124 protein-coding genes, 3 tRNA genes and 4 rRNA genes (2 of these 131 running past the window's edge) are annotated in these 109,638 nt (G+C 58.0%); 38 read left to right on the top strand and 93 right to left on the bottom strand.

Going from position 1 to position 109,638, the window contains the following annotated elements; all coding sequences use genetic code 11:
* The 9 genes from aceB to FHU12_RS24225 all read right to left on the bottom strand — a co-directional run.
* A protein-coding gene (gene aceB / locus FHU12_RS24265) for a malate synthase A (protein ID WP_141972236.1) crosses the window boundary here: on the bottom strand, positions 1 to 1,012 show its 5' portion. It extends 587 nt beyond the left edge of the window; 1,012 of the gene's 1,599 nt are visible here — the first part of the coding sequence; it begins with the start codon at positions 1,010 to 1,012; its stop codon lies beyond the left edge, outside the window.
* 374 nt (positions 1,013 to 1,386) lie between these two features.
* Positions 1,387 to 2,316 (bottom strand): homoserine O-acetyltransferase MetA, encoded by a 930-nt coding sequence (gene metA / locus FHU12_RS24260; protein ID WP_043139603.1) that lies wholly within the window; start codon positions 2,314 to 2,316, stop codon positions 1,387 to 1,389.
* A 379-nt stretch (positions 2,317 to 2,695) separates the two neighbouring features.
* Positions 2,696 to 2,811: ribosomal RNA gene (gene rrf / locus FHU12_RS24255) — 5S ribosomal RNA — on the bottom strand.
* Between the two features lie 45 nt (positions 2,812 to 2,856).
* Positions 2,857 to 2,932 (bottom strand) — tRNA-Thr (locus FHU12_RS24250).
* A 14-nt stretch (positions 2,933 to 2,946) separates the two neighbouring features.
* Positions 2,947 to 3,062, bottom strand: a 5S ribosomal RNA gene (rrf, locus tag FHU12_RS24245).
* Between the two features lie 99 nt (positions 3,063 to 3,161).
* Positions 3,162 to 6,069, bottom strand: a 23S ribosomal RNA gene (locus FHU12_RS24240).
* Between the two features lie 207 nt (positions 6,070 to 6,276).
* Positions 6,277 to 6,352, bottom strand: a tRNA-Ala gene (locus tag FHU12_RS24235).
* Between the two features lie 38 nt (positions 6,353 to 6,390).
* Positions 6,391 to 6,467: transfer RNA gene (locus tag FHU12_RS24230), tRNA-Ile, on the bottom strand.
* Between the two features lie 74 nt (positions 6,468 to 6,541).
* Positions 6,542 to 8,083 (bottom strand): 16S ribosomal RNA (locus FHU12_RS24225).
* The 16S, 23S and 5S rRNA genes sit together here with 3 tRNA genes alongside, the layout of an rRNA operon.
* Positions 8,084 to 8,589: 506 nt before the next feature.
* Between FHU12_RS24225 and FHU12_RS24220 the strand changes: the two genes are divergently transcribed.
* Entirely contained in the window at positions 8,590 to 9,132 is a 543-nt protein-coding gene (locus tag FHU12_RS24220) for a gamma carbonic anhydrase family protein (protein ID WP_004929699.1), read from the top strand.
* 38 nt (positions 9,133 to 9,170) lie between these two features.
* On the opposite strand, the gene aroE is transcribed toward FHU12_RS24220, so the two are convergent.
* From aroE to dprA, 5 genes are read right to left on the bottom strand one after another with little or no spacing between them, the layout of a single operon-like run.
* Positions 9,171 to 9,989: a shikimate dehydrogenase gene (gene aroE / locus FHU12_RS24215; RefSeq protein ID WP_141972234.1), complete on the bottom strand. Its 819-nt coding sequence runs from the start codon at positions 9,987 to 9,989 to the stop codon at positions 9,171 to 9,173.
* A gap of 11 nt (positions 9,990 to 10,000) precedes the next feature.
* Positions 10,001 to 10,570, bottom strand: coding sequence for an L-threonylcarbamoyladenylate synthase type 1 TsaC (tsaC, locus tag FHU12_RS24210; protein WP_141972231.1), 570 nt, complete (start codon positions 10,568 to 10,570; stop codon positions 10,001 to 10,003).
* Positions 10,571 to 10,577: 7 nt separating this feature from the next.
* Positions 10,578 to 11,123 carry a DNA topoisomerase family protein gene (locus tag FHU12_RS24205; RefSeq protein WP_019456195.1) on the bottom strand — a complete coding sequence of 182 codons (546 nt, stop codon included), beginning with the start codon at positions 11,121 to 11,123 and terminating at the stop codon, positions 10,578 to 10,580.
* Positions 11,124 to 11,148: 25 nt separating this feature from the next.
* A complete protein-coding gene (smg, locus tag FHU12_RS24200; RefSeq protein WP_025160381.1) occupies positions 11,149 to 11,622 on the bottom strand; it encodes a DUF494 family protein Smg in 474 nt (157 codons plus the stop codon).
* Positions 11,594 to 12,715, bottom strand: coding sequence for a DNA-protecting protein DprA (gene dprA, locus FHU12_RS24195; RefSeq protein ID WP_141972229.1), 1,122 nt, complete (start codon positions 12,713 to 12,715; stop codon positions 11,594 to 11,596). Before dprA ends, smg begins: the two co-directional genes overlap by 29 nt.
* Before the next feature lie 133 nt (positions 12,716 to 12,848).
* Here dprA and def point away from each other — a divergent pair, with 133 nt between their 5' ends.
* The 5 genes from def (at position 12,849) to mscL (ending at position 17,668) form a co-directional block, all read left to right on the top strand.
* Positions 12,849 to 13,358: a peptide deformylase gene (gene def / locus FHU12_RS24190; RefSeq protein ID WP_015379260.1), complete on the top strand. Its 510-nt coding sequence runs from the start codon at positions 12,849 to 12,851 to the stop codon at positions 13,356 to 13,358.
* A gap of 17 nt (positions 13,359 to 13,375) precedes the next feature.
* Positions 13,376 to 14,320 carry a methionyl-tRNA formyltransferase gene (gene fmt / locus FHU12_RS24185; RefSeq protein ID WP_028127621.1) on the top strand — a complete coding sequence of 315 codons (945 nt, stop codon included), beginning with the start codon at positions 13,376 to 13,378 and terminating at the stop codon, positions 14,318 to 14,320.
* A gap of 72 nt (positions 14,321 to 14,392) precedes the next feature.
* Positions 14,393 to 15,682, top strand: coding sequence for a 16S rRNA (cytosine(967)-C(5))-methyltransferase RsmB (gene rsmB, locus FHU12_RS24180; protein WP_141972227.1), 1,290 nt, complete (start codon positions 14,393 to 14,395; stop codon positions 15,680 to 15,682).
* A gap of 55 nt (positions 15,683 to 15,737) precedes the next feature.
* The gene (gene trkA / locus FHU12_RS24175) at positions 15,738 to 17,114 is read left to right on the top strand and encodes a Trk system potassium transporter TrkA (RefSeq protein ID WP_004929716.1); all 1,377 of its coding nucleotides are present in this window, start codon (positions 15,738 to 15,740) and stop codon (positions 17,112 to 17,114) included.
* Between the two features lie 137 nt (positions 17,115 to 17,251).
* Positions 17,252 to 17,668 carry a large-conductance mechanosensitive channel protein MscL gene (gene mscL, locus FHU12_RS24170; protein ID WP_025304493.1) on the top strand — a complete coding sequence of 139 codons (417 nt, stop codon included), beginning with the start codon at positions 17,252 to 17,254 and terminating at the stop codon, positions 17,666 to 17,668.
* Between the two features lie 57 nt (positions 17,669 to 17,725).
* On the opposite strand, the gene FHU12_RS24165 is transcribed toward mscL, so the two are convergent.
* The 42 genes from FHU12_RS24165 to fkpA all read right to left on the bottom strand — a co-directional run bounded on the left by FHU12_RS24165 (position 17,726) and on the right by fkpA (position 41,428).
* On the bottom strand, positions 17,726 to 17,932 hold the full coding sequence (locus FHU12_RS24165) for an alternative ribosome-rescue factor A (RefSeq protein WP_047729715.1): 207 nt from the start codon (positions 17,930 to 17,932) through the stop codon (positions 17,726 to 17,728).
* Positions 17,933 to 18,007: 75 nt separating this feature from the next.
* Positions 18,008 to 18,439 (bottom strand): Zn(2+)-responsive transcriptional regulator, encoded by a 432-nt coding sequence (gene zntR, locus FHU12_RS24160; protein WP_016930321.1) that lies wholly within the window; start codon positions 18,437 to 18,439, stop codon positions 18,008 to 18,010.
* Entirely contained in the window at positions 18,439 to 18,813 is a 375-nt protein-coding gene (locus tag FHU12_RS24155; protein ID WP_047729714.1) for a DnaJ family domain-containing protein, read from the bottom strand. The genes zntR and FHU12_RS24155 overlap by 1 nt, the downstream gene beginning before the upstream one ends.
* A gap of 148 nt (positions 18,814 to 18,961) precedes the next feature.
* Entirely contained in the window at positions 18,962 to 19,351 is a 390-nt protein-coding gene (gene rplQ, locus FHU12_RS24150; protein ID WP_004929726.1) for a 50S ribosomal protein L17, read from the bottom strand.
* A 40-nt stretch (positions 19,352 to 19,391) separates the two neighbouring features.
* The gene (locus tag FHU12_RS24145) at positions 19,392 to 20,381 is read right to left on the bottom strand and encodes a DNA-directed RNA polymerase subunit alpha (protein ID WP_002919219.1); all 990 of its coding nucleotides are present in this window, start codon (positions 20,379 to 20,381) and stop codon (positions 19,392 to 19,394) included.
* A gap of 25 nt (positions 20,382 to 20,406) precedes the next feature.
* Positions 20,407 to 21,027 carry a 30S ribosomal protein S4 gene (rpsD, locus tag FHU12_RS24140; RefSeq protein ID WP_025304496.1) on the bottom strand — a complete coding sequence of 207 codons (621 nt, stop codon included), beginning with the start codon at positions 21,025 to 21,027 and terminating at the stop codon, positions 20,407 to 20,409.
* 30 nt (positions 21,028 to 21,057) lie between these two features.
* Entirely contained in the window at positions 21,058 to 21,447 is a 390-nt protein-coding gene (gene rpsK / locus FHU12_RS24135) for a 30S ribosomal protein S11 (protein WP_004929731.1), read from the bottom strand.
* A gap of 16 nt (positions 21,448 to 21,463) precedes the next feature.
* On the bottom strand, positions 21,464 to 21,820 hold the full coding sequence (rpsM, locus tag FHU12_RS24130; protein WP_004929734.1) for a 30S ribosomal protein S13: 357 nt from the start codon (positions 21,818 to 21,820) through the stop codon (positions 21,464 to 21,466).
* Positions 21,821 to 21,968: 148 nt separating this feature from the next.
* A complete protein-coding gene (gene rpmJ, locus FHU12_RS24125; protein ID WP_002227352.1) occupies positions 21,969 to 22,085 on the bottom strand; it encodes a 50S ribosomal protein L36 in 117 nt (38 codons plus the stop codon).
* Between the two features lie 33 nt (positions 22,086 to 22,118).
* On the bottom strand, positions 22,119 to 23,450 hold the full coding sequence (gene secY / locus FHU12_RS24120; RefSeq protein ID WP_004929740.1) for a preprotein translocase subunit SecY: 1,332 nt from the start codon (positions 23,448 to 23,450) through the stop codon (positions 22,119 to 22,121).
* Between the two features lie 7 nt (positions 23,451 to 23,457).
* On the bottom strand, positions 23,458 to 23,892 hold the full coding sequence (gene rplO / locus FHU12_RS24115; protein WP_004929742.1) for a 50S ribosomal protein L15: 435 nt from the start codon (positions 23,890 to 23,892) through the stop codon (positions 23,458 to 23,460).
* A gap of 3 nt (positions 23,893 to 23,895) precedes the next feature.
* Positions 23,896 to 24,075 carry a 50S ribosomal protein L30 gene (rpmD, locus tag FHU12_RS24110; protein ID WP_048232028.1) on the bottom strand — a complete coding sequence of 60 codons (180 nt, stop codon included), beginning with the start codon at positions 24,073 to 24,075 and terminating at the stop codon, positions 23,896 to 23,898.
* A gap of 6 nt (positions 24,076 to 24,081) precedes the next feature.
* Complete coding sequence (gene rpsE / locus FHU12_RS24105; RefSeq protein WP_004929747.1) at positions 24,082 to 24,582, bottom strand: 30S ribosomal protein S5; 501 nt, start codon at positions 24,580 to 24,582, stop codon at positions 24,082 to 24,084.
* A gap of 14 nt (positions 24,583 to 24,596) precedes the next feature.
* Entirely contained in the window at positions 24,597 to 24,950 is a 354-nt protein-coding gene (rplR, locus tag FHU12_RS24100) for a 50S ribosomal protein L18 (RefSeq protein WP_004929748.1), read from the bottom strand.
* A gap of 9 nt (positions 24,951 to 24,959) precedes the next feature.
* Positions 24,960 to 25,493, bottom strand: a complete 534-nt coding sequence (gene rplF / locus FHU12_RS24095; RefSeq protein WP_004929751.1) for a 50S ribosomal protein L6 — start codon at positions 25,491 to 25,493, stop codon at positions 24,960 to 24,962.
* A 14-nt stretch (positions 25,494 to 25,507) separates the two neighbouring features.
* A complete protein-coding gene (rpsH, locus tag FHU12_RS24090) occupies positions 25,508 to 25,900 on the bottom strand; it encodes a 30S ribosomal protein S8 (protein ID WP_004929753.1) in 393 nt (130 codons plus the stop codon).
* Positions 25,901 to 25,930: 30 nt separating this feature from the next.
* Complete coding sequence (gene rpsN, locus FHU12_RS24085; RefSeq protein WP_019456186.1) at positions 25,931 to 26,236, bottom strand: 30S ribosomal protein S14; 306 nt, start codon at positions 26,234 to 26,236, stop codon at positions 25,931 to 25,933.
* A gap of 13 nt (positions 26,237 to 26,249) precedes the next feature.
* Positions 26,250 to 26,789 carry a 50S ribosomal protein L5 gene (gene rplE, locus FHU12_RS24080; protein ID WP_004929756.1) on the bottom strand — a complete coding sequence of 180 codons (540 nt, stop codon included), beginning with the start codon at positions 26,787 to 26,789 and terminating at the stop codon, positions 26,250 to 26,252.
* 14 nt (positions 26,790 to 26,803) lie between these two features.
* Positions 26,804 to 27,118, bottom strand: a complete 315-nt coding sequence (gene rplX, locus FHU12_RS24075; RefSeq protein WP_019456185.1) for a 50S ribosomal protein L24 — start codon at positions 27,116 to 27,118, stop codon at positions 26,804 to 26,806.
* 9 nt (positions 27,119 to 27,127) lie between these two features.
* Positions 27,128 to 27,499: a 50S ribosomal protein L14 gene (gene rplN, locus FHU12_RS24070; RefSeq protein ID WP_000613954.1), complete on the bottom strand. Its 372-nt coding sequence runs from the start codon at positions 27,497 to 27,499 to the stop codon at positions 27,128 to 27,130.
* 172 nt (positions 27,500 to 27,671) lie between these two features.
* Positions 27,672 to 27,926: a 30S ribosomal protein S17 gene (gene rpsQ / locus FHU12_RS24065; protein ID WP_004929760.1), complete on the bottom strand. Its 255-nt coding sequence runs from the start codon at positions 27,924 to 27,926 to the stop codon at positions 27,672 to 27,674.
* Entirely contained in the window at positions 27,927 to 28,118 is a 192-nt protein-coding gene (rpmC, locus tag FHU12_RS24060; RefSeq protein ID WP_004929762.1) for a 50S ribosomal protein L29, read from the bottom strand.
* Positions 28,118 to 28,528 carry a 50S ribosomal protein L16 gene (rplP, locus tag FHU12_RS24055; protein ID WP_004929764.1) on the bottom strand — a complete coding sequence of 137 codons (411 nt, stop codon included), beginning with the start codon at positions 28,526 to 28,528 and terminating at the stop codon, positions 28,118 to 28,120. Before rplP ends, rpmC begins: the two co-directional genes overlap by 1 nt.
* A 12-nt stretch (positions 28,529 to 28,540) precedes the next feature.
* The gene (rpsC, locus tag FHU12_RS24050) at positions 28,541 to 29,239 is read right to left on the bottom strand and encodes a 30S ribosomal protein S3 (RefSeq protein WP_004929766.1); all 699 of its coding nucleotides are present in this window, start codon (positions 29,237 to 29,239) and stop codon (positions 28,541 to 28,543) included.
* A gap of 17 nt (positions 29,240 to 29,256) precedes the next feature.
* On the bottom strand, positions 29,257 to 29,589 hold the full coding sequence (gene rplV / locus FHU12_RS24045) for a 50S ribosomal protein L22 (RefSeq protein WP_002223844.1): 333 nt from the start codon (positions 29,587 to 29,589) through the stop codon (positions 29,257 to 29,259).
* A gap of 14 nt (positions 29,590 to 29,603) precedes the next feature.
* On the bottom strand, positions 29,604 to 29,882 hold the full coding sequence (gene rpsS, locus FHU12_RS24040; protein WP_004929772.1) for a 30S ribosomal protein S19: 279 nt from the start codon (positions 29,880 to 29,882) through the stop codon (positions 29,604 to 29,606).
* 14 nt (positions 29,883 to 29,896) lie between these two features.
* Positions 29,897 to 30,721, bottom strand: coding sequence for a 50S ribosomal protein L2 (gene rplB / locus FHU12_RS24035; protein ID WP_004929775.1), 825 nt, complete (start codon positions 30,719 to 30,721; stop codon positions 29,897 to 29,899).
* Between the two features lie 18 nt (positions 30,722 to 30,739).
* Positions 30,740 to 31,042, bottom strand: a complete 303-nt coding sequence (gene rplW / locus FHU12_RS24030) for a 50S ribosomal protein L23 (RefSeq protein WP_004951179.1) — start codon at positions 31,040 to 31,042, stop codon at positions 30,740 to 30,742.
* Complete coding sequence (rplD, locus tag FHU12_RS24025; protein ID WP_004929779.1) at positions 31,039 to 31,644, bottom strand: 50S ribosomal protein L4; 606 nt, start codon at positions 31,642 to 31,644, stop codon at positions 31,039 to 31,041. The genes rplW and rplD overlap by 4 nt, the downstream gene beginning before the upstream one ends.
* A gap of 10 nt (positions 31,645 to 31,654) precedes the next feature.
* Entirely contained in the window at positions 31,655 to 32,284 is a 630-nt protein-coding gene (rplC, locus tag FHU12_RS24020; protein WP_015379265.1) for a 50S ribosomal protein L3, read from the bottom strand.
* A gap of 32 nt (positions 32,285 to 32,316) precedes the next feature.
* Complete coding sequence (rpsJ, locus tag FHU12_RS24015) at positions 32,317 to 32,628, bottom strand: 30S ribosomal protein S10 (protein ID WP_001181005.1); 312 nt, start codon at positions 32,626 to 32,628, stop codon at positions 32,317 to 32,319.
* A 384-nt stretch (positions 32,629 to 33,012) separates the two neighbouring features.
* Positions 33,013 to 33,492, bottom strand: coding sequence for a bacterioferritin (gene bfr / locus FHU12_RS24010; RefSeq protein ID WP_019456183.1), 480 nt, complete (start codon positions 33,490 to 33,492; stop codon positions 33,013 to 33,015).
* A gap of 73 nt (positions 33,493 to 33,565) precedes the next feature.
* Complete coding sequence (gene bfd, locus FHU12_RS24005) at positions 33,566 to 33,760, bottom strand: bacterioferritin-associated ferredoxin (RefSeq protein ID WP_015379266.1); 195 nt, start codon at positions 33,758 to 33,760, stop codon at positions 33,566 to 33,568.
* Between the two features lie 131 nt (positions 33,761 to 33,891).
* Positions 33,892 to 35,076 (bottom strand): elongation factor Tu, encoded by a 1,185-nt coding sequence (gene tuf / locus FHU12_RS24000; protein ID WP_055314187.1) that lies wholly within the window; start codon positions 35,074 to 35,076, stop codon positions 33,892 to 33,894.
* A 70-nt stretch (positions 35,077 to 35,146) separates the two neighbouring features.
* The gene (fusA, locus tag FHU12_RS23995; protein WP_141972225.1) at positions 35,147 to 37,261 is read right to left on the bottom strand and encodes an elongation factor G; all 2,115 of its coding nucleotides are present in this window, start codon (positions 37,259 to 37,261) and stop codon (positions 35,147 to 35,149) included.
* Between the two features lie 93 nt (positions 37,262 to 37,354).
* On the bottom strand, positions 37,355 to 37,825 hold the full coding sequence (gene rpsG, locus FHU12_RS23990) for a 30S ribosomal protein S7 (protein WP_004956203.1): 471 nt from the start codon (positions 37,823 to 37,825) through the stop codon (positions 37,355 to 37,357).
* 96 nt (positions 37,826 to 37,921) lie between these two features.
* Positions 37,922 to 38,296 carry a 30S ribosomal protein S12 gene (gene rpsL / locus FHU12_RS23985; RefSeq protein ID WP_004930426.1) on the bottom strand — a complete coding sequence of 125 codons (375 nt, stop codon included), beginning with the start codon at positions 38,294 to 38,296 and terminating at the stop codon, positions 37,922 to 37,924.
* 143 nt (positions 38,297 to 38,439) lie between these two features.
* Entirely contained in the window at positions 38,440 to 38,727 is a 288-nt protein-coding gene (gene tusB / locus FHU12_RS23980; RefSeq protein ID WP_025304499.1) for a sulfurtransferase complex subunit TusB, read from the bottom strand.
* 9 nt (positions 38,728 to 38,736) lie between these two features.
* The gene (gene tusC, locus FHU12_RS23975) at positions 38,737 to 39,096 is read right to left on the bottom strand and encodes a sulfurtransferase complex subunit TusC (RefSeq protein ID WP_025304500.1); all 360 of its coding nucleotides are present in this window, start codon (positions 39,094 to 39,096) and stop codon (positions 38,737 to 38,739) included.
* 7 nt (positions 39,097 to 39,103) lie between these two features.
* The gene (gene tusD, locus FHU12_RS23970; RefSeq protein ID WP_033636259.1) at positions 39,104 to 39,493 is read right to left on the bottom strand and encodes a sulfurtransferase complex subunit TusD; all 390 of its coding nucleotides are present in this window, start codon (positions 39,491 to 39,493) and stop codon (positions 39,104 to 39,106) included.
* Positions 39,493 to 40,215 carry a helix-turn-helix transcriptional regulator gene (locus FHU12_RS23965; protein WP_004930418.1) on the bottom strand — a complete coding sequence of 241 codons (723 nt, stop codon included), beginning with the start codon at positions 40,213 to 40,215 and terminating at the stop codon, positions 39,493 to 39,495. Before FHU12_RS23965 ends, tusD begins: the two co-directional genes overlap by 1 nt.
* A 373-nt stretch (positions 40,216 to 40,588) precedes the next feature.
* Complete coding sequence (gene fkpA / locus FHU12_RS23960; protein ID WP_025304502.1) at positions 40,589 to 41,428, bottom strand: FKBP-type peptidyl-prolyl cis-trans isomerase; 840 nt, start codon at positions 41,426 to 41,428, stop codon at positions 40,589 to 40,591.
* Positions 41,429 to 41,784: 356 nt separating this feature from the next.
* Between fkpA and FHU12_RS23955 the strand changes: the two genes are divergently transcribed.
* Positions 41,785 to 42,012, top strand: coding sequence for a SlyX family protein (locus tag FHU12_RS23955; RefSeq protein WP_089181399.1), 228 nt, complete (start codon positions 41,785 to 41,787; stop codon positions 42,010 to 42,012).
* A gap of 84 nt (positions 42,013 to 42,096) precedes the next feature.
* On the opposite strand, the gene slyD is transcribed toward FHU12_RS23955, so the two are convergent.
* The 4 genes from slyD to kefG form a co-directional block, all read right to left on the bottom strand.
* Positions 42,097 to 42,696, bottom strand: coding sequence for a peptidylprolyl isomerase (gene slyD, locus FHU12_RS23950; RefSeq protein WP_141972223.1), 600 nt, complete (start codon positions 42,694 to 42,696; stop codon positions 42,097 to 42,099).
* 112 nt (positions 42,697 to 42,808) lie between these two features.
* Positions 42,809 to 43,012 carry a YheV family putative zinc ribbon protein gene (locus FHU12_RS23945; protein ID WP_015379274.1) on the bottom strand — a complete coding sequence of 68 codons (204 nt, stop codon included), beginning with the start codon at positions 43,010 to 43,012 and terminating at the stop codon, positions 42,809 to 42,811.
* 14 nt (positions 43,013 to 43,026) lie between these two features.
* Positions 43,027 to 44,835 (bottom strand): glutathione-regulated potassium-efflux system protein KefB, encoded by a 1,809-nt coding sequence (kefB, locus tag FHU12_RS23940; protein WP_060424571.1) that lies wholly within the window; start codon positions 44,833 to 44,835, stop codon positions 43,027 to 43,029.
* A gap of 2 nt (positions 44,836 to 44,837) precedes the next feature.
* The gene (kefG, locus tag FHU12_RS23935) at positions 44,838 to 45,389 is read right to left on the bottom strand and encodes a glutathione-regulated potassium-efflux system ancillary protein KefG (RefSeq protein ID WP_033645385.1); all 552 of its coding nucleotides are present in this window, start codon (positions 45,387 to 45,389) and stop codon (positions 44,838 to 44,840) included.
* Positions 45,390 to 45,518: 129 nt separating this feature from the next.
* On the opposite strand from kefG, the gene FHU12_RS23930 reads away from it, so the two are divergent.
* A complete protein-coding gene (locus tag FHU12_RS23930; protein ID WP_141972221.1) occupies positions 45,519 to 47,432 on the top strand; it encodes an ABC transporter ATP-binding protein in 1,914 nt (637 codons plus the stop codon).
* Between the two features lie 3 nt (positions 47,433 to 47,435).
* Here FHU12_RS23930 and tauD read toward each other — a convergent pair whose 3' ends face one another.
* From tauD to FHU12_RS23900, 6 genes are all read right to left on the bottom strand, one after another.
* Positions 47,436 to 48,284 carry a taurine dioxygenase gene (gene tauD / locus FHU12_RS23925; RefSeq protein ID WP_060448454.1) on the bottom strand — a complete coding sequence of 283 codons (849 nt, stop codon included), beginning with the start codon at positions 48,282 to 48,284 and terminating at the stop codon, positions 47,436 to 47,438.
* Entirely contained in the window at positions 48,281 to 49,117 is an 837-nt protein-coding gene (gene tauC / locus FHU12_RS23920; protein ID WP_033631937.1) for a taurine ABC transporter permease TauC, read from the bottom strand. Before tauC ends, tauD begins: the two co-directional genes overlap by 4 nt.
* On the bottom strand, positions 49,114 to 49,881 hold the full coding sequence (tauB, locus tag FHU12_RS23915; protein ID WP_141972219.1) for a taurine ABC transporter ATP-binding subunit: 768 nt from the start codon (positions 49,879 to 49,881) through the stop codon (positions 49,114 to 49,116). Before tauB ends, tauC begins: the two co-directional genes overlap by 4 nt.
* 9 nt (positions 49,882 to 49,890) lie before the next feature.
* Positions 49,891 to 50,886, bottom strand: coding sequence for a taurine ABC transporter substrate-binding protein (gene tauA, locus FHU12_RS23910; RefSeq protein ID WP_141972218.1), 996 nt, complete (start codon positions 50,884 to 50,886; stop codon positions 49,891 to 49,893).
* Positions 50,887 to 51,000: 114 nt separating this feature from the next.
* A complete protein-coding gene (locus tag FHU12_RS23905; RefSeq protein WP_089181405.1) occupies positions 51,001 to 51,783 on the bottom strand; it encodes a PhzF family protein in 783 nt (260 codons plus the stop codon).
* 10 nt (positions 51,784 to 51,793) lie between these two features.
* Positions 51,794 to 52,396 (bottom strand): LysE family translocator, encoded by a 603-nt coding sequence (locus FHU12_RS23900; protein WP_141972216.1) that lies wholly within the window; start codon positions 52,394 to 52,396, stop codon positions 51,794 to 51,796.
* Positions 52,397 to 52,515: 119 nt separating this feature from the next.
* On the opposite strand from FHU12_RS23900, the gene FHU12_RS23895 reads away from it, so the two are divergent.
* The 3 genes from FHU12_RS23895 (at position 52,516) to FHU12_RS23885 (ending at position 54,748) form a co-directional block, all read left to right on the top strand.
* Positions 52,516 to 53,496, top strand: coding sequence for a hydrolase (locus tag FHU12_RS23895; RefSeq protein ID WP_141972214.1), 981 nt, complete (start codon positions 52,516 to 52,518; stop codon positions 53,494 to 53,496).
* A complete protein-coding gene (locus FHU12_RS23890) occupies positions 53,493 to 53,726 on the top strand; it encodes a YheU family protein (RefSeq protein ID WP_004930376.1) in 234 nt (77 codons plus the stop codon). The genes FHU12_RS23895 and FHU12_RS23890 overlap by 4 nt, the downstream gene beginning before the upstream one ends.
* A 152-nt stretch (positions 53,727 to 53,878) precedes the next feature.
* Positions 53,879 to 54,748: a phosphoribulokinase gene (locus tag FHU12_RS23885; protein WP_033636275.1), complete on the top strand. Its 870-nt coding sequence runs from the start codon at positions 53,879 to 53,881 to the stop codon at positions 54,746 to 54,748.
* Positions 54,749 to 54,786: 38 nt separating this feature from the next.
* Here the strand turns inward: FHU12_RS23885 and FHU12_RS23880 are convergent, their stop codons facing one another.
* On the bottom strand, positions 54,787 to 55,194 hold the full coding sequence (locus tag FHU12_RS23880; protein ID WP_004930372.1) for an OsmC family protein: 408 nt from the start codon (positions 55,192 to 55,194) through the stop codon (positions 54,787 to 54,789).
* Positions 55,195 to 55,575: 381 nt separating this feature from the next.
* Here FHU12_RS23880 and crp point away from each other — a divergent pair, with 381 nt between their 5' ends.
* Positions 55,576 to 56,208: a cAMP-activated global transcriptional regulator CRP gene (crp, locus tag FHU12_RS23875; RefSeq protein ID WP_004090925.1), complete on the top strand. Its 633-nt coding sequence runs from the start codon at positions 55,576 to 55,578 to the stop codon at positions 56,206 to 56,208.
* A 50-nt stretch (positions 56,209 to 56,258) separates the two neighbouring features.
* Positions 56,259 to 58,337, top strand: a complete 2,079-nt coding sequence (locus FHU12_RS23870; protein ID WP_141972212.1) for a YccS/YhfK family putative transporter — start codon at positions 56,259 to 56,261, stop codon at positions 58,335 to 58,337.
* Positions 58,338 to 58,377: 40 nt separating this feature from the next.
* Here the strand turns inward: FHU12_RS23870 and argD are convergent, their stop codons facing one another.
* The 3 genes from argD to FHU12_RS23855 form a co-directional block, all read right to left on the bottom strand.
* Positions 58,378 to 59,595, bottom strand: a complete 1,218-nt coding sequence (gene argD, locus FHU12_RS23865) for a bifunctional acetylornithine/succinyldiaminopimelate transaminase (protein WP_141972210.1) — start codon at positions 59,593 to 59,595, stop codon at positions 58,378 to 58,380.
* Between the two features lie 131 nt (positions 59,596 to 59,726).
* On the bottom strand, positions 59,727 to 60,302 hold the full coding sequence (locus FHU12_RS23860) for an aminodeoxychorismate synthase component II (RefSeq protein WP_141972208.1): 576 nt from the start codon (positions 60,300 to 60,302) through the stop codon (positions 59,727 to 59,729).
* Positions 60,303 to 60,374: 72 nt separating this feature from the next.
* Positions 60,375 to 61,895 (bottom strand): helicase HerA-like domain-containing protein, encoded by a 1,521-nt coding sequence (locus FHU12_RS23855; RefSeq protein WP_141972206.1) that lies wholly within the window; start codon positions 61,893 to 61,895, stop codon positions 60,375 to 60,377.
* Positions 61,896 to 62,105: 210 nt separating this feature from the next.
* On the opposite strand from FHU12_RS23855, the gene FHU12_RS23850 reads away from it, so the two are divergent.
* Both FHU12_RS23850 and FHU12_RS23845 read left to right on the top strand, forming a co-directional pair.
* Entirely contained in the window at positions 62,106 to 62,375 is a 270-nt protein-coding gene (locus FHU12_RS23850) for a hypothetical protein (protein WP_141972204.1), read from the top strand.
* 17 nt (positions 62,376 to 62,392) lie between these two features.
* Positions 62,393 to 62,671, top strand: coding sequence for a type II toxin-antitoxin system RelE/ParE family toxin (locus tag FHU12_RS23845; RefSeq protein ID WP_141972182.1), 279 nt, complete (start codon positions 62,393 to 62,395; stop codon positions 62,669 to 62,671).
* On the opposite strand, the gene btsR is transcribed toward FHU12_RS23845, so the two are convergent.
* From btsR to ppiA, 3 genes are all read right to left on the bottom strand, one after another.
* Positions 62,672 to 63,397: a two-component system response regulator BtsR gene (gene btsR, locus FHU12_RS23840; RefSeq protein WP_141972180.1), complete on the bottom strand. Its 726-nt coding sequence runs from the start codon at positions 63,395 to 63,397 to the stop codon at positions 62,672 to 62,674.
* Complete coding sequence (locus tag FHU12_RS23835; protein WP_141972178.1) at positions 63,397 to 65,082, bottom strand: sensor histidine kinase; 1,686 nt, start codon at positions 65,080 to 65,082, stop codon at positions 63,397 to 63,399. Before FHU12_RS23835 ends, btsR begins: the two co-directional genes overlap by 1 nt.
* A gap of 155 nt (positions 65,083 to 65,237) precedes the next feature.
* Complete coding sequence (gene ppiA, locus FHU12_RS23830; protein WP_141972176.1) at positions 65,238 to 65,807, bottom strand: peptidylprolyl isomerase A; 570 nt, start codon at positions 65,805 to 65,807, stop codon at positions 65,238 to 65,240.
* A 353-nt stretch (positions 65,808 to 66,160) separates the two neighbouring features.
* Between ppiA and FHU12_RS23820 the strand changes: the two genes are divergently transcribed.
* The 6 genes from FHU12_RS23820 to FHU12_RS23795 all read left to right on the top strand — a co-directional run bounded on the left by FHU12_RS23820 (position 66,161) and on the right by FHU12_RS23795 (position 70,938).
* Complete coding sequence (locus FHU12_RS23820; protein ID WP_038878111.1) at positions 66,161 to 66,499, top strand: PTS lactose/cellobiose transporter subunit IIA; 339 nt, start codon at positions 66,161 to 66,163, stop codon at positions 66,497 to 66,499.
* Positions 66,496 to 67,803, top strand: a complete 1,308-nt coding sequence (locus FHU12_RS23815; RefSeq protein WP_141972171.1) for a 6-phospho-beta-glucosidase — start codon at positions 66,496 to 66,498, stop codon at positions 67,801 to 67,803. The genes FHU12_RS23820 and FHU12_RS23815 overlap by 4 nt, the downstream gene beginning before the upstream one ends.
* A 73-nt stretch (positions 67,804 to 67,876) precedes the next feature.
* On the top strand, positions 67,877 to 68,857 hold the full coding sequence (locus FHU12_RS23810; protein ID WP_141972169.1) for a LacI family DNA-binding transcriptional regulator: 981 nt from the start codon (positions 67,877 to 67,879) through the stop codon (positions 68,855 to 68,857).
* 193 nt (positions 68,858 to 69,050) lie between these two features.
* Positions 69,051 to 70,235, top strand: a complete 1,185-nt coding sequence (tsgA, locus tag FHU12_RS23805) for an MFS transporter TsgA (protein ID WP_141972167.1) — start codon at positions 69,051 to 69,053, stop codon at positions 70,233 to 70,235.
* A gap of 110 nt (positions 70,236 to 70,345) precedes the next feature.
* Complete coding sequence (locus FHU12_RS23800; RefSeq protein WP_049300713.1) at positions 70,346 to 70,594, top strand: AbrB/MazE/SpoVT family DNA-binding domain-containing protein; 249 nt, start codon at positions 70,346 to 70,348, stop codon at positions 70,592 to 70,594.
* Positions 70,588 to 70,938 (top strand): type II toxin-antitoxin system ChpB family toxin, encoded by a 351-nt coding sequence (locus FHU12_RS23795; RefSeq protein WP_049300714.1) that lies wholly within the window; start codon positions 70,588 to 70,590, stop codon positions 70,936 to 70,938. Before FHU12_RS23800 ends, FHU12_RS23795 begins: the two co-directional genes overlap by 7 nt.
* On the opposite strand, the gene FHU12_RS23790 is transcribed toward FHU12_RS23795, so the two are convergent.
* Positions 70,935 to 72,203, bottom strand: a complete 1,269-nt coding sequence (locus tag FHU12_RS23790) for a cytosine deaminase (RefSeq protein ID WP_311770116.1) — start codon at positions 72,201 to 72,203, stop codon at positions 70,935 to 70,937. The genes FHU12_RS23795 and FHU12_RS23790 overlap by 4 nt on opposite strands.
* A gap of 303 nt (positions 72,204 to 72,506) precedes the next feature.
* Between FHU12_RS23790 and nirB the strand changes: the two genes are divergently transcribed.
* The 4 genes from nirB to cysG are packed head-to-tail and all read left to right on the top strand — an operon-like array spanning position 72,507 to position 77,651.
* The gene (gene nirB, locus FHU12_RS23785) at positions 72,507 to 75,056 is read left to right on the top strand and encodes a nitrite reductase large subunit NirB (protein WP_141972163.1); all 2,550 of its coding nucleotides are present in this window, start codon (positions 72,507 to 72,509) and stop codon (positions 75,054 to 75,056) included.
* Positions 75,053 to 75,379: a nitrite reductase small subunit NirD gene (gene nirD / locus FHU12_RS23780; protein ID WP_019456155.1), complete on the top strand. Its 327-nt coding sequence runs from the start codon at positions 75,053 to 75,055 to the stop codon at positions 75,377 to 75,379. Before nirB ends, nirD begins: the two co-directional genes overlap by 4 nt.
* A gap of 16 nt (positions 75,380 to 75,395) precedes the next feature.
* The gene (nirC, locus tag FHU12_RS23775; protein ID WP_141972161.1) at positions 75,396 to 76,196 is read left to right on the top strand and encodes a nitrite transporter NirC; all 801 of its coding nucleotides are present in this window, start codon (positions 75,396 to 75,398) and stop codon (positions 76,194 to 76,196) included.
* Positions 76,197 to 76,247: 51 nt separating this feature from the next.
* Positions 76,248 to 77,651 (top strand): siroheme synthase CysG, encoded by a 1,404-nt coding sequence (cysG, locus tag FHU12_RS23770; protein ID WP_141972159.1) that lies wholly within the window; start codon positions 76,248 to 76,250, stop codon positions 77,649 to 77,651.
* Positions 77,652 to 77,702: 51 nt separating this feature from the next.
* On the opposite strand, the gene trpS is transcribed toward cysG, so the two are convergent.
* The 12 genes from trpS to pilM all read right to left on the bottom strand — a co-directional run bounded on the left by trpS (position 77,703) and on the right by pilM (position 87,730).
* On the bottom strand, positions 77,703 to 78,710 hold the full coding sequence (trpS, locus tag FHU12_RS23765) for a tryptophan--tRNA ligase (protein ID WP_025304534.1): 1,008 nt from the start codon (positions 78,708 to 78,710) through the stop codon (positions 77,703 to 77,705).
* Between the two features lie 2 nt (positions 78,711 to 78,712).
* Positions 78,713 to 79,411 (bottom strand): phosphoglycolate phosphatase, encoded by a 699-nt coding sequence (locus tag FHU12_RS23760; RefSeq protein ID WP_025304535.1) that lies wholly within the window; start codon positions 79,409 to 79,411, stop codon positions 78,713 to 78,715.
* Complete coding sequence (gene rpe / locus FHU12_RS23755) at positions 79,404 to 80,081, bottom strand: ribulose-phosphate 3-epimerase (RefSeq protein ID WP_019456160.1); 678 nt, start codon at positions 80,079 to 80,081, stop codon at positions 79,404 to 79,406. Before rpe ends, FHU12_RS23760 begins: the two co-directional genes overlap by 8 nt.
* A gap of 51 nt (positions 80,082 to 80,132) precedes the next feature.
* On the bottom strand, positions 80,133 to 80,945 hold the full coding sequence (dam, locus tag FHU12_RS23750) for an adenine-specific DNA-methyltransferase (RefSeq protein WP_141972157.1): 813 nt from the start codon (positions 80,943 to 80,945) through the stop codon (positions 80,133 to 80,135).
* An 84-nt stretch (positions 80,946 to 81,029) separates the two neighbouring features.
* Positions 81,030 to 82,043, bottom strand: a complete 1,014-nt coding sequence (locus FHU12_RS23745; RefSeq protein WP_141972154.1) for an SPOR domain-containing protein — start codon at positions 82,041 to 82,043, stop codon at positions 81,030 to 81,032.
* A 156-nt stretch (positions 82,044 to 82,199) separates the two neighbouring features.
* Entirely contained in the window at positions 82,200 to 83,300 is a 1,101-nt protein-coding gene (gene aroB / locus FHU12_RS23740; protein WP_141972152.1) for a 3-dehydroquinate synthase, read from the bottom strand.
* A gap of 106 nt (positions 83,301 to 83,406) precedes the next feature.
* On the bottom strand, positions 83,407 to 83,928 hold the full coding sequence (aroK, locus tag FHU12_RS23735; RefSeq protein ID WP_004391482.1) for a shikimate kinase AroK: 522 nt from the start codon (positions 83,926 to 83,928) through the stop codon (positions 83,407 to 83,409).
* A 349-nt stretch (positions 83,929 to 84,277) separates the two neighbouring features.
* Complete coding sequence (gene hofQ / locus FHU12_RS23730) at positions 84,278 to 85,522, bottom strand: DNA uptake porin HofQ (protein WP_141972150.1); 1,245 nt, start codon at positions 85,520 to 85,522, stop codon at positions 84,278 to 84,280.
* Positions 85,519 to 85,878 (bottom strand): HofP DNA utilization family protein, encoded by a 360-nt coding sequence (locus tag FHU12_RS23725; RefSeq protein ID WP_141972149.1) that lies wholly within the window; start codon positions 85,876 to 85,878, stop codon positions 85,519 to 85,521. The genes hofQ and FHU12_RS23725 overlap by 4 nt, the downstream gene beginning before the upstream one ends.
* Entirely contained in the window at positions 85,871 to 86,365 is a 495-nt protein-coding gene (locus FHU12_RS23720; protein WP_141972148.1) for a hypothetical protein, read from the bottom strand. Before FHU12_RS23720 ends, FHU12_RS23725 begins: the two co-directional genes overlap by 8 nt.
* Entirely contained in the window at positions 86,358 to 86,897 is a 540-nt protein-coding gene (locus FHU12_RS23715) for a PilN domain-containing protein (RefSeq protein ID WP_141972147.1), read from the bottom strand. Before FHU12_RS23715 ends, FHU12_RS23720 begins: the two co-directional genes overlap by 8 nt.
* On the bottom strand, positions 86,897 to 87,730 hold the full coding sequence (gene pilM, locus FHU12_RS23710) for a pilus assembly protein PilM (RefSeq protein ID WP_141972146.1): 834 nt from the start codon (positions 87,728 to 87,730) through the stop codon (positions 86,897 to 86,899). The genes FHU12_RS23715 and pilM overlap by 1 nt, the downstream gene beginning before the upstream one ends.
* 121 nt (positions 87,731 to 87,851) lie before the next feature.
* Between pilM and mrcA the strand changes: the two genes are divergently transcribed.
* Complete coding sequence (mrcA, locus tag FHU12_RS23705; RefSeq protein WP_141972145.1) at positions 87,852 to 90,410, top strand: peptidoglycan glycosyltransferase/peptidoglycan DD-transpeptidase MrcA; 2,559 nt, start codon at positions 87,852 to 87,854, stop codon at positions 90,408 to 90,410.
* 50 nt (positions 90,411 to 90,460) lie between these two features.
* Here the strand turns inward: mrcA and nudE are convergent, their stop codons facing one another.
* Positions 90,461 to 91,015 (bottom strand): ADP compounds hydrolase NudE, encoded by a 555-nt coding sequence (nudE, locus tag FHU12_RS23700; RefSeq protein WP_038878156.1) that lies wholly within the window; start codon positions 91,013 to 91,015, stop codon positions 90,461 to 90,463.
* 445 nt (positions 91,016 to 91,460) lie between these two features.
* Here nudE and FHU12_RS23695 point away from each other — a divergent pair, with 445 nt between their 5' ends.
* The 7 genes from FHU12_RS23695 (at position 91,461) to FHU12_RS23665 (ending at position 98,357) form a co-directional block, all read left to right on the top strand.
* The gene (locus FHU12_RS23695) at positions 91,461 to 93,590 is read left to right on the top strand and encodes an intracellular growth attenuator family protein (protein ID WP_141972144.1); all 2,130 of its coding nucleotides are present in this window, start codon (positions 91,461 to 91,463) and stop codon (positions 93,588 to 93,590) included.
* A 98-nt stretch (positions 93,591 to 93,688) separates the two neighbouring features.
* On the top strand, positions 93,689 to 94,369 hold the full coding sequence (gene yrfG / locus FHU12_RS23690; RefSeq protein WP_025304546.1) for a GMP/IMP nucleotidase: 681 nt from the start codon (positions 93,689 to 93,691) through the stop codon (positions 94,367 to 94,369).
* On the top strand, positions 94,366 to 94,773 hold the full coding sequence (hslR, locus tag FHU12_RS23685; protein WP_141972143.1) for a ribosome-associated heat shock protein Hsp15: 408 nt from the start codon (positions 94,366 to 94,368) through the stop codon (positions 94,771 to 94,773). The genes yrfG and hslR overlap by 4 nt, the downstream gene beginning before the upstream one ends.
* 25 nt (positions 94,774 to 94,798) lie before the next feature.
* Positions 94,799 to 95,677 carry an Hsp33 family molecular chaperone HslO gene (hslO, locus tag FHU12_RS23680; RefSeq protein WP_141972141.1) on the top strand — a complete coding sequence of 293 codons (879 nt, stop codon included), beginning with the start codon at positions 94,799 to 94,801 and terminating at the stop codon, positions 95,675 to 95,677.
* A gap of 194 nt (positions 95,678 to 95,871) precedes the next feature.
* Positions 95,872 to 97,491, top strand: a complete 1,620-nt coding sequence (gene pckA / locus FHU12_RS23675; protein WP_025304549.1) for a phosphoenolpyruvate carboxykinase (ATP) — start codon at positions 95,872 to 95,874, stop codon at positions 97,489 to 97,491.
* Between the two features lie 126 nt (positions 97,492 to 97,617).
* Positions 97,618 to 97,881, top strand: coding sequence for a FitA-like ribbon-helix-helix domain-containing protein (locus FHU12_RS23670; RefSeq protein WP_141972139.1), 264 nt, complete (start codon positions 97,618 to 97,620; stop codon positions 97,879 to 97,881).
* The gene (locus FHU12_RS23665) at positions 97,878 to 98,357 is read left to right on the top strand and encodes a type II toxin-antitoxin system VapC family toxin (RefSeq protein ID WP_141972137.1); all 480 of its coding nucleotides are present in this window, start codon (positions 97,878 to 97,880) and stop codon (positions 98,355 to 98,357) included. The genes FHU12_RS23670 and FHU12_RS23665 overlap by 4 nt, the downstream gene beginning before the upstream one ends.
* Positions 98,358 to 98,391: 34 nt before the next feature.
* On the opposite strand, the gene envZ is transcribed toward FHU12_RS23665, so the two are convergent.
* From envZ to cbpA, 4 genes are all read right to left on the bottom strand, one after another.
* Complete coding sequence (gene envZ, locus FHU12_RS23660; RefSeq protein WP_141972135.1) at positions 98,392 to 99,762, bottom strand: two-component system sensor histidine kinase EnvZ; 1,371 nt, start codon at positions 99,760 to 99,762, stop codon at positions 98,392 to 98,394.
* Entirely contained in the window at positions 99,759 to 100,478 is a 720-nt protein-coding gene (gene ompR / locus FHU12_RS23655) for an osmolarity response regulator transcription factor OmpR (protein ID WP_004709363.1), read from the bottom strand. The genes envZ and ompR overlap by 4 nt, the downstream gene beginning before the upstream one ends.
* Positions 100,479 to 100,735: 257 nt before the next feature.
* Positions 100,736 to 101,041 (bottom strand): chaperone modulator CbpM, encoded by a 306-nt coding sequence (locus FHU12_RS23650; RefSeq protein ID WP_049202813.1) that lies wholly within the window; start codon positions 101,039 to 101,041, stop codon positions 100,736 to 100,738.
* Positions 101,042 to 101,046: 5 nt separating this feature from the next.
* A complete protein-coding gene (cbpA, locus tag FHU12_RS23645; protein WP_141972133.1) occupies positions 101,047 to 102,009 on the bottom strand; it encodes a curved DNA-binding protein in 963 nt (320 codons plus the stop codon).
* A gap of 230 nt (positions 102,010 to 102,239) precedes the next feature.
* On the opposite strand from cbpA, the gene greB reads away from it, so the two are divergent.
* From greB to FHU12_RS23620, 5 genes are all read left to right on the top strand, one after another.
* A complete protein-coding gene (gene greB / locus FHU12_RS23640; RefSeq protein ID WP_038878177.1) occupies positions 102,240 to 102,713 on the top strand; it encodes a transcription elongation factor GreB in 474 nt (157 codons plus the stop codon).
* Positions 102,714 to 102,870: 157 nt separating this feature from the next.
* The gene (locus tag FHU12_RS23635; protein ID WP_141972131.1) at positions 102,871 to 105,204 is read left to right on the top strand and encodes a Tex family protein; all 2,334 of its coding nucleotides are present in this window, start codon (positions 102,871 to 102,873) and stop codon (positions 105,202 to 105,204) included.
* Between the two features lie 606 nt (positions 105,205 to 105,810).
* Positions 105,811 to 106,035, top strand: a complete 225-nt coding sequence (gene feoA, locus FHU12_RS23630; RefSeq protein WP_004930752.1) for a ferrous iron transporter A — start codon at positions 105,811 to 105,813, stop codon at positions 106,033 to 106,035.
* 72 nt (positions 106,036 to 106,107) lie between these two features.
* Positions 106,108 to 108,423 (top strand): Fe(2+) transporter permease subunit FeoB, encoded by a 2,316-nt coding sequence (gene feoB, locus FHU12_RS23625; protein ID WP_141972129.1) that lies wholly within the window; start codon positions 106,108 to 106,110, stop codon positions 108,421 to 108,423.
* The gene (locus FHU12_RS23620) at positions 108,423 to 108,662 is read left to right on the top strand and encodes a FeoC-like transcriptional regulator (RefSeq protein ID WP_141972127.1); all 240 of its coding nucleotides are present in this window, start codon (positions 108,423 to 108,425) and stop codon (positions 108,660 to 108,662) included. Before feoB ends, FHU12_RS23620 begins: the two co-directional genes overlap by 1 nt.
* A gap of 40 nt (positions 108,663 to 108,702) precedes the next feature.
* Here FHU12_RS23620 and FHU12_RS23615 read toward each other — a convergent pair whose 3' ends face one another.
* Both FHU12_RS23615 and bioH read right to left on the bottom strand, forming a co-directional pair.
* Positions 108,703 to 108,987, bottom strand: coding sequence for a YdgH/BhsA/McbA-like domain containing protein (locus FHU12_RS23615; RefSeq protein ID WP_049202818.1), 285 nt, complete (start codon positions 108,985 to 108,987; stop codon positions 108,703 to 108,705).
* Between the two features lie 270 nt (positions 108,988 to 109,257).
* On the bottom strand, positions 109,258 to 109,638 hold the end of the coding sequence (gene bioH / locus FHU12_RS23610) for a pimeloyl-ACP methyl ester esterase BioH (RefSeq protein WP_141972125.1). Its footprint extends 390 nt past the window's final position; only the last 381 of its 771 coding nucleotides appear in the window; its start codon lies off the right edge, out of view; the stop codon is at positions 109,258 to 109,260.

Genomic DNA, 109,638 nt, shown 5'->3' with positions numbered 1-109,638 from the left:
CGTCTTTGCTCGGGATAAACGCCGCCATGCCGCCCATGGCGAACGCGCCGCGCTTATGACAGGTTTTGATCAGCAGGCGCGAATAGGCGCTGAGGAAAGGTTTCTCCATGGTCACCGACTGACGATCCGGCAGCACGCGATCGCCGTGATTCTTCAGCGTTTTGATGTAGCTGAAGATGTAATCCCAGCGGCCGCAGTTCAGACCGACGATGTGGTCGCGCAGGTGGTAGAGGATCTCGTCCATCTGGAACACCGCCGGCAGGGTTTCGATCAGTACGGTCGCTTTGATAGTGCCGCGCGGCAGATCGAAACGATCCTCGGTAAAGCTGAAGACATCGCTCCACCAGGCCGCCTCTTCCCAGGACTGGGTTTTCGGCAGGTAGAAATACGGGCCGCTGCCCTTGGCCAGCAGCTGGCGATAGTTGTGGTAGAAGTACAGCGCGAAATCGAACAGGCCGCCGGGAATGGCCTCATCACCCCACAGCACGTGCTTCTCCGGCAGATGCAGACCGCGTACGCGAGCGATCAATACCGCCGGGTTCGGTTTCAGCTGGTAGATTTTGCCGGCTTCATTGGTGTAGGAAATGGTGCCGTTAACCGCATCATGCAGGTTGATTTGGCCGTCGATGACTTTGTCCCAGCTTGGCGCCAGCGAATCTTCGAAGTCGGCCATAAACACTTTTACGTTGGCGTTCAGCGCATTGATCACCATCTTGCGCTCGACCGGCCCGGTGATCTCGACCCTGCGGTCACGCAGGTCTTGCGGAATGCCGCGGATTTGCCAGTCACCTTCACGAATGGAAGCAGTTTCCGAAATAAATCCCGGCAGTTCACCGCGATCGATATTTTGTTGCCAGCGGACACGCGCCGCCAGCAGCTCGTTGCGCCGCGGCGTGAATTTCCCCACCAGGTCCGCCAGGAATTCAACCGCTTCATCCGTTAACACCTGGCGCTCCGCTGCGGCGAAACCCTGCGTAAACCTTAATTCCGTGCCTGCTATCTGTTGCGTCATGACCTTGCTCCTTCCCATCGTTGCGCCCGCGCGACCGGCGCATTTTCATCAGAAATCACTGTGGATCAGGGCGGATGAAACGATCCTCAACTGGTCAGATCTCATCCCGATAGAGTTAAGAATACTCAACAAAAAATAAAAATCAAAAACCATTTCCATTTTATTATTAAATATTTTATTAACACTTTATTATCAATTGGTTAGACAAAATAACAACAATAGCGGGTAAGGAAACTGGTTCCAATAATTTAATAAAGACGTGCTAACGCCTTGTCGGGAAATGGTTTTTTGGATAAAAGGACGGATAAAAAGAGGATCGTGCAGAGGATCAACGGCGCGGCGGCCTCGATTCAGCCGCCGGCAGACAGAAAAGATCAGTCGAGCGTGGGATTCATATGGCGCAGATCGTAAGGTGTGATCTGGTAGACGTAATAGTTGAGCCAGTTGGAAAACAGGAGGTGACCATGGCTGCGCCAGGTGGCTTTCGGTGTCAGTGCGGGGTTGTCATCGGGGAAATAGTTGAGCGGTACGGCAGGATCGAGGCCGGCATCGTTGTCGCGACAATACTCTCCTGCCAGGGTCAACGTATCGTATTCCGGATGGCCGGTGACGAACGCCAGGCGCTTATCCCTGCTGGCGAACAGGTAGGCTCCGGCCTGTTCGGATTCGGCCAGGATGTCCAGGTCGGTATATTGGCGAATCACCTCGGTCGGGAAATCGGCATAGCGCGAATGCGGCGCCAGGAAGCTTTCGTCGAAGCCGCGCGTCAGCAACGCATGCTGCTGCAGCGTTTGGTGCGGATAAACGCCGGAGAGCTTCACCTCGCGCGTCATCTTGGGAATGCCGTACAGAATATTCAACGCCGCCTGTACCGCCCAGCACACGAACAGCGTGGAGGTAACGTGGTTCTTAGCCCAGTCGATCACGCGCTCGATCTGCGGCCAGTAGGCAACATCGCAGAAATCGACCAGCCCCAGCGGCGCGCCGGTGACGATCAAACCATCGAAGTTCTCGTTCTGGATATCCTCGAAGTCACAATAGAAGTTATTCAGATGCTCGGCCGGCGTGTTCTTCGATTCGCGGCTATCGATACGCAGCAGCTGGATATCAATCTGCAGCGGCGAGTTGGACAGCAGGCGCAAAAACTGGTTTTCCGTTTCGATCTTCTTTGGCATCAGGTTGAGGATCAGCACTTTCAGCGGCCTGATTTCCTGTGTTTTTGCCCGCGAGGATGTCATCACGAAGACATTCTCACCGCGCAAGAAATTGACCGCAGGTAACTCATCAGGAACACGAATCGGCATTGCTTAACCCTCACACATCCATTTATACGTTTAGACTTCTAGATGCCCGAAGATAGCGTTTTTTTCCGTCGATGTCGAGCATTCGGCGGAAAGGTGAAAATGTTTCATTGCGCGAGCGGCGCCAGGGTATGGCAGGGAGATGAAAGGCGCTGAAAGCAAAAAGGCCATCCTTTCGGATGGCCTCTTGGCTTATTTGGTGCTTGGCAGTGTCCTACAGTATTCGTCTCATCCTGAGACTCTCCCCTGCGGGGCCGCCGCAAGCGGCGTTAAGGCCCGTTCCCGACGGGCCTTTCGCATGCCCATGTTCGAGCAGAACACCAAATAACAGACAAAACAAAAAGCCCCATGCTTTCGCATGAGGCTTGTTGTTTTATTTGATGCTTGGCAGTGTCCTACTCTCGCATGGGGAGACCCCACACTACCATCGGCGCTACGGCGTTTCACTTCTGAGTTCGGCATGGGGTCAGGTGGGACCACCGCGCTATTGCCGCCAAGCAAATTCTTTTTTCTGCCGAACTTCTAAACCCACTTTAAATAAAGTGGTGCTGATACCCAGAGTCGAACTGGGGACCTCACCCTTACCAAGGGTGCGCTCTACCAACTGAGCCATATCAGCACGCTTAATTTGATGCCTGGCAGTGTCCTACTCTCGCATGGGGAGACCCCACACTACCATCGGCGCTACGGCGTTTCACTTCTGAGTTCGGCATGGGGTCAGGTGGGACCACCGCGCTATTGCCGCCAGGCAAATTCTGTTTCATCCCAACCGCGCCACTCCCGTGTCGCCATCAGAACCAATCTCGGAACTTCGCTGAAAATCTCTCTAAAAACACCTTCGGTGTTGTAAGGTTAAGCCTCACGGATCATTAGTACTGGTTAGCTCAATGCATCGCTGCACTTACACACCCAGCCTATCAACGTCTTAGTCTTAAACGTTCCTTCAGGGGCCTTAAAGGCCCAGGGAAGACTCATCTTGAGGCAAGTTTCGCGCTTAGATGCTTTCAGCGCTTATCTTTTCCGCACTTAGCTACCGGGCAATGCCATTGGCATGACAACCCGAACACCAGTGGTGCGTTCACTCCGGTCCTCTCGTACTAGGAGCAACCCCTCTCAATCTTCCAACGCCCACGGCAGATAGGGACCGAACTGTCTCACGACGTTCTAAACCCAGCTCGCGTACCACTTTAAATGGCGAACAGCCATACCCTTGGGACCTACTTCAGCCCCAGGATGTGATGAGCCGACATCGAGGTGCCAAACACCGCCGTCGATATGAACTCTTGGGCGGTATCAGCCTGTTATCCCCGGAGTACCTTTTATCCGTTGAGCGATGGCCCTTCCATTCAGAACCACCGGATCACTAAGACCTACTTTCGTACCTGCTCGAGCCGTCACTCTCGCAGTCAAGCTAGCTTATGCCTTTGCACTAACCTCACGATGTCCGACCGTGATTAGCTAACCTTCGTGCTCCTCCGTTACTCTTTGGGAGGAGACCGCCCCAGTCAAACTACCCACCAGACACTGTCCTCACCCCAGATTATGGGGCCGAGTTAGAACATCAAACATTAAAGGGTGGTATTTCAAGGATGGCTCCACGCAGACTGGCGTCCACGCTTCAAAGCCTCCCACCTATCCTACACATCAAGGCTCAATGTTCAGTGTCAAGCTATAGTAAAGGTTCACGGGGTCTTTCCGTCTTGCCGCGGGTACACTGCATCTTCACAGCGAGTTCAATTTCACTGAGTCTCGGGTGGAGACAGCCTGGCCATCATTACGCCATTCGTGCAGGTCGGAACTTACCCGACAAGGAATTTCGCTACCTTAGGACCGTTATAGTTACGGCCGCCGTTTACTGGGGCTTCGATCAAGAGCTTCGCCTTGCGGCTGACCCCATCAATTAACCTTCCAGCACCGGGCAGGCGTCACACCGTATACGTCCACTTTCGTGTTTGCACAGTGCTGTGTTTTTATTAAACAGTTGCAGCCAGCTGGTATCTTCGACTGGCTTCAGCTCCATCCGCGAAGGACTTCACCTACATGCCAGCGTGCCTTCTCCCGAAGTTACGGCACCATTTTGCCTAGTTCCTTCACCCGAGTTCTCTCAAGCGCCTTGGTATTCTCTACCTGACCACCTGTGTCGGTTTGGGGTACGATTTAATGTTACCTAGAGCTTAGAGGCTTTTCCTGGAAGCAGGGCATCAACTACTTCTGCACCGTAGTGCATCGTCATCACGCCTCAGGGTTAGTATGTAACCGGATTTACCAGGTCACACCCCCTACACGCTTAAACCGGGACAACCGTCGCCCGGCTAGCCTAGCCTTCTCCGTCCCCCCTTCGCAGTAACACCAAGTACAGGAATATTAACCTGTTTCCCATCGACTACGCTTTTCAGCCTCGCCTTAGGGGTCGACTCACCCTGCCCCGATTAACGTTGGACAGGAACCCTTGGTCTTCCGGCGAGCGGGCTTTTCACCCGCTTTATCGTTACTTATGTCAGCATTCGCACTTCTGATACCTCCAGCAACCCTCACAGGCCACCTTCAACGGCTTACAGAACGCTCCCCTACCCAACAACGCCTAAGCGTCGCTGCCGCAGCTTCGGTGCATGGTTTAGCCCCGTTACATCTTCCGCGCAGGCCGACTCGACCAGTGAGCTATTACGCTTTCTTTAAATGATGGCTGCTTCTAAGCCAACATCCTGGCTGTCTATGCCTTCCCACATCGTTTCCCACTTAACCATGACTTTGGGACCTTAGCTGGCGGTCTGGGTTGTTTCCCTCTTCACGACGGACGTTAGCACCCGCCGTGTGTCTCCCGTGATAACATTCTTCGGTATTCGGAGTTTGCATCGGTTTGGTAAGCCGGGATGGCCCCCTAGCCGAAACAGTGCTCTACCCCCGAAGATGAGTTCACGAGGCGCTACCTAAATAGCTTTCGGGGAGAACCAGCTATCTCCCGGTTTGATTGGCCTTTCACCCCCAGCCACAAGTCATCCGCTAATTTTTCAACATTAGTCGGTTCGGTCCTCCAGTTAGTGTTACCCAACCTTCAACCTGCCCATGGCTAGATCACCGGGTTTCGGGTCTATACCTTGCAACTATTCGCCCAGTTAAGACTCGGTTTCCCTACGGCTCCCCTATACGGTTAACCTTGCTACAAAATATAAGTCGCTGACCCATTATACAAAAGGTACGCAGTCACACCACGAAGGTGCTCCCACTGCTTGTACGTACACGGTTTCAGGTTCTATTTCACTCCCCTCGCCGGGGTTCTTTTCGCCTTTCCCTCACGGTACTGGTTCACTATCGGTCAGTCAGGAGTATTTAGCCTTGGAGGATGGTCCCCCCATATTCAGACAGGATGTCACGTGTCCCGCCCTACTCATCGAACTCACGACCTGTGCATTTTAGTGTACGGGGCTATCACCCTTTGCTGCGCGACTTTCCAGACGCTTCCACTAACACACAAGCCGATTCAGGTTCTGGGCTCCTCCCCGTTCGCTCGCCGCTACTGGGGGAATCTCGGTTGATTTCTTTTCCTCGGGGTACTTAGATGTTTCAGTTCCCCCGGTTCGCCTCATGCCACTATGTATTCATGACATGATAGTGTGTCGAAACACACTGGGTTTCCCCATTCGGGTATCGCCGGTTGTAACGGTTCATATCACCTTACCGACGCTTTTCGCAGATTAGCACGCCCTTCATCGCCTCTGACTGCCTAGGCATCCACCGTGTACGCTTAGTCACTTAACCTCACAACCCGAAGATGTTTCCATCGTTCGCGCTGCAAACATTTGAGAGACTCTATGACAGGTTACTCTTCATCCCAATACATCTACGGAGGGATAAATTTCAGCCGTCATGTTTCAATTTTCAGCTTGTTCCAGATTGTTAAAGAGCAAAATACTTCGCAGCATACTGTCGCCAATATACTCTGAAGTATTGAAATACCGGACTATATGGTGGAGCTAAGCGGGATCGAACCGCTGACCTCCTGCGTGCAAGGCAGGCGCTCTCCCAGCTGAGCTATAGCCCCATACAGTCACGTGCAGTACCTTTTCCACTTCGAAGAAGTGGTAGGCCTGAGTGGACTTGAACCACCGACCTCACCCTTATCAGGGGTGCGCTCTAACCACCTGAGCTACAAGCCTATAAAGGTATTTCTGCTCGTTACTTTCTATCAGACAATCTGTGTGAGCACGCCACTCGAACTAATATCTTTAGGTAAGGAGGTGATCCAACCGCAGGTTCCCCTACGGTTACCTTGTTACGACTTCACCCCAGTCATGAATCACAAAGTGGTAAGCGCCCTCCCGAAGGTTAAGCTACCTACTTCTTTTGCAACCCACTCCCATGGTGTGACGGGCGGTGTGTACAAGGCCCGGGAACGTATTCACCGTAGCATTCTGATCTACGATTACTAGCGATTCCGACTTCATGGAGTCGAGTTGCAGACTCCAATCCGGACTACGACATACTTTATGAGGTCCGCTTGCTCTCGCGAGGTCGCTTCTCTTTGTATATGCCATTGTAGCACGTGTGTAGCCCTACTCGTAAGGGCCATGATGACTTGACGTCATCCCCACCTTCCTCCAGTTTATCACTGGCAGTCTCCTTTGAGTTCCCGGCCGAACCGCTGGCAACAAAGGATAAGGGTTGCGCTCGTTGCGGGACTTAACCCAACATTTCACAACACGAGCTGACGACAGCCATGCAGCACCTGTCTCAGAGTTCCCGAAGGCACCAATCCATCTCTGGAAAGTTCTCTGGATGTCAAGAGTAGGTAAGGTTCTTCGCGTTGCATCGAATTAAACCACATGCTCCACCGCTTGTGCGGGCCCCCGTCAATTCATTTGAGTTTTAACCTTGCGGCCGTACTCCCCAGGCGGTCGATTTAACGCGTTAGCTCCGGAAGCCACGCCTCAAGGGCACAACCTCCAAATCGACATCGTTTACAGCGTGGACTACCAGGGTATCTAATCCTGTTTGCTCCCCACGCTTTCGCACCTGAGCGTCAGTCTTCGTCCAGGGGGCCGCCTTCGCCACCGGTATTCCTCCAGATCTCTACGCATTTCACCGCTACACCTGGAATTCTACCCCCCTCTACGAGACTCTAGCTTGCCAGTTTCAAATGCAGTTCCCAGGTTGAGCCCGGGGATTTCACATCTGACTTAACAAACCGCCTGCGTGCGCTTTACGCCCAGTAATTCCGATTAACGCTTGCACCCTCCGTATTACCGCGGCTGCTGGCACGGAGTTAGCCGGTGCTTCTTCTGCGAGTAACGTCAATTGATGAACGTATTAAGTTCACCACCTTCCTCCTCGCTGAAAGTGCTTTACAACCCGAAGGCCTTCTTCACACACGCGGCATGGCTGCATCAGGCTTGCGCCCATTGTGCAATATTCCCCACTGCTGCCTCCCGTAGGAGTCTGGACCGTGTCTCAGTTCCAGTGTGGCTGGTCATCCTCTCAGACCAGCTAGGGATCGTCGCCTAGGTGAGCCATTACCCCACCTACTAGCTAATCCCATCTGGGCACATCTGATGGCAAGAGGCCCGAAGGTCCCCCTCTTTGGTCTTGCGACGTTATGCGGTATTAGCTACCGTTTCCAGTAGTTATCCCCCTCCATCAGGCAGTTTCCCAGACATTACTCACCCGTCCGCCGCTCGTCACCCAGAGAGCAAGCTCTCCTGTGCTACCGCTCGACTTGCATGTGTTAAGCCTGCCGCCAGCGTTCAATCTGAGCCATGATCAAACTCTTCAATTAAAAGCTTGATTTGCTTCCACTCGAGAAGCGATGCTCAAAGATTTACTGCATGAATTTTACTTCAGTTAGTCACTCTTCAAGACTTGATATTTTTTTGCATCCGAAGATGCTGGATATCGTCTTGTGGAGTGCCCACACAGATTGTCTGATAAATTGTTAAAGAGCAGTGAGTTAGGCGCTTTCGCTTGCTAACTCGAGGTGGCGTATATTACGCTTTCCTCTTTCAGAGTCAACCCTAATTTTCAGGATTTTTTCTCTTTCTTCCCGGCCGCTGTGTGAAGTGAATCACTTGCGCCGTGTCGATGGAGGCGCATTATAGGGATCCGAGTTTTTTGCACAACCCCTTTTTTGATCTTTTCTTTCTGTTTGCACACTTTTCAGCCCTTCCGGGTGGATCTTGTGCGATCAGGGCCATTTTCCGCAGGATCCGGCGCGGCGATTGGTTGTAATTCCATCGCCAGAGTCTAGTATTGCCGGTAAATATGATCCCGACGTGAGGCAGCATTATGTCCGATGCAGTACGTTCTTATCTTCAATACACCCCTAAACTCGGTCAGCGCGTCTTGATCGATCCTTCCAGCGTCGTGATCGGCGACGTCGATCTGGCGGATGACGTCAGCATCTGGCCGCTGGTCGCTATCCGCGGCGACGTCAATGCGGTAAAGATCGGCGCGCGCAGCAATATTCAGGACGGCAGCGTACTGCATGTGACTCACCGTTCCGAACACAACCCAGACGGTTATCCCCTGCTGATTGGGGAAGACGTGACCGTGGGCCATAAGGCGATGCTGCACGGCTGCGCCATCGGCAACCGGGTGCTGGTCGGTATGGGATCGATCCTGTTGGACGGTGTAGTAGTAGAAGACGACGTAATGATTGGCGCCGGCAGTTTGGTGGCGCCGGGCAAGCGCCTGGCGAGCGGCTATCTTTATATGGGCAGCCCGGCACGCCAGGTTCGGCCGTTGACCGCCGCCGAGTTGGAGGGATTGCTTTATTCTTCTAACAACTACGTACGCTGGAAAGACGAATACCTGTCGGAAGACATCTGATGGGCGCCCCGTTCCCTATAAAGAGAACGGGGTAGGATTTATGCTGCCAGCTCGCTGCGCAGCTGGCGCAATACCGGCTCGATCTCTGGCATCACTCCGTGCCAAAGCAGGAAAGCATGCGCCGCCTGCCCCACCAGCATACCCAGCCCATCGGCATATTCCGTTGCCCCCCGCTGCTGCGCCCAGGCCAGGAAGGGCGTGACGCCCTGCTGATAGAACATGTCATAGCAACGGGTTTGCGCGTTGACTACGCCCGCGGGCAAGGCCGGAATCTCCCCGCTGATGCCGGACGCCGTCGCATTGATCACCAGATCGAACGTTTGCTGATCCAGTTGATCCATCGGCGCCGCCGAGATTTCCCCCAAATGCCGGAAAGCGTGGGCCAACTCTTGGGCCCGGCTGAAGGTGCGGTTGGTGATCGTGAGGCGGCAGCCGAAAGACAACAGCGGCAGGATCACGCCGCGCGCCGCACCGCCGGCGCCCACCAGCAGAATGCGATCCTGCGGCCGGATCAATTGCTGACGCTGCAGATCGGTCAACAAACCGATGCCGTCGGTGTTATCCCCCAATAGATCGCCATTCGGCAATACCTTCAGGGTATTGACCGCCCCGGCCATCGCTGCACGCTCGCTCAGCTCAGAAGCGGCCGAATAAGCTCGCTCCTTGAAGGGTACCGTGACGTTCGCCCCCAGCCCTCCGGCGTAGATAAACGCCTGCAGGCTGGTTTCAAAACCGTCCAGCGGCGCCAGCACTGTCCCATAAGGATGCTCAATGCCGGTCTGGGCAGCAAACAGCGCATGAATTCGCGGCGACTTGCTGTGGCCGATAGGGTTGCCAAATACCGCAAACTTCTCCATGCCCATTACCTCTAGCCCTGACGGATCTGCTCGCCGGTCAGAGCATCTCTGATTTCGGAAGGATTAAGACGGCCACCCACCTCGCCGACCAATACCGGGAAAGCTTCGCCGAATTGCCGAGTGACCTCATCCGCACTGCGGCACGGCTCCAGCCCACTGAGATTGGCGCTGGTCGACACCAGCGGCTTGCCGTACTGCCGGCACAGCAGCTGCACCAACGGATGATCGCTGACGCGTACCGCCAGCGAGCTGAAACGCCCGGTCAACAAACGCGGCGTCTCCGGGCGAGCAGGCAACACCCAGGTTACCGGCCCTGGCCAGCTGGCGAACATCGTCGCGCGCTGCTGTTCGCTGAGCGCGCTGTCGTCGATATAAGGCTTAAGCTGCGCATAGTCGGCGGCGATCAGAATCAGCCCCTTTTCCCACGGCCGCTGTTTCAATGCCAGCAGAGCATTGACCGCCTGTTCGCTGTCGGGATCGCATCCCAGACCGAATACCGCTTCGGTGGGATAGGCAATCACCTGCTGTTGATGCAAAGCATCGATGATAGATAAAAGATTCGGGCTTAATTCTGAGTTCATGATGTGATTATTCTGTAGTCGCGACAGGTTTTCCGCACAGCTTGCTGGCACAGCACAGGACGGGGCCTTTTGCCGTGCGCTTTTCCATCAGCAACGGATAATGGCAATAGGCACATTCACCGGCGACGGGTTTAACATTGAGGGCGAATTGACATTCCGGGTAACGATCGCAGGAGTGAAAAACCTTGCCGTAGCGAGACTTACGCTGCAGCAGTTTGCCCTGACCGCACTGCGGACAGGTAATGGCGGTTTCGTCAGGCTTATCGATCACTTCAGTGTGATCGCACTGCGGATAGTCGCTGCAACCGATAAACATGCCATAGCGCCCCTGGCGCAGCACCAACGTCGCCTGGCACTTCGGGCACTGCTGCCCATCCAGCACCTTGACGATATGCCCATCGGCCTGCGCTTTCAGCGGGCGAATATATTGGCATTCAGGATACTGGGAACAGCCGAGGAAGGGGCCGTGGCGACCGCTACGGATCACCAGCTCGGCCCCGCATTCCGGACAGGGTTCATTTTGCCTGGCGGCAAAAATCGCGTTTTTTGTCATAACGTCTTCTATTCGCGTTATCGGCTCAATGCAGATAACCTTCGTTCACTTCAAACAACAGTTCTTCCATTTGCTGATAGGCGCTTTCATATCCGGGGATATTAAACAGCACCATCAACACGACCCATTTCAGATCTTCGAGATCGAATTCCGCATTATCCAAGGCCATAACGCGGTCGATAACCATTTCACGGGTTTCGAGGTTCAATACCTGAATCTGTTCCAGGAACAGGAGAAAACCACGGCAGCCGGCGTCCAAACGCGCACCTTCTTCTTCGGTGTAGATCCGCATTGCCAGCGGATCGGCATCCATAAAGTAAGGGGCATTTTGACCTTCTTGCAGGTCAGCCAACTTTTCAAGCCAATTCAACGCGTTGTAGATATCATCCCGATGAAACCCCGCCTGAGCGAGATCATCCGTCAGTTGATCCTGATCGACGCGCATCTCTGGTTCATTGTGGATATAAGTTTCAAACAAGTACATGAGTACGTCGAACATGGCTTGCCCTCCTTATTCGGACATAGCCGCCGGGTACAGCTGCGATCCACCCTGCTAACTCCAGCTCGAGTAACTTGATTACCACCACTGGCACAGGTTGGCCGGCACGTTCAGCGACGACGTCAACAGGTGTCACCTCATCTCCTACGTTAGCCAACACATCGGCAAATGGCAATTCAACTTCAGCCTGCGACGCACAAATAGTTGTATTTTCGTTCAGTGACAGCCATTGAAGGCCGCTTCCCAATAATTCGGCGATATCTTTCGGCCCGGTGACCAGGTGCGCGCCCTGTTGGATCAGCCAATGTGTGCCCTCGCTCATCGGGTTCCCTAACGGCCCCGGCAAGGCAAACACTTCACGCCCCTGCTCCAGCGCATAACGAGCCGTCACCAGCGTACCGCTGCGTAACGAAGCCTCTATGACCAGAACGCCCAGACTGAGCCCGCTGATAATGCGGTTGCGGCGTGGAAAATGGTCGGCCAGAGGTAAATCGGTGACCAAATGATCTGAAATCACCGCGCCGCCCAGCTCGACAATCTGCTCCGCGAGCCTGCGATGCCGGCGTGGATAAATATTGGCCAGCCCGCTGCCCAACACCGCGACCGTGCAACCACCGGCCGCCAGCGCTGCGCGATGGCAAATGCCGTCGATGCCGATCGCCAAACCGCTGGTGATGGTGAAACCGCAACGCGCCAATTCCTCGACGAAATAATTGGCCCAACGCTCGCCGTAGTGGCTGAACTGCCGGCTGCCAACCATGGCGAGCTGCGGGTGCAGCAACGCCTGAGGATCGCCCTCGATCAGCAAAAACAGCGGCGCATCATCGATCTGGGCCAGGCGTTCCGGATAGCCGGCCGCCCCATAGTTCAGCATACGGTGCGCCGGCAGCTCCAGCCAACGCAGGGTCGCCGCCAGATAACCGGGATCCGCCTGGTTGAACTGCGTCTGCTGCCGTTCGTTCAATCCCAGCTCATGCAGCACGCGGCGAGGCTCGCACCCCATTTGCGATAGCTGCCGCACGATCCGGCTGGCCACAACGGTCTGCAGCCCCGTTACCCCTCTCATCCGTAAAGCGATCTCTTCCGGCCGCATCGTCTGTTCCCTCAGCAAAAACAGTGGTATTACCAATCTGAGCAATTGGTGCGCAATGCTGTCAATCAGGCCGGGAAATGTCTAGAATAGAGGTTAAACCTCGTTCATTACTCGGATACAGATCTAAAGATATATGTCAGTCTTGCAGGTATTACATTTCCCAGACGAGCGTCTGCGCAAAGTCGCAGCGCCGGTAAAAGAAGTCAATGCAGATATCCAGCGCATCGTGGATGATATGTTTGAAACCATGTACGCAGAGGAAGGCATTGGCCTGGCTGCGACTCAGGTGGATATCCATCAGCGCATTATCGTGATCGACGTCTCCGAGAATCGCGATCAGCGCCTGGTGCTGATCAACCCGGAGCTGCTGGAAAAGAGCGGCGAAACCGGCATCGAGGAAGGCTGTCTTTCCATTCCCGAGCAGCGTGCGTTAGTGCCGCGCGCCGCGCAGGTGAAGATCCGCGCACTGGATCGCGAAGGCAAACCTTTCGAGCTGGAAGCGGACGACCTGTTGGCGATCTGCATCCAGCACGAGATGGATCACCTGATGGGTAAACTGTTCGTCGATTACCTGTCGCCGCTCAAGCGTCAGCGCATTCGTCAGAAACTGGAAAAAATGGCCAAGCTTCAAGCCCGCGCCTAACCGATCAGGAAATCAACGTGTCTGACTCTTTACGGATTATTTTCGCCGGAACACCAGACTTCGCAGCGCGTCATCTTGACGCGCTGTTGTCATCTGAGCACCAGATTGTCGGCGTTTTTACCCAGCCGGATCGCCCGGCAGGCCGCGGCAACAAGCTGACGCCAAGCCCGGTCAAAGTGCTGGCCGAGCAACACCAACTGCCGGTCTTCCAGCCCAAATCGCTGCGCCCCGAAGAGAACCAGCGCCTGGTGGCCGATCTCAACGCCGACGTGATGGTGGTGGTTGCCTACGGGCTGATCCTGCCGCAGGCGGTGCTGGATATGCCGCGTCTCGGTTGCATCAACGTACATGGCTCGCTGCTGCCTCGCTGGCGCGGCGCGGCGCCGATCCAGCGTTCGCTCTGGGCCGGTGACAGCGAAACCGGCGTGACCATCATGCAGATGGACGTCGGTCTCGATACCGGCGACATGATGCACAAGATTGCCTGCCCGATTGAGAGCAGCGATACCAGCGCCAGTCTCTACGACAAACTGGCGCAGCTCGGCCCGCAGGGCATGCTGACTACGCTGCGCCAAATGGCCGATGGCAGCGCCACCCGCGAAGTGCAGGACGAAGCGCTGGTCACCTACGCAGAGAAGCTGAGCAAAGAAGAAGCTCGCCTGGACTGGACACTGTCCGCCGCTCAGCTGGAGCGTTGCATCCGCGCCTTCAATCCTTGGCCGGTCAGCTACTTCACCATCGACGATCAACCGGTGAAAGTGTGGCAAGCCAGCGTACTGGCACAAAGCGCCAACGCGGAGCCAGGCACCGTTGTCCATGCCGACAAGCACGGCATTCAGGTGGCGACCGCCGACGGCATCCTCAATCTGATCCAACTGCAGCCCGCCGGCAAGAAACCGATGTCGGCGCAAGACCTTTTAAATTCACGTCGTGAATGGTTTACCCCGGGTAACCGGCTGTAAGTCACCCCACTGCCCGGCCGTTCATCGCCGGGCCGTTATTTTCTTAATGCCGATCGTTATCAGCTTCAGCCTATGAAAAATAATTACAATCTCCGCAGCATCGCTGCCAAAGCCATCGGCCAGGTGCTGGATCAAGGGCAGTCGCTCAGCACTGTCCTGCCGGCGCTGCAAACCACCATCAACGATAAAGATCGCGGGTTGCTGCAGGAACTGTGTTTCGGCACGTTGCGCGTGCTGCCGCAGCTCGAGTGGTGCATTCAGAAATTGATGGCCAAGCCGCTCACCGGCAAGCAGCGTACGCTGCACTATTTGCTGATGGTCGGCCTGTATCAGCTGTTGTATACCCGCATCCCGGCGCACGCCGTGCTGGCAGAAACGGTGGAAGGCGCAGTGGCGCTGAAACGCCCGCAGTTGAAAGGCCTGATTAACGGCGTCTTGCGGCAATTCCAGCGCCAACAGGAAGAGCTGCTGCAGCGCGCCGCCAACAATGACAGCCGCTATCTGCACCCGAGCTGGTTGCTGAAACGCCTTCAACAAGCCTATCCCGCCAACTGGGAACAGATCGTCGACGCCAACAACCAGAAGCCACCGATGTGGCTGCGCGTCAACCGCCTGCATCACAGCCGCGAAGCTTACCTGCAGCTGTTGACCGACGCCGGCATCGCCGCGGAGCCTCATGCAGACTATGCCGACGCAGTGCGGTTGCTGGCGCCTTGCGCCGTAACCGATCTGCCTGGGTTCGCCGACGGCTGGGTCACCGTGCAAGATGCCTCAGCCCAGGGCTGTGTCGATCTGTTGGATCCGCAAGACGGTGAACAGATCCTCGATTTGTGCGCCGCGCCTGGCGGCAAAACCACGCATATTCTGGAAGCGGCGCCGAAGGCGCACGTCATGGCCGTGGATATCGACGAACAGCGTCTGGCGCGGGTAAAGGAAAACCTGCAGCGTCTGCGTTTGCACGCAGAAGTTAAGCTGGGCGATGGCCGTACGCCGCAACAATGGTGCGGCGACAAACAGTTCGATCGCATCCTGCTGGATGCACCTTGTTCCGCCACTGGCGTGATCCGCCGTCACCCCGACATCAAATGGCTGCGCCGCGATCGCGACATCGCCGAACTCGCCGCGCTGCAGGCGGAGATCCTGGAAGCCGTCTGGCCGCATCTGAAATCGGGCGGCGTGATGGTTTACGCCACCTGCTCTATCCTGCCGGATGAAAACAGCAGCCAGATCGCCGCGTTCTTGCAACGCCACGCCGATGCCAAGCTGGTTGAAACCGGCGATGCGCAGCGGCCTGGGCGGCAGAATATCCCGCATCCCGAGGACGGCGATGGCTTCTTTTACGCTAAGCTGATTAAAATGTAATGCTTCGGGGCGTGCGTGCGCGCCCTAAGTCTTTCAGTGTGAAGCAGAGAACACGATGAAAATAATTATTCTTGGTGCCGGTCAGGTTGGCGGGACGCTGGCGGAAAACCTGGTGGGTGAGAACAACGACATCACCGTCGTCGATACTGATTCCGGCCGGTTGCGTCAGCTGCAGGATAAATTCGATCTACGGGTGGTTCAGGGACATGGTTCCCACCCTCGAGTGCTGCGCGAAGCCGGCGCAGAAGACGCCGACATGCTGGTTGCCGTCACCAACTCCGACGAAACCAACATGATCGCCTGCCAGATCGCCTATTCTCTGTTTAACACCCCCAACCGTATCGCCCGCATCCGCGCACCGGAATATATCCGCGAGTCGGAGAAACTGTTCCTGCCGGAAGCAGTGCCAATCGACCATCTGATTTCACCGGAGCAGTTGGTCATAGACTATATCTACAAACTGATTGAATACCCCGGTGCGCTGCAGGTGGTCAACTTCGCCGAAGGTAAAGTCAGCATCGCCGCGGTTAAAGCCTATTACGGTGGCCCGCTGGTCGGCAATGCGCTCTCTTCGATGCGCGAACACATGCCGCATATCGACACCCGCGTCGCCGCTATTTTCCGCCAGGACAGACCGATCCGGCCGCAGGGCTCGACCATTATCGAAGCCGGTGATGAAGTCTTCTTCGTCGCCGCATCACAGCACATCCGCGCGGTGATGAGCGAACTGCAGCGGCTGGAGAAACCGTATAAGCGCATCATGATCGTCGGTGGCGGCAACGTCGGCGCCGGCCTGGCCGCCAAGCTGGAAAAAGACTACAACGTCAAACTGATCGAGCGGAACCAGCAACGCGCCGCCGAACTGGCCGAACAGTTGCACGATACCATCGTGTTCTACGGCGATGCCTCCGACCAGGAGCTGCTGGCCGAAGAGCACGTCGAGCAGGTGGATGTCTTCATCGCTATCACCAACGACGATGAGGCCAACATCATGTCCGCCATGCTGGCTAAGCGCATGGGCGCCAAGAAGGTAATGGTATTGATCCAGCGCCGCGCCTATGTCGATCTGGTACAAGGCAGCGTGATCGATATCGCCATTTCACCACAACAGGCGACCATCTCCGCCCTGTTGGGGCACGTGCGCAAAGCGGATATCGTCAGCGTTTCGTCGCTGCGCCGCGGCGTGGCGGAAGCGATCGAAGCGATTGCCCACGGGGATGAAAGCACGTCCAAAGTGGTCGGCCGCATCGTCGAAGACATCAAGCTGCCGCCGGGTACCACCATCGGTGCGATCGTGCGTGGCGACGACGTGATCATTGCCAACGGCAATAGCAAAATCGAACAAGGCGATCACGTCATCATGTTTATTACCGACAAGAAATTCGTGCCGGACGTTGAACGCTTGTTCCAACCGAGCCCGTTCTTCTTGTAGAACGAATTTATTAGGCGATGGTCTATAATCGCGTAGTTGTTCTCCGCCTTAAGAGGAGATAAAACTTCTCTCCTTTTGTGGCAAAGGGAAATTGCTTTGTTAAACTTGAGTTATTAATTCTGCAAGGGGTGCGTTCTATGAGTATGTTGAAAGAGTTTCGCGAATTTGCCATGCGTGGCAACGTGGTCGATTTGGCTGTCGGTGTGATTATCGGTGCTGCATTCGGCAAGATCGTTTCGTCCTTCGTGGCCGATATCATCATGCCACCGCTGGGCTTACTGATCGGCGGCGTCGACTTTAAACAGTTCCATCTGGTATTACGTGAAGCTCAGGGCGCCGTACCGGCGGTGGTAATGAACTACGGTTCATTCATTCAAACCGTATTCGACTTCGTGATTGTCGCCTTCGCTATCTTCCTGGCGATTAAATTGATGAACAAAATGCGCCGCAAGCAGGAAGAGGCTCCGGCAGCGCCGCCAGCACCTACCGCAGAAGAGAAACTGCTGACGGAAATCCGTGACTTGCTGAGCCAGCAACAGCAGCCAAAACTGTAAAACAGCGTTTGGTTATGCCAATAAAAAGCCACCTGATAAAGGTGGCTTTTTTAATGCTTAAAACCAGAAGGCCAGTGGTAATTTATCGTTTGATAGTTTACCACTGGCCTCCCAGTTACCGCCTTTGTTGTGTTTTTCTTTACGCCGATAGCTGCCTTTGCCTTTCACATTCTTTTCTACCCGCTGACGGAATAGCGGATCATGCAACAGCGCCTCAATGGCGTTATCTTGAATCTGGCCTTTAGTGTGACGATATTTCGTCATGGTAATGCTCCTGTAAAAGGTAGGGTAATAAAACGAGCCGATAATACTGCCGGCAGTATAAAAATTAAAGTGCCGTCAGCAACCTTTTTTACCTTTGTCATCGCTGGCGCCCTGTTCCAAAGCTTCCAAAATAGAACAGTAGTTGCTGGTATGGGCGGTACCGCAGCAGGCGTCACTCAGCCGCTTCAGCGATTCGCGCATACGCGTCAGCTCCGCCAACTTGCTTTCCACTTCGCTCAGGCGCGCATCGACGATCGACTTTGACTCCTGGCAGGTATGATGCTCAGGATCGACGCGGATCGACAGCAACTCGGCGATCGTTTCCAGAGTAAATCCCAGCTGCTTGGCATAGCGAATAAAGCGCAGCCGCTGCAGATCCTGCTCGGTGTAGAGCCGGTAACCGCCCTCGGTGCGGACATTGTGATCCATCATGCCCTGCTTTTCATAGTAGCGCACGGTATCCGGCGTCACTTCGGCAAGCTTGGCCAACTGACCTATCTTGAACATTACTTCTCCTCCCGGGTGAATTTGCCGTCCAATGCACGCTGGTATTCGCCATGCAAGAAATCCGTACTCATCCCAGCCTGACGCAATCGATGCTCCAGCAGCGCCATGCGTTTGCTGAGTTCGACATAGTCCGGATGCTCACTGCTAATCCCTTGCAGTAAGCGAGCAACGGTTAGCGCCTCTTTGCGATCTTCCAGTTCCGGTGGCAGATAACCGGCATTTTTCAGTAGACGGTAACCCGCGCGGAGTTCAGCCGGCACCGCGCTGTCATCTTCCAGCGTCAACGGTTGGCCCTGGCCGGGCAGATTGTCGAACTCGCCTTTATCTTGGGCATCAAGGATATGACGTTCCGCCCATTGATCGAGCAACCCCATGACAGACAGCCTCGGTAAGCCTAATGATGAAGCCTTAGCATAGCGGATAGGGACAGGGATCTTAAGCGCAGCGGGGGAATTGCGCACATTTGGCTGGATTTGGACGTAAAAAAACCGGGCAAGCCCGGTTTTTTTACGCGTCTACAGATTACTCTGCAGTTGCTACTTCTGCTTGAGACTCAGCACGATCAACCAGCTCGATGTATGCCATCGGCGCGTTGTCGCCTGCGCGGAAGCCACACTTCAGAATGCGAGTGTAACCACCGGCACGGCTCGCGAAACGCGGGCCCAGCTCGTTAAACAGTTTTGCCACGATCTCGTTATCACGAGTACGGGCGAATGCCAGACGACGATTAGCTACGCTGTCGGTCTTGGCAAGAGTAATCAGCGGCTCAACAACGCGACGCAGCTCTTTTGCTTTTGGCAGGGTCGTCTTGATGATCTCATGACGAACCAAAGAGCCGGCCATGTTACGGAACATAGCCTGGCGATGGCTGCTGTTACGGTTCAGTTGACGACCACTCTTACGATGGCGCATGACCTTATCCTTCTCAGTAAAACCTTAACCTGTGATCCGGTTACTCGTCAGCAATGCTTGCCGGCGGCCAGTTTTCCAGGCGCATGCCCAGAGACAGACCACGTGAGGCCAGCACGTCTTTAATCTCGGTAAGAGATTTTTTACCCAGGTTTGGCGTTTTCAGCAACTCAACCTCGGTACGCTGTACCAGATCACCGATGTAGTGGATAGCTTCTGCCTTGAGGCAGTTAGCAGAGCGGACAGTCAATTCCAGATCGTCAACAGGGCGCAGCAAGATCGGATCGAACTCTGGTTTCTCTTCTTTAACTTCCGGCTGACGTACATCACGCAGGTCAACGAAAGCTTCAAGTTGTTCAGCCAGAATGGTGGCCGCACGGCGGATCGCCTCTTCAGGATCGATCGTGCCATTGGTCTCCATCTCGATGACCAGCTTATCCAAGTCAGTACGCTGTTCTACACGCGCAGCTTCAACATTGTAGGCGATACGCTCTACAGGGCTGTAGCAGGCGTCAACCAACAGACGACCGATTGGGCGCTCATCTTCTTCCGAATGAATTCGGGCAGAAGCCGGCACATAACCGCGACCGCGCTGAACTTTGATACGCATGCTGATAGCCGCGTTCTCATCAGTCAGGTGGCAAATCACGTGCTGAGGCTTGACGATTTCGACATCACCATCATGGGTGATGTCGGCAGCGGTCACAGGGCCAATGCCAGATTTATTCAGGGTAAGAATAACTTCGTCTTTGCCTTGAACTCTCACCGCCAGCCCTTTCAGGTTGAGCAGGATCTCCAGGATATCTTCCTGTACGCCTTCTTTGGTGCTGTACTCATGCAGTACACCATCAATCTCAACCTCGGTCACCGCGCAACCCGGCATAGATGAAAGCAGAATACGGCGCAGTGCGTTGCCAAGAGTATGGCCAAAGCCACGCTCTAAAGGCTCAAGGGTCACCTTGGCGTGCGTCGAACTGACTTGCTCGATATCTACCAGGCGCGGTTTTAGAAACTCTGTCACAGAACCCTGCATTGTGTCCTCTCTTTGGTACTAAGCTTTACTTGGAGTAAAGCTCGACGATCAGGTGTTCGTTAATGTCCGCAGACAGATCGGTACGTTCAGGCATACGCTTGAACACGCCTTCCATCTTAGCAGCATCAACTTCCAGCCAAGTCGGCTTTTCACGCTGCTCAGCCAGCTCCAGAGAAGCTTTAACACGAGACTGCTTTTTAGCTTTCTCGCGGATGCTGACTACGTCATTCGGAGATACCTGATAAGAAGCGATGTTAACAACGTGACCGTTTACCATAACTGCTTTGTGGCTAACCAGCTGACGTGACTCTGCACGAGTAGCGCCGAAGCCCATACGGTAAACAACGTTGTCCAGACGACCTTCCAGCAGCTGCAACAGGTTTTCACCGGTGTTGCCCTTCAGGCGGGTTGCTTCTTTGTAATAGTTACGGAATTGACGCTCCAGAATGCCGTACATACGGCGAACTTTCTGCTTCTCACGCAACTGAACACCGTAATCAGACAGACGCGGTTTACGCGCACCGTGCTGACCAGGTGCTTGTTCAATTTTACACTTGGAATCGATCGCGCGAACGCCAGACTTAAGGAACAGGTCTGTGCCCTCACGACGGCTCAGCTTGAGCTTAGGACCCAAATATCTTGCCATTTTCTTTCTCCAACAATCCTAAAAGCTGCGTTACACGCGGCGCTTTTTCGGCGGACGACAACCGTTATGAGGGATCGGAGTCACATCAGTAATATTAGTGATGCGGAAACCAGCCGCGTTCAGAGCGCGGATAGTAGACTCACGACCAGGACCAGGTCCTTTAACCATAACTTCCAGGTTCTTGATACCGTATTCTTTTACTGCGTCAGCACAACGTTCTGCTGCAACCTGTGCTGCGAACGGAGTGGACTTACGAGAACCACGGAAACCGGAACCACCGGCTGTTGCCCAACCCAAAGCATTACCCTGACGATCAGTGATGGTAACGATGGTGTTGTTGAAAGAAGCATGGATATGAGCCACGCCGTCAGAGACTTGCTTTCTTACACGCTTACGTGTACGAACAGGTGCCTTTGCCATTATTCAATAACCCCGATTATTTCTTGATCGGCTTGCGCGGACCCTTACGGGTACGAGCGTTGGTCTTGGTGCGCTGACCGCGTACCGGCAGACCACGACGATGACGCAAACCACGATAGCAACCAAGGTCCATAAGACGCTTGATGCTCAGGGTAATTTCACGACGCAAATCACCCTCAACGGTGTATTTGGCAACTGCATCACGAAGCTTTTCGATTTGCTCTTCAGACAGCTCACTGATCTTAACATTTTCAGCAATACCCGTGGATGCACAGATAGCCTGTGAACGGGTTTTACCGATACCGAAGATCGACGTTAAGGCGATAACGGTATGTTTATGATCAGGAATGTTAATGCCTGCTATACGGGCCACTATGCACTCCTACTATTTTATACAGCAACACCATTCTGAAAAGCCCGTTTTCAGGATACTCAAATAGTGTTGCAGTGCGACATACAAAAGATTGGCTGGCTAATCTAGCCAGCTCAACCCAACTTTGCAAGAAAAATATGCGAGATAATCAGCCTTGACGCTGTTTATGCTTCGGCTCGGCGCTGCAAATCACACGAACGACACCGTTACGCTTAACGATTTTGCAGTTACGACATAATTTCTTGACGGAAGCACGAACTTTCATTTTTACTCTCCGTAACTTCTCAAACGAATCTGACTAGCGGTTATAGCCTTTCAGATTTGCTTTCTTCAATGCAGACTCGTACTGACTTGACATCATCAGAGTTTGCACTTGAGCCATAAAGTCCATGATGACGACAACCACGATCAGTAGCGAGGTACCACCAAAGTAGAATGGTACTTTCATTGCATCACGCATGAACTCCGGGATCAGGCAGATGAAAGTAATGTACATCGCGCCCACCAGGGTTAAACGCGTCATTACTTTATCGATATACTTCGCCGTTTGCTCTCCCGGACGAATTCCTGGTACGAAGGCACCGGACTTCTTCAGGTTATCTGCTGTCTCACGCGGGTTGAATACCAACGCCGTGTAGAAGAAACAGAAGAAGATGATTGCAGACGCATAGAGTAACACATAAAGCGGTTGCCCTGGCTGCAAATACAGCGAAATCGTAGTCAGCCAGTTCCAACCGGTACCGCCCCCAAACCATGATGCAATCGTGGCCGGGAACAGAATAATGCTGGAAGCGAAAATCGCCGGGATAACACCCGCCATGTTCACTTTCAACGGTAAATGTGTACTCTGTGCTGCATAAACACGACGACCTTGTTGACGCTTCGCATAGTTAACGACGATACGACGTTGACCACGCTCGATGAAAACAACGAAGAAGGTTACTGCAAACACCAATACTGCAACCAACAGCAGCAGGAGGAAGTGCAGGTCGCCTTGCCGTGCTTGCTCGATAGTATGGGCCACTGCCGGCGGGAGTCCCGCTACAATACCCGCGAAGATAATGATCGAGATACCGTTGCCGATACCGCGCTCAGTAATCTGTTCACCCAGCCACATCAGGAACATTGTCCCGGTTACCAGGCTCACAACCGCAGTAAAGTAGAATGCAAAGCCTGGATTTAACACCAGGCCCTGCATACCAGGCATATTCGGCAGACCGGTAGCAATACCGATCGACTGGAATATGGCCAATACCAGCGTACCGTAACGGGTGTACTGGCTAATCTTGCGACGGCCAGCCTCCCCTTCTTTCTTGATTTCCGCCAACGCTGGATGAACCACCGTCAGCAGCTGGATAATGATCGACGCCGAGATATACGGCATGATCCCCAGAGCAAAGATAGAAGCACGGCTGAGGGCACCACCAGAGAACATGTTAAACATTTCAATGATAGTGCCTCTCTGCTGCTCAAGCAATTTGGCAAGCACAGTGGCATCGATACCAGGAATCGGAATGAAAGAGCCGATACGGAAGACAATCAGCGCGCCGATGACAAACAAAAGTCTGCGCTTCAGCTCGCCGAGCCCGCCTTTAGCACTTTGAAAATCTAATCCTGGTTGCTTAGCCATCTGCTACTTATTCCTCAATTTTACCGCCAGCAGCCTCGATAGCAGCACGAGCGCCTTTGGTGACACGCAGACCACGCAGGGTTACCGGACGAGCGACTTCGCCAGAAAGTACAACTTTCGCGAATTCGATCTGGACACCAACTACGTTAGCGGCTTTCAGCGCGTTCAGGTCGATAACATCGCCTTCAACCAGAGCCAGTTCAGACAGACGAACTTCTGCCGTGATCATCGCTTTGCGTGAAGTGAAGCCGAATTTCGGCAGACGACGGTACAGAGGCATCTGACCACCTTCAAAACCACGACGTACGCCACCGCCAGAACGAGACTTCTGACCTTTGTGACCACGGCCGCCGGTTTTACCCAGGCCAGAACCAATACCACGACCTACACGCTTAGGCGCATGCTTGGCACCTTCAGCCGGAGACAGAGTATTTAAACGCATCTGTTACTCCTCAACTTTAACCATGTAGGAAACCAGGTTGACCATACCGCGAACAGCAGGAGTATCCTCGCGCTCTACGGTGTGACCAATACGACGCAGACCCAGACCGAGCAGAGTAGCTTTATGCTTCGGCAGACGGCCAATTGAGCTGCGAGTTTGTGTAACTTTAATAGTCTTAGCCATGGTCAATTACCCCAGAATGTCGGCAACGGATTTACCACGCTTAGCAGCGACCATTTCAGGAGACTTCATATTCGCCAGAGCGTCGATAGTTGCACGAACCACGTTGATCGGGTTAGTGGAACCATAAGCTTTAGCCAATACGTTGTGCACCCCAGCAACTTCGAGAACGGCGCGCATTGCACCACCCGCGATGATACCGGTACCTTCATGAGCAGGCTGCATGAACACGCGAGAACCCGTGTGAGCGCCCTTAACAGGGTGCTGCAGGGTGCCGCTGTTCAGCGCGACGTTCATCATGTTGCGACGGGCTTTTTCCATCGCTTTCTGGATCGCTGCTGGAACTTCGCGTGCTTTGCCGTAGCCAAAACCAACGCGACCGTTACCATCACCAACTACAGTCAGTGCGGTAAAGCTGAAAATACGGCCACCTTTTACGGTTTTAGATACGCGGTTTACCGCGATCAGCTTTTCCTGCAGTTCGCCAGCTTGTTTTTCGATGTGAGCCATCTTAAACCTCTTCCTTAGAACTGAAGGCCAGCTTCACGGGCAGCATCTGCCAGTGCCTGGACTCGACCATGATATTGGAAACCGGAACGGTCAAAGGATACTTTCGCAATCCCTTTTTCCAACGCGCGCTCAGCCAGAGCTTTACCTACGGCTGCTGCTGCGTCTTTGTTACCGGAATACTTCAGTTGCTCCGCGATAGCTTTTTCTAAAGTAGAAGCGGCTACCAGTACTTCAGAACCGTTTGGAGCAATCACCTGTGCGTAAATGTGACGCGGGGTACGATGTACCACCAGGCGGGTTGCACCCAGCTCTTGGAGCTTGCGGCGTGCGCGGGTCGCACGACGGATACGAGCAGATTTCTTATCCATAGTGTTACCTTACTTCTTCTTAGCCTCTTTGGTACGCACGACTTCGTCGGCGTAACGAACACCTTTGCCTTTGTAAGGCTCAGGACGACGGTAAGCGCGCAGATCTGCTGCTACCTGGCCAATAACCTGCTTATCAGCGCCTTTCAGCACGATTTCAGTTTGGCTTGGGCATTCAGCAGTGATACCTGCCGGCAGCTGGTGATCGATAGGGTGAGAGAAGCCCAGGGCCAAATTCACCACGTTGCCTTTAACGGCAGCACGATAACCAACACCTACCAGTTGAAGCTTTTTGGTGAAGCCTTCGGTAACACCAACAACCATTGCGTTCAGCAGAGCGCGCGTGGTACCCGCTTGAGCCCATGCGTTAGCAAAACCTTCGCGCGGAGCGAAAGTCAGTGCGTTAGCTTCTTGCTTCACTTCAACGGCGTCGTGGATAGTACGAGTCAACTCGCCGTTTTTACCCTTAATCGAAATAACCTGACCGTTGAGTTTTACCTCTACGCCGGCAGGAATGACGACGGGTGCTTTTGCAACACGAGACATTCTTTCCTCCCGAATTAAGCTACGTAGCAGATAATCTCGCCACCAAGACCAGCCTGGCGAGCTGCACGATCGGTCATAACACCTTTAGAGGTAGAAACAACAGCGATACCCAAACCGGCCATAACTTTTGGCAGCTCATCTTTTTTCTTGTAGATGCGCAGACCTGGACGGCTGATACGTTGAATGCTTTCTACCACAGCTTTGCCCTGGAAGTACTTCAGTACCAGTTCCAGAACAGGCTTGGCGTCGCCTTCGATTTTGAAATCTTCAATAAAACCTTCTTCCTTCAGCACGTTGGCAATTGCCACTTTCAGCTTGGAGGAAGGCATGGTGACCGCAACTTTGTTCGCGGCTTGACCGTTACGGATACGGGTCAGCATATCCGCGATCGGATCTTGCATGCTCATCTGTCTTTACTCCCGTGATTCAATTGGTAATTACCAGCTAGCCTTTTTCAAGCCTGGTACTTCACCGCGCATAGCGGCTTCACGAAGCTTAATACGGCTCAACCCGAATTTGCCCACATAACCATGTGGACGGCCAGTTTGGCGGCAGCGTTTACGCTGACGAGACGGGCTGGAATCACGCGGCAGAGTTTGCAGCTTGAGAACGGCATCCCAACGATCTTCATCGGACGCGTTCACATCAGAGATAATAGCTTTCAGTTCAACGCGTTTTGCAAAGAACTTGTCAGCTAATTTCACGCGCTTGACTTCGCGTGCTTTCATTGATTGCTTAGCCATCAGTAACCCTGCCTTACTTGCGGAACGGGAAGTTAAAAGCAGCCAGCAGCGCGCGGCCTTCATCATCAGATTTCGCAGTAGTGGTAATGGTAATATCCAAACCACGAACGCGATCGACTTTGTCGTAGTCGATTTCTGGGAAGATGATTTGCTCACGCACGCCCATGCTGTAGTTGCCACGGCCATCGAATGACTTGGCGGACAGGCCACGGAAGTCACGGATACGTGGAACAGCAATGGAGATCAGACGCTCAAAGAACTCCCACATGCGTTCGCCACGCAGAGTTACTTTACAGCCGATCGGATAGCCCTGACGGATTTTGAAGCCTGCAACAGATTTGCGGGCTTTGGTGATCAACGGTTTTTGACCGGAGATGGCTGCCAGGTCCGCTGCGGCGTTATCCAGCAGTTTCTTGTCAGCAATCGCTTCACCAACACCCATGTTCAGGGTGATCTTCTCGACCCGAGGGACTTGCATGACAGAGTTGTAATCAAACTGAGACATCAGTTGTTTGACTACCTCGTCTTTGTAGTAATCATGCAGTTTCGCCATCGTATTACTCCAAATTACTTGATAGTTTCGCTGTTAGACTTGAAGAAACGGACTTTTTTGCCCTCTTCGAATCTAAAGCCTACACGGTCAGCCTTGCCGGTAGCCGCGTTGAAGATAGCAATGTTAGAAACCTGAATTGCAGCTTCTTTTTCAACAATGCCGCCTGGTTGGTTCAGAGCCGGAACCGGCTTCTGGTGTTTCTTAACCAGGTTGATGCCTTCAACAATGACCTTGCCAGCAGACAGGACATTTTTTACTTTACCGCGCTTACCTTTGTCTTTCCCGGTAATCACGATAACTTCGTCATCACGACGGATCTTCGCTGCCATGTTCGCTCCTTAGAGTACTTCTGGTGCCAGAGAGATAATTTTCATGAACTTCTCATTACGCAGTTCACGAGTTACCGGCCCAAAAATACGCGTACCGATAGGCTGCTCGCTGTTATTGTTCAAAATAACGCATGCATTGCCATCGAAGCGAATGACAGAACCGTCCGGGCGACGTACACCCTTCTTGGTGCGCACCACTACCGCCTTCAGAACATCGCCTTTCTTCACCTTACCGCGAGGAATTGCTTCCTTGATGGTAATTTTGATGATGTCGCCGACGCCTGCGTAGCGACGGTGCGAGCCACCTAGAACCTTGATACACATTACGCGACGTGCACCGGAGTTGTCGGCGACGTTCAGCATAGTCTGTTCTTGGATCATTTTAGTGCTCCGCTAATGTCAACTACTACTTTAAAGACCCAAGTAAAAATTAGGCCGTTGAAAAGCCCCATAACCGAGGGCGCAGCATTATAACACCGCTTACTTGGTATGGGTAGAAAAAATAAACGGCTCATTTTCTGAGCCGTTTATTAAGTGAGAGCCAGCTACTCTATTACAGAATCGCTTTCTCTACAACGCGAACCAACGTCCAGGACTTAGTCTTGGACAGTGGGCGGCATTCGCGGATTTCCACCACGTCGCCGGTACCACATTCGTTGTTCTCGTCATGTACGTGCAGCTTGGTCGTACGCTTGATGAACTTCCCGTAGATCGGGTGCTTCACAGTACGTTCGATAGCAACAACGATGGATTTCTCCATTTTGTCGCTAACAACACGACCCTGCAGGGTACGGATAACTTCAGTCATTTACACACCCGCCTTTTGAGTCAGTAAAGTCTTAACGCGTGCGACGTCACGACGCACTTGTTTCAACAGGTGAGTTTGTTGCAGCTGGCCACTGGCCGCCTGCATGCGCAAGTTGAATTGCTCACGCAGCAGGTTGAGCAGCTCGGCATTCAGCTCTTCAACGCTTTTTTCACGCAGCTCTTGTGCTTTCATTACATCACCGTCTTAGTTACAAAGGTGGTTTTGATCGGCAGTTTCGCTGCTGCCAGTTTGAATGCCTCGCGGGCAACCTCTTCTGGCACGCCGTCCATTTCGTACAGGACCTTACCAGGCTGGATCAGGGCAACCCAATACTCCACGTTACCCTTACCTTTACCCATACGCACTTCCAGCGGCTTCTCGGTGATCGGTTTGTCCGGGAATACACGGATCCAGATCTTGCCTTGACGCTTAACTGCACGAGTCATTGCACGACGAGCTGCTTCGATTTGACGAGCAGTCAGACGGCCACGGCCAACAGCTTTCAGACCGAAAGTGCCGAAGCTAACATCCGTACCTTGCGCCAGACCACGGTTGCGGCCCTTGTGCACCTTACGGAATTTTGTACGCTTTGGTTGTAACATCAGCGACTCTCCTTACTTGCGGCCTTTACGCTGCTGCTTTTTAGGTTGAGCAGCCGGTTCCGGTTGTTCAACTGCAGCCATACCACCCAGGATCTCACCTTTGAAGATCCATACCTTAACGCCGATTACACCATAAGTGGTGTGCGCTTCAGATGTGTTGTAGTCGATGTCCGCACGCAGAGTGTGCAATGGAACACGACCTTCGCGGTACCATTCGGTACGTGCGATTTCAGCGCCGCCAAGACGGCCGCTTACTTCAACTTTGATACCTTTAGCGCCAAGACGCATTGCGTTCTGTACTGCACGCTTCATAGCACGACGGAACATCACGCGACGTTCCAGCTGAGAAGTGATGCTGTCAGCAACCAATTTAGCGTCGAGTTCCGGTTTACGGACTTCGGCGATGTTGATCTGTGCAGGAACGCCAGCGATGTCCGCTACGACCTTGCGCAGTTTTTCGACGTCTTCACCTTTCTTGCCGATAACGATGCCTGGGCGAGCAGTGTGAATAGTCACACGGATGCTCTTCGCAGGACGCTCGATAACGATGCGAGAAACGGAAGCTTTCGACAGTTCCTTAGTCAGGAATTGACGAACTTTAAAGTCGCTGTCCAGGTTGTCAGCGAATTCTTTGGTATTCGCATACCAAGTAGAGTTCCAAGGTTTGACAATACCCAGGCGAATACCATTAGGATGTACTTTCTGACCCATTGCTAGTCTCCAGAGTCTCAGCGATCGGACACAACCACAGTAATGTGGCTGGTGCGCTTCAGGATGCGATCTGCACGACCTTTTGCACGCGGCATAATGCGCTTCATGCTTGGGCCTTCGTCTACGAAGATTTTCGTAACTTTCAGATCATCGATGTCAGCGCCATCGTTGTGTTCTGCGTTAGCAATGGCAGACTCCAGCACTTTCTTAACCAGACCAGCAGCTTTCTTGTTGGTGTAGGTCAGAGTTTCCAGAGCTTGCGACACTTTCTTACCGCGAATCAGGTCAGCAACAAGGCGAACCTTCTGAGCAGAAGAACGAGCGTGGCGATGTTTAGCGATAGTTTCCATCTCTTCCTCCTACCTTAGCGCTTTTTAGCTTTTTTATCAGCCGCATGGCCGCGATAAGTACGAGTCGGCGCGAATTCACCCAGTTTGTGACCGACCATTTCATCGGAAACGAACACTGGTACGTGCTGACGACCATTATGGACAGCGATGGTCAAACCGATCATGTTAGGAAAGATCGTTGAACGACGGGACCAAGTGCGCAAAGGCTTCTTGTCACCGCTTTCCACCGCTTTCTCTACCTTCTTCAGCAAGTGCAGGTCAATAAAAGGACCTTTCTTGAGAGAACGTGGCATGGCTTATCCTCTAATTATTTTTTGCTACGGCGACGTACGATGAACTTATCAGTACGCTTGTTGCTACGGGTCTTCTTACCTTTGGTCTGAACGCCCCACGGAGTTACCGGGTGCTTACCAAAGTTACGACCTTCACCACCACCGTGCGGGTGATCTACCGGGTTCATCGCCGTACCGCGAACGGTAGGACGAACACCACGCCAACGTGCAGCACCTGCTTTACCCAGAACGCGAAGCATGTGTTCAGCGTTACCGACTTCACCCAGGGTGGCGCGGCAATCAGCTGGAACTTTACGCATTTCGCCAGAGCGCAGACGCAGAGTTACGTAGGAACCATCACGAGCAACGATCTGAACGTAGGCACCAGCGGAGCGAGCCATCTGGCCGCCTTTACCTGGTTTCATTTCTACGTTGTGAACCGTTGAACCAACTGGAATGTTGCGCATCGGCAGGGTGTTACCCGCTTTGATTGCAGCATCAACGCCAGATTGAATCTGGTCACCAGCTTTCAGGCCTTTCGGCGCCAGGATGTAACGGCGTTCGCCGTCTTTGTACAGAACCAGCGCGATGTTCGCGGAACGGTTCGGATCGTACTCCAGACGCTCAACCACAGCAGGGATACCGTCTTTGTTGCGCTTGAAGTCAACCAGACGATAATGTTGCTTGTGGCCACCACCGATATGACGGGTGGTGATACGGCCATTGTTGTTACGACCACCGCTTTTGCTCAGTTTTTCCAGCAGCGGGGCATAAGGTTTACCCTTGTGCAGCTCAGGGTTAACCACTTTAACAACGTGGCGACGACCCGGAGATGTAGGTTTACATTTAACAATTGCCATTGTTCTTACTCCTCCGACTTACTCTGCGCCGCCGATGAAGTCCAGATTCTGGCCTTCTTTCAGGGTGACGTAAGCTTTTTTCCAGTCGCTACGACGACCAACACGCTGACCGTGACGCTTCACTTTCCCTTTAACTACCAGGGTGTTCACGTCTTCGACTTCGACTTCAAACAGTTTCTGCACTGCAGCTTTGATTTCTGCTTTGGTCGCGTCTTTGGCAACTTTGAGAACGATGGTGTTGCTTTTTTCCATCGCAGCGGATGCTTTTTCAGATACGTGCGGTGCACGCAGCACTTTCAGCAAACGTTCTTCACGGATCATGCCAGCATCTCCTCAACTTGCTTCACAGCATCAGCAGTCATAACCACTTTGTCGAAGGCGATCAGGCTAACCGGATCGATACCTGCTACATCGCGCACGTCAACCTTGTACAGGTTGCGAGCTGCCAGGAACAGATTCTCATCCAGTTCACCGGTCACGATCAGCACGTCTTCCAGAGCCATATCTTTCAGTTTCTGTGCCAGCAGCTTAGTTTTAGGCGCTTCTACAGAGAACTTCTCGACAACGATCAGACGATCTTGACGTACCAGCTCGGACAGGATGCTTTTCAGCGCGCCGCGGTACATCTTTTTGTTTACTTTCTGACTGTGGTCCTGTGGCTTAGCAGCAAAGGTCACGCCGCCTGAACGCCAGATCGGGCTCTTTACAGAACCTGAACGCGCACGGCCGGTGCCTTTCTGACGCCATGGCTTTTTGCCGGAACCAGTTACTTCAGCACGGGTCTTCTGAGCACGGGTACCTTGACGGGCACCTGCTGCATAAGCAACAACAACCTGGTGTACCAGCGCTTCGTTGAAATCACGACCGAAGGTAGTTTCGGAAACAGTCAGCGCGCTTTGCGCGTCTTTCAATACTAATTCCATTGCTATCCCCTTACGCCTTCACAGCTGGTTTAACGATCAGGTTGCCACCGGTTGCGCCCGGTACAGCACCCTTAACCAGCAGCAGGTTGCGCTCAGCGTCAACACGTACTACGTCCAGGCTCTGAACGGTTACGCGCTCATCACCCAGGTGGCCAGCCATTTTCTTGCCTTTGAACACTTTGCCCGGAGTCTGGTTCTGACCGATAGAACCCGGAACGCGGTGAGACAAGGAGTTACCGTGGGTAGCGTCTTGGGTACGGAAGTTCCAGCGCTTAACAGTGCCAGCAAAACCTTTACCTTTAGAAGTACCGGTAACATCGACTTTTTTAACGTCAGCGAAGATTTCTACGCTAATTTCCTGACCTGCAGCGAACTCTTGACCTTCTTCAAGGCGGAATTCCCACAGACCACGGCCAGCTTCAACGCCAGCTTTAGCGAAATGGCCCGCTTCCGGCTTGGTTACACGGTTAGCTTTTTTGCTACCAGTGGTAACCTGAACGGCACGGTAACCGTCGGTGTCCAGGCTTTTAACCTGAGTCACGCGGTTCGCTTCAATTTCAATTACGGTTACTGGGATAGAAACGCCATCTTCAGTGAAGATACGGGTCATACCCACTTTTTTACCGACTAAACCAATCATTGTTTCAACCTCTCAATCGCTCAATGACCTGATTAACCCAGGCTGATCTGCACGTCTACACCGGCAGCCAGATCCAGACGCATCAGAGCATCAACGGTTTTCTCGGTTGGCTCAACGATGTCAACCAGACGCTTGTGAGTGCGAATCTCGTACTGATCGCGCGCGTCTTTGTTGACGTGCGGAGAGATCAGAACGGTAAAGCGCTCTTTGCGAGTTGGCAGCGGGATCGGACCACGGACTTGCGCACCAGTGCGCTTTGCAGTCTCGACGATTTCCGCGGTTGATTGATCGATCAGACGATGATCAAACGCTTTCAGGCGGATACGGATTCTTTGGTTCTGCATGAGACCAGAGCTCCAATTATTTATAAACGTAAATAATTACTCCTCACACCCATTTCGATTGATGGGGGAGTGTAATCGTCAACATATAACCCCCATATCGGGAGTATTGTTCGAAAGGCAAAAAAGGCCTGCCAATCGACTGATTCGCTAAAATCAGGCTTACCAAGATTAGGTAAGCCCGCGCATTATACGCAAAATGGCCGAGGAAGCAAGCCGCAGTTGGAAATATGCTCAGGAAATCGTCATTTTTGCGCGTTCAGTGGCAGTGGGCGGGTTAACACGGTGAACAGGGAATGAATTATGCTTAGGGCGGGTTGAATTCTCCCCTGCCCCACCGTAAAAACGGTCGCCGGCAGGAGAGGCAATGGCGAATGGGCGGAAGGCTTACTCTTTGCGCTCCAAAATCTGTGCCTGGGCATAGTTTTGAATACCGAGGCGAGCGATGAGGTCCAGCTCGGTTTCCAGCCAGTCGATATGCTCTTCTTCATCGGCCAGGATATCGATCATCAAATCGCGGCTGACGTAATCGTGAATAGAATCGGCATAAGCGATACCTTCACGCAGGTTTTTAGCGCCTGCCAGCTCCAGAGCCAGATCGGAACGCAGCATCTCTTCAATGTCTTCGCCGATGTTCAGCTTGCCGAGATCTTGCAGGTTAGGGAGCCCTTCCAGGAACAGGATACGCTCGATGTAGCGATCGGCATGCTTCATTTCGTCGATCGACTCGTGGTATTCCTTGTCGTTGAGGCGCATTAAGCCCCAATTCTTGAACATGCGGGCGTGCAGGAAATATTGATTGATGGCAACCAGCTCGTTGCCGAGCAGCTTGTTGAGGTGAGCAATGATCTTTTTATCGCCTTTCATAGGTAACTCCTCCTGGCCAGTTCTAAAAGTGTAGAACCTGTAAGCCAAGAGTCAAAAATAACCTTACCCTTTGTTAGGCAACTTCATGCATTGGGATGATAGTTCCGCGTTCCTCCACCATAATCTGTCTTGCCTGACGAATGCACTTTCCACAATCGGTACCAATCGGCACAAGTTCACGCAGCTGCTTCATGGTATGGGGATTGTGCTGACGCACCGCATTACGGATCGCTTTGTCAGTCACCGCATTACACAGACATACATACATAGAGAGACTCACTTCTTAACCAATGCATTGAGTCTAAATAGGAATGGTTTTTATTTCAATTAAGATTTAAACAAATTGCATAAAAAAAGGGCACCGAAGTGCCCTTTTTTGTGTCGAAAAATTATTCGCGATTAAGCGATAACTTTAGCAACAACACCAGCGCCTACAGTACGGCCGCCTTCACGGATTGCGAAACGCAGACCGTCATCCATCGCGATTGGGTGAATCAGGGTAACAATCATGTTCACGTTGTCGCCTGGCATTACCATCTCTACGCCTTCTGGCAGTTCGATGGTACCGGTCACGTCAGTGGTACGGAAGTAGAACTGTGGACGGTAGCCTTTGAAGAATGGCGTGTGACGACCACCTTCATCTTTGCTCAGGATGTACACTTCAGATTCGAACTGGGTGTGTGGCTTGATAGAGCCTGGCTTAGCCAGTACCTGACCACGTTCGATGTCTTCACGTTTGATACCACGCAGCAGAACACCTACGTTCTCACCAGCACGGCCTTCGTCCAGCAGTTTGCGGAACATTTCAACGCCAGTACAGGTAGACTTAACGGTGTCTTTGATACCAACGATTTCAACTTCTTCGCCAACTTTGATGATACCGCGCTCAACACGACCGGTAACAACGGTACCACGACCGGAGATGGAGAATACGTCTTCGATTGGCAGCAGGAACGGCTTGTCGATAGCACGCTCTGGCTCTGGGATGTAGCTGTCCAGGGCTTCGGCCAGTTCGATGATTTTCGCTTCCCACTCAGCTTCGCCTTCCAGCGCTTTCAGCGCGGAACCGCGGATCACTGGCAGGTCGTCGCCTGGGAAGTCGTACGCGGACAGCAGTTCGCGAACTTCCATTTCTACCAGTTCCAGCAGCTCTTCATCATCAACCATGTCGCATTTGTTCATGAATACGATGATGAAAGGAACGCCAACCTGACGACCCAGCAGGATGTGCTCACGGGTCTGAGGCATTGGGCCGTCAGTCGCAGCTACTACCAGGATCGCGCCGTCCATCTGAGCAGCACCGGTGATCATGTTTTTCACGTAGTCGGCGTGCCCTGGGCAGTCAACGTGCGCGTAGTGACGAGTCGGGGTGTCATACTCAACGTGAGAGGTGTTGATGGTGATACCACGAGCTTTTTCTTCTGGCGCGTTATCGATCTGGTCGAAAGCACGTGCAGAACCGCCGTAGGTTTTAGCCAGAACGGTGGTGATCGCTGCAGTCAGGGTAGTTTTACCGTGGTCAACGTGGCCGATAGTACCAACGTTAACGTGCGGTTTTGTACGTTCAAATTTTTCTTTAGACACGGCTATATTCCTTACTATAGCGCTCTCCCCTTCTGGAGAGAGCACGGGACTTTGGTTTTAACCCTGCGGCTTATTTGCCACGGGCTTCGATTACGGCCTGAGCGACGTTGTTCGGTGCATCATCATACTTCAGGAATTCCATGGTGTATGATGCGCGACCTTTAGTCAGAGAACGCAGCTGAGTTGCGTAGCCGAACATTTCGGACAACGGTACTTCAGCGTGGATCTTAACGCCAGTCACTTCAGATTCCTGACCGCGCAGCATGCCGCGACGACGGCTCAAGTCACCGATAACGTCACCGGTGTTCTCTTCTGGAGTCTCAACTTCAACCTTCATGATAGGCTCAAGCAGAACTGGTTTCGCTTTCTTAAAGCCTTCTTTAAAGGCGATAGACGCGGCCAGTTTAAACGCCAGTTCAGAGGAGTCAACGTCGTGGTAAGAACCGAAGTGCAGACGAATACCCATGTCTACTACTGGGTAACCAGCCAACGGACCAGACTTAAGCTGCTCCTGGATGCCTTTATCAACGGCAGGGATGTATTCGCCAGGAATTACACCACCTTTGATGTCGTTGACGAACTCGTAACCTTTCGGGTTAGAGCCCGGCTCCAGTGGGTACATGTCGATCACAATGTGACCGTACTGACCGCGACCACCAGACTGCTTGGCGTGCTTACCTTCAACGTCGGTAATCTTCGCGCGAATCGCTTCGCGGTAAGCTACCTGAGGTTTGCCCACGTTAGCTTCAACGTTGAATTCACGCTTCATGCGGTCAACGATGATGTCGAGGTGCAGTTCACCCATACCGGCGATGATGGTCTGGTTAGACTCTTCGTCAGTCCATACGCGGAACGACGGGTCTTCTTTAGCCAGACGGCCAAGAGCCAGACCCATTTTTTCCTGGTCAGCTTTGGTTTTCGGTTCAACGGCGATAGAGATTACCGGCTCAGGGAATTCCATACGCTCCAGGATGATTGGAGAGTCTGGATCACACAGGGTGTCCCCGGTAGTCACGTCTTTCAGACCGATCGCAGCGGCGATGTCGCCTGCGCGAACTTCTTTGATCTCTTCACGCTTGTTGGCGTGCATCTGAACGATACGGCCAAAACGCTCGCGCGCAGACTTAACGGAGTTCAGCACGGTGTCGCCGGAGTTAACAACGCCGGAGTACACGCGGAAGAAGGTCAAGTTACCTACGAACGGGTCGGTAGCGATTTTGAACGCCAGCGCAGAGAACGGCTCGTCATCACTTGCGTGACGCTCAGCCGGAGTGTCTTTACCGTCGTCCAGGATACCGTTGATCGCAGGAACGTCAGTTGGTGCCGGCAGGTATTCGATTACCGCATCCAGCATCGCCTGCACGCCCTTGTTCTTGAACGCAGAACCACAGGTAACCAGGATGATTTCGTTGTTCAGTACGCGCTGACGCAGAGCTGCTTTGATTTCTTCCTCGGTCAGCTCTTCGCCGCCCAGGTATTTTTCCATCAGCTCTTCGGAAGCTTCCGCAGCGGACTCGATCAGGTTCTGGCGCCATTCCTCAGCCAGATCCATCATGTCAGCCGGGACGTCTTCGTATTCGAAGGTTACGCCTGCGTCTTCTTCGTTCCAGTTGATCGCCTTCATTTTCACCAGGTCAATAACGCCGGTGAATTTGTCTTCTGCGCCGATAGCCAGCTGCAGAGGAACAGGGTTAGCGCCCAGACGAGATTTGATCTGGCCAACAACTTTCAGGAAGTTAGCGCCCATACGGTCCATTTTGTTAACGAACGCGATACGTGGCACTTTGTATTTGTTAGCCTGACGCCATACGGTTTCAGACTGTGGCTGAACACCACCAACAGCACAGTAAACCATTACCGCGCCATCCAGCACACGCATGGAACGTTCTACTTCGATGGTGAAGTCAACGTGCCCTGGGGTGTCGATGATGTTTACGCGATGCGGTTCGAACTGCTTGGCCATACCAGACCAGAAAGCAGTAGTCGCTGCAGAAGTGATGGTAATACCACGCTCCTGCTCCTGTTCCATCCAGTCCATGGTGGCAGCGCCGTCATGAACTTCACCGATTTTGTGGTTTACACCGGTGTAGAACAGAATACGTTCGGTAGTGGTGGTTTTACCGGCGTCGATGTGAGCACTGATACCGATGTTACGGTAGCGTGCAATGGGTGTTGTACGAGCCATTTGATTCCTCTATTCCTAGGGCGTTCAAGTTCAGTTAACCCAAGCGGGCCGATTTGACGCGCCCGCTTGGTTAGCATGACTACAGCCAGGTGATTACCAGCGGTAGTGGGCGAACGCCTTGTTGGCTTCGGCCATACGGTGAACGTCTTCACGCTTCTTAACAGCAGAACCTTTGTTCTCTGCTGCGTCAGACAGCTCGTTCGCCAGGCGCAGAGCCATGGATTTATCACCGCGTTTACGTGCAGCATCAACGATCCAACGCATTGCCAGAGCATTACGACGAACCGGGCGGACTTCAACTGGTACCTGATAAGTAGAACCGCCAACGCGACGCGACTTAACTTCTACAGTCGGGCGAACGTTGTCGAGAGCGACTTCGAAAGCTTCCAGGTGATCTTTACCAGAACGCTGAGCCAGGGTCTCCAGCGCGGTATAGACGATTGCTTCTGCAGTAGATTTTTTACCGTCTACCATCAGGATATTTACAAATTTGGCCAGCAGCTCAGATCCGAACTTAGGATCTGGCAGGATTTTACGTTGGCCGATTACGCGACGACGTGGCATGGAAATACTCCGTTGTTAATTCAGGATTGTCCAAAACTCTACGAGTTTATTTTGACATTAAAGTTAAAACGTTTGGCCTTACTTAACGGAGAACCATTAAGCCTTTGGCTTCTTCACGCCGTACTTGGAACGAGCTTGCTTACGGTCTTTAACACCGGAGCAGTCAAGTGCACCACGGACGGTGTGGTAACGCACACCTGGCAGGTCTTTTACACGACCGCCACGGATCAGGATTACGGAGTGTTCCTGCAGGTTGTGGCCTTCGCCACCGATGTAGGAAGTCACTTCGAAACCGTTGGTCAAACGCACACGGCAAACTTTACGCAGTGCGGAGTTTGGTTTTTTCGGGGTAGTGGTATATACGCGGGTGCATACGCCACGTTTCTGCGGGCAGGCTTCCAGCGCTGGAACGTTGCTTTTAGCAGCCTTCACAGAGCGTGGTTTGCGAACCAGCTGGTTAATTGTTGCCATTAAAAAAGCTCCTGGTTTTTGCTTCGTACTAGCTTCGTAAACATGTGATAAATCCCCTCGTATGCACTATTGGCAGAGTACGAGGACGCAGAATTTTAGGGCTGACCAGTATGGGTGTCAAGAAATATACAACATCACTCTCATTACCAGGCCATTTGGCTGCGGTGTTGTTCGGTTAATTCAACGAAGTGATTATAGCCGATGACAGTGATTTTGTGCGAAAAATGACCAACCAATCCCCGGGCTTCCAGGTCATCCTGCAGCGCATAAAGGGATATGGGGGCGGCGAGCAGCAATTCAAGATGGGCGCTGCCGGCAAGGCCTGCAAGCACGCCGTCCTGTAGCAGCAACAGCGCGTCGCCCTCCGCCGCCAGGCGCAGCAGCGCAGGTAAGTCACATTGGTTTGGCGAATGGCTCAGGGTATACAGCATCAGAAGATCCTAAAACGTCATCACGGCGTCGTAACCGGCCAATTGGCGGCGCAATTCATCCGGCGCCAGCACCTCGGCATCCAGCACCCAATCGGTCACCTGACTCAGCCCACGCTCCTGCAGCGAAGCCTGGCATAGATAGCAGCGCTCCACGTCATACAACGGCAGCACGCCGAAGGTGGCGATGTAATTGCGCGCCAAGATTTTTTCCGGTTGCTGGCCCGGCAACAGCTGCAATACGCCATCGCCGACAAAAAACACCCCCAAATCCTCACTGAGCGCCGATGTGGCAAGCAGCGCATCCAGCCCTTCCCTGCCGCCGGCACCGCCGTGCGGCCCGTGGGTGAAAACAAAAGCGACTCGTTTCATCATATCCTCAGAACTGCACCAGACGGTCGCAACTCAGCGACGCTTCGGCCAGGGAACCCAGCCCGCTCAGGGTAAAGCCGGGCTGCAGGTTGGCGCTTGCCAGCCCCTGTTGCGCCGCCTCCTGCTCGTCGGTGACGCCACGGCGCAGCGCGGCAGCAACGCAGACGTTGAGCGCCACGCCGTGTTGCTGCGCCAGCTGCGTCCAGCCGCGCACCAGGTCGAATTCGTCGCTGGCCGGCGCGGTCAGTTGGTTGGCGTTCAACACCCCTTCACGGTAGAAAAAAACGCTGGAAAGCCGGTGCCCTTTCGCCAGCAAAGCCTGAGCGAACTGATAGGCGCTGCTGGCCTGCTGCGTGCCGTAAGCCGGGCCGGTGACCAACAGACAATAATCGAGCATCAACGGTCGCTTCCCAACAGATCGCCACTCTTGAACTGGCGGATGTACAGATACACGGTGTGTTTGGAGATATTCAGGCGATCCGCCACCTGGTTGATCGCATCCTTGATATCGAAGATGCCTTTCTCATAGAGGTTGAGCACCACCTGGCGGTTCTTGGCGTTATTGGACACCGAGCGGTCGGCGTTCACCTCTTCGATGGTGAACTCCAGCGTCTGCGCCACCAGATCGTCGACGGAAGACGCGAAATTCACCGACGACGGCACGTCCTGCGTGGCCGGCGGCATAAAGGTCTGCATGATCTGCGAGAACGGCACGTCGAGGTTCATGTTGATGCACAGCAGGCCGATCACCCGCTGCTCGCGATTGCGAATGGCGATGGTCACCGATTTCATCAACACGCCGCTCTTGGCGCGGGTGAAGTAGGCTTTCGATACGCTGCTGTCGTCGCCGGCCATATCGTGCAGCATGCGCAGCGCAAGATCGGTGATCGGCGAGCCGATTTTCCGCCCGGTATGTTCACCGTTGGCAATGCGTACCGCTGAGCTGTTCAGGTCTTCCAGCGCGTGCAATACGATCTCACAGTGGCCGCCGATCAACATCGCCAGCCCGTCGACCACCGCTTCATAGGATTTCAGGATTTCATGATCCGTTTGAGTAAACGGACGTTCATTCAGCAAATCAAGTTCGCTGGCTTCGCTGGATAAAAGCGAATTTGACATCGAAGATACCACCCTCATAGATCGCCTGTGCCAGGGGGCGCAGCTAAAACCGCTCGGACCGGATCGCTGCCGTCGTCGGCACGCCGCAGCGCGGCCGGCTGAGAGCGGCATCAAACGCCACGATGACATCCGCGAGCAAGGCGGCCGGGAACAATTTTAGGTACACGCCCTAAGGGGCAGACGCATGACTGATAAGTCAGAATTATTAGTCTAGCAAAGCGGCCGGAGCAAAGTCCTTGCGTTTGCGCGTGGTATTGACGTTAAGCCCGATGCCCGGCAGGCGTCAAGCGTTCAATAGAGAGAGAGGCGGCGGCTGTCGAAATGAAAACCGCCGCGGAGGGCATCCGCGGCGGTGGCAAACAGAGCGACGATGTTATTTCGCTTTGGTATCGGCTTTCGCGTCAGCCGGTTTTTCGGCTTTAGCGTCGGCTTTCGGCGCCGCTTTCACGTCCAGCAGCTCAACGTCGAAGACCAGCGTGGAGTTAGCCGGGATGCCCGGAACGCCGGTTTTACCGTAGGCCAGCGCCGGTGGGATCACCAGCTTGATTTTGCCGCCTTTCTTGATGTGCTTCAGGCCTTCGGTCCAGCCTGGGATCACGCCGTCCAGACGGAACGACAGCGGCTCGCCGCGGGTGTAGGAGTTATCGAACTCGGTACCGTCGGTCAGGGTGCCTTTGTAGTTCACTACCACGGTGTCGCTGTCTTTCGGTGCTTCACCCGCGCCCGGTTTCTCTACCTGGTACAGCAGGCCGGATTCGGTTTTCTTCACGCCTTTTTCTTTCGCGAAGCTGTCACGGTATTTGGCGCCTTTGGTTTCGTTGTCCTTGGCGTCCTGTTCCATCTTCGCCTGAGCGGAAGCCTTCACGCGCGCTTCGAAGCCCTGCAGGGTCTTCTCGATGTCGGCATCGTTCAGCTTGCTCTTGTTGGCGAACGCGTCCTGAACGCCGGCGATCAGCTGATCTTTGTCCAGCTTGATACCCAGCTTCTCTTGCTCTTTCAGAGAGTTGTCCATGTAACGGCCGAGAGAGGCGCCCAGTGCGTAAGCCGCTTGCTCGTCGTCGTTTTTGAACTTGCCGGTGCTCGGTGCTGCTGCCGCGTCCGCTGGTTTAGCGGCTTCTGCCGGTTTGGCGGCATCGGCTGCCATGACCTGGGTCGCATTCAGAGCAAAAGCCATGGTGGTTGCCAGAAGCGTGACTTTAAACAAAGATTTCATCCATTTCTCCAGTGTCTGAAGCAATGCCCCAAACAATCATTAGGTAAGATAACCGGGCTACTATAGCTGCCTGAAACAAAACAAAACAGTCGCACAGGTAACCAATCGAGTCAAAGTGTGACTCCCGCTTTGCCAAGAAGTTTCCCGCCGCGTGCTACTCGCATGATAAATCAGATTTTTCTTGCAGAATATTCGGCGAGGTTAGCAAATAACGGCATACCGGGCGCGCAACTTTTCAGCACTTTACACTGCCGATCGCAACGTTGAGCGCCGTCTGGAGAAATAGCGCGAGCAAACCCGGCGCCAGCTGTTACCATAGCGCCGAATCAGGATTTTATCGCGTCAGAGGTAGCCTCATGCACAACACCGACATTCAACGCCTGCTACAGCGGCTTGAAGAACTTGAAAGCCGTCAGGCTTTCCAAGAGCTCACCATCGAAGAGCTCAACCAGACTGTTACCCAGCATCAAATGGAAATGCTGAAGATGCGCGAACACCTGCGCATGCTGACCGACAAGCTGCGCTCAACCCAAACCTCAATGATCGCTTCGCAATCGGAAGAAACGCCTCCGCCGCACTATTGAGGGCCACCGCGTAACCATCCTGGAGCGCCGCGCATAAAAAAGGGCAGCCGATGGCCGCCCTCTTGTCTCGTGATTGCGCTCTGCTTAGTGGCAGCCGCAACCGCCGTTACCGCAACCGCCTTTACCGTGGTCGTGACCATGGTCGTGATCGTGGCTGTGGCCATGATCGTGGCCGTGACCGCCGCAGCAGCCTTCACCGTGTTCGTGGTGATGGTCGTGCTCGCCGTGTACGTGACCGTGCGCCAGCTCTTCTGCGGTCGCTTCGCGGATCGCAACAACTTCCACGTTGAAGTTCAGGTTTTGGCCGGCCAGCATGTGGTTGCCGTCAACCACGACGTGGTCGCCGTCAACTTCGGTGATTTCAACCGGTACCGGGCCCTGATCGGTGTCAGCCAGGAAACGCATGCCGACCTGCAGTTCGTCAACGCCCATGAAGACGTCTTTCGGTACGCGCTGCACCAGGTTTTCGTCGTAGTTGCCGTACGCATCGTTCGCGCCGACGTGAACGTCAAAACGATCGCCAACGTCGTGGCCTTCGAGTGCTTTTTCCAGACCTGCGATCAGAGAACCATGCCCGTGCAGATAGTCCAGCGGTGCGCTCACCGGAGACTCATCAACCAAAACACCGTCTTCTGTACGTACTTGGTAAGCCAGGCTGACCACCAAGTCTTTTGCTACTTTCATGATATCTCCTACCGTTGGCTACTAGGACGCACACCGTTATCGGGATGCGCGCCTTTTCCGGACAGATTGTAACGGAAATCTGCCTCGCTGTACCCTCCGGGATAAAAAAACGCTACTTCGGCTGGAAAATGCCGATCACCTGCTCCTGCGGGCGAACGTGTTTTTCCACCTGTTGTTCGGTCTGGCGCTGATGGTGGCCGCACTTGACGCACTCCACCACCTCCACCTGATCCTCCCGCCACACCGCCAGCGTATCCATGGCGCTACAGCTCGGGCACACCGCCCCGGCGATAAATCTCTTACGTGTTGCAGACATCGTTATGCTCCCGCTTATTCGTATTCGTCCCAGCCGTCGAACTGGCGACTTTCTTTTTGCATTTCTCGATGGAACAGCTCTTCCAGCTCGCGCCGCGCCTCTTTCACGCGGGAAATTTGCGCCACGTCGCCCTGATGCGGCGGCATCAGTTCACGCAGCATGCGCATATCCAGGCGGCGGAAATGCTGCTGGGCGCGGAAGGCCTGATGCGGGTGCATGCCCAACTCCATCAGCGCCTTGCGCCCCAGTTCCAGCGCGCTGGAGAAGGTTTCGCGGCTGAACTGTTTCACCCCCGCCTGCAGCAACTCATGCGCCTCCACGCGGCCGCGCGCCCGCGCCAGAATGCTCAGGTTCGGGAAGTGTTGCTGACACAGCCGCACGATCTCCATGGTGTCTTCCGGCTCGTTACAGGTGATCACGATCGACTTGGCCTTCTCGGCGCCCGCCGCGCGCAGCAGCTCCAGCTCGGTGGCATCACCGTAATAAACCTTGTAACCGTAGCGCCGCAGTACGCCAACGGCGCTGACGTCGCGCTCCAGTACGGTAATGCGCATTTTGTTGGCCATCAACAGGCGGCCGATCACCTGGCCGAAACGCCCGAAGCCGACGATGATCACCTGCGGATCGTCATCTTCCACGTACGGCGTCTCCTCGTCTTCGTCTTTGGCGTTATAGCGGCGCGCCAAAATGCGGTCGATGGCCTGCATCAGCAGCGGCGTGGTCATCATCGACAGCGTCACCACCACCAGCAGCAAAGAGAGTTGATCCGGCTGAAGCACCTTCTGGGCGCCCGCCGCAGAAAACAGCACGAAGGCAAACTCACCGCCCTGGCTGAGCACCCCGGCAAACTGCAGCCGCACCGAACTGCGCAGGCCGAACAGGCGCGATACGCCGTAGAGCACGCCAGATTTAACCGCCACCAGCACCAGCACGCCGATCAACACCTCGGCCAGATGGGTGTAGAGCACGCCGATATTCAACACCATGCCCACCGAGATAAAGAACAACCCCAGCAGCAGCCCTTTAAACGGCTCGATGGATATCTCCAGCTCATGGCGGTATTCGCTCTCCGCCAGCAGCACCCCGGCAATGAAGGTGCCAAGCGCCATCGACAGGCCGAGCGCTTCCATAAACAGCGCCGAGCCGAGCACCAGCAACAGCGCCGCGGCGGTGAAGATCTCGCGCACCCCCGAAGCGGCGATATAGCGGAACAGCGGCCGCAGCAGGAAGCGGCCGCCGATCAGCATGCCGCCGAACGCCGCCACCTTAAGCGCGATCTTCGCCCAGTCGTCGCTGGTGCCGCCGGCGCCGGCCAGAATCGGAATCAGCGCCAACGCTGGGATCACCGCCATATCCTGGAACAGCAGCACCGAGAAGCCGAGCTGCCCCCCTTCGTTGCGGTTCATGCCCTTCTCGCGCATCAGCTGCAGCGCCATGGCGGTGGAAGACATCGCCAGGCCGACGCCCCCGATCACCGCCGCCTGCCAGGCGAAATGCGTCAGGTACAGCAGCGCGCCCAGCACCGCCGCGGTGATCAGCACCTGGCCGGCGCCGGCGCCGAAGATCGAGCGCCGCAGCTCCCACAGTTTGCTGGGGTTCAGCTCCAGGCCGATGATGAACATCAGGAACACCACGCCCAGCTCGGAGAAGTGCAGGATCTCGTCGACGTCGCGAATGAAACCCAATCCCCAGGGGCCGATGGCGATGCCGGCGATCAGATAGCCCAGCACCGCGCCGATCCCCAGGCGACGGGCGATCGGCACCGTCACCACCGCGGCGAACAGGAACAGTAAAATGGCGGTCAGTAAGGTCGATCCTTCCATGCTCACCGCCCTCCACGTGGCAGCGGGTGGCTCAGCCACTCGCCGTAGGCGTCCGCATGGCTGCGCAGCACCTCCGGCTTTTGCCGCCGCGCCCAATACACCACGAACGGCGTCAGCCAATGCATATGGCACATCCCGGCGGTCAGCTCGAACGGCCGCAGAATATCTTCCATCGGGTAGTGGTTATAACCGCCGGTGCGGTAGGCGCCTTCCGGCTCACCGGTGGTGATCACCGAACGCCAGTATTTGCCCGCCAGCGCATTGCCGCCCACGCCGCTGGCGAAGCCGCGCGACAGCACGCGATCCAGCCACTCCTTCAGCAGCGCCGGGCAGCTGTAGGTATACAGGGGGTGTTGAAACACGATGACCTGATGCTCACGCAGCAGCTGTTGTTCGTGATGGATATCGATAAAAAAATCAGGGTAGTGCGCGTAGAGATCGTGCACGGTGACATGTTCCAACTGCTGCGCCGGTCGAAGCAAAACCCGATTCGCCACCGAGTCATGGGATTCCGGATGGGCATACAGCAGCAAGACCTTGGGCGGCTGCGACATCATTCCCCTCCAAAGCGTCGTCAGGGTAGCGGTTTTCCGTTACCATGCATCGCAAAGACAAAAACAGCGCGCGGTACGCGTTCTGTTACCTTAATGATAATTTAACATACTCTGAACATACGGCGCTTTATGATTGTATTCTCCTCGCTACAAATCCGACGCGGCATCCGCGTCCTGCTGGACAACGCCACGGCGACGGTTAATCCAGGTCAGAAGGTCGGCCTGGTGGGCAAAAACGGCTGCGGCAAGTCCACGCTGCTGTCGCTGCTGAAGGGCGAGCTCGCGGCGGACGGCGGCAGCTTTACCTTCCCCGGCAACTGGGCGCTGGCCTGGGTCAACCAGGAGACGCCGGCGCTGGACGTGCCGGCCATTGAGTATGTTATCGACGGCGACCGCGAGTTTCGCCAACTCGAAGCCGAATTGCAGACGGCCAACGACCGTAACGACGGCCACGCCATCGCCACCCTGCACGGCAAGCTGGACGCCATCGACGCCTGGACCATCCGTTCCCGCGCCGCCAGCCTGCTGCACGGCCTCGGCTTCTCCAACGAACAGCTGCAAAGCCCGGTGCGCGACTTTTCCGGCGGCTGGCGCATGCGCCTCAACCTGGCGCAGGCGCTGGTGTGCCGTTCCGACCTGCTGCTGCTCGACGAACCGACCAACCACCTGGATCTCGATGCGGTGATCTGGCTGGAGCGCTGGCTGAAAAGCTATCCCGGCACGCTGGTACTGATCTCGCACGACCGCGACTTCCTCGATCCGATCGTCGACAAGATCCTGCATATCGAACAGCAGACGATGAATGAATACACCGGTAACTATTCGTCGTTCGAACGCCAGCGCGCCACCAAGCTGGCGCAGCAGCAGTCGCTGTATCAGCACCAGCAAGAGAAAGTGGCGCACCTGCAAAGCTATATCGACCGTTTCCGCGCGCAGGCCACCAAAGCCAAGCAGGCGCAGAGCCGCATCAAGATGCTGGAGCGCATGGAGCTGATCGCCCCGGCGCACGTCGACAACCCGTTCACCTTCAGCTTCCGTCCGCCGGAAAGCCTGCCGAACCCGCTGCTGCGCATGGACAAAGTCAGCGCCGGGTATGGCGATAAAGTGATCCTGAAGTCAATCAAGCTGAACCTGGTGCCCGGCTCGCGCATTGGCCTGCTCGGCCGCAACGGCGCCGGTAAATCGACGCTGATCAAACTGCTGGCCGGCACCTTGGCACCGCTGAGCGGCGAGATCGGCCTGGCGAAAGGCATCAAGCTGGGTTACTTCGCCCAGCACCAGCTGGAATTCCTGCGCGCCGACGAATCGCCGCTGCAGCACCTGAGCCGCATCGCACCACGGGTGCTGGAGCAGCAGCTGCGCGACTATCTGGGTGGTTTCGGTTTCCAGGGCGACAAGGTCAGCGAAGTGACCGAACGTTTCTCCGGCGGCGAGAAGGCGCGGCTGGTGCTGGCACTGATCGTTTGGCAGCGCCCTAACCTGCTGCTGCTCGATGAACCGACCAACCACCTGGATCTCGACATGCGTCAGGCGCTGACCGAGGCGCTGATCGATTTCGAAGGCGCGTTGGTGGTGGTCTCGCACGACCGTCACCTGCTGCGCTCCACCACCGACGATCTGTACCTGGTGCACGACGGCCAGGTCGAGCCTTTCGAGGGCGATCTCGACGACTACCAGCAGTGGCTTGTCGACCTGCAGCGCCAGGAAAGCCAGCAGGACGCACCGGAAAAAGAGAGCGGCGGCAACAGCGCGCAGGCGCGCAAGGATCAAAAACGCCGCGAGGCGGAGTTCCGTACGCAGACCCAACCGCTGCGCAAGCAGATCGCCAAGTTGGAACAGCAGATGGAAAAACTGGGTGCCGAACTGGCGGCGGTGGAGGAACAGCTGGCAGATTCCGCACTGTACGACATCAGCCGCAAGGCCGAGTTGACCGACTGCCTGCAAAAGCAAAGCCAGGCCAAATCCGCGCTGGAAGAGACGGAAATGACCTGGCTGGATGCACAAGAACAGCTGGAACAGTTAACGCAGGCGTTCGAAGCCTAAGTCTCAGGCCTTGTAAAAAGGCCTATCCCCCAGAATGGTCGCGCGGTGCATGATGCGCCGCTGCGGCAGATAATCCGCGTTGGCGTAGTGCTGCGTCACGCGGTTATCCCAGATCGCCACGTCATTTTCCTGCCAGCGCCAGCGCACCTGAAACTCCGGTTTGGTGATGTGAGCAAACAGGAAGTTCAGCAAAGCGTCGCTCTCCTTCGGCGCCACATCCACGATCCGCGTGGTGAACCCTTCATTGACGAACAGCGCCTGCCGGCCGCTGACCGGGTGAGTACGCACCACCGGATGCAGCAGCGGCGGGTTTTTCTGCACCGCCAGTTGCCAGCGCTGGTGTTCTTCTTCGCTACCGCGATGCTTGTACTCCGGGAACGACTTGGTGAAGTCATGCTCCGCGCGCAACCCCGCGAGCAGCGTTCTGAACGGCGCCGACAGCGCCTCGTAGGCCGCGATGCCGCTGGCCCACAGCGTATCGCCGCCGGTGGAAGGCAAGGTCTTGGCCGCCAGGATCGCCCCCAGCGGCGGGTTTTCGATAAAGGTCACGTCGGTGTGCCAGTTATCGTTGTCCGGCGGGTTGTCGTCATGGGTATCGAGCACGATAATCTCTTCCACGTCGGTGGCATGCGGATAGACCGGGTGGATATGCAGATCGCCGAAGCGGCCGGCCAGATCGCGCTGCTGCAGCGGCGTGATCGGCTGATTGCGGAAGAACAGCACCTGATGCTTCAGCAAGGCGTGATAAAGCTGTTCAAACTGGCCGTCGCCCAGCGGCCGGGCCAACTCGACGTTTTCCACCAGCGCCCCGATGTAAGGCCCCAGCGGGGTGATATTCAGACGTTCGTTCATTGCTGTACTCCATGCCACGGGGTCAATCGGCGCTGCAGGGCACGCAGCCCCAGCTCCAGCCCAAATGCAATCACCGCAATCACGCCGATGCCGGCCAACACCACGTCGGTCGCCAGAAACTCACCGGCGGATTGCACCATAAATCCCAGGCCGCGCGTGGCGGCGATCAGTTCGGCGGCCACCAGCGTCGACCAGCCGACGCCCAGCCCGATGCGGATGCCGGTCAGGATCTCCGGCAGCGCGCTCGGCAGCACCACGAAACGCAGCACCTGCCAACGCGTGGCGCCCAACGCGCGGGCGGCACGCACCCTCACCTGCGCCACGCTGCGCACGCCGGCCACGGCAGACAGCGTCACCGGCGCGAAGATCGCCAGATAAATCAGTAAGATTTTTGAGGTTTCGCCGATGCCGAACCAAATCACCATCAGCGGCAGATAGGCCAGCGGCGGCACCGGGCGATAGATTTCAATCAGCGGATCGAGGATACCGCGTACCGTGTCGTTCAGCCCCATGGCGATGCCCACCGGAATGCCGACGATCACCGCCGCCAACAGCGCTACCAGAATGCGCCCCAGGCTGGCCGCCAGATGCTGCCACAGCGTGGCGTCCATAAAGCCTTGCGGGCTGGCGATGGTAATCAGCTGGTGCAGCACCTGCTGCGGCGCCGGCAAAAACAGCGGGCTGATCAGCTGCAGCGCCGTCACGCCCCACCAGACGATCAACACCGTCAACAGCGTGGCGCCGCTCAGCCAAACGTTGCGCGGCACGCTGAAACGGCGCGCCGCTTTGCCCTGCGGCTGCGCCGCGGCCTTCAGAGTGGAATGCAGGCTCATAACAAGGCCTCGCGCTGTTGGAAAACTTTGCCCAGCACGTATTCGCGCTGCGCGATAAATTCAGGATCGGACTTGATGGCGCGGCAGGCCTCGCCGTCGGCATAGCGTTGGCCGAAGTTCAGCGACAGCCGCTCCACCACCTGCCCCGGCCCCGGCGACAGCAGCAGCAGTTCGCTGGCGAGGAACACCGCCTCTTCGATATCGTGGGTGATCAGCAGCACCTGCTTGCCGGTATCACGCCAAATGGTCAGCAACAGCTCCTGCATCTGCTCGCGAGTGAATGCATCCAGGGCGCCAAACGGCTCATCCAACAACAACAGCTGCGGATCGGCGGCCAGAGCGCGGGCGATGCCGACGCGTTGGCGCATGCCGCCGGAAAGCTGCCAGATAAAGTGCTGTTCATAACCCGCCAGTCCCACGCGCTGCAACATCTGCTCCGCCACCTGGCGGCGCTGCGCCTTGCCGACGCCGGCCAGCTGCAGGCCGAACTCGACGTTGTCCACCACGTTGCGCCACGGCAGTAAGCCCTCATGCTGGAACACCACGCCCCGTTCGGCGCCCGGGCCGTGAACGGACGTTCCATCCAGCGTGATGCTGCCAGCTGAAGGCTCGATAAACCCGGCGATCAAATTCAGCAGCGTGGTCTTGCCACAGCCTGACGGGCCGAGCACCACCACCAGTTGCCCGGCGGCGATCTGGAACGACACGTCACGCAGCGCGGGCCGCCCCTGATACTCTGCTGAAAGATGATTGACGTTTAGCATCCTGCTTCCTTACGACTGCGGCGCAGCCTGCACCTGTTTCACAAAACGGTCGGTCACGTAAGCGCTGTAGTCGCTGTCGACCTGCGGGATCTTGCCCTGCTGCTTGAGGAATTCGGCGGTATCGCGGATCGCCTTGTCCACCGGCTGGCCGAGCTGGGCAACCTGATCGGCCACCGGCAGATAACGGTTCCCCTTCACCAGCTCCGGCACCTGCGTTTGCGGCACGCCGCTCAGGCGCGCCAGCGTGCTGAGATGGCTCGGATCTTTCAGCCACTGCTCCGGCGCCGCCAGGTAGGCCTTTTGCGCCTGCAGGGCGCTGGCGGCAAAGGCGGTCACTACGTCAGGATGTTTCTCGGCAAAGTCTTTACGCACCACCCACACGTCCAGCGTCGGCGAACCCCATTCGCCCACCTGCGCGGAGTCGGTCAGCACCTTGCCCTGTTTGGCCAGTTCGTTGACCACCGGCGCCCAGACGTAAGCGCCGTCGATGTCGCCGCGCTGCCAGGCGGCGGCGATGGCCGGCGGCTGCAGATTGAGGATCTTCACCTGCTCAGGCTTGATGCCCCAATGCTTGAGCGAGGCCAGCAGGCTGTAATGGGTGGTGGAAATAAACGGCACCGCAATGCGCTTGCCGATCAGATCCTGCGGACTTTTGATGTCATTCTTCACCACCAGCGCTTCGGAGCTGCCGAGCTGCGAGGCGATGAGGAACACTTCGATGGGGAGTTTCTGGCTGGCGGCCACCGCCAGTGGGCTGGAGCCGATATTGCCGATCTGCACGTCGCCGGAGGCCAGCGCACGCAGCACGCTGGAACCGCTGTCGAACTTACGCCAGTCGACCGTCGCGCCGGACTGTTTGGCGAAGCTGTTTTCCGCCTGCGCCACCTTGGCCGGTTCTGCCGACGTCTGGTACGCCACGGTCACGTCCACCGCGTAGGCGCTGGCTGCGCTGAGCGACAGCGCCAACAGCGCCGCGTTGCGTAAGGAAAAGAGTTTGCCCGCCATGTTCCGCTCCGTTGATAAAAATCTGTTCAGTTGCTGACAGTTTTATCTGAGCGATGACGGGCGATAAAAGAATAAAAAAATCTTCTTTATTACCTTGAGTAATATAACTGCAGATTACAGCGCGATACTTCCGCGCAGGAACACATGAGCATAGCCGCCGAGCAGCGTGCGATCCCCTTGCAGTTCGCAGAACAGTTCGCCGCCGCGTGCCGAGATCTGCTGCGCATGCAGCCGATGGTGGCCGAGACGCGCCGTCCAGTAAGGCATCAGCGTGCAGTGCGCGGAGCCGGTGACCGGATCTTCACCGCCGTCGAGCGTGAAATAGCGCGAAACGAAGTCCACGGTGTCACCCGGCGCGGTAACGATTACCGCACACCCGGCCAGCGCGATCAGCGCCGGGATGTCCGGCCGCAGCGCGCGTACCTGCGCCTCGTTTTCCAGCACCACCATCAGCGCTTTCGCCTGCCACACCTCCTGCGGCTGTACGCCCAGCAGCGCCGCAAGGCCCGCCGGTTCAGCCACCTTCTGCGGCGGCCGCGCGGGGAAGTCGAGCACCAGCCGTTCCCCGTCCTGCGCATCGCGCTTGACGAACAGCTCGCCGCCGGCCGAACGGAAGCGGATATCCTGCAGCGCCGGATTGATCGCGCTGAACATCACATGCGCTGCCGCCAGGGTGCCGTGGCCGCAAAGATCGACCTCGCGTTCCGGGGTAAACCAGCGGATAGCGGTCATGTCGCCGTCATCCCAGACAAAGCTGGTTTCCGGCAGGCCGATCTCGTTGGCGATCGCCTGCAGCCGCTCCGCCGGCAGCGGCTTCGTCAGCAGGCAAACCCCGGCCGGGTTGCCGCGCAGCCCTTTGCCGGTAAAGGCAACCACATGATAATAATTTTCCGCCATCGTTCGCTCCTTAATGCCAGATCAGTAACACACAGGCTGCGGTCAACAACCCCATGGAAACGTTGAAGATAACCCAAGCCTTTTTGCTGCGCAGCAGGCGGCCGATCACGGTGCCGAACGCCAGCCAGATAATGCCGGCGACAATGTTGACCACAAAAATGCCCAGCGCGATCGCCGCAATGGAACCGTTGTACTTATCGCCCGCCAGGCTGAAGCTGGCCACCGCCCCCAGCGCCATCAGCCAGGCTTTCGGGTTGAGGAACTGCAGCAGCCAGCCCTGATACAGCCGCACCGGCTGCGGCGGCGCCACGTCGGTTTCCAGTTTTTCATAGGCGGCGGTGGCGACTTTCCACGCCAGCCACAGCAGGTACAGACTGCCGAGGATTTTCAGGATCAGGTGCAGCGACGGGTAGACCAGGATCAGGCTGCCGACGCCGAAGGCCACCAGCAGCAAAATGCTTTGCATGCCGAGCATGATACCGACCATCAGCCACAGCGATCGCATAAAGCCGAAGTTAGCGCCGGAGGTGGTCAACAGCAGGTTATTGGGGCCAGGCGTGATGGCGGCGACCCACAGGAAGCCCAGCATCGAAAGGAATAAACTCGGTTCCATGGCACGGGTGCTCCTCACCCAAGGCGCTTTTTTGCAGTATCATTGTTAGTTCTTGGTATTGAAGCTAACAGTGCGCTAGGGATCTCACAATAGCCGCCCACAACATTTTTACTCAGCCTATGCATGACGTCTTTCGCCCTCTGACCGGGGCCAGTAACCCGCACCTGCAAACGCTGTTGCCGCGGTTGGTGCGCCGCCGCGTGTTATTGAAACCGCATTGGCAACGGCTGGAATTGCCCGACGGTGATTTCGTCGATCTCGCCTGGAGCGAAGATCCGGCGCAGGCGCGCGACAAACCGCGCGCGGTGCTGTTCCACGGCCTGGAAGGCAGCTTCTACAGCCCCTACGCGCATGGCCTGCTCAACGCCTGGCGTGAGCGCGGCTGGCTCGGCGTGGTGATGCACTTTCGCGGCTGCAGCGGCGTGCCCAACCGCAAGCAGCGCATCTACCACTCCGGTGAAACCGAAGATGCGCGCTTCTTCCTGCGCTGGCTGCGCGACCGCTACGGCGAGGTGCCGACCGCGGCGGTAGGCGTTTCGCTCGGCGGCAACATGCTGGCCTGCTATCTGGCACAGCAAGGCGCCGACAGCCTGCTGCAGGCGGCGGTGGTGGTCTCGGCGCCGCTGATGCTGGAGCCTTGCGCCTACCGCATGGAGCAAGGTTTCTCCCGCGTTTATCAGCGCTACCTGCTGGGGCAGCTGAAACAAAACGCCACCCGCAAGCTGTTGCACTACCCGGACACCCTGCCGCTCAAACTGTCACAGCTGAACGGGTTGCGGCGCATCCGCGAATTCGACGACGCCATCACCTCGCGCATTCACGGCTTCAGCGACGCTACCGACTATTATCGCCGCTGCAGCGCCCTGCCGCTGTTGCCGGCTGTCCAGACGCCGCTGCTGATCATCCATGCGAAGGACGATCCCTTCATGACCCATGAGGTGATCCCCGACGTCGCCGGCCTGCCGCGCAATATCGAATATCAGCTGACCGAGTACGGCGGCCACGTCGGCTTCGTCGGTGGCACGCTGAAAAAACCGCACATGTGGCTGGAACATCGCATTCCGGCCTGGCTTTCCCCTTATCTGGACATCCCGACGTGATCATTCCCTGGCAAGAACTGGCAACCGACACCCTGAACAGCCTGATCGAATCCTTTGTACTGCGCGAAGGCACCGATTACGGCGAACACGAACGCTCGCTGGAACAGAAGGTGGAGGACGTGCGCCGCCAGCTGAAAAACGGCGAAGTGGTGCTGGTGTGGTCGGAACTGCACGAGAGCGTCAACATCATGCCGCGCGGTCAGTTCCGCGCCGGGCAGGAAGAAATTTAGTGGCGCACGGTTCTATGACTGACGGAAAAAATCAGGTAACAATGGGGCATTGCAAACTAGCGCGCGCCATTTTTTCCCTGAGATAGAGAGCGTCAACAAGAGCCACAATACCCCCCTGACGCCGGCGCATTCAACACGGAGTGACAACCACCATGTCTGCCAAACATCCCGTTATCGCGGTGACCGGTTCCAGCGGCGCCGGCACTACCACCACCAGCGTGGCGTTCCGTAAGATCTTCCAGCAGCTCAACATCCGCGCCGCCGAGCTGGAGGGCGACAGCTTCCATCGCTACACCCGGCCGGAAATGGACGCGGCGATCCGCAAAGCGCGCGATCTGGGCAGACACATCAGCTATTTCGGCCCCGAGGCCAACGACTTCGGTCTGCTGCAGCAGAGCTTTATCGACTACGGCAAGAACGGCACCGGGCGCTCGCGCAAGTATCTGCACACCTACGACGAAGCGGTGCCCTACAATCAGGTGCCGGGTACCTTCACCCCGTGGGAACCGCTGCCGGCGCCGACCGACGTGCTGTTCTACGAGGGGTTGCACGGCGGCGTGGTCACCGAGCACCATGACGTGGCCAACCACGTCGATCTGCTGGTCGGCGTGGTGCCGATCGTCAACCTGGAGTGGATACAGAAACTGATCCGCGATACCGGCGAGCGCGGCCACTCTCGCGAAGCGGTAATGGATTCAGTGGTGCGTTCGATGGAAGATTACATCAACTACATCACGCCGCAGTTCTCGCGCACCCACATCAACTTCCAGCGCGTGCCGACGGTGGACACCTCCAACCCGTTCGCCGCCAAGGCCATTCCCTCACTGGATGAAAGCTTCGTGGTGATCCACTTCCGCGGGCTGGATCAGATAGATTTCCCCTATTTGCTGGCGATGCTGCAGGGCTCGTTTATCTCGCACATCAATACGTTAGTGGTGCCGGGCGGCAAGATGGGGCTGGCGATGGAACTGATCATGGCGCCGCTGGTGCAGCGGTTGCTGGAAGGCAAGAAGATCGAATAAATGCGTTGAGCGCGGCGCCGGGCCGCGCTCCGTTTCGATTACGCCGGTTGGCGGATCTCGAAGCTGTGGGTCACCGTGGCGGCCTTGTTGAGCATCAGCGCCACCGAGCAGTATTTCTCCGCTGACAGGTTCACCGCACGCTCGACGATCTTGTCGGTCAGGTCCTGGCCGGTAACGATGAAGTGCAGATTGATATGGGTGAACAGCCGCGGGGCTTCTTCGCGGCGCTCGGAGGTCAGCTTCACCTCGCAGTCGCGCACGTCGTTGCGCCCCTTTTGCAGGATGGATACCACGTCGATCGCGCTGCAGCCGCCCACCGACATCAGCACCATCTCCATCGGGCTGGGCGCTTTATCACCGGCGTTGCCGTCCATCAGCACCTGGTGGCCGGAGGCCGATTCACCCAAAAACGTTAACCCTTCCACCCACTTAACTCTTGCCTGCATTCTGGTCACTCCGGTTGATTTCTTAAAATCAGAGTACGCTTTCGCATAGAAACAGGCAACGTAACCTGATGCTAATCATGCTGAAGCGAGACAACACGAGACACCCGCCTTACTCTGTGCTACAAACAGAGCCGCAATAAATCTTTCCGGGACACTGTATTCAGGGAAACGCCCAGAGAAAGGCTCCTTTACCGGTATGTTAACAGAATGTAGCTTGCAGCGCTTACGGCAAGTTAATATGCTAGAGCGACAGCGTATTTTTATGACACGCCTCAAAACTTGCCGGTAGCCCTCGCTCATAACTGCGGCTACAGGTGGGTTTTACAGGGAACTCTGACCCCTGTGACACAAGGCAGCGATAACAACAGAGGATAACAGCGAATGGTTCTCGGCAAACCGCAAACAGACCCTACTCTCGAATGGTTCCTGTCTCATTGCCATATCCACAAATATCCATCGAAGAGTACGCTGATTCACCAAGGTGAAAAGGCCGAAACGCTTTACTACATCGTGAAAGGCTCCGTCGCGGTGCTGATCAAGGATGAAGAAGGTAAAGAGATGATTCTGTCCTACCTCAACCAGGGGGATTTCATCGGCGAGCTCGGATTGTTCGAAGAAGGCCAGGAGCGCAGCGCCTGGGTTCGCGCGAAAACCGCCTGTGAAGTGGCCGAAATTTCCTACAAGAAATTCCGCCAGCTGATCCAGGTGAACCCGGACATCCTGATGCGCCTGTCCGCCCAAATGGCGAGCCGCCTGCAGGTCACCTCCGAAAAAGTGGGCAACCTCGCCTTCCTGGACGTTACCGGCCGCATCGCGCAAACCCTGCTGAATCTGGCGAAACAACCCGACGCCATGACTCACCCGGACGGCATGCAGATCAAGATCACCCGCCAGGAGATCGGCCAGATCGTCGGCTGCTCGCGTGAAACCGTTGGCCGTATTCTGAAAATGCTGGAAGATCAAAACCTGATTTCCGCCCACGGCAAAACCATTGTCGTCTACGGCACCCGTTAATCCCTGAAGAAACGGCGCAATCTGCGCCGTTTTTTTGTCTGCTCTCTGCCATGTGGCGCCGCCTGATCTACCACCCGGAAATCAACTACGCACTGCGACAAACGCTGGTGTTGTGCCTGCCGGTGCTGTTCGGCCTGTTGATAGGCCAGTTACAGCTCGGCCTGATGTTCTCTCTGGTGCCCGCCTGCTGCAATATCGCCGGTCTGGACACGCCGCATAAGCGCTTCTTTAAACGGCTGATCGTCGGCGGTTCGCTGTTCGCCTTCAGCAGCGTGCTGCTGCAACAGGCACTGCTGTGGCACGTGCCGCTACCGGCGCTGATGCTGGGCCTGGCGCTGCTGCTCGGCGTCACCGGTGAAATCAGCCCGCTGCACGCCCGGCTGTTGCCGGCGGCGCTGGTGGCCGCCATCTTCGCCCTCAGCACGACCGGTACGGTACCCATCTGGCAGGCGCCGCTGCTTTACGCGATCGGCACTGCCTGGTACGGCTTATTTACCTGGTTCTGGTTCAAGCTGTGGAAAGAACAGCCGATGCGCGAAACGCTGAGCCAACTCTACCTGGAACTGGCGGACTATTTCGAAGCCAAATACTCGCTGCTGACCCAGCACACCGATCCGCAAACCGCGCTGCCGCCGCTGCTGGTGCGCCAGCAAAAGGTGATGGATCTGATCAGCCTGTTGTACCAACAGCTTAATTTCCTGCCGCACGCCAACAACCTCGAGCAAAAGCGCCTGCAGCGCGCCTTTCAGGTAGCGATGGACCTGCAGGAGCACATCACCGTCAGCCTGCACCTGCCGGAAGAGGTGCAAAAACTGGTGGAGCAGAGCCAGGCCGAAGCGATCATTCGCCGCAATGCTCAGGTGATCGCCGGCCGGCTGCGCGTGGTGGCGCACGATATTCTCTACCATCAACATTCGAAGCGCTTCTCCATGACCCATGAGCTGGCAGCGCTGGAAAAAATGGCGGCGCAGCATCCCGATAACCCGGTCGGCCAATTTTGTTACTACCACTTCAGCCGCATCGCCCGCCTGCTACGTACCCAGCATCCGCTGTACCGCCGCGACCTGATGCCCGGCCAGCACCGCCTGCCGTTTTGGCCGGCGCTGGTCAGCTACCTGTCGTTCAAATCCACCGCCCTGCGCAACGCCGCGCGCCTGGGCGTGACGCTCGCGGTCGGCAGCAGTCTGGGTGCGGTGTTCAACCTGCCGAAACCTTACTGGATCCTGCTCACCATCATGCTAGTGAGCCAAAACGGGTATAACGCTACCCGGGTGCGTATTCAGCACCGTGCGCTGGGCACGATTGCCGGGCTGCTGCTGGCGGCCGGGCTGTTGCAGCTGCAGTTGCCGGAAGGAGAAACGCTGAGCATCATGTTGGTGATCACGCTGCTGGCCTACCTGGTTTCGCGCAAGAACTACGGGCTGTCGGTGATTGGCTTTACGGTCACGGCGGTTTACACCCTGCAGCTGCTGGCGCTGAACGGCTCGCATTTTCTGGTACCGCGCCTGATCGATACGCTGATCGGCTGCGTACTGGCGTTCGGCGGCACCATTTGGCTATGGCCGCAGTGGCAAAGCGGGCTGCTGCGCAAGAATGCCCATCAGGCGCTGGAGAACGATCAAGCCGCGCTGCGGCTGATGCTGAAGCAACCGGAACCGGACGCCACTGCGCTGGCCTATACCCGCATGCAGGTCAACCAAGCGCACAACGCGCTGTTCACCTCGCTCAATCAGGCGATGCAGGAGCCGGGGTTCGCGTCGAACTATCTGGCGGACATGCGGCTGTGGGTCACTCACAGCCAGTTCATCGTCGAACACCTGAACGCCATGACCATTTTGGCGCGCGAGCACTACATGCTGACGCCGAAGCTGGCGGAAGAGTATCTGCAGACCTGTGAAATCGCGCTGCAAAGCTGCCAGCAGCGGTTGGAATACGACGGGCCGAGCAGCGGCAACAGCGGCATCATGCAGCCGCCGGATCTGCATCCGGAGATGCCCGTCACCGAGATGGAGCGCCATCTGCGGCGCATTTTGTCGCACCTGAGCGTGATGCACACCATTTCGTCGCTGGCCTGGCGCCAGCGCCCGCACCACGGCATTTGGCTCAAGCGCAAACTGCGCGATCAATAAGGGCGCGGCATGCCGCGCCCCGTTATTCGACGCACGGGCTTCAGGCGTTGATCACATCCTGCACCGCCAGCTCGAACAGCGCCATGCCGGCCTCGATGTCCTGCAGCTCCACCACCAGCGACGGCGCGAAACGGATCACGTTCGGCCCAGCGTTGAGGATCATCAGCCCACGCGCAGCGGCGGCGGTGAGAAAATCGCGTGCTCTGCCATGATAATGCGGCGTCAGTTCGGCGCCGATCAGCAACCCCATGCCGCGAATGGCGGTGAAAACACCGTATTTATCGCCGATATGCTGCAAAGCCTGCACATACAACGCGTGACGCTGTTCGATGCCGCTCAGCACTTCCGGCGTATTGATCACATCCAACGCCGCCTCCGCCACCGCGCAGGCCAGCGGGTTGCCGCCGTAGGTGGTGCCGTGAGTGCCCACCTGCATCACCGACGCAATCTCTTCGGTAGTCAGCATGGCGCTGACCGGGAAACCGCCGCCCAGCGCCTTGGCGGTGGTGAGAATGTCCGGCGTCACGCCATAATGCATATAGGCGAACAGCTTGCCGCTGCGCCCCATGCCGCTTTGCACTTCGTCGAACACCAGCAGCGCCTGGTGTTGGTCGCACAGTTTGCGCACGCCTTTGAGGAAGTCGGCGTCGACCGGCGTAATGCCGCCCTCGCCCTGAATCGGCTCCATCACCACCGCGCAGGTGTGGTTGTCCATCACCGCTTTCACCGCCGCCAGATCGTTGAACGGCACGTGCACGATGTCGGCCGGCTTCGGCCCGAATCCGTCGGAGTATTTGGCCTGCCCGCCCACCGACACGGTGAACAGCGTGCGGCCGTGAAACGCGTTATAGAAAGCGATGATTTTGGTTTTGTACGGGCTGTGACGGGTAATGGCGTAATGGCGCGCCAGTTTGAACGCCGCCTCGTTGGCCTCTGCGCCGGAGTTGGCGAAGAACACCCGATCGGCGAAGGTGGCGTCGATCAGTTTGCTCGCCAGGCGCAGCGCGGGCTCATTGGTGAAGACGTTGCTGGTATGCCACAGGGTTTCGCCCTGGCGTTTGAGCGCCTCGACCAGCGCCGGATGGCAGTGCCCCAGCGCCGTCACCGCGATGCCGCCGGAAAAATCGATGTACTCTTTTCCCTGCTGATCCCAGACCCGGCTGCCTTGGCCGCGCACCGGCACAAACTGGGCAGGCGCATAAACAGGCAGGATCACCTGGTCAAAGGTACTGCGGCTCACTGCGGATTTTTCAGTCATTTTCGGCTCCACCCTGAAAGTTTTTCAGCGCTATCGTAATATCAGATTGAAAACATAATCACGAAATATGCATAAAAAACCAATCAAGCGCAAACGCAAAACGCCTGACGGGCGAAAAAAACGCACCGGAATTAACGCTTGAGGAAATTATCCAGCAGCTGGTGGCCCTGCTCGCTGAGCACGCTTTCCGGATGGAACTGCACGCCTTCCAGCGCCAAAGTGCGGTGGCGGATACCCATGATCTCGTCGCGCACGCCGTCGCGTTCACTCCAGGCGGTCACTTCAAAGCAGTCCGGCAGCGTATCGGCTTTCAGCACCAGCGAGTGATAGCGGGTCACGGTCAACGGATCGCTCAGGCCGCGAAACACGCCGACGCCCAGGTGACGGATCGCTGAGGTTTTGCCGTGCATCACCGCGCGGGCGCGCACCACCTCGGCGCCGAACGCCTGCCCCAGCGCCTGGTGCCCCAGGCACACGCCGAGGATCGGCAGCTTGCCGGCGAAATGACGAATGGCGGCCAGCGAGATACCCGCTTCGTTCGGGGTACAGGGGCCAGGGGAAATCACCAGGTGCTGCGGCGCCAGCCGCGCGATATCGGCCAGCTGCAGCTCATCGTTGCGCTTCACCAGCACCTCGGCGCCCAATTCGCAGAAATACTGGTAAAGGTTATAGGTAAAGGAGTCGTAGTTATCGATCAGCAGCAGCATGTTAGATCCGGCAGAGAAAAACGCCGCCACAGTGTACTGATTTAACCCGCCGCTGCCGACGATAATTTCCGCTTACTTTTTGCGGCCGCCGGTGATCGACCCCAGCACGCCGCGCAGGATCTGGCGGCCGAGATCGCGCGCCATGCTCTTGGCGGCGGTCTGGACAATTCCGTCGCGCTTGCCGCCGCGCGGGCCAGTAGAGCCGAACAGCAGCTCGTTCAAACCGTCCATCAGGCCGCCGCCCGCCTGCTGTTGCTGCGCTTGCGGTTGCTGCCCTTGCTGCGGGGTGCCGACGGTGGCGAAGCCGCCCGACGACAGCTTCTCGTAGGCGGACTCGCGGTCGATCATATCCTCATAGCGACCATACAGCGGCGATTTGTTGATCGCGCTGTTCAGCCCTTCCGCACCGAGCATGCCCATTTTGGACTCCGGCGCAATGACCATCGCCCGCTCCACCACGTTCGGGCGGCCCTTCTCGTCGAGGAATGACACCAGCGCTTCGCCCACGCCCAGCTCGGTGATCGCCGTTTCGGCATCGAAGGCCGGATTGGCGCGCAGGGTTTGCGCCGCCGTCTTCACCGCCTTCTGATCGCGCGGGGTATAGGCGCGCAGCGCATGCTGCACGCGGTTGCCCAGTTGGCCGAGCACGCTGTCCGGGATGTCCAGCGGGTTCTGGGTGACAAAGTAAATGCCGACGCCTTTGGAACGGATCAGACGCACCACCTGTTCAATCTTGGTCAGCAGCGCCGCCGGCGCATCGTTGAACAACAGGTGCGCCTCATCGAAGAAGAACACCAGCTTCGGCTGTTCGGGATCGCCCACTTCCGGCAGGTGCTCAAACAGCTCGGCCAGCAGCCACAGCAGGAACACCGAATACAGCTTCGGCTGATTGATCAGCTTGTCAGCCGCCAGCAGGTTGATCACGCCATGGCCGTTGGCGTCAGTTTTCATCAGATCGTTGATGTCCAGCATCGGCTCGCCGAAGAACTGGTTGGCGCCCTGCTCTTCCAGCGTCAACAACCCACGCTGGATGGCACCGATCGACGCGGTAGAGATATTGCCGTACTGGGTCTGGAATTGTTTGGCGTTGTCGCCGACGAACTGCACCATGGCGCGCAGGTCTTTCATGTCCAGCAACAGCAGCGCGTTGTCATCGGCAATTTTGAACACCAGCTGCAGCACGCCGCTTTGCACCTCGTTCAGATCCAACAGGCGCCCCAGCAGCAGCGGCCCGAGATCGGAAATCGTGGCGCGGATCGGGTGGCCCTTCTCGCCGTAAATATCCCACGGGATAATGGTGCAGGCCTGCGGCTGCCAGTCGGTGACGCCAATCGCCGCCAGGCGCGCCTGCAATTTCTCGGAAGGCACGCCCTCGGCGCCGATGCCGGACAAATCGCCTTTCACGTCCGACAGGAACACCGGCACGCCAATGCGCGAGAACTGCTCGGCCATTTTTTGCAGCGTCACCGTCTTACCGGTGCCGGTTGCCCCGGTGATCAGCCCGTGGCGGTTGGCCAACGCCGGCAAAATCACCAGATCCTGCTCCGGTTTTCCGTCTTTCATCGCTTTGGCGATAATCCGTGGTTCACTCATTTTCTGTTCCTTTGACGCTGACGCGGCGCGAAACGCGCCTGTTGATGCAATAAAGCTATAAGCGCCGCGTAACCCCGTCAAGGACAAACAAAATGGGCGCCGTCGGAGCCTGATGAATTCAGATTGCGCTTAGCGCCAGCACGTCTTTGCTTGAACAATAAAGCACCAGTGCTATAGTGATCATTACGCTGTATATACGAGGTAAATACCATGTCTGAATCTACCGTGGTAATCCGCGTGGATGAAGAGTTAAAAACCGCTTTCGCCAGCGCGGCAAAGGCCGCCGATCGCACGGCTTCGCAACTGCTGCGCGATTTCATGCGCGAGTTTGTCAGCCGCCAGGCACAGCAGGAAGAGTACGACCAGTGGTTAAAGGAAAAGGTCGAGGTGAGCCGCAAGGCGTGGCGTGAAGGCAAGTTCGCTGACGATGAAGAGGTGGCCGCTTATTTCGCCGAACGCAGAGCTAAATCAACGCAATAAAACACAAAAGGACTTTTGTGAAACTGACATGGACGGAACCCGCCATCGCCGATCGTCTGGCGATTTATGAATGGTTGGAACTTAAAAACCCGGCCGCCGCGGCAGAGAATGATGCAAAAATCGCTGACGCGGCGGCACGCCTCGTGCATCATCCCGCCAGTGGGAAAACGGGTCGGATAGCCGGCACGCGCGAGCTGGTCATCTCCCCGTCCTATCTGCTGGTCTATGAATGGGCGCCTCAACGCATCATCGTATTGGCCATCGTGCATACTCGCCGCCGGTGGCCGCCGGCATAGTCACCCCCGCAGCCCCAGTTGCTCCTTCAACGCCTTCAAATAGCGCCGGCTGACCGGCACCGGATCGCCGGCCGACATGATCATCTCCGCCGCGCCGCCCTCTTCGAAGCGGATCTCGCGCACCTGCTCCAGGTTGACCAGATACTGCCGATGGCAGCGCACCAATGGGGTACGGCTTTCCAGCGTGCGCAGCGTCAGCTCGGTGAAACACTCCATGCCGTCGCTGCGCACCACGAACACCCCGCTCAGTTTGGAACGGATCGCCAGCACTTCATCGAACCGCAGCAGGTAGATGCGGCTGTGGCCGGTGCAGGGAATGTATTTCAGGTAACCGGCGCTCTCATCCAGCGCCGCCACGTCCTGCGGTGCACTGCGCTGCCGCAGGCGTTGCAGCGTCTTGCTCAGCCGCTTCGGCTCCGCCGGCTTCAGCAGATAGTCGAAGGCATGCTCCTCGAACGCCTGCACGGCATATTCGTCGTAGGCGGTCAGAAACACGATGTGCGGCATGCGGTTAGGATCCAACATGCCGACCATTTCCAGCCCGCTGATGCGCGGCATCTGGATATCGAGAAACACCACGTCCGGCTGCAGCCGGTGGATCTGGCTGATGGCTTCGATGGCATTGGTGCATTCGCCGATGATCGCGATCTCCGCCTCGGCCTCCAGCAGATGGCGCAGGTTGTCGCGCGCGGAAGGTTCATCGTCAACAATCAGTGCGTTTAACATCAGGCGGCCCTCTCCATGGGAACATTGAGCGTAATGCGGGTGTAGGCGTCCGGCCGGCAATCCACCTGCACGCCATAGCCTTCGCCGTAGCGCACGCGAATGCGTTTATCCACCAGATTCATCCCCAGCCCGCTGCAGTTCGGTTTCGGCTGGAACAGCCCGGCGTTGTCCGTCACCTGCAGCAGCAGATGCTCGCCTTCGCAGCAGGCGCCAATTTCGATACGGCCCACGCCCAACAGATGCGAGGTGCCATGCTTGATGGCGTTTTCGACGATCGGCTGCAGCGAGAACGCCGGCAGCCGCACCGCCAACAGCGCCTCCGGCAGCGACACCGCGATCTCCAGCCGATCGGCGAAGCGCGCTTTCTCAATCTGCAGGTAGGCGTTCACGTGTTCAATCTCGTCCGCCAGGCTGACTTCGTCATCCGAACGTTTGAGGTTTTTACGAAAGAAGGTCGAGAGGGACTGCACCAGATCGCAGGCGCGTTCGCCATCGCGGCGGATCACCGCCACCAGGGTATTCAAGGCATTGAACAGGAAATGCGGATTGACCTGCGCATGCAGCAGCTTGATCTCCGACTGCGCCAGCAACTGCTTGTGGCGCTCATACTGTCCGGCCATGATCTGCGCCGACAGCAGGCTGGCGATGCCTTCACCCAACGTACGGTTGATGGTGCTGAACAGCTGGCTTTTCGGTTCGTACAGCTTGATGGTGCCGATCACCCGCTGGTTTTCGCCGCGCAGCGGGATCACCAGCGTCGAACCCAGCTTGCAGGCCGGGTTGATCGAGCAGCAATAAGAGAGCTGATTACCGTCGGCGTACACCACCTCGTTGTTGTCGATGGCGCGATGCGAATGCACCGAGGCGATCGGCGTGCCCGGCAGGTGGTGATCGTCGCCGATGCCGATAAACGCCAGCAATTTGTCGCGATCGGTGATCGCCACCGCGCCGATGCCCAGCTCCTGATAGATCACCCGGGCGACCTTCATGCTGTTCTCCTGATCGAACCCCTGCCGCAGGATGCCCTCGGTGCGCTCGGCGATCTTCAGCGCCTTGGAAGAGAAGGCACTGGTGTATTTTTCGAACATCGCGCGCCGATCCAGCAGGATTTGCATGAACATCGCCGCGCCGACGGTATTGGCGATCATCATCGGCAGCGCGATGTGCTCCACCAGCTGCAACGCTTCGCCGTAAGGGCGCGCCACCGCCAGGATGATCGCCATCTGCAGCACTTCCGCCACCAGCGCCACGCCGCCGACGAACAGCGGATTGAACAGCAGCTCGATGCGCCCCCGGCGCATGGCGATGCTGTGTACGATGCCGCCGACCAGGCCTTCCGACACCGTGGAAATCGCGCAGGCCACGTCGGTCATGCCGCCGAGCGTATACCGGTGCAGGCCGCCGGTCAGCCCGACCAGAAAGCCCACCGACGGCCCGCCCAGCAGCCCGCCCAAAACCGCGCCTATCGCGCGGGTGTTGGCGATCGAATCCTGAATGTGCAGCCCGAAGTAGGTGCCCATGATGCAGAACACGGAGAAGATCACGTAGCACAGCAGCTTATGCGGCAGGCGAATGGTCACCTGCATCAGCGGGATGAACAGCGGGGTTTTGCTCAGCAGATAGGCGATAACGAGATAGACGCACATCTGCTGCAACAGCAACAGCACCTGGTTAAATTCATACATGGCAGCAACTCATCCAGAGACAACAAAGGGCGAACGCCGGATTCCCGGTCTGATTATTGTCTGTCGATTAGAGCATGGGGCGAGGGAGAAAACAGTGATGAAGGCAAGGCTTCGGGAGGAAGGAGCGGCCGACCCCGACGGGATCGGCCAAAAACTTACGGCAGCACCTTGGCTGACAGAATCACCACCGGTTTGGTCGGCACATTCTGGTAAGGGCCGACGTTGCCGGTCGGCACCTGGGCAATTTTGTCCACCACGTCCATGCCTTTCACCACTTTGCCGAACACCGCGTAGCCGAAGTCACGCTGGCCGTGATCCAGGAAGGCGTTATCCGCCACGTTCAGGAAGAACTGGCTGGTGGCGCTGTCCTTGTCGGCGGTGCGCGCCATTGAGATGGTGCCACGCAGGTTACGCAAGCCGTTATCGGCTTCATTCTTGATCGGCGCCTTGGTGGATTTTTGCTGCATGTCAGCGGTGAAACCGCCGCCCTGCACCATAAAACCCGGGATCACGCGGTGGAAGATGGTGTTGTTGTAGTACCCGCTGTTCACGTAATCGACGAAGTTCTGGGTGGAAACCGGTGCCTTCTTGCTGTCGAGCGCCAACTCGATATTCCCCGCCGAGGTCGTCAGCATGACGTGGGTCTCACCGGCGGCGAGTGCGGCTGGCGCCACTGCAGTCAGGGAACACAGCGCGACGAAGGTCACTAAAGTACGTTTGAACATTAACGGGTCCTTTCTCTGAGAGACAAACTACGGAAAAGCGCTTTGATTCTAAAGAGCTGTATCGGCAAGTGCCAGCCATTTACCTATATTTACCCAATTACGGGACATATCCTAGGCGGCCCTGAATTTTGCTGCGGAAAGTATGGGCGCAGAAGGCTTTTTTGCCAACCGCATCACGCATTTTTTGCCCCGCGCCGCCCTGGGTCGGTTTTTGCGATCTGCCTCCCAGTTTGCACATACATTGCCGTTACTCTATATAAATGAGAGCGCTCTCATTATAAAAAGAACGGATACTGAGGCATCCCACGGCGGCATCGCCGCGCAACCCCTGGAGAAATGACGTGAGTGAATTGATGACTGAAGTCAGCCCCGAGTTTGAAAGCACCATCATGGAACTGCTGGTGTTCTCCGGCAGCGCGCGCAGCAATGCGTTGATGGCGTTGCGGCAAGCGCGTGCCGGCGACTTCGCCGCGGCGGCCAAACACATGGCCGAGTCCAAAGAGTGGGTGAAGAAGGCGCACCTGATCCAGACTGAGCTGATCGGCCTGGACGAAGGCTGCGGCAAGCTGGCGATCAACCTGATCACCGTGCATGCGCAGGATCATCTGATGAACGCCATGGTGATCCAGGATCTGGCCGACGACATGATCGAGCTCTATCGCCGTCAGTCGCAGACGGAGGGCCGACCATGAGTACGCTCAAAATCGCCGTGATCGGCGGCGGCAGCAGCTACACTCCCGAATTGGTCGATGGGCTGATCCAGCGCATCGAGGAGCTGCCGGTCACCGAACTGGCGCTGGTGGACGTCGAGCCGGGCCGGCAAAAAGTGGAAACCATCGCCGCCCTGACCCGCCGCATGCTGGCGCGCCACGGGCTGGAGCAGGTGAAGGTCAGCGTGCACTTCGCGCTGGACGACGCCATTCGCGGCGCCGCTTTCGTGCTGACCCAGTTCCGCGTCGGGCAACTGCCGGCGCGCGCCGCTGATGAACGGCTGGGCCTGAAATACCAGCTGCTCGGCCAGGAAACCACCGGCGTCGGCGGCTTCGCCAAGGCGCTGCGCACCATTCCGGTGATGCTGGATATCGCCCGTCGGGTGGAAAAGCTGGCGCCGGACGCCTGGATCATCAACTTCACCAACCCGGCCGGCATCGTCACCGAGGCGGTGTCCCGCTTTACCAAAGCGAAAATCATCGGCCTGTGCAACGTACCGATCAGCATGCATCACATGATCGCCAACATGCTGCAGGCGCCTTACGCCGACGTGCAGCTGCAGTTCGCCGGCCTGAACCACATGGTCTGGGTGCATCAGGTCACGCAGCAGGGGCGCGACGTCACCGCTAAGGTGATCGACATGCTGTGCGACGGCGCGGCGCTGACCATGAACAACATCAAGGAAGAGCCCTGGCAGCCGGACTTCCTGCGCGCGCTCGGCGCGATCCCCTGCCCGTACCACCGCTATTTTTACCAGACCCGCGAGATGCTGGCGGAGGAGATGGCCGCTGCCGGCGAGCGCGGCACCCGCGCCGAGCAGGTGATGCAGGTAGAAAAAGAGCTGTTCGAGCTGTATGCCGATCCGCAGCTGAACAGTAAGCCGGAGCAGCTCAGCTTCCGCGGCGGTTCTTTCTATTCCGAAGTTGCGCTGGAGCTGATTCGTGCTATCCATAATAATCTCGGCACGCAATTAGTGGTCAACACCGCAAACCGCGGCGCAATCCATGGCCTGCCGGACGATGCTGTGATAGAAATCAACTGTATCGTCGATGCTCAGGGCGCACACCCGCTGACCTTCGGCCCGCTGCCGGAGCCGATGCAGGCCCTGACGCAGCAGGTGAAAGCCTACGAACGTCTGACCATCGAAACCGCAGTGCACGGCGATCGCCGCAGCGGATTGCTGGCGCTGATCGCCAACCCGTTAGTGGGCAACGCCAACCTGGCGCAGCCGCTGCTGGACGAGGTGTTGACGATAAACGCGCCGTATTTGCCGCAGTTCAGGTAAACGGCTATACGCAGCCAGACAGGGGTTCGGCGCGCCGAACCCATTTTTTTAGCCGTAATTCAGGAGTGGGACGATGGTGACACTGGAAGATGTCGCGGCGCTGGCGGGCGTTTCGCGCGCCACCGTATCGCGCGTGGTGAACGGCGACAGCAACGTCAAGGCGCCGACCCGCGAGAAGGTTGAACGCGCCGTCGCCCAGCTCGGTTATACCCCCAACCCGGCGGCCCGCGCGCTCGCCTCCAGCCACAGCAATACCCTTGGGCTGGTCACCACGTCATACCGCGGCGGCTTCTTCGGCGCGCTGATGGACTTCGTGCAGACCGAGGCCGAATCCCACGGCAAGCAGCTGCTGGTGACCCAGGGCCGCAACAGCGCCGAAAACGAATGGCAGGCGGTGCAGAGGCTGTTCAGCCTGCGCTGCGACGGCGTGATCCTGCACGTGCGTTTTCTCAGCGACGATCGGCTGCGCCAGCTGGCGGCGGAGCAACGTGATTTCGTGTTGCTCGATCGTCTGGTGCCGGGGTTGGAAGACCGCTGCGTCACCTTCGATCACCCGCTCGCCAGCCGCATGGCGACGCAGCAGTTGCTCGATGCCGGGCACCGGCGCATCGCCTGCATCAGTGGCCCGCGCGAGCGCCCGTCGAGCCGCCTGCGGCTGCAAGGGTTTGAAGAGGCAATGCAGGCGGCGAATATCGAGCCGGTGGCCTGCCTGGAGGGCGTCTACGATCTGGAAAGCGGTTACCGCTGTGCCGATCGGCTGCTGCGGCAAGCCGTGCGGCCCAGCGCCATCTACTGCTGCAACGAAGAGATGGCGATCGGCGCCCTGCTGGCAATCAATGAGCACCGCCTGCGGGTGCCGCAGGATATCTCCTTGATCTGCTACGACAGCGGCGAACGCGCGCCTTTCGTGCGCCCGGCGTTGAGCAGCGTACACTTTCCCATCAGCGAGATGGCCCAATACGCGGCGCGCAGGTTGATCGATCCCGCCACCCCGGCGCACCGGTTTGAGCCGACGATCGTCCACCGCGATTCCATTGTGACGGCACGCAAATAGATCACACTAATGCGCACCACCCCTTCATGGGTTACATCAAAAAATCGACAACCATCACAAAAAATCCCGTTGTCTGTGCTAGGATCCGCCTCCTGGTGGCCTGATCGGGACTTTTTTCTGCGTTTGCCAGGAAAAGCCAGCGGGCCTTATGCCAGCTATAAAAACCTCTAACAGACATATTCAGGCCTATACAATGAATGACAGTAACCGCATACGGCTTACCTGGATCAGCTTCTTTTCTTACGCGCTGACCGGTGCTTTAGTGATCGTCACAGGGATGGTGATGGGAAACATTGCAGAGTACTTTAATCTGCCGGTTTCCAGCATGAGTAACACCTTTACTTTCCTCAACGCCGGTATTTTGATTTCGATCTTCCTCAATGCCTGGCTGATGGAAATCATCCCGCTGAAGCGTCAGCTGATCTTCGGCTTTGTCCTGATGGTGCTGGCGGTCGCAGGGCTGATGCTCGGCAAGAGCCTGACCATGTTCTCGCTGTGCATGTTTATCCTCGGCGTGGTGAGCGGTATCACCATGTCGATCGGCACCTTCCTGATCACCCACATGTATGCCGGCCGCCAGCGCGGTTCACGCCTGTTGTTCACCGACTCCTTCTTCAGCATGGCCGGGATGATCTTCCCGATCGTCGCTGCGATGCTGCTGGCCCGCCATATCGGCTGGTACTGGGTTTATGCCTGCATCGGCCTGCTGTACGTGGGGATCTTCGTGCTGACCCTGTGCTCCGAATTCCCGGTGCTGGGCAAGAAAGGCACTGATGCCGGTCAACCGGTCGAGAAAGAAAAATGGGGCATCGGCGTGCTGTTCCTGTCGATCGCCGCGCTGTGCTACATCCTCGGCCAGCTGGGCTTCATTCAGTGGGTGCCGGAGTACGCCACCAAGTCGTTCAATATGGACATCGGCCAGGCCGGTAAGCTGGTGAGCGACTTCTGGACCTCTTATATGGTCGGCATGTGGGTGTTCAGCTTCATCCTGCGCTTCTTCGATCTGCAGCGCATCGTTACCGTGCTGGCCGCACTGGCTACCGGCGCGATGTACCTGTTCGTCAGCACCGACAATCCGGAGCACCTCGGCTACTACATTATGGCCCTGGGCTTCGTTTCCAGCGCCATCTACACCACGCTGATCACCCTCGGCTCGCTGCAGACCAAGGCTTCCTCGCCGAAACTGGTCAACTTTATCCTGACCTGCGGCACCATCGGCACCATGCTGACCTTCGTGGTCACCGGTCCTATCGTGGCGAAAGGCGGCGCGCATGCGGCGCTGACCACCGCCAACGGCCTGTACCTGGCGGTGTTTGTGATGTGTCTGCTGCTGGGCTTCGTGACCAAGCACCGCAGCCACGGTCACGTGACGCACTGATTTCTTCGCATCAAATACATCAAGGGCGCCCGCAAGGCGCCCTTTTTTATGTACATTTTTCACACTTAATTATACATTGTTTATACATGAACAATGGAGAGGGATTGCTCATGAAAGTCTTTATCAAAAAATGGGGCAACAGCGCGGGAATGCTGGTGCCCTCAGCGCTAATGAACGAGCTGGAACTACAGGTAGGTCAGGAAATGGACATGCAGGTCATCGATGGAGCGTTGGTCATTAAGCCGGTTAAGAAACGCTATTCACTGCAGCAATTGCTCGATGGCTGCGACGGTGAAGCGCCGGCCGCCGCAGACGACAACTGGGAACACATGCCGCCGGCGGGGAAAGAAGTATGGTGAAGCGCCCCGTTTTTCAGCGCGGAGATCTTATCCGGGTCAGCCTGAATCCCGTGGTTGGCCGTGAGCAGCAAGGCGACTTTCGTCCGGCACTGGTGCTCTCCCCCCGTGAGTTTAATGCGCTGGGCATGGTGCTGGTCGCCCCTATTTCGCAAGGGGCTAATTTTGCCCGTACAGCGGGTTTCACCGTCAGCCTGAGCGGGAGCGGCACCGCAACGCAGGGTGTCATCTTGATCAACCAGGTTCGCATGATGGATCTGGCCGGGCGCAGCGCGCAATTCATTGAACGTGCCCCTGGCGAAGTCATCGCCGACGCGCTGGCGCGGCTTCAGGCAATCATCGACTAACGCCGAAAATCCACCGTCTCATCCTGCTGTAAACGCAGCGTAGTTTCCGCCGGCCGCGTTTCGGCGATCACTGCCCCCTGGCGAATCGAATAACGCACCGGCGTCTGGCGGCGCACCGCGTCGAAGCCGCTTTCCGCCGGCAGGATCACCAGGTTGGCGCTGTTGCCGGCCGCCAGGCCGTAGTCGCTCAGGTTAAGGGTGCGTGCGCTGTGGTGGGTGATCAACTTCAGCCCATCGTCGATTTGGCCATAGCCCATCAGCTGGCACACGTGCAGCCCCATATGCAGCACCTGCAGCATGTTGGCGGTGCCGAGCGGGTACCAGGGATCGAACACGTCGTCGTGGCCGAAACAGACGTTGATCTCCGCCTCCAGCATCTCCTTCACCCGCGTCACGCCGCGCCGTTTCGGGTAACTGTCGAAACGCCCCTGCAGGTGAATGTTCACCAGCGGATTGGCGACGAAGTTGATGCCGGACATTTTCAACAGGCGGAACAGCCGCGAGGCGTAAGCGCCATTGTAAGAGTGCATCGCCGTGGTGTGGCTGGCGGTGACTTTCGCCCCCATCTCCAGCTTCAGCGCCAGCGCCGCCACGGTCTCGACGAAGCGCGATTGCTCGTCGTCGATTTCATCGCAGTGCACGTCCACCAGCCGATCGTATTTTTGCGCCAGCGCGAACGCCTTATGCAGCGACTCCACGCCGTATTCGCGGGTGAATTCGAAGTGCGGAATGGCGCCCACCACGTCGGCGCCCAGCCGCAGCGCCTCTTCAAGCAGCGCTTTGCCGTTGGGGTAGGAAAGGATCCCCTCCTGCGGGAAGGCGACGATCTGCAGCGTCACCCAGGGCGCCACCTCCTGCTTAACCTCCAGCATGGCACGCAGCGCGGTCAGCGTGGGATCGGAAACGTCGACGTGGGTGCGCACATACTGCACGCCGTTAGCGATCTGCCACTTAAGCGTTTGCCAGGCGCGCTGTTTGACGTCTTCATGAGTCAGCAGCGCTTTGCGTTCGGCCCAGCGCTCAATGCCCTCGAACAGCGTGCCGGACTGGTTCCAGGCCGGCTGACCGGCGGTCTGCGTGGTATCCAGGTGGATATGCGGTTCGACGAACGCCGGCAACGCCAGCCCGCCCTGCGCATCCAACACGTCGCCGCGCCACTCCTGCCCCTCCGGCTGCGGTACCAGATGCGCAATGCGCCCCTGCTCGATCGCCAGTTGCCACAATCCCTCATGCCCGCTTAAACGCAGGTTGTCGATAAATTTCAATGGACGTTTCGCCACCCTTCACCTCTGCCGTTGCGCTGGTTTTCTTCATCATACTGGCAGCGGATCGCGCTGACAAAGTCGCCGTTGTCTGCCTACCCCCTGCGTTTACTCCCTGAGGGGTAATTTACATGCAAACTGACTCGCTTCAGCTAAAGATGAATAAAATCCGCAACTTATCAAAAAACGTGAAAAATCATTTATATACCACGTTAGAGGTATATGGGGGTGTGATTGATTTGCATCAATAAATTGCTCATCGGGAGAGATAAGGTAAGCCTAGGAAACCAGAATTTTGAGGCAATAATGAGCAGAGTCAAACTTGCCGTCGTCGGCAATGGCATGGTCGGCCACCGGTTCATCGAAGATCTGTTGGATAAAGCAGACAAAGACCAGTTCGAAATCACCGTCTTTTGCGAAGAGCCACGCATCGCTTACGATCGCGTGCACCTTTCCTCCTACTTCTCGCACCACACCGCCGAAGAGCTGTCGCTGGTGCGCGAAGGCTTTTACGAAAAACACGGCGTAAAGGTACTGGTCGGCGAACGCGCTATCACCATCAATCGCGACGAGAAGGTCATCCACTCCAACACCGGTCGCACCGTCTATTACGACAAGCTGATCATGGCCACCGGCTCCTATCCGTGGATCCCGCCGATTAAGGGCTCGGATAGCCAGGACTGCTTCGTTTACCGCACCATCGAAGACCTGAACGCCATCGAAGCCTGCGCGCGCCGCAGCAAACGCGGTGCGGTAGTCGGCGGCGGGCTGTTAGGGCTGGAAGCCGCCGGCGCGCTGAAAAGCCTGGGGGTGGAAACACACGTGATCGAGTTCGCTCCGGTACTGATGGCCGAACAGCTCGACCCGATGGGCGGTGACCAGCTGCGCCGCAAGATCGAGCGCATGGGCGTCAAGGTACACACCGGCAAAAATACCCAGGAGATCGTCAACGGCGGCGGCACGGCGCGCAAAACCATGCATTTCGCCGACGGTAGCCTGCTGGAAGTGGATTTCATCGTGTTCTCCACCGGCATCCGCGCCCAGGACAAGCTGGCGCGTCAGTGCGGGCTGGAGGTTGGCCGCCGCGGCGGCATCGCCATCAACGACAGCTGCCAAACGTCTGATCCGGACGTGTACGCCATCGGTGAGTGCGCCGCCTGGCGCGATCGCACCTTTGGCCTGGTGGCGCCGGGGTACAAAATGGCGCAGGTGGCCGCCGATCACCTGCTGGACCGCGAAAACGGCTTCCAGGGCGCCGACATGAGCGCCAAGCTGAAGCTGCTGGGCGTGGACGTCGGCGGCATCGGCGATGCCCATGGCCGCACCGAAGGCGCCCGCAGCTACGTTTATCTGGATGAAAGCAAAGAAGTCTACAAACGTATCGTGGTCAGCGCCGACAATAAAACCCTGCTCGGCGCGGTGCTGGTAGGCGACACCAGCGATTATGGCAACCTGCTGCAGCTGGCGTTGAACGGCATCGAGCTACCGGAAAACCCGGACGGCCTGATCCTGCCGGCCCATGCGGGCAGCAAACCGGCCATCGGCGTAGATTCGCTGCCGGAAAGCGCGCAGATCTGCTCCTGCTTCGACGTCAGCAAAGGCGACATCATCCAGGCAGTCAACAAAGGCTGCCACACCGTGGCGGCGCTGAAGGCCGAAACCAAGGCCGGCACCGGCTGCGGCGGCTGCATCCCGCTGCTCACCCAGGTGTTGAACGCCGAGCTGAGCAAGCAGGGCATCGAGGTCAACCACCACCTGTGCGAACACTTCGCCTATTCACGCCAGGAGCTGTTCCACCTGATCCGCGTCGAAGGCATCAAGTCGTTCGAGGCATTGCTGGCCAAATACGGCAAAGGTTACGGCTGCGAAGTGTGTAAACCGACCGTCGGCTCGTTGCTGGCCTCGTGCTGGAACGAATACATCCTCAAGCCGCAGCATACACCGCTGCAGGATACCAACGACAACTTCCTCGGCAATATCCAGAAAGACGGCACCTACTCGGTGATCCCACGTTCCGCCGGCGGCGAAATCACCCCGGACGGCCTGCTGGCCATCGGCCAGATCGCCAAGGAATACAACCTCTACACCAAAATGACCGGCTCGCAGCGCATCGGCATGTTCGGCGCGCAGAAAGACGATCTGCCGGCCATCTGGAGCAAGCTGCTCGCCGCCGGCTTTGAAACCGGCCACGCGTATGCCAAGGCGCTGCGCATGGCGAAAACCTGCGTCGGCAGCACCTGGTGCCGCTATGGCGTCGGCGACAGCGTCGGCTTCGGCGTCACGCTGGAACATCGCTACAAAGGCATCCGCACCCCGCACAAAATGAAGTTCGGCGTCTCGGGCTGTACCCGTGAATGCGCCGAGGCGCAGGGCAAGGACGTCGGTATCATCGCCACCGAGAACGGCTGGAACCTGTACGTCTGCGGCAACGGCGGCATGAAACCGCGCCACGCCGACCTGCTGGCCGCCGATCTCGATCGCGAGACCCTGGTGCGCTACCTCGACCGTTTCATGATGTTCTATATCCGCACCGCCGATAAGCTGCAGCGCACCTCGGTGTGGCTGGAGAGCCTGGAAGGCGGCATCGATTACCTGCGCAAGGTGATCGTCGACGACAAGCTCGGCATCAACGACCAACTGGAAGCGGAGATCGCCCGCCTGCGCGACGCGGTGGTCTGCGAGTGGAAAGAGACCGTCGAGCATCCGGAAACGCAGCTGCGCTTCGCCCACTTCATCAACAGCCCGCTGCGCGATCCGAACGTGCAGGTGGTGGCCGAACGCGACCAGCACCGCCCGGCGCGCCCTGACGAGCGCATTCCCGTCACCCTGATCGATACCGAGGAGAGCCACGCATGAGCCAGTGGATTACCGTTTGTCCCGTCGCCGACATTCTGCCCGGCACCGGCGTATGTGCCCTGATCGGCGATCGGCAGGTGGCGGTGTTCCGCCCCTATGCCGACGAACAGGTGTTCGCCATCAGCAATATCGACCCGTTCGCCCAGGCCAGCGTGCTGTCACGCGGGCTGATCGCCGAGCATCAGGGCGAACTGTGGGTCGCCAGCCCGCTGAAGAAACAGCATTTCCGCCTGTACGACGGTCACTGTCTGGAAGATGACAGCCGTTCCGTCGCCAGCTTCGCCAGCCGGGTGGTCGACGGCATCGTGCAAGTCGCGGCATAACCTTTCGGGAGGCAACATGTTTACCGACACGATAAACAAATGCGCCGCCAACGCGGCGCGCATCGTCCGCCTGGCGAAGGAGAGCCCGCTCGGCTTCTGGATCAGCTCGGCGATGGCGGGCGCCTACGTCGGCCTTGGCATCATCCTGATCTTCACCCTCGGCAACCTGGTCGACCCAAGCGTGCGGCCGCTGGTGATGGGCGCCACCTTCGGCATCGCGCTGACGCTGGTGATCATCGCCGGTTCCGAGCTGTTCACCGGCCATACGATGTTCCTGATGCTCGGCGTCAAGGCCGGCACCATCCGCCAAAGCCAGATGTGGGCGGTGCTGCCGCAAACCTGGCTCGGCAACCTGCTCGGCTCGGTGCTGGTGGCGCTGATGTATTACTACGGCGGCGGCAGCCTGCTGCCGGTGGATACCAGTCTGGTGCACAGCGCCGCGTTGGCGAAAACCACCGCGCCGGCCGAAGTGCTGTTCTTCAAGGGCGTGCTGTGCAACTGGCTGGTTTGCCTGGCGATCTGGATGGCGATCCGCGTAGAAGGCGCCGCCAAGTTCATCGCCATTTGGTGGTGCCTGCTGGCCTTTATCGCCTCGGGTTACGAACACTCCGTCGCCAACATGACGCTGTTTGCCCTCTCCTGGTTCGGCAACCACAGCGAGGCCTACACCCTCGCCGGCATCGGCCACAACCTGCTGTGGGTGACGCTGGGCAACATCCTCTCCGGCTCGGTGCTGATGGGCCTGGGGTATTGGTACGCCACGCCGCGCGCCGAACGCCCGCAGGCGGCGAAAGCCGCCGCACGTCAGACCGCCTGATTTTTCGGGGGCGCATTTCGCCCCCACACTGATTACCCCCGAGGAGTGCCGATGGACTACCTGCCGATTTTCTGCCAACTGCAACATAAAGCCTGCCTGCTGGTCGGCGGCGGCGAGATCGCCGAACGCAAGGCGCGCCTGCTGCTGGACGCCGGCGCAGCGCTGACCGTCAACGCCGTAGACTTCACCCCACAGTTCCGCCTGTGGGCGGAAGAAGGCCGGTTGACGCTGGCCGAAGGCGAATTCAGCCCGACCCTGCTGGCGGAAAAATGGCTGGTGATCGCCGCTACCGACCGGCTGGAAGTCAACGCACGGGTGTATCAGTGCGCCAACCAGCAGCGGGTGTTCTGCAACGTGGTGGACGATCCGAAACGCGCCAGCTTTATCATGCCGTCGATCATCGATCGTTCACCGATCATGGTGGCGGTGTCCTCCGGCGGCAAAGCGCCGGTGCTGGCGCGCCTGCTGCGCGAGAAGCTGGAAGCGATGCTGCCGCAGCACCTCGGTAAGTTGGCCCAGCTGGGCGGCTCGCTGCGGCAGCGGGTAAAACAACGCTTCAGCAGCCTCGGCGCGCGCCGTCGCTTCTGGGAACGGTTATTCGCCCACGATCGGCTGGCGCAGTCGCTGGCCAACGACGACGCCACGCTGGCCACACGTCAGCTCGAGCAGCTGTTCAGCGAACAGCCGGAAGATCGCGGTGAAGTGGTGCTGGTGGGCGCCGGGCCGGGCGATGCCGGCTTACTGACGCTGAAAGGACTGCAACAGATCCAGCAGGCCGACGTGGTGGTTTACGACAGGCTGGTCTCCGAAGAGATCATGACGCTGGTGCGCCGCGACGCCGAGCGTATCTTCGTCGGCAAACGCGCAGGCCACCACTGCGTGCCGCAGGAGCAGATCAATCAAATCCTGCTGCAGCAGGCGCAGCAAGGCAAACGTGTGGTGCGCCTGAAGGGGGGCGATCCCTTTATCTTCGGCCGCGGCGGCGAAGAGCTGGAAACGCTGGCGGACGCCAACGTGCCGTTCTCGGTGGTGCCGGGTATCACCGCCGCCTCCGGCTGTTCCGCCTACAGCGGTATCCCGCTCACCCACCGCGACCATGCGCAGAGCGTGCGCCTGGTGACCGGCCACGCCAAGGCCGACGGCGGATTGGACTGGGCGACGCTGGCCGCCGGGCAACAGACGCTGGTGTTCTATATGGGGCTGTCGCAAGCGGCGGAGATCCAGCGCCAGCTGATAGCGAATGGATTGGCGGCCACCACGCCGGTGGCGCTGGTAGAAAACGGCACCTCCTGCCGCCAGCGGGTGATTGAAGGCGAGCTCGGCCAACTGGGCTCCCTGTCATTGCAGGCCGCCAGCCCCAGCCTGATCATCGTCGGCAGCGTGGTCAGCCTGCGCAGCAAGCTCAACTGGTTCGCCAGCGAGGTACCGCCCGCCGACCTGGCGCAAATGGCATGATACCGACGTAAAAAAAGCGGCCTATGGCCGCTTTTTTTATTTGCACCGACGTTACGCCTGCGGCGGTACGAAACCGACGGCCTGATAGACCTTCGCCAGGGTTTCCTGCGCGCGTGCGCGTGCCTTGGCGGCGCCGTCGCGCATCACCTGCTGCAGATAGGCTTCGTCGTTACGGAAGCGGTGATAGCGCTCCTGCAGCTCACCCAGCATGCCGGAGACGGCTTCCGCCACCGCGCCTTTCAGGTGGCCATACATCTGGCCTTCGAACTCGGCTTCCAGCTGCGCGATGCTCTTGCCGGTCACACCGGCGAGAATATCCAACAGGTTGGAGACGCCCGCCTTGTTGACCACATCGTAACGCACGACAGGCGGCTCTTCCGAGTCGGTCATTGCGCGTTTGATCTTCTTGGTCACCGCTTTCGGATCTTCCAGCAGGCCGATCACGTTGTTGCGGTTGTCGTCCGACTTGGACATCTTCTTGGTCGGCTCCTGCAGCGACATCACGCGCGCGCCGGATTTAGGAATAAACGGCTCCGGCACTTTGAACACGTCGCCGTACAGCGCGTTGAAACGCTGGCCCACGTCGCGGCTCAGCTCCAGGTGCTGTTTCTGGTCTTCGCCCACCGGCACCTGGTTGGTTTGATACAGCAGAATATCCGCCGCCATCAGCACCGGATAGCTGAACAGCCCAGCGTTGATGTTCTCGGCGTAGCGCGCGGATTTGTCCTTGAACTGCGTCATGCGGCTCAGTTCGCCGAAATAGGTGTAGCAGTTCAGCACCCAGCTCAGCTGCGTGTGCTCAGGCACGTGCGACTGCACGAAGATGGTGCTTTTTTCCGGGTCGATGCCGCAGGCCAGGTACAGCGCCAGCGTATCCAGCGTGGCCTTGCGCAGCTTCTCGGCGTCCTGGCGCACGGTGATGGCGTGCAGATCGACGATGCAGTAGATGCAGTCGTAGTCGTCCTGCATCTGCACCCACTGACGCAGCGCACCCATGTAGTTGCCGATGGTCAGTTCGCCGGACGGCTGCGCGCCGCTAAATACGATGGGCTTACTCATGTTTAAATTTCCTGATTCTCTAAAGATGACAGCCCAAGAGCGGGCAACAAATCGGCAAAGCGCTCCAACACCCGATCGGGGTGGCTCAGGGCGATCGATTCGCCGTAGTTATAACCGTAGGTAAAGCCGACGCTCGGGCAACCGGCGCCCTGCGCGGCTTGAATATCGTTGCGCGAATCGCCGACGAACAGCAGTTCATGTGCGCGCAGCCCAAGCTTGCCGAGCACCAGGTACAGCGGCGCCGGATGAGGTTTTTTTTCCGTCACGTCGTCGCCGCCGATCACCAGCGAAAAATAGTCGCCAATGCCCAACGATGCCAGCAGCGGCGCCACGAACGGCGTCGGCTTGTTGGTCACCAGCGCCATCGGGTAGCCGTGCGCGGCCAGTCGGGCCAGCGTCTCTTGCACCTGCGGGAACAGGCGGCTGCCGCTGTCGACGGTCTGCGCATAGAAATGATCGAAGCGTTCACGCAGCCGGCCGCACTGCTCCGGCGTACCTTCCGCTTCCGCCCAGCGCAGCGCGCGCTGCACCAGCACGTCGGCGCCGTTGCCGATCCAGGTGCCGACCCGTTCTTCACCCGCTTGCGGCAGGCCCCTTTCTTCCAGCGCCATATCGATAGCGGCCGCCAGACCCGGCGCGCTGTCGACCAGCGTGCCGTCCAGATCGAAGGCCAATGCGCGGATCGCGCCGAAATCAGCCATGGGAAACCTTCGCCAGCTCGCTGCGCATCTCGTCGATCACCTTACGGTAGTCCGGCTGCCCAAAGATGGCAGAACCGGCGACGAACATATCGGCACCCGCGGCGGCGATTTCGGCGATGTTGTCCACCTTCACCCCGCCGTCAACTTCCAGGCGGATATCGCGACCGCTGTCGTCGATCAGCTTGCGCACCTGGCGCAGTTTGTCCAGCGTGCCGTGGATGAACGACTGGCCGCCGAAGCCCGGGTTAACCGACATCAGCAGGATCACGTCGATTTTATCCATCACGTAATCGAGGTAGCTCAGCGGCGTCGCCGGGTTGAACACCAGGCCGGCTTTACAGCCGTGCTCTTTGATTAGCTGAATGGTGCGATCGACATGCTCGGAAGCTTCGGGGTGGAAAGAGATATAAGACGCGCCAGCCTTGGCGAAATCAGGCACGATGCGGTCCACCGGTTTGACCATCAGGTGTACGTCAATCGGCGCAGTAATGCCGTAGTTGCGCAGCGCTTCGCACACCATCGGACCGATGGTCAGATTGGGCACGTAGTGGTTATCCATCACGTCGAAGTGCACCACGTCGCCGCCTGCGGCCAGCACGTTGGCGGTATCTTCACCTAACCGGGCAAAATCTGCCGACAGAATGGACGGGGCAATCAAAAACTTTTTCATCCGCTTCTCCAAACGTAGGGTCGAGTTGTTATGCGCCGGGGTGCCCCCGGCTTAGCGATACAGCGCCAAAAGCTCGTTCACTTTGCTGCGGCCGAGAATATTGCGACTGATCGTGCGGCGCGCTTTCACCACATACAGCGCAGCATTCTGGTACCAGTCGCGCGTCAGCTCGGTATCGTGATTGGAGATCAATACCGGTACCTGGTTCTCTACCGAGAGCTGGTGCGCCAGTTGCGCCAGGCTCTGCTGATCGGCGATGCTGAAGCTGTTGGTGTGGTAAGCGGTGAAATTCGCCGTCGCCGACAGCGGCGCATAAGGCGGATCGCAATACACCACGGCGCCGGCCACGGCCTTCGCCATGGTATCGCGGTAATGCTCGCAGACAAAAGTGGCATTGCGCGATTTTTCGGCAAACCAGTAGAGCTCTTCTTCCGGGAAGTACGGTTTCTTGTACCGGCCAAACGGCACGTTGAACTCGCCGCGCAGGTTATAGCGGCACAGGCCGTTATAGCAGTGACGGTTCAGGTACAGGAACAGCAGCGCCCGGCGGTAAGGCTCGGTGCTAGTATTGAACTCTTCTCGCAGCAGGTAAAACTGATCCGAGTTATTGAATTCATCGGCGAAAAGCGTGCGGGCATCGCGCACGAAGTCATCCGTGCGCAGCTTAACGATGTTATACAGGTTGATAAGATCGCTATTGATGTCGGCGAGAATGTAGGCGTCGTAATCCGTATTCAGAAAGACGGATCCCGCACCCACGAAGGGCTCGATTAAGCAGTCTCCCGCCGGCAGATGGCGACGAATCTCATCTACCAGCGGGTATTTTCCACCAGCCCATTTTAAAAAAGCGCGGTTTTTCTTCATGCCGTCAATTAGCTACTTATACAATTCAGAGCGGCGGATTGTACTCTGTTTCAGACAGCACATCAGCGCACAAATTTAAATGATTTATTTTTTAAGATCTTGCTGCACTTGGTGTACAGGTCGGACCCACGGTTTTTTCGCCTGCACATCCGCCGGCAACGAAGCAATGGCGCGCTTCGCTTCCGCAGAAGACGCATAGTTGCCGCTCACCAGAACGTACCACGGCTTGCCGTCACGCTTGGTGGCGTACACCAGGTAGTTCTGCAGCTTCTGCTGTTTGGCGTAGGCGTTCAGCGTGTCGGAACGCGAAGCGCTGCTCAGCTGCAGGGTATAGTGGCTGCCCGGCGCAGACTGCAGTAAACTGCCGCTGCTGGCGACCGCTCCCGCTTTCGCGGTGGAAGACGGCTTGGCCGGCGGCGTATACACCGTGGTCGGTGATTTATGCTGCGTCGCGGTCGGTTTGGTGGCGGCGGTTTTCGCCGGCGTTTTATGCTGTTGCGGCGCGGTGCCCTGCACAGGACGCGTCGCTTCGCGCGCCGCGGCGCCGCTCATCACCGTCGCCGGTGCGGTCGGCAACGTCGACGCTGCGCCGGTCATGCCCTGGGTTGCGGCATCCACCTGCCCCTGCTGCTGCGACAGCGCATCCGCCATGTTGCCCGGCAAATCGACGCGCTGCTGTGCACCGCCCTGCTGAGGCTGCGTTTGCGCTTCAGTCGGCGTGCCAGAGATCGGCGGAACGCTGACGTTCTGCGGTTGCTGCGGCTGAGTTGCGCTCACGCCGTTATTATCGTGGGTATCCGTCGTGCCGCCCGGCACGCCGTTATTGGCAGTGGTCAGCGACGAAGAACCGGACAGGTTGATATCGCGGGCCGCGCCGTTTTGCGCGCCGCTCTCCTGAGCCGCTTCATGTTTGGTCGGCGCCTTCAAGGCGGAACCGATGCCGATAATCAGCAGCAACAGCACCAAAATGCCGATGCCAATCATCAAATGCTGGCGCGAAACGGCGAAGCGCGGCACGGCGGCCGGCTTGCGCGAACGCGTTGGACGACGATCGCTGCTATCAGGTCTGAGATCGTCTTCCGGTTTAAACTCGTCCATCTGAAACCCTCCAACTAGAGGCAAAAGCCCACCACCGTAGACCTACCGTGGCACGGGCAGATTAACCCGATGATGGCAAAGCGACACCCGTCGTGCTCTGCTCACTGTATTAATATAGATGCAAATGGCGGCTAAGCCACTGTTACTTAGTCCGATTTAATTACGCTGCGGCTCAGGCAAGCAGGCGGCGATCGACGCCAGCACCAGCTCATGCCCTACGCCACCGCGCACTTCCGCCGCACCGATCGCGGTCGGCAGCACCAGACGCAGTTCGCCCGCCAGCACTTTCTTGTCGCGCAACATGTGCGGCAGATAGGATTCCGGCGTCATTTCCTGCGGCCCGCAGACCGGCAAGCCGGCGCGCAACAGCAGCGCTTTGATACGTTCGATGTCTTCAACAGAGAACTGGCCGAGACGGTGCGCGGTTTCCGCCGCCATCACCATGCCTGCAGCCACCGCTTCACCGTGCAGCCACACGCCGTAGCCCATCTCGGCTTCGATAGCATGGCCGTAAGTATGGCCCAGATTCAGCAGGGCGCGCAGACCGCTTTCGCGTTCGTCAGCAGCCACCACCTCGGCCTTCAGTTCGCAGCAGCGGCGGATACAGTAGGCCAATGCCTGCATATCCAACGCCATCAGCGCATCGATGTTATTTTCCAACCAGACGAAGAACTCGCGATCGAGGATGATCCCGTATTTGATGACTTCGGCCAAGCCGGAAGAGAGTTCACGCGTCGGCAGCGTTTTCAGGCAATCCAGATCAACCACCACCGAAGCGGGTTGATAGAAAGCACCGATCATGTTTTTGCCGAGCGGGTGGTTGACGGCGGTCTTGCCGCCCACGGAAGAATCCACCTGCGACAGCAGCGTGGTGGGAACCTGGATGAAACGCACGCCACGTTGGTAACACGCGGCGGCAAAGCCGGTCAGATCGCCGACAACACCACCACCGAGTGCGATCAGCGTGGTATCTCGCCCGTGCGGTTTTTCCAGCAGCGCCGAAAACACCTGCTCCAGCACCGCCAGAGATTTGTACTGCTCACCATCGGGAAGAATCACCTGATCCACCACGACGCCGCCCTGCTCCAGCACCTGCCGGACACGCTCCAGATAGAGCGGCGCCAGGGTCTGGTTGGTGACCAACATCGCTTGCTCACCTGCCTTTAACGGCATAAAAGAAGCCGGATCGTCAAACAATCCGGCGGCGATGGTAATCGGGTAGCTGCGCTCCCCAAGCGTTACAGTAATTCTCTCCATGTCGCGCTCAGTTCTCTGTATGGTGCGGCGGTGGTTGATCCCCGCAGCAGCGGGGAACACAAATCAGTTTTCCGCATTAGCCGACGGCGAACGCGAAAATCGGCAATCAGTTGCTTTCCAGCATGTTGATGATCTGGTTGGCAACCACTTTAGCGCTCTGATCGTCGGTGCGGATGGTGACATCAGCAATCTCTTCATACAACGGATTGCGCTCTTTCGCCAAAGCTTCCAACACTTCACGCGGCGGAGAGTCGACCTGCAACAGCGGACGTTTTTTATCACGCTGAGTGCGAGCCAACTGCTTCTCGATCGTGGTTTCCAAATAGACCACCACACCACGCGCGGACAGACGGTTGCGCGTTTCGCGCGACTTCACCGAACCGCCGCCGGTCGCCAACACAATCCCTTGTTTTTCCGTCAGTTCATTAATGACTTTTTCTTCACGATCGCGGAAACCTTCTTCCCCTTCCACGTCGAATACCCAGCCCACGTCAGCTCCGGTACGTCGCTCAATTTCTTGATCGGAGTCGAAGAACTCCATATTGAGTTGCTGAGCTAACTGACGGCCAATAGTGCTTTTGCCGGCACCCATAGGCCCAACCAGAAAGATATTGCGTTTCTCTGCCATGTTTTTCGGTATTACTAAGACAATTCGTTAATGTTAACCCGCCCCGCCAATCAAATTAGCGGCGGGACCTAAACTGAAACCTCATGAGCGATAGTGCGAGATCAGACGAAAAATTATCTCAACACTCTTGGTAGTTTGGCAACCGATTAAATCGCAATCCACGCCGCGGGAGGGAAACCATATGTTTTTAACGGCGTCTTGGCGCTAACAAAAAACCTCGGTGCTCAATTCGGTAACCCTTGTAAGCTAAATCGGCCGCAGCGTCAAACGCAGATCCCCCCAAGGGGATAAAAAAGTGTATCTGCTCATCAACTTTAGGAGATTTGCCGCCCGGCTGACAGGCAGCCGCCTATCCCTTAATCAGAGTCGGCGTAATGAAGATCACCAGCTCGCGTTTTTTCTGTTGTGTGCCGCTTTGTCGGAACAAACCTCCCAATAACGGCGCATCCCCCAATCCCGGCACCTTGTCCGCCGTCTTGCCGCTATGCCGTTGAAAAATACCGCCGAGAACCAGGGTTTCACCGTTTTTCACCGTGATCTGCGTTTTAATCTCCTGTTTATCGATGGTGAGCGCTTCACCCGCGCCCCGGCTGATGGCGCGCCCCGGCATATTTTGACTGATGTGCAACGTCAGCGTGATGCGCCCGTCCGGCAACACTCTCGGCGTCACCTCCATGCCCAGCACCGCCTCTTTGAACTCAATGGCGGTCGCACCGCTGGCGCCGCTTGACACTTCGTAAGGGATCTCGGTTCCCTGCTTGATGCTGGCGGTTTGCAGGTGCGCCGTCAGCAGGCGCGGGCTGGCAATGATCTCCACCTGATTCTCCTGTTCCAGCGCCGTCAGCTCGAGGCTCAGCAAACGCCCGCTGATGCGCGCGAGGTGGAAACCGGCATTTACCGCGCTGCGCTCCAGCGGCAGGTTGACGCCAAGATTGCCCGGCCGCAGCGGCTGCGCCGGCCTGTCGTCGGGCGCCAATCCCCAACGCACGCCGAGTTCGCGCAGGCTTTCGCTGTTGATGGTCACGATATGCGCCGCCAGTTGCACCTGTGCCAGCGGCGCATCCATTTCCGTTACCCGCTTTCTCAACTGCGCCAGAATCGGCGCGGTGTCGCGGAGCAGCAGCGTATTGGTGCGCTTATCCGCCAACACGCTGCCACGCTCGCTGAGCAACGTGCCACGTTGGGCATTGAGGCTTTCGGCAATCTCCGTCGCATCGCCGTTTTGCACTGTCAGCGTCAGGCTATGCAAGGGTTGCCGCTGCGCCAGCGCCTCTCGCTGCTGCTTTTTTTCCTGTGCGCCCGGCTCCGGGGCGATAAGCATCACGCTCCCCTCCCGCGTCATCGTCAGCTTGCCCATGCGCAGAGTCAGCGCCAGCGCCTGAGGCCAAGGCACATTCTCCAACCGCAGCGTCAGGTTGCCGCTCACGCCGGGCGCGGCGATCAGGTTTAGTTGCCGATAATCCGCCAGCGCCTGCAGGATGACCGTGACCGGCGCATCCTGAAACTCCAGCGAAATAACCTGTTTATCCTGCGCCTGTGCGATGCCGAGCGTCAGACACCACAGCGCCACAGCCAATCCCGCGCGTCCTTTCATGGTTTGCCATCCTTGTTGTCCATCATCAGCGAGATGTCACCCTGACTCGCCGGGCAATCCGGCTCGGCCGCCAGCGCCATTAACGTCAGGCTGCGCGCCTGCACCTGCGCCACCTGCCAGCGATCGGCCAGTACCCGCTGCTGCGGCCGCAGGCGCAGCCATTGCCCCGCCGGCGTCACCACCCAGCCATAGCGCAGCGTCGGTTGCCCGATGACGCCTTTCAGGCGCCAGCCCGCCGGCGATGCCGCCGTTTGGGCACAAGCAGGCAGCGGAGGCGGCGCAAACGGATCGCGCGGTTCAGCACACAAGGCCCACGGCCATAGCAGCCACCACCAACGGCCGAGTCTTTTACTCATCGGCCTGCTCCTCGGCGGCATCCTGTAAAACCAACCGCGCCGTCATGCCTTGCGGCGGTGTCTCCACGCTCAATTGTTCGAGACGCAAATCGGCGGGCAGCGCCTCCAGCAGCGCCAATAAACCGGCGTAGTCAATGCGCAAACTCAGCGTTTGCCGCAGCGGTTTTTCCTGCCGCTGCCAGCGCAACAAGGCGCTCCCCGCCTGTTGCAGCACGTTCGCCAGATCGCCGGCGGTGGTCGGGCCGATCGGCGTCGGCGGCATAGGGGCTTCCGGCGCCTCGTCCAGTTGGCGCTGTACCATGGCTATCTGTTGCAACAGGCGCTGTTGCCGCTCCGCCGCGTTTTCCCGCTGACGCCATTCGTCTTGCAGCAGCCAACCGCCGCCCAACAGCGCCAGCGTGCCGATGCCCAGCCCTTGCGCCGCCAGCAATAGCCAGCCCGGCAAGCTCAGCCAAAAGCGCAGCACGGATGACAAACGGCTATCCATCACGCCCCCACTGCGCCGCCAAGTGAAAGGCGTACAGGCCGTCTTCGCGTTGCACTACCTCAGCCAAACGCAGCCTTGGCAACGCAGGCATCCCCGCCAGTCGCCGTTCGAACTGCGTGATGGCCGCAGGAGAGCGGCTCAATCCACGCAGCCGCAGGCCGTTCGCCGCATCGCTGTCCAACGCCGTAAGCCACAGCGGTGGAGGCATGCAGGAGGACAACTGCTGCAGCAGCTGCAAATAACGCCGGTTATGTTGGGCATTGCGCGCCTGCCGTTCGGCGCGGGCGCTGTGCAGCGCTCGCTGCGCCCGATCTTGTTGTTGCTCACGAGCGAGCAACGTCAATGCCGCCAGCTCCTCACCCAGCATCACCAGCCGCGCCTGCCGCTGCGCCTGTTGGTGACGCAGCTGGCCGGCGGCCAGGAACAATGCCAGCAGCAGCGCCGTTACCTGCAGCAGCAGCATGCCCAGCCAGAAATAGGCGCGTCGCCGATCGCGGCGCTGGCGCCAGGGCAGAAAGTTGACCTGATACATCAGCGATCCTCCTCGCGCAGCGCCAGACCACCGGCCAGCGCGAACGCCGAGGGATGCACAGGCAACGGCGGACGCAGCTGCGTAAAGGCGCTGAGCGGCGACCAGGCAAGGCAACCGGCGGGCAGGGCTCCCGCCAGCACGCTGCCGGCATAGACCGGCCGATCGTCGCCCGCCGGCATCTGGGCTTGCAGCGCCCGCAGCGCCTGGGCGCCATCGTCGCCCGGCACCAGACCAAAGGCGAACGCGCCGTCGGCCGGCGCTACCCACAGCCATTCTCGTTCGAGACGGTGCATCAGCCCCGAGGCGGGCGGCACGTCCGCCGCCGTCGCCATCGTCCGCAGCGCGCAGGGGGTGATATCGACCGCTTGCGGATGCAAGCCAGCCTGACGCAGGCAATGCAGCCACTGCTGCAGCTCCTGCCGCCGCGCGGTGGTCAACAGCAGCGCCGCTTCATCCGCCGGCGCTGCGCGATAGTCGAGCGCCAGCGTCTGGCCATCGAGTGGAAACTGTTTTAGGCCGTGGCCATCGATATAGTCGCTGCGTTCCGGCTCGCGCAGCCGCGCGTCCGGCTGTGCCATACGTTGCTGCAACACGCGCTGTGCCGGCAGAGCAATGCGTAAGGAAATATGTCGCGGAAGTTGAACGCGCCATTGCCGCAGCGCCCGGATCAGAAATTCGGAAGGTTCCAGGCAGCCATCGCGTAAAACTGCCTGCGGCAGCGTCTGTTGCCACCAGTGACGCAACTGCCAGCCGTTGCGGCGACGTTGAACCGCCACCGCCCGCACGCAGTCGATTTGTATATCCAGCCCCACCTGCCATGCTTGAGGGAACATGTTTCGCAAGCCTCCATAACATCAGATGATAAAAGAACATATCCATGTCGCAGGCTTGCCTTTATACTACCGCGCGGTTGTTTATAAACTGCCCAAATGACTTAGAAATGGGAAATCTCAGGTGAAGTTCGTAAAGTATTTACTAATCCTTGCAGTATGTTGCATCGTGCTGGGAGCAGCCTCGATTTTCGGCTTGTACAAATATGTCGAGCCGCAACTGCCCGACGTCGCAACGCTGAAAGATGTACGGCTGCAGATACCGATGCAGGTTTACAGCGCCGATGGCGAACTGATCGCCCAATACGGCGAGAAGCGCCGCATTCCGCTGAAGCTGGATCAAATTCCGCCGGTGATGGTGCACGCATTTATCGCTACCGAAGACAGCCGCTTCTATGATCACCACGGCGTCGATCCAGTCGGCATCTTCCGCGCCGCCTCCATCGCGTTGGTCTCCGGCCACGCTTCGCAGGGGGCCAGTACCATTACCCAACAGCTGGCGCGTAACTTCTTCTTAAGCCCGGAACGCACCCTGATGCGTAAAATCAAGGAGGCCTTCCTGGCGGTGCGCATCGAGCAGATGCTCACCAAGGATGAAATCCTTGAGCTGTATCTGAACAAAATCTATCTGGGTTACCGCGCCTACGGCGTGGGCGCCGCCGCGCAGGTCTATTTCGGCAAAGACGTCAGCCAGCTGACCCTGAGCGAAATGGCGACCATCGCCGGCCTGCCGAAAGCGCCGTCCACCTTCAACCCGCTCTATTCGCACGATCGCGCCGTTGCCCGTCGCAACGTAGTGCTGTCGCGCATGCTGGACGAACACTACATCACGCAGGCGCAGTACGATCAGGCGCGCGCCGAAGATCTGGTCGCCAACTACCATGCGCCGGAAATCAGCTTCTCCGCGCCGTATCTCTCCGAGATGGTGCGTCAGGAGATGATCAAGCGCTACGGTGAAAACGCCTATACCGACGGTTACAAGGTTTACACCACCGTCACCAAACGGCTGCAGCTGGCGGCGCAGGAGTCGGTGCGCAACAACGTACTGGCCTATGACATGCGTCACGGCTATCGCGGCCCGTCCAACGTGTTGTGGAAAGTCGGCGAAGCGGCCTGGGATCGCAAGCAGATTGTCGATTCGCTGAAAAACCTGCCGAGCTACGGCCCGCTGGCGCCGGCGGTCATCACCGCCGCCAACCCGCAGGAAGCGACGGCGATGCTGGCCGACGGCAGCAGCATTGCCCTGCCGATGGCGACCATGCGCTGGGCGCGCCCATACCGTTCAGACACGCAGCAAGGCCCAACGCCGAAACGCGTCACCGACGTGGTGCAGGCCGGCCAGCAGGTGTGGGTGCGTAAAGTGAACGAAGCCTGGTGGCTGTCGCAGGTGCCGGACGTCAACTCGGCGCTGGTCTCGATCAACCCGAACGACGGCGCGGTGAAAGCGCTGGTCGGCGGCTTCGATTTCAACCAGAGCAAGTTCAACCGCGTCACGCAGGCGCTGCGCCAGGTGGGGTCGAACATCAAACCGTTCCTGTACACCGCTGCGATGGATAAAGGCCTGACGCTGGCCACCATCCTGAACGACTTACCGATTACCCGTTGGGATGCCGGCGCCGGCACCGACTGGCGGCCGAAGAACTCGCCGCCGACCTACGACGGCCCGATTCGCCTGCGTCAGGGGCTGGGGCAATCGAAGAACGTGGTGATGGTGCGCGCAATGCGTGCGATGGGCGTCGACTACGCGGCGGAATATCTGCAGCGCTTCGGCTTCCCGGCACAGAACATCGTGCATACCGAATCGCTGGCGCTGGGTTCCGCCTCCTTCACCCCGATGCAGCTGGTACGCGGCTACGCGGTGCTGGCTAACGGCGGTTACCTGGTTGACCCGTACTTCATCACCAAAATTGAAGACGACAACGGCAATACGGTGTTCGAAGCCAAACCGAAAGTGGTGTGCAGCAGCTGCAACCTGCCGGTGATCTACGGCGACACCCACCGTTCGGCGGTGCTGTCCGACGACAACATCGAAAACGTCGCCACCTCGCAGGAAGGCAGCAACAGCACGGTGCCGATGCCGCAGCTGGAGCAGGTTACCCCGGCTCAGGTGCAGCAGGACGGCGACCAACAGTATGCGCCGCACGTGATCAGCACGCCGCTGGCCTTCCTGATCCACGATGCGCTGAACAGCAACATCTTCGGCGAACCGGGTTGGATGGGCACGGCCTGGCGTGCCGGGCGCGATTTGAAACGTCATGATATCGGCGGCAAAACCGGTACCACCAACAGTTCCAAAGACGCCTGGTTCTCCGGCTATGGCCCGGATACCGTGACGTCGGTGTGGATAGGTTTCGACGATCACCGCCGCGACCTGGGCCGTTCGACGGTATCCGGCGCCATCCCGGATCAGATTTCCGGCGGCGAAGGCGGTGCCAAAAGCGCCCAGCCGGCGTGGGACGACTTCATGAAGACCGCGCTGGAAGGCATTCCGGAGCAGAAAGTCACGCCGCCGCCGGGTATCATCAGCGTCACCATCGACAAGAGCAGCGGCAAGCTCTCTGGCGGTGGCGGCGGTAGCCGTTCCGAGTACTTCATCGAAGGAACTCAGCCGACGGACTACCCATCGCGCGATACCGGCACCACGTTGACCGATCCGGGCGGCGAAAGCCACGAGCTGTTCTGATCGAAAAGGGCCAGAGAAATCTGGCCCTTTTTTATTCGGCGCGAAGCGTATCAGCGCGAAGCGCGCAAAAATGCCTCGGAGAGGAACAGCGCGCTGACGTTGCGCGCCTCACGAAAATCCGGTTCCGCCAGCAGCGCCATCATGTCGGCGATCGGCCAGCGCACCTGCGGCAGGGGCTCCGGTTCGTCCCCTTCCAGGCTCTGCGGATAGAGATCGTGCGCCAGCACGATATTCATTTTGCTGGAAAAGTAAGAGGGTGCCATCGTCAGCTTGCTGAGAAAATCAAAGCGCTTCGCCCCGTATCCCACCTCTTCCATCAGCTCGCGGTTGGCGGCCTCCAGCACCCCCTCACCGGGATCGATCAGCCCTTTCGGGAACCCCAGCTCATAGGATTCGGTGCCTACCGCATATTCGCGGATCAGCAGCAGGTCATCGCCAATCACCGGCACAATCATCACCGCTTCGCGATCCGAAGGCCGCATGCGCTCATACACCCGCCGCACACCGTTGCTGAATTCCAAATCGACCGACTCGACGTTGAACAAACGCGAACGCGCGACGGTTTCCACTTTCAGAATTTTAGGTTTTTGCAGGTGTTTATCCATGATTGCCTCAAAGAGGTTACCCAGGCGCGGACGGGGCAACCGAAATAATGATTGGCGTAACGCACGGCTCGTTGGCGCTCAAACGCTGACCAAATTCGATCCTGATCACATTGTGCGTTAAGGCTAAGCTCCGCCGCAACGAGCATGAGCAGTAATTTACTTTCTTTTAACAAGCGTAGCCAGCGGCGGGCGATTTTCCGTACTGATTCAGCAAACAGCACGCATGAAAATAGGATAATACCGATATCGACGGCAGAGGCCGGTTGCTAGTATCACGCAGGCAAGAATCAGTGATAAAATGGCCTTGCGTCATGAAGGAATGAGATCCAGAGCGAGAATCTGTTTGTTCCCTCATTAGTTCTGGGTGCCTCCTGGCGGTTTACTCCGTATAATATTCACCTTTTCATCAGGTTGGCGAAATTCACGGGTGTGAGATGGGGATTGCATGAGCACAATAGTGTTGATATTGGCCTTAGTGCTTGTCTGCCTGATTACCGCCGGCCTGTACCTGTGGTTCAAGGCGCGCAACCCGTCGGCGCTGGCGCACGCATTGCCGTTTATCAAACCTGCCCACCGCAAGCTGACCGACGAAGAACGCGCCGCGGTCGAGTTCTATCTCAATCAGCAAAACAAGCTGAGCAACAAACTGTTGCCCGGCGGCGGCGCTACCTTGCCTGCAGCCAAACTGGCGCTCACCCCGCAAAGCGATAACGTTTATCCCGTCACGCACGCCATCACGCGCTACGGGTTGGCCAGCGACGATCCCAATAAATGGCGCTATTACCTCGATGCCGAAGAGGTTCACCTGCCGCCGTTTTGGGAACCCTATATCACCGCTGACAACCATGTGGAAGTGATCCGAACCCAGACGCTGCCTCTGGTGATTTCGCTCAACGGGCACTCGCTGAAAGATCATATCCACGACCGGCCACAGCCGCCGGTGGTGACCGCCGCGCCGACCAAAAACGCCTCTATCCGCAAGGAAGAGAGCGAGCATGTCGAGCTGATAAATATTCGCAAGGAAACGCCGGAAGAGCATGCGTTGAACCGGCCGAACGGCATCCGTGAAGCCGTCATCATCTCCGCCGCGCTGCTGCTGCTGTTCTTCAGCCTGATAAGCCCGGTGCTGGTGATCCCCTGGATGATTTTCGTGGCGGTGCTGATGATCGCCTGGGGATGCTGGAACCTGTTCCGCCGTCCGGCGTCACGCGAGCTGAAAGAGATCCATTGTCTGCGCGGCACGCCGAAACGCTGGGGCCTGTTCGGCGAATCCGGCCAGGGGCAGATCAGCAATATTTCACTCGGCATCATCGATCTTATTTACCCGCCGCATTGGCAGCCTTACCTGACGCAGGACCTGGGCAAGACCACCGATGTGGACGTTTACCTCAATCGGCAGGTGGTGCGCCAGGGGCGCTTCCTCTCTCTGCATGACGAAGTGAAAAACTTCCCGCTGCAGCAGTGGGGCCGCAACGCGGTGCTGGTCGCCAGCTCGGCGCTGGTGCTGCTGTTGCTGCTGATCTATATCCCGCTGAACCTACCGCTGACCCTCAGCATGGCCTGGCTGCAGGGCGCGCAAAAAGTGGAAGTGACCAGCGTTCAGGCACTGGAAGCCACGCCGCTGCGCATCGGCGACACGCTGAAAGTGCGCGGCAGCGGCATGTGTTATGTCCCACCGGCGGCCGCCGGCGGCGCCAACTTTGCGCCGTTCGACTGCTCCGGCATCTACTGGAACAACGCCGCTCCACTGCCGCAGCCGGAATCGGAAGTCATAGACAAAGCGACGGCCCTGCTGGCCACGGTCAACAGCCAGCTGCATCCGAGCGGCGCCGATCAGAAGGTCAACCCTCAGTTGGCCAGCGCCATCGAGAAATCCGGCATGATCCTGTTGGACGATTTCTCTGATATCGTTTTGAAAACACAGGATTTGTGCCAGGCAGAAAACGACTGCGTGCGGTTGAAGAACGCCCTGGTCAACCTGGGCAACGCCAAAAACTGGAGCGGCCTGGTGAAACGCGCCAGGTCCGGCGCGCTGCAAGGCGTCAACGTCCTGCTGCGCCCGGTGAGCGCCGAGTCGCTGGAAAGCCTGACCAAAGTGGCCACGTCGTCGTTCATCTTCAATGAAACGCGTTTGGCCGCCGCAGCGCTCAACAGCCCGCCGCCGGGCGGTTTCCTGATCAGCAGCGACGAAGGCCGCCAGCTGGTCAGCCATCCGCAGCCGTCGGCGCCGCAGAGCGAATACAACGCCCTCGACCAGTGGAATGAGTTGCAGCGCCTTTCCACTCTGCTGCTGCATACCCCCTTCCAGGCGCAGGGCGTGATCACCAGCCTCAGCGTCGATGCCAACGGCACCCGCCATGTGGCGCTGCACAGCGAACCGGACATGATCACCCTTTGGCGTTACCTCGGCACCAGCCTGCTGTTGTTGGCGGTCGTCATCAGCCTGGGCTATAACGCCTGGCGGCTGGTGCAGCGTCGGCGCATCAATCAGCACCGCGTTGCCGATATCCAGCGTTACTACGACAGCTGCTTCAATCCGCAGCTCAATCCGATGTCGATGCGGCCGATGGCCTGAACCTGACGCCGGGGCCTCCGCCCTGTCATCTGCTTATGCTACGCTAACGCTATTATTCTCATCTGCGGACCGCCCGTCGGTCCGCCCGTGGAGTTTTTATGGTTCCCGAGTTTGATTGGCCGCAGATCGATACCGTGCTGCTGGATATGGACGGCACCTTGCTGGATCTGGAGTTCGACAGCCACTTTTGGCTCAGCCTGGTGCCGCAGGCGCTGAGCGAAAGGCGCGCCATTCCGTTCGACGAAGCCCGTCATATCATTGAGCGGGAGTATCAGGCGGTGCAGCACACCATGAACTGGTATTGCTTCGATTACTGGAGCGAGCGGTTGGATCTGGATATCTACCGCATGACCAGCGAAGTGGGCAGCCGCGCCCGGCTGCGCGAAGACACCGAGCCGTTTTTACGGGCGCTGCGCGACGCCGGTCTGCAAACCATTTTGCTGACCAACGCCCATCCGCACAGCCTGGCGGTGAAAATCGAGCATACCGGCCTCGATCGGCACCTTGATTTATTGTTTTCCACCCACACATTTGGTTATCCGAAAGAAGATCAGCGTCTGTGGCAGGCGGTGCAACAGCACACCGGGTTCAACCCGCAGCGCACGCTGTTTGTCGACGACGGTGAGCCGATCCTCGACGCGGCGCGCACTTTCGGCATTCGTTACTGCCTGGGCGTGCAAAACCCGGACTCCAGCACGGCGGAAAAAAGCTTCCAGCGCCATCCGTCGATGCGCGACTATCGCCTGCTGATACCGGCGCTGGCCAAGGGGGAAGCATGAAGGAAAAAGCGACGCGCGACGACGCGATCCGGCTGGATAAGTGGCTCTGGGCCGCACGCTTCTATAAGACCCGCGCGCTGGCGCGCGAAATGATCGACGGCGGCAAGGTGCACTACAACGGCCAGCGCGGCAAGCCGAGCAAGATTGTCGAACTCAACGCCGAGCTCAAGCTGCGGCAGGGCAACGAAGAACGTACGGTGATCGTGCTGGCGCTGACCAGCCAACGCCGCGGCGCCAACGAGGCGCAGCAAATGTATCAGGAAACCGAAGCCAGCATCGCCAATCGCGAAAAAATGGCGCTGGCGCGCAAGATGAACGCGTTGACCATGCCGCATCCGGACCGCCGTCCGGACAAAAAGGAGCGGCGCGACCTGATGAAATTTAAATTTGGTGAGCCGGAATAACCCCTCACCGCAATGAGAGAAGATTATGTCCAACCATGACCAATTGCACCGTTACCTGTTTGAAAACTACGCGGTGCGCGGCGAGCTGGTTACCGTCAGCGAAACCTATCAGCAGATCCTGAATAACCACGACTACCCGGCGCCGGTGCAAAAGCTGCTGGGCGAGCTGTTGGTCGCCACCAGCCTGTTGACCGCAACCCTGAAGTTCGACGGCGACATCACCGTGCAGCTGCAGGGCGACGGCCCGCTGAAGCTGGCAGTGATCAACGGCAACAACCGCCAGGAGATGCGTGGCGTTGCGCGCACCCAGGCGCCTATCGCCGACGACAGCACCCTGCATCAGATGATTGGCAACGGCGTCATGGTCATCACCATTTCGCCGACGGAAGGCGAGCGCTATCAGGGCGTGGTCGGCCTGGAAGGTGAAACCCTGGCCGAATGCCTGGAAGCCTACTTCCGCCAGTCCGAGCAGCTGCCAACCCGCCTGTTCATCCGCACCAGCGAAGCGCAAGGCAATGCCGCGGCAGCCGGTATGCTGCTGCAAGTGCTGCCGGCGCAGGACGGCAACCTCGATAATTTCGATCATCTGGTGCAACTGACCAACACGGTCAAAAGCGAAGAGCTGTTCGGCCTGCCGGCCAACGAAGTGTTGTACCGCCTGTACCATCAGGAAGAGGTCACCTTGTACGAACCGCAGGACGTGCAGTTCCGTTGCACCTGTTCGCGCCAGCGTTGCGCCGACGCGCTGATGACCCTGCCGACCGACGAAGTGGCGGACATGCTGGAGCAGGACGGTAATATCGACATGCACTGCGACTACTGTGGCAGCCACTATGTCTTTGACCCGGTTGATGTTGCCGCTTTGTATGCGGGTAATACCGGCGAAAGCGACCAGTTGCACTAAGTTACACTCCTTCGGCGGGTGCGCCCAGCGCCCGCCAACGCCCGCCGTTTGCACGTTTGCTTTTTTCCGTGTGCTATCTCTCAGATCGTAACGAAATACCGCCTAAAACGTTAAATATTTGATACCCATCGCGGTTACGCACCGTTAGATCCCTACAATTGCCGCCAGAAATTCTGTGACCAAGGAGTAGTAACATGCGCGTTAAAGGTATAACCCCTCAGGATCTGGCCGCTTACGGCATTCACGACGTTAGCGAAATCGTTCACAACCCGAGCTATGAACTGCTGTTTAAGGAAGAAACAGACCCATCTCTGGAAGGTTTTGAGCGTGGGGTAGTCACCAAGCTGGGTGCCGTCTCCGTCGATACCGGCATCTTCACCGGCCGTTCGCCGAAAGACAAATACATCGTCCGCGACGACATCACCCGCGATACCGTGTGGTGGGCCGATCAGGGCAAAGGCAAAAACGACAACAAACCCCTCAGCCCGGAAGTGTGGGCCGATCTGAAACACCTGGTCACCGAGCAGCTTTCCGGCAAACGCCTGTTCGTGGTGGATACCTTCTGCGGCGCCAATGCCGACTCGCGCCTGAAAGTGCGCTTCATCACCGAGGTGGCCTGGCAGGCGCACTTCGTGAAAAACATGTTCATCCGCCCAAGCGACGACGAGCTGGCTGACTTCGAGCCGGACTTCGTGGTGATGAACGGCGCCAAATGCACCAACCCGAACTGGCAGCAGCAAGGCCTGAACTCGGAGAACTTCGTCGCCTTCAACCTGACCGAGCGCATGCAGCTGATCGGCGGCACCTGGTACGGCGGCGAAATGAAGAAAGGCATGTTCTCGATGATGAACTACCTGCTGCCGCTGAAAGGCATCGCCTCGATGCACTGCTCGGCCAACGTGGGCGAGAAAGGCGACGTGGCGGTGTTCTTTGGCCTGTCCGGTACCGGCAAGACCACCCTCTCCACCGATCCTAAGCGTCAGCTGATCGGCGATGACGAGCACGGCTGGGACGACGATGGCGTGTTCAACTTCGAAGGCGGCTGCTACGCCAAGACCATCAAGCTGTCTGAAGAAGCCGAGCCGGACATCTACCACGCCATCAAACGCGACGCGCTGCTGGAAAACGTCACCGTGCTGGCCGACGGCAGCATCGACTTCAACGACGGTTCGAAAACCGAGAACACCCGCGTTTCTTACCCGATCTATCATATCCAGAACATCGTCAAGCCGGTGTCCAAGGCGGGTCATGCCACCAAGGTGATCTTCCTGACCGCCGATGCCTTCGGCGTACTGCCGCCGGTATCGCGTCTGACCGCCAACCAGACTCAGTACCACTTCCTGTCCGGCTTCACCGCCAAGCTGGCCGGCACCGAGCGCGGCGTAACCGAGCCGACGCCAACCTTCTCCGCCTGCTTCGGCGCCGCGTTCCTCTCGCTGCACCCGACGCAGTACGCCGAAGTGCTGGTGAAACGCATGCAGGCCGCCGGCGCCCAGGCTTACCTGGTCAACACCGGCTGGAACGGCACCGGCAAGCGCATCTCGATCAAAGATACGCGCGGCATCATCGACGCCATCCTGAGCGGTGAAATCGACAAGGCGGAAACCATTACTCTGCCGATCTTCGATCTGGCGATGCCGACCGCGCTGCCGGGCGTGAACCCGGAAATCCTCGATCCGCGCAATACCTACGCCAGCCTCGAGCAGTGGCAGGAAAAAGCGCAGGATCTGGCCGAGCGCTTCATCACCAACTTCGACAAATACACCGACACGCCTGCGGGCGCCGCGCTGGTCAGCGCCGGCCCTAAGCTGTAATTCGGTAGCGTTACCTCTTCAGCTAAGGCGCGGATCCCGCGCCTTTTTTTATTTTCATTGATTGCTTTTTAACCAGCAAGGCGAGAAAATAAGTCAATGCAATCATTGATAGCAAAGGAGGTTTAAATGGCGACTATCACCGTCAGAAATCTGGACGACGAAATCAAAGAGCTGCTGCGTATTTCAGCGGCGAAAAACGGCCATTCCATGGAAGAGGAAGCGCGTATGATCCTGAAACAGGCGCTGGTGAAAAAGCCGCCGCGCTATGGATTGGGTACCTGGATGCATCAGCACTTCGCCGAATTCGGCGGCGTCGAGCTGGAGATCCCACCGCGTGACGCAGTGCCACCACGCATCGTCACCTTTGATGATGAAAATGGCAACGCATGATTATTCTCGACACTGACGTCATTTCAGAAACGCTGCGCCCCAGTCCGTACTACAACGTCATTAACTGGTTAAATGAAAAGGACAATGACGAGCTCTATCTGAGCGCCATTGTCCTGGCAGAACTGTTCAGCGGCGTCGCCTGCATGCCTGACGGCAAGCGCCAGCGGGATCTCAAGCTCAAATTGGCGGACGCGATTGAATTGAAGTTCGAGGGGCAGATATTGCCGTTTGATGGGCTGTGTGCGATGCAATACGCGGAATTGACGGCAAGGAACCGGCTTCTGGGTCAAGCGATGAGCGTGCCGGATGCCCAAATCGCCGCCACCTGCCTGCATTACGGCGCGGCCCTCGCCACCCGCAATACCAAAGACTTTCTCCACTGCGGCATCGAGTTAATCGACCCGTGGCAGGCGCCGACCGGCCGTCGGTTGCATGAAGATGCGGCGGAATACTACGTGATGAGCAGGAAGTCCTGACGGGGCCGCAGCGGCGCGGCCCACGCCAAGAGCGTCAGGCGTTGTCCCTGGCGGTCTGATGGCCGTTGGCCGACTCTTTTTTCTCCATCGGCAACGGAATATACGCGCGGATCAAAAGCCCGCCGCGCTCGCTGGTGCCAATATCCAGTTCGCCGTCGTGCGCGTCGATAATACGCTGCACGATAGCCAGCCCCAGACCGGTGCCGCTGGTGCTGCGTGCGCTGTCGCCACGTACGAACGGCTGCAACAGGTGCTTCAATTCTTCCGGCTTGATGCCCGGGCCGTCATCTTCCACCTGGAACCAGCCGCGCTGCAGCTCGCGGCCACTGCTGACCTTGATCCAACCGTTGCCGTAACGCGCCGCGTTCACCACCATGTTCACCGCCGCCCGCTTAATCGACAGCGGGTGCACGTTCATCATCAGCTCACCCGGCGACAGCGCGGTTTCGATCACCCGCTCATAGCCGCTCTCCGCCGCGACCACCTCGCCCAAAATAGCGTTCAGATCGCTGCTTTCGGTCGGCATCTCCTGCCCGGTGCGCAGATAGTCGATGAACTGCTCGATGATGGCGTTACACTCTTCGATGTCTTTATTGATCGACTCGGCCAGATAGCCGTCTTCGGCGCTCATCATCTCCGTCGCCAGCCGGATGCGCGTCAACGGCGTGCGCAGGTCATGGCTGACCCCGGCCATCAGCAAAGTGCGATCGTCCGCCAGCTGCTTGACGCCCGACGCCATCTGATTGAATGCGCGAGTCACCGACCGCACTTCGGAAGCGCCATACTCGCGCAGCGGTGGCGGAATGATGCCCTTACCCACCTGCAGCGCCGCATGTTCCAGCTCCACCAGCGGGCGGTTTTGAATGCGGATAAACAGCCAGGCACCGCCGATCGCAAGCAACATAATCGCCAGCGTATAGCGGAACAGCGGAGAGAAGTCGCCCTGGTGGATTTCCGTCAGCGGCACGCGTACCCAGATATCGGGCTGCAGCCAGGTTTTCAGCCACACCACCGGGGAGTTCTTGTTCACCTCCACCCGCACATCGGTCGGCCCGCCGAGCTGCTGCGCCATCTGCTGGCTGAGGAACTGGTAGTGCTGCGCCCAGCGCAGGCCGCTCTCCTCCGCCGCCGAGTTGGTGTAGAGAGAGATGCCCAGTTCGCGGTAGATCTCACGGCGGAACGCCGGCGGCACTTCCAGCAGCGTGCCGTCCTCCAGCTGCAGCCGATCGGTCATCAGCATACGCACTTCGTACGCCAATACCTTGTTGAACTGCTGCAGGCTGGGCAGGATGGCGAAGTTCAGCACCACCAGATAGGTCGTCACCAGGCTGACGAACAGCAAGGTGACGATCAACAACAGGGTTCGGGCAAACGAGCTACGCGGTGAAAAGCGCAATCGCCTCATGCCTTGCTGCCGTCCGGGACGAACACGTAGCCGAGACCCCAAACGGTCTGGATATAACGCGGATGCGCCGGATCTTCTTCCACCATGCGGCGCAGGCGCGAGATCTGCACGTCGATGGAGCGCTCCATGGCGCTGTATTCGCGGCCACGCGCCAGGTTCATCAGCTTATCGCGCGACAGCGGTTCACGCGGGTGGCTGACCAGCGCTTTCAGTACCGCGAACTCGCCGCTGGTCAACGGCATCGGTTCGTCTTCGCGGAACATCTCGCGGGTGCCGAGGTTCAGTTTGAATTTGCCGAACGCGATCACCGCCTCTTCCTGCGAAGGCGCACCCGGCAGTTCGTTAGCCTGGCGGCGCAGCACCGCGCGGATGCGAGCCAACAGCTCACGCGGGTTGAACGGCTTAGGAATGTAGTCGTCGGCGCCGATTTCCAGCCCCACGATGCGATCGACCTCTTCGCCTTTGGCGGTGACCATAATGATCGGCATCGGGTTGCTCTGGCTGCGCAGACGGCGGCAGATGGACAGCCCATCTTCGCCCGGCAACATCAGATCGAGCACCATCAGATGGAAGGATTCACGGGTCAGCAAGCGATCCATTTGCTCAGCGTTGGCAACGCTGCGAACCTGGAAGCCCTGCTCGGTTAAATAACGTTCTAAAAGCGCGCGCAGGCGCATGTCATCATCGACAACCAGGATCTTATGATTCTCTTGCATGGTATTACTCCCAAAGGCTTTATTGCCTGACTCGAATATTGTTAGAAAACCTTGCCATTTGAGACAGCGTTTAATGGTATGTATTCTAGACGAAATTGTTACAAAGCTTATTCTTTTCCCCATTTATCAACAATTTTCATCGAATGTCGACGGGGGTTCGTCAAAATTTCGCCCTTTATCGGCGCAATGTGGGGCAGCGGCCCAATTTTGCGCAATTTCGCCACCGGCGAACCGCACGGTGGCGTTTTGACGGCGAGTCAGGAAGTCTGCAGGAAACGCGCCAACTGCCGGCGCAGCTGCCGGTTCTCTTGCTGCAGCGCATCGACCCGATCGAGCAGCGTCAGCGCCATGGCGATCCCCGGCCAATCCAGATCCAGTTCGGCCCGCAGCCTGCGCGCGCGCTGCAGATGGCTCAGCGCCGGATAATCGAACTCCCAGCTCGGCTGCGCCGGCTCCAGCGGCACGATCACGCCCAGGCCGACAATCTCGACCAGCTCATCCTCTGAAATCTCCACTCGCTGACACAGTTCCACCACGGTGAATGTGATCTCTTTCTTCATCATGTGCTTTACTCCCATTCCGCACGCGGGTTGAACGCCGCCTGCTCAGCCAGTTCGCGCCACAGGGCGCTGGCCTTCTCGTTCGGCTTCGGCGGCATCACCACCTTGAGAATGACATACAGATCGCCGGGCTCTTTCTTGCCCGCCAGCCCTTTGCCTTTGACCCGCAGCCGTTTGCCGCTCTGGCTGCCGGCCGGCACGGTCAGCGCGATTTTGCCGGTCAGCGTCGGCACCTCAATGCTGGCCCCCAGCGCCGCTTCCCACGGGGCGAGCGGCGCCACGATGCTCAGGTTGTGGCCATCAATTTCGAACAGCGGATGCGGCGCGAGGCGGATGACCAGGTACAGGTCGCCGTTCTGGCCGCCGCCCACGCCGGCAACGCCCTGCCCCTTGAGGCGAATGCGCTCGCCGTCGCCCACGCCGGCCGGGATTTTCACGTTCAGCGTTTTGCTGGCTTCGCTCACCTGCCGCCCCAGCTCGTCGTACACCGGCAGCTTGTAGGCGATCTCGCGGCTTTGGCCATGCAGCGTTTCCTCGAGGAACAGCGGCACCTCCATCTCCAGATCCTGCCCGCGGAAGCCATGCCCGCCGTGCGAGTGCGAAGCGGAGCGGTGCCCGCCCGCCGCCCGCCCGCCGAACATGCTTTCGAAGAAATCGGAGAAGTCTTGCGCGTCGGCGCCGCCGCCGTGCCATGAAGCGCTCTGCTGATAGCCGCCGTGATCGCCGCGCGCCTGGCGGCCAAAGTTAGGATCGTTGCGGTGCAGCCGGATCTGATCGTACTCAGCGCGGCGCTCTTCGTCCTTCAGCACCTCATAGGCTTCGGCCAGCTCCTTGAATTTGCTCTCGGCGTCTTCTTCGGTGCTCACGTCAGGGTGATATTTACGCGCCAGCCGGCGGTAGGCCGTTTTGATGGTTTTCAGATCGGCGTTGGGCTCGACGCCCATCGTTGCGTAGTAATCTTTAAATTCCATGCGGTAATACCTTCAATGTGTTGGGTTGTGCGCCAAAATTCCTTGTCTCTCTCGCCAGATATCCTCCTTTCGTCACATTCCTTTTCCGCTATCGCTAAGCATACTCCCGATTGTTAAAAGCTGCGCAAACTGAATAAAAACCGTGCGACAACGCGCAGGCCCGCGCGCCATTTCTAAAGCCCTGCGCATTCACGTACACTGTGGCGGTGGCCCCATAAAGATAAATCACGATGAGAACTCAACTGATAACCCGTGAAGGGTATGACAAGCTCAAACAAGAGCTGGATTACCTCTGGCGCGAAGAACGCCCCGAGGTGACCAAGAAAGTGACCTGGGCCGCCAGCCTGGGCGACAGAAGCGAAAACGCCGACTACCAATACAACAAGAAGCGGCTGCGGGAAATTGACCGCCGCGTCCGCTATCTGACCAAATGCCTGGAGCAGCTGAAGATCGTCGATTACTCCCCGCAGCAGGAAGGCAAAGTGTTCTTCGGCGCCTGGGTGGAGGTGGAGAACGAAGACGGCGAAACCAAACGCTTTCGCATCGTCGGTTACGACGAGATCTTCGGCCGCAAGGATTACATCTCCATCGACGCGCCGATGGCGCGCGCCCTGCTGAAAAAAGAGGTCGGGGACGTCGCCACCGTCAATACGCCGCTGGGCGAGGCGCAGTGGTACGTGAACGAGATAGACTACCCGAAGTAAGCTTTCAGCTTTTTCCGAACCGCCGCCAACGCCGCCACCTGCGCTGTTCTCCACGCCGCGGCCGCGCGGCGGCGGCCCGCTCCGCTGGCATTTTCCACGATCAATCCGTATAACTGTCCCCTGTTTATTCACCGTTCTCAATACAGATACCAGACCTATGAATGACCCACTGAGCCGCATTATTGCAACAGAACTGCAGGCCCGGCCGGAGCAAGTCGACTCCGCCATCCGTCTGCTGGATGAAGGTAATACCGTGCCCTTTATTGCACGCTATCGTAAGGAAGTCACCGGGGGCCTGGACGACACCCAACTGCGCCAGCTGGAAACCCGCCTGGGTTATCTGCGTGAACTGGAAGATCGTCGCCAGACCATCCTGAAGTCGATCGATGAACAGGGCAAACTGACCGAACAACTGGCGGGGGCGATCAACGCCACGCTGAGCAAGACCGAGCTCGAAGACCTCTACCTGCCGTACAAACCGAAGCGCCGCACCCGCGGTCAGATCGCCATCGAAGCCGGTCTGGAACCGCTGGCGGACGCGCTGTGGCAGGATCCGCAACAGCAGCCGGAACAGCTGGCTGAACGCTACGTCGACGCCGACAAGGGCGTGGCGGACGTGAAAGCCGCCCTCGACGGCGCGCGCTATATCCTGATGGAGCGCTTCGCCGAAGACGCCACGCTGCTGGCCAAGGTGCGCGACTACCTGTGGAAAAACGCCCATCTGGTGTCCAAGGTGGTCGAGGGCAAGGAAGAAGAAGGCGCCAAGTTCCGCGACTACTTCGATCACCACGAACCGATTTCTCAGGTGCCTTCGCACCGCGCGCTAGCGATGTTCCGCGGCCGCAACGAAGGCGTGCTGCAGCTGGCGCTGAACGCCGATCCGCAATTTGAGGAAGCGCCGCGCGAAAGCCAGGCGGAGCTGATCATCATCAATCACCTCAACCTGCGCCTGAACAACGCCCCGGCCGACGCCTGGCGCAAGGCGGTGGTCAACTGGACCTGGCGCATCAAGGTGCTGCTGCACCTGGAAACCGAGTTGATGGGCACGGTGCGCGAGCGCGCGGAAGACGAAGCGATCAACGTGTTCGCCCGCAACATGCACGATCTGCTGATGGCCGCGCCGGCCGGCATGCGCGCAACCATGGGCCTCGATCCGGGCCTGCGCACCGGGGTGAAAGTCGCCGTGGTCGACGCAACCGGCAAGCTGGTCGCCACCGACACCGTCTACCCGCACACCGGGCAAGCGGCCAAAGCCGCCGCCATCGTCGCGGCACTGTGCATCAAACATAACGTGGAGCTGGTGGCCATCGGCAACGGCACCGCTTCGCGTGAGACCGAGCGCTTCTATCTCGACCTGCAAAAACAGTTCGGTGAGGTCCGGGCGCAGAAAGTGATCGTCAGCGAAGCGGGCGCGTCGGTGTATTCCGCGTCCGAACTGGCGGCGCTGGAATTCCCGGATCTCGACGTGTCGCTGCGCGGCGCGGTGTCCATCGCTCGTCGTCTGCAGGATCCGCTGGCGGAGCTGGTGAAGATCGACCCGAAATCCATCGGCGTCGGCCAGTATCAGCACGACGTCAGCCAGAGCCAGCTGGCGAAGAAGCTGGACTCGGTGGTGGAAGACTGCGTGAACGCCGTCGGCGTCGATCTGAACACCGCGTCGGTGCCGTTGCTGACCCGCGTGGCCGGCCTGACGCGCATGATGGCGCAAAATATCGTCAACTGGCGCGACGAGAACGGCCGCTTCAGCAACCGCGAACAGCTGCTGAAAGTCAGCCGCCTGGGGCCGAAAGCCTTCGAACAGTGCGCCGGCTTCCTGCGCATCAACCACGGCGACAACCCGCTGGACGCCTCCACCGTTCACCCGGAAGCCTACCCGGTGGTGCAGCGCATTCTGGCCGCCACCGAGCAGGCGCTGCAGGACCTGATGGGCAACGCTTCGGCGGTGCGCAGCCTGAAAGCGGTCGATTTCACCGACGACAAATTCGGCGTACCGACGGTCACCGATATCCTGAAAGAGCTGGAGAAACCGGGCCGCGATCCGCGCCCTGAGTTCAAAACCGCGACCTTTGCCGAAGGGGTGGAAACCCTCAACGATCTGCAGGTGGGCATGATCCTGGAAGGATCGGTCACCAACGTCACCAACTTCGGTGCCTTCGTGGATATCGGCGTGCATCAGGACGGCCTGGTGCACATCTCCTCGCTGGCGGACAAGTTCGTTGAAGATCCGCACACCGTGGTGAAGGCCGGCGACATTGTCAAAGTGAAGGTGATGGAAGTCGATCTGCAGCGTAAACGCATCGCGCTGAGCATGCGTCTGGATGAGCAGCCGGGCGAAGGTTCACCGCGCCGCGGCGGCAACGCGCCAGCGCAGGCACGCGACAACGCCAACCGTTCGGCGGGCGGCAACAAGGCCAAACCGCGCAACGCGGCGCCGGCCGGCAACAGCGCCATGGGCGACGCGCTGGCGGCGGCGTTCGGTAAGAAACGCTAAGTCGGAACCGACAGGGCGGAGCCTGCTCCGCCCTTGCTGACGAATAAAACTTGCGGCATTTTTTGACCCGTCTCAATAAACCGTCATCTTTTTATTTCCCGTTCCTGCGTGACCGCCCTCCCATTATTCAGGCAACAAAAATCCTCTCCGCAGCCATTTATTAACAACTTCGTTAACACGCCTATTTCATCTCGCAAATTGTGAACGAAACACAAATGGTTACCGCTCGCATTACGCCGGAATAATGTTATTGAATTGCCTTTGGGCGGAAATAAATAAGGGGAAAAAACCATCGGTATTTGCAAACGAGAAAACTCGGCTACAAATACGTAACTGATTTAACTCGCCATTCTCATTTGTTCCCGCTCGCAAGCGGTGGTAAAACGTCGTTAATCAAGGCAACGCCATCAAAAACTGTCGTCGCCATAATAATTGGTTACAATACCCTTACTTTTTGTATTGAATGCGATAATGATAATTACTATTATTTTCGCTCACTTTATTGCATGACCTTATGGATGAATACCGCCGACGGCGTGGCATTTTCGCCGGCAACGTCCAATTATCATCAGCCCGATGCTCATCGGCACCCGGAAGGTTAATCACATGCAGCTTCAACCTAAACACACGTATAAGATCGTCGGCTTTTCCGGTGAAATTGCGCCGGCCTATCGCCAGAAACTGTTATCGCTCGGCATGCTGCCCGGCTCTTCGTTCGACGTGGTGCGCGTCGCGCCGCTGGGCGATCCGATAGAAATTAAAACTCGCCGCGTCAGCCTGGTGCTTCGCAGGAAGGATCTGGCGCTGCTGCAGCTCGACGGCCAGTCCTGAGCCGGCGCGCCCTCCGTTTGCCGACGCGCCCTTGCGCCGGCGCTGTTCTCCTTGAAGACGACACGCTGAACTATGAAAAAACTCACCATCGGCTTAATCGGTAACCCGAACTCCGGCAAAACCACGCTGTTCAACCAGCTGACCGGCGCACGCCAACGGGTCGGCAACTGGGCGGGCGTGACGGTCGAACGCAAAGAAGGCCATTTCGCCACCCCGCAGTCCGACGTGCGGCTGGTCGATTTGCCGGGCACCTATTCCCTGACCACCATTTCAGAGCAAACCTCGCTCGATGAGCAGATCGCCTGTCACTACATTTTGAGCGGCGACGCCGATCTGCTGATCAACGTGGTCGACGCCTCCAACCTCGAGCGCAACCTCTATCTGACGCTACAGCTGCTGGAGCTGGGCATTCCCTGCATCGTGGCGCTGAACATGCTCGACATCGCCAAAAGCCAGCATATCGATATCGACGTCGCCGCGCTGTCGGCGCGCCTCGGCTGCCCGGTGGTGCCGATGGTCTCCACCCGCGCCGACGGCATCGGCGTGCTGAAGCAGATGATCGACAATCATCACATCAACGAACAGCAGGCGCTGGTGAACTATCCGCCGTTATTGCTGAAAGCGGTCGCCACGCTGAGCGACGCCATGCCGCAAACGCTGCCGGCAGTACAGCGCCGCTGGCTGGCGCTGCAGATGCTGGAAGGCGACATCTACAGCCACCGGCTGGCCGGCCCCGCCGTCGCGCTGCTGCCTGCGGCTATCCAGGCATTGCAACAGCAACAGCAAGAAGACCCGGCGCTGGTGATCGCCGACGCGCGCTACCAGTCTATCGCCACCCTGTGCGACGCGGTCAGCAACTCGCAGCAGGCGATGCCCAACCGCCTGACCGAGATGCTGGATAAAGTGATTCTCAACCGCTGGCTGGGCGTGCCGATCTTCCTGCTGGTGATGTACCTGATGTTCCTGCTGGCGATCAACATCGGCGGCGCGCTGCAGCCGATCTTCGATATCGGCTCGGCGGCGATCTTCATTCAGGGCATTCAGTGGCTCGGCTACACCCTGCACTTCCCCGACTGGCTGACCGTTTTCCTGGCGCAGGGCGTCGGCGGCGGCATCAACACCGTGCTGCCGCTGGTGCCGCAGATCGGCATGATGTACCTGTTCCTGTCCTTCCTGGAAGACTCCGGTTACATGGCGCGCGCGGCGTTCGTGATGGACCGCCTGATGCAGGCGCTCGGGCTGCCGGGCAAATCCTTCGTGCCGCTGATCGTCGGTTTCGGCTGCAACGTGCCGTCCATCATGGGCGCCCGGACGCTGGACGCCCAGCGCGAACGCCTGATTACCATCATGATGGCGCCGTTCATGTCGTGCGGCGCCCGTCTGGCGATCTTCGCGGTGTTCGCCGCCGCCTTCTTCGGCCAGGACGGCGCCGGGGTGGTGTTCTCGCTGTACATGCTCGGCATTGCGGTGGCGATCCTCACCGGCCTGGTGCTCAAATACACCCTCATGCGCGGCGAAGCCTCGCCGTTCGTGATGGAGCTGCCGGTTTACCACGTGCCGCACCTGAAAAGCCTGCTGCTGCAAACCTGGCAGCGGCTGAAAGGCTTCGTGTTGCGCGCCGGTAAGGTGATCGTGGTGGCCAGCATATTCATCGGCGGCCTGAACAGCTTCTCGTTCAGCGGCAAGACGGTCGACAATATCAACGACTCCGCGCTGGCCTCAGTTTCCAAAGTGCTGACGCCGCTGCTGCAGCCGATGGGCGTCCACAGCGATAACTGGCAGGCCACCGTCGGTCTGGTGACCGGCGCGATGGCGAAAGAAGTGGTGGTCGGCACGCTGAATACGCTGTACACCGCCGAGCACATCAACAAAGAGGCGTTCGACGCCGCCAACTTCAACCTGCTCGATGAGCTGGGCGGCGCGCTGAACGAAACCTGGGACGGCCTGAAAAACACCTTCAGCCTGAGCGTACTCTCCAACCCCATCGAAGCCAGCAAGGGCGACGGCGAGATGGGCGTCGGCTCGATGGGCGTGATGAGCAGCAAATTCGGCTCCGGCATCTCCGCCTACAGCTACCTGATCTTCGTGCTGCTGTATGTGCCTTGCGTCTCGGTGATGGGCGCCATCGCCCGTGAATCGAGCCGCGGCTGGATGACCTTCTCTATTCTGTGGGGGCTGAACGTGGCCTACTCGCTGGCGACGCTGTTCTATCAGGTGGCCACCTTCAACCAACACCCGCAGTACAGCCTGACGGCGATCCTGGTGGTGGTACTGGTGAACCTGCTGGTGCTGTTCGGCCTGCGCCGGGCGCGTAGCCGCGTCACGGTTCGCCTGGGCAACGCTACGCCGGCGGCCTGTTGCCAGGGTGCCAAGGGGAGCTGCCACTGATGGCCGGGCTGCTGCAGGTGCGCGATACGCTGGCGCTGCTTGGCAGCGCTCAGGCGCAGCAGCTCAGCCACTCGCTGGCGACGCCGCTGCCACTGGTGCAGGCGATGCTGGACCGTTTGGCGGCAATGGGGAAAGTGGAGCGCATCGAACAGGATGACGGCGCCTGTCTGAGCGGCAGTTGCAAAGGCTGCCCGCAGGGCCAGGGGTGCAGCACGGTTTTCTACCGGCTGAAGGCCTGACGATCAGGGGCGCCGAGCGGCGCCCCTTGCCGTTGAAGGCTTATTGCTTGTCTTTGTAAACTTCAGCGATGGCGCTGAATTTACCGTGCTCGCGGCCTGCCAGGATCACGTAGTATTGACCGCCCTTTTCGTCCGCCAGTTTGGACAGCTCATCCTTGGCATCCATCGGCGAGGTGGTCTGCGCCGTGGTGGTCACGGTGCCGATCTTCTCGTATTTACCCGGGTTCTTATCCAGATCTTCCTTGGTCAGCAGGGTTGCCGCCATGGAGCCGAAAGACACCGAACCCAGCACTGCCGCTGCAATAATCATCTTCAATGATTTCATGACACTAACCTCTCAATGGATAATTTATCTGTTATGAAAGCCGTCAAGAATCCATGCGTAGTACAGCAGGCTGCCGCGACATCCTCAGGCCTCGTTGCTTTCCCTGACGGGGCCTGTTTCCCAGAGACGAAACGCAAAAATGAAAAACGCCGCACGCGGTCTTTTCATTTTGCAGCCAACGCATTGACTCACTAAGTATCGAACAGCTTTGTCTTTTATCCACCCGGCAGCGTTTTTTTTCGCGCCCTATCGTGCGTTTTCCCGCCGCATTCAATGTGCTGCAATAAACGCTTCGATCATCGTCACAAATTCGTCGGGATGAGAGATAAACGGCGCATGGGCGGCTTTGGCCACGACTTGCGACGTAGAATTCGGCCAGGCGGCGTCGAGCAGATCGGCGACCTTGCGCGGTACCAGCCCATCCAGATAGCCGTAGATCCGCAGCAGCGGCAGCTCCAGCGCGGCCAGAGGCGCACGCAGATCGGCGGTGCGCAGGATCTCCAGCCCGCCGTTCAACACCTCGACGCTCGGCGTCGGCTGGTTGAGCACTACCGCTTTCAGCTGGCGCGCATCCTGGCGCGCGCTCTCGGTGCCCAGCGTCTGCAACGCCAGAAAACGCTCGACGGTGCGCTGGAAATCCAGGCTCAGCTG

The organism is Serratia marcescens (assembly GCF_006715005.1).
Lineage (GTDB): Bacteria > Pseudomonadota > Gammaproteobacteria > Enterobacterales > Enterobacteriaceae > Serratia > Serratia montpellierensis.
This window is presented reverse-complemented; position numbering and strand designations above follow the sequence as displayed.

Excerpts from the sequence above, each read along its gene's own strand:
- metA (WP_043139603.1), bottom strand. The coding sequence starts at position 2,316 with ATGCCGATTCGTGTTCCTGATGAGTTACCTGCGGTCAATTTCTTGCGC.
- FHU12_RS24220 (WP_004929699.1), top strand. The coding sequence starts at position 8,590 with ATGTCCGATGCAGTACGTTCTTATCTTCAATACACCCCTAAACTCGGT.
- aroE (WP_141972234.1), bottom strand. The coding sequence starts at position 9,989 with ATGGAGAAGTTTGCGGTATTTGGCAACCCTATCGGCCACAGCAAGTCG.
- tsaC (WP_141972231.1), bottom strand. The coding sequence starts at position 10,570 with ATGAACTCAGAATTAAGCCCGAATCTTTTATCTATCATCGATGCTTTG.
- FHU12_RS24205 (WP_019456195.1), bottom strand. The coding sequence starts at position 11,123 with ATGACAAAAAACGCGATTTTTGCCGCCAGGCAAAATGAACCCTGTCCG.
- smg (WP_025160381.1), bottom strand. The coding sequence starts at position 11,622 with ATGTTCGACGTACTCATGTACTTGTTTGAAACTTATATCCACAATGAA.
- dprA (WP_141972229.1), bottom strand. The coding sequence starts at position 12,715 with ATGCGGCCGGAAGAGATCGCTTTACGGATGAGAGGGGTAACGGGGCTG.
- def (WP_015379260.1), top strand. The coding sequence starts at position 12,849 with ATGTCAGTCTTGCAGGTATTACATTTCCCAGACGAGCGTCTGCGCAAA.
- rsmB (WP_141972227.1), top strand. The coding sequence starts at position 14,393 with ATGAAAAATAATTACAATCTCCGCAGCATCGCTGCCAAAGCCATCGGC.
- trkA (WP_004929716.1), top strand. The coding sequence starts at position 15,738 with ATGAAAATAATTATTCTTGGTGCCGGTCAGGTTGGCGGGACGCTGGCG.
- mscL (WP_025304493.1), top strand. The coding sequence starts at position 17,252 with ATGAGTATGTTGAAAGAGTTTCGCGAATTTGCCATGCGTGGCAACGTG.
- FHU12_RS24165 (WP_047729715.1), bottom strand. The coding sequence starts at position 17,932 with ATGACGAAATATCGTCACACTAAAGGCCAGATTCAAGATAACGCCATT.
- zntR (WP_016930321.1), bottom strand. The coding sequence starts at position 18,439 with ATGTTCAAGATAGGTCAGTTGGCCAAGCTTGCCGAAGTGACGCCGGAT.
- FHU12_RS24155 (WP_047729714.1), bottom strand. The coding sequence starts at position 18,813 with ATGGGGTTGCTCGATCAATGGGCGGAACGTCATATCCTTGATGCCCAA.
- rplQ (WP_004929726.1), bottom strand. The coding sequence starts at position 19,351 with ATGCGCCATCGTAAGAGTGGTCGTCAACTGAACCGTAACAGCAGCCAT.
- FHU12_RS24145 (WP_002919219.1), bottom strand. The coding sequence starts at position 20,381 with ATGCAGGGTTCTGTGACAGAGTTTCTAAAACCGCGCCTGGTAGATATC.
- rpsD (WP_025304496.1), bottom strand. The coding sequence starts at position 21,027 with ATGGCAAGATATTTGGGTCCTAAGCTCAAGCTGAGCCGTCGTGAGGGC.
- rpsK (WP_004929731.1), bottom strand. The coding sequence starts at position 21,447 with ATGGCAAAGGCACCTGTTCGTACACGTAAGCGTGTAAGAAAGCAAGTC.
- rpmJ (WP_002227352.1), bottom strand. The coding sequence starts at position 22,085 with ATGAAAGTTCGTGCTTCCGTCAAGAAATTATGTCGTAACTGCAAAATC.
- secY (WP_004929740.1), bottom strand. The coding sequence starts at position 23,450 with ATGGCTAAGCAACCAGGATTAGATTTTCAAAGTGCTAAAGGCGGGCTC.
- rplO (WP_004929742.1), bottom strand. The coding sequence starts at position 23,892 with ATGCGTTTAAATACTCTGTCTCCGGCTGAAGGTGCCAAGCATGCGCCT.
- rpmD (WP_048232028.1), bottom strand. The coding sequence starts at position 24,075 with ATGGCTAAGACTATTAAAGTTACACAAACTCGCAGCTCAATTGGCCGT.
- rpsE (WP_004929747.1), bottom strand. The coding sequence starts at position 24,582 with ATGGCTCACATCGAAAAACAAGCTGGCGAACTGCAGGAAAAGCTGATC.
- rplR (WP_004929748.1), bottom strand. The coding sequence starts at position 24,950 with ATGGATAAGAAATCTGCTCGTATCCGTCGTGCGACCCGCGCACGCCGC.
- rplF (WP_004929751.1), bottom strand. The coding sequence starts at position 25,493 with ATGTCTCGTGTTGCAAAAGCACCCGTCGTCATTCCTGCCGGCGTAGAG.
- rpsH (WP_004929753.1), bottom strand. The coding sequence starts at position 25,900 with ATGAGCATGCAAGATCCGATCGCGGATATGCTGACCCGTATCCGTAAC.
- rpsN (WP_019456186.1), bottom strand. The coding sequence starts at position 26,236 with ATGGCTAAGCAATCAATGAAAGCACGCGAAGTCAAGCGCGTGAAATTA.
- rplE (WP_004929756.1), bottom strand. The coding sequence starts at position 26,789 with ATGGCGAAACTGCATGATTACTACAAAGACGAGGTAGTCAAACAACTG.
- rplX (WP_019456185.1), bottom strand. The coding sequence starts at position 27,118 with ATGGCAGCGAAGATCCGTCGTGATGACGAAGTTATCGTGATTACCGGG.
- rplN (WP_000613954.1), bottom strand. The coding sequence starts at position 27,499 with ATGATCCAAGAACAGACTATGCTGAACGTCGCCGACAACTCCGGTGCA.
- rpsQ (WP_004929760.1), bottom strand. The coding sequence starts at position 27,926 with ATGACTGAAGTTATCCGTACCCTGCAGGGTCGTGTTGTTAGCGACAAA.
- rpmC (WP_004929762.1), bottom strand. The coding sequence starts at position 28,118 with ATGAAAGCACAAGAGCTGCGTGAAAAAAGCGTTGAAGAGCTGAATGCC.
- rplP (WP_004929764.1), bottom strand. The coding sequence starts at position 28,528 with ATGTTACAACCAAAGCGTACAAAATTCCGTAAGGTGCACAAGGGCCGC.
- rpsC (WP_004929766.1), bottom strand. The coding sequence starts at position 29,239 with ATGGGTCAGAAAGTACATCCTAATGGTATTCGCCTGGGTATTGTCAAA.
- rplV (WP_002223844.1), bottom strand. The coding sequence starts at position 29,589 with ATGGAAACTATCGCTAAACATCGCCACGCTCGTTCTTCTGCTCAGAAG.
- rpsS (WP_004929772.1), bottom strand. The coding sequence starts at position 29,882 with ATGCCACGTTCTCTCAAGAAAGGTCCTTTTATTGACCTGCACTTGCTG.
- rplB (WP_004929775.1), bottom strand. The coding sequence starts at position 30,721 with ATGGCAATTGTTAAATGTAAACCTACATCTCCGGGTCGTCGCCACGTT.
- rplW (WP_004951179.1), bottom strand. The coding sequence starts at position 31,042 with ATGATCCGTGAAGAACGTTTGCTGAAAGTGCTGCGTGCACCGCACGTA.
- rplD (WP_004929779.1), bottom strand. The coding sequence starts at position 31,644 with ATGGAATTAGTATTGAAAGACGCGCAAAGCGCGCTGACTGTTTCCGAA.
- rplC (WP_015379265.1), bottom strand. The coding sequence starts at position 32,284 with ATGATTGGTTTAGTCGGTAAAAAAGTGGGTATGACCCGTATCTTCACT.
- rpsJ (WP_001181005.1), bottom strand. The coding sequence starts at position 32,628 with ATGCAGAACCAAAGAATCCGTATCCGCCTGAAAGCGTTTGATCATCGT.
- bfr (WP_019456183.1), bottom strand. The coding sequence starts at position 33,492 with ATGAAAGGCGATAAAAAGATCATTGCTCACCTCAACAAGCTGCTCGGC.
- bfd (WP_015379266.1), bottom strand. The coding sequence starts at position 33,760 with ATGTATGTATGTCTGTGTAATGCGGTGACTGACAAAGCGATCCGTAAT.
- fusA (WP_141972225.1), bottom strand. The coding sequence starts at position 37,261 with ATGGCTCGTACAACACCCATTGCACGCTACCGTAACATCGGTATCAGT.
- rpsG (WP_004956203.1), bottom strand. The coding sequence starts at position 37,825 with ATGCCACGTCGTCGCGTAATCGGCCAACGTAAAATCCTGCCAGATCCT.
- rpsL (WP_004930426.1), bottom strand. The coding sequence starts at position 38,296 with ATGGCAACAATTAACCAGCTGGTTCGCAAACCACGCTCTGTGAAGGCT.
- tusB (WP_025304499.1), bottom strand. The coding sequence starts at position 38,727 with ATGCTGTATACCCTGAGCCATTCGCCAAACCAATGTGACTTACCTGCG.
- tusC (WP_025304500.1), bottom strand. The coding sequence starts at position 39,096 with ATGAAACGAGTCGCTTTTGTTTTCACCCACGGGCCGCACGGCGGTGCC.
- tusD (WP_033636259.1), bottom strand. The coding sequence starts at position 39,493 with ATGCTCGATTATTGTCTGTTGGTCACCGGCCCGGCTTACGGCACGCAG.
- FHU12_RS23965 (WP_004930418.1), bottom strand. The coding sequence starts at position 40,215 with ATGTCAAATTCGCTTTTATCCAGCGAAGCCAGCGAACTTGATTTGCTG.
- fkpA (WP_025304502.1), bottom strand. The coding sequence starts at position 41,428 with ATGAAATCTTTGTTTAAAGTCACGCTTCTGGCAACCACCATGGCTTTT.
- FHU12_RS23955 (WP_089181399.1), top strand. The coding sequence starts at position 41,785 with ATGCACAACACCGACATTCAACGCCTGCTACAGCGGCTTGAAGAACTT.
- slyD (WP_141972223.1), bottom strand. The coding sequence starts at position 42,696 with ATGAAAGTAGCAAAAGACTTGGTGGTCAGCCTGGCTTACCAAGTACGT.
- FHU12_RS23945 (WP_015379274.1), bottom strand. The coding sequence starts at position 43,012 with ATGTCTGCAACACGTAAGAGATTTATCGCCGGGGCGGTGTGCCCGAGC.
- kefB (WP_060424571.1), bottom strand. The coding sequence starts at position 44,835 with ATGGAAGGATCGACCTTACTGACCGCCATTTTACTGTTCCTGTTCGCC.
- kefG (WP_033645385.1), bottom strand. The coding sequence starts at position 45,389 with ATGTCGCAGCCGCCCAAGGTCTTGCTGCTGTATGCCCATCCGGAATCC.
- FHU12_RS23930 (WP_141972221.1), top strand. The coding sequence starts at position 45,519 with ATGATTGTATTCTCCTCGCTACAAATCCGACGCGGCATCCGCGTCCTG.
- tauD (WP_060448454.1), bottom strand. The coding sequence starts at position 48,284 with ATGAACGAACGTCTGAATATCACCCCGCTGGGGCCTTACATCGGGGCG.
- tauC (WP_033631937.1), bottom strand. The coding sequence starts at position 49,117 with ATGAGCCTGCATTCCACTCTGAAGGCCGCGGCGCAGCCGCAGGGCAAA.
- tauB (WP_141972219.1), bottom strand. The coding sequence starts at position 49,881 with ATGCTAAACGTCAATCATCTTTCAGCAGAGTATCAGGGGCGGCCCGCG.
- tauA (WP_141972218.1), bottom strand. The coding sequence starts at position 50,886 with ATGGCGGGCAAACTCTTTTCCTTACGCAACGCGGCGCTGTTGGCGCTG.
- FHU12_RS23905 (WP_089181405.1), bottom strand. The coding sequence starts at position 51,783 with ATGGCGGAAAATTATTATCATGTGGTTGCCTTTACCGGCAAAGGGCTG.
- FHU12_RS23900 (WP_141972216.1), bottom strand. The coding sequence starts at position 52,396 with ATGGAACCGAGTTTATTCCTTTCGATGCTGGGCTTCCTGTGGGTCGCC.
- FHU12_RS23895 (WP_141972214.1), top strand. The coding sequence starts at position 52,516 with ATGCATGACGTCTTTCGCCCTCTGACCGGGGCCAGTAACCCGCACCTG.
- FHU12_RS23885 (WP_033636275.1), top strand. The coding sequence starts at position 53,879 with ATGTCTGCCAAACATCCCGTTATCGCGGTGACCGGTTCCAGCGGCGCC.
- FHU12_RS23880 (WP_004930372.1), bottom strand. The coding sequence starts at position 55,194 with ATGCAGGCAAGAGTTAAGTGGGTGGAAGGGTTAACGTTTTTGGGTGAA.
- crp (WP_004090925.1), top strand. The coding sequence starts at position 55,576 with ATGGTTCTCGGCAAACCGCAAACAGACCCTACTCTCGAATGGTTCCTG.
- FHU12_RS23870 (WP_141972212.1), top strand. The coding sequence starts at position 56,259 with ATGTGGCGCCGCCTGATCTACCACCCGGAAATCAACTACGCACTGCGA.
- argD (WP_141972210.1), bottom strand. The coding sequence starts at position 59,595 with ATGACTGAAAAATCCGCAGTGAGCCGCAGTACCTTTGACCAGGTGATC.
- FHU12_RS23860 (WP_141972208.1), bottom strand. The coding sequence starts at position 60,302 with ATGCTGCTGCTGATCGATAACTACGACTCCTTTACCTATAACCTTTAC.
- FHU12_RS23855 (WP_141972206.1), bottom strand. The coding sequence starts at position 61,895 with ATGAGTGAACCACGGATTATCGCCAAAGCGATGAAAGACGGAAAACCG.
- FHU12_RS23850 (WP_141972204.1), top strand. The coding sequence starts at position 62,106 with ATGTCTGAATCTACCGTGGTAATCCGCGTGGATGAAGAGTTAAAAACC.
- btsR (WP_141972180.1), bottom strand. The coding sequence starts at position 63,397 with ATGTTAAACGCACTGATTGTTGACGATGAACCTTCCGCGCGCGACAAC.
- FHU12_RS23835 (WP_141972178.1), bottom strand. The coding sequence starts at position 65,082 with ATGTATGAATTTAACCAGGTGCTGTTGCTGTTGCAGCAGATGTGCGTC.
- ppiA (WP_141972176.1), bottom strand. The coding sequence starts at position 65,807 with ATGTTCAAACGTACTTTAGTGACCTTCGTCGCGCTGTGTTCCCTGACT.
- FHU12_RS23820 (WP_038878111.1), top strand. The coding sequence starts at position 66,161 with ATGACTGAAGTCAGCCCCGAGTTTGAAAGCACCATCATGGAACTGCTG.
- FHU12_RS23815 (WP_141972171.1), top strand. The coding sequence starts at position 66,496 with ATGAGTACGCTCAAAATCGCCGTGATCGGCGGCGGCAGCAGCTACACT.
- FHU12_RS23810 (WP_141972169.1), top strand. The coding sequence starts at position 67,877 with ATGGTGACACTGGAAGATGTCGCGGCGCTGGCGGGCGTTTCGCGCGCC.
- tsgA (WP_141972167.1), top strand. The coding sequence starts at position 69,051 with ATGAATGACAGTAACCGCATACGGCTTACCTGGATCAGCTTCTTTTCT.
- FHU12_RS23800 (WP_049300713.1), top strand. The coding sequence starts at position 70,346 with ATGAAAGTCTTTATCAAAAAATGGGGCAACAGCGCGGGAATGCTGGTG.
- FHU12_RS23795 (WP_049300714.1), top strand. The coding sequence starts at position 70,588 with ATGGTGAAGCGCCCCGTTTTTCAGCGCGGAGATCTTATCCGGGTCAGC.
- nirB (WP_141972163.1), top strand. The coding sequence starts at position 72,507 with ATGAGCAGAGTCAAACTTGCCGTCGTCGGCAATGGCATGGTCGGCCAC.
- nirD (WP_019456155.1), top strand. The coding sequence starts at position 75,053 with ATGAGCCAGTGGATTACCGTTTGTCCCGTCGCCGACATTCTGCCCGGC.
- nirC (WP_141972161.1), top strand. The coding sequence starts at position 75,396 with ATGTTTACCGACACGATAAACAAATGCGCCGCCAACGCGGCGCGCATC.
- cysG (WP_141972159.1), top strand. The coding sequence starts at position 76,248 with ATGGACTACCTGCCGATTTTCTGCCAACTGCAACATAAAGCCTGCCTG.
- trpS (WP_025304534.1), bottom strand. The coding sequence starts at position 78,710 with ATGAGTAAGCCCATCGTATTTAGCGGCGCGCAGCCGTCCGGCGAACTG.
- FHU12_RS23760 (WP_025304535.1), bottom strand. The coding sequence starts at position 79,411 with ATGGCTGATTTCGGCGCGATCCGCGCATTGGCCTTCGATCTGGACGGC.
- rpe (WP_019456160.1), bottom strand. The coding sequence starts at position 80,081 with ATGAAAAAGTTTTTGATTGCCCCGTCCATTCTGTCGGCAGATTTTGCC.
- dam (WP_141972157.1), bottom strand. The coding sequence starts at position 80,945 with ATGAAGAAAAACCGCGCTTTTTTAAAATGGGCTGGTGGAAAATACCCG.
- FHU12_RS23745 (WP_141972154.1), bottom strand. The coding sequence starts at position 82,043 with ATGGACGAGTTTAAACCGGAAGACGATCTCAGACCTGATAGCAGCGAT.
- aroB (WP_141972152.1), bottom strand. The coding sequence starts at position 83,300 with ATGGAGAGAATTACTGTAACGCTTGGGGAGCGCAGCTACCCGATTACC.
- aroK (WP_004391482.1), bottom strand. The coding sequence starts at position 83,928 with ATGGCAGAGAAACGCAATATCTTTCTGGTTGGGCCTATGGGTGCCGGC.
- hofQ (WP_141972150.1), bottom strand. The coding sequence starts at position 85,522 with ATGAAAGGACGCGCGGGATTGGCTGTGGCGCTGTGGTGTCTGACGCTC.
- FHU12_RS23725 (WP_141972149.1), bottom strand. The coding sequence starts at position 85,878 with ATGAGTAAAAGACTCGGCCGTTGGTGGTGGCTGCTATGGCCGTGGGCC.
- FHU12_RS23720 (WP_141972148.1), bottom strand. The coding sequence starts at position 86,365 with ATGGATAGCCGTTTGTCATCCGTGCTGCGCTTTTGGCTGAGCTTGCCG.
- FHU12_RS23715 (WP_141972147.1), bottom strand. The coding sequence starts at position 86,897 with ATGTATCAGGTCAACTTTCTGCCCTGGCGCCAGCGCCGCGATCGGCGA.
- pilM (WP_141972146.1), bottom strand. The coding sequence starts at position 87,730 with ATGTTCCCTCAAGCATGGCAGGTGGGGCTGGATATACAAATCGACTGC.
- nudE (WP_038878156.1), bottom strand. The coding sequence starts at position 91,015 with ATGGATAAACACCTGCAAAAACCTAAAATTCTGAAAGTGGAAACCGTC.
- FHU12_RS23695 (WP_141972144.1), top strand. The coding sequence starts at position 91,461 with ATGAGCACAATAGTGTTGATATTGGCCTTAGTGCTTGTCTGCCTGATT.
- yrfG (WP_025304546.1), top strand. The coding sequence starts at position 93,689 with ATGGTTCCCGAGTTTGATTGGCCGCAGATCGATACCGTGCTGCTGGAT.
- hslR (WP_141972143.1), top strand. The coding sequence starts at position 94,366 with ATGAAGGAAAAAGCGACGCGCGACGACGCGATCCGGCTGGATAAGTGG.
- hslO (WP_141972141.1), top strand. The coding sequence starts at position 94,799 with ATGTCCAACCATGACCAATTGCACCGTTACCTGTTTGAAAACTACGCG.
- pckA (WP_025304549.1), top strand. The coding sequence starts at position 95,872 with ATGCGCGTTAAAGGTATAACCCCTCAGGATCTGGCCGCTTACGGCATT.
- FHU12_RS23670 (WP_141972139.1), top strand. The coding sequence starts at position 97,618 with ATGGCGACTATCACCGTCAGAAATCTGGACGACGAAATCAAAGAGCTG.
- FHU12_RS23665 (WP_141972137.1), top strand. The coding sequence starts at position 97,878 with ATGATTATTCTCGACACTGACGTCATTTCAGAAACGCTGCGCCCCAGT.
- envZ (WP_141972135.1), bottom strand. The coding sequence starts at position 99,762 with ATGAGGCGATTGCGCTTTTCACCGCGTAGCTCGTTTGCCCGAACCCTG.
- ompR (WP_004709363.1), bottom strand. The coding sequence starts at position 100,478 with ATGCAAGAGAATCATAAGATCCTGGTTGTCGATGATGACATGCGCCTG.
- FHU12_RS23650 (WP_049202813.1), bottom strand. The coding sequence starts at position 101,041 with ATGATGAAGAAAGAGATCACATTCACCGTGGTGGAACTGTGTCAGCGA.
- cbpA (WP_141972133.1), bottom strand. The coding sequence starts at position 102,009 with ATGGAATTTAAAGATTACTACGCAACGATGGGCGTCGAGCCCAACGCC.
- greB (WP_038878177.1), top strand. The coding sequence starts at position 102,240 with ATGAGAACTCAACTGATAACCCGTGAAGGGTATGACAAGCTCAAACAA.
- FHU12_RS23635 (WP_141972131.1), top strand. The coding sequence starts at position 102,871 with ATGAATGACCCACTGAGCCGCATTATTGCAACAGAACTGCAGGCCCGG.
- feoA (WP_004930752.1), top strand. The coding sequence starts at position 105,811 with ATGCAGCTTCAACCTAAACACACGTATAAGATCGTCGGCTTTTCCGGT.
- feoB (WP_141972129.1), top strand. The coding sequence starts at position 106,108 with ATGAAAAAACTCACCATCGGCTTAATCGGTAACCCGAACTCCGGCAAA.
- FHU12_RS23620 (WP_141972127.1), top strand. The coding sequence starts at position 108,423 with ATGGCCGGGCTGCTGCAGGTGCGCGATACGCTGGCGCTGCTTGGCAGC.
- FHU12_RS23615 (WP_049202818.1), bottom strand. The coding sequence starts at position 108,987 with ATGAAATCATTGAAGATGATTATTGCAGCGGCAGTGCTGGGTTCGGTG.